72 protein-coding genes are annotated in these 93783 nt (G+C 47.2%); 35 read left to right on the forward strand and 37 right to left on the reverse strand.

Annotation, left to right across the window (positions count from 1 at the left end; all coding sequences use genetic code 11):
• Positions 1 to 155: 155 nt before the first annotated feature.
• Entirely contained in the window at positions 156 to 764 is a 609-nt protein-coding gene (locus ACWIP2_RS14420; RefSeq protein WP_448520639.1) for a hypothetical protein, read from the reverse strand.
• Between the two features lie 410 nt (positions 765 to 1174).
• Here ACWIP2_RS14420 and ACWIP2_RS14425 point away from each other — a divergent pair, with 410 nt between their 5' ends.
• Complete coding sequence (locus tag ACWIP2_RS14425) at positions 1175 to 3604, forward strand: heavy metal translocating P-type ATPase (protein WP_448520640.1); 2430 nt, start codon at positions 1175 to 1177, stop codon at positions 3602 to 3604.
• Positions 3605 to 3608: 4 nt separating this feature from the next.
• Positions 3609 to 5558 carry a tetratricopeptide repeat-containing sensor histidine kinase gene (locus ACWIP2_RS14430; RefSeq protein WP_448520641.1) on the forward strand — a complete coding sequence of 650 codons (1950 nt, stop codon included), beginning with the start codon at positions 3609 to 3611 and terminating at the stop codon, positions 5556 to 5558.
• A gap of 18 nt (positions 5559 to 5576) precedes the next feature.
• Here ACWIP2_RS14430 and ACWIP2_RS14435 read toward each other — a convergent pair whose 3' ends face one another.
• The 8 genes from ACWIP2_RS14435 to cmk form a co-directional block, all read right to left on the reverse strand.
• The gene (locus ACWIP2_RS14435) at positions 5577 to 5912 is read right to left on the reverse strand and encodes a DMT family protein (protein ID WP_448520642.1); all 336 of its coding nucleotides are present in this window, start codon (positions 5910 to 5912) and stop codon (positions 5577 to 5579) included.
• Between the two features lie 24 nt (positions 5913 to 5936).
• Positions 5937 to 6560, reverse strand: a complete 624-nt coding sequence (locus tag ACWIP2_RS14440) for a polysaccharide deacetylase family protein (protein WP_448520643.1) — start codon at positions 6558 to 6560, stop codon at positions 5937 to 5939.
• On the reverse strand, positions 6560 to 8374 hold the full coding sequence (gene typA / locus ACWIP2_RS14445; protein ID WP_448520644.1) for a translational GTPase TypA: 1815 nt from the start codon (positions 8372 to 8374) through the stop codon (positions 6560 to 6562). Before typA ends, ACWIP2_RS14440 begins: the two co-directional genes overlap by 1 nt.
• A gap of 137 nt (positions 8375 to 8511) precedes the next feature.
• Positions 8512 to 10602 (reverse strand): BatA domain-containing protein, encoded by a 2091-nt coding sequence (locus ACWIP2_RS14450; RefSeq protein WP_448520645.1) that lies wholly within the window; start codon positions 10600 to 10602, stop codon positions 8512 to 8514.
• Positions 10603 to 10648: 46 nt separating this feature from the next.
• Positions 10649 to 11815 (reverse strand): sensor histidine kinase, encoded by a 1167-nt coding sequence (locus ACWIP2_RS14455; RefSeq protein ID WP_448520646.1) that lies wholly within the window; start codon positions 11813 to 11815, stop codon positions 10649 to 10651.
• A gap of 2 nt (positions 11816 to 11817) precedes the next feature.
• Entirely contained in the window at positions 11818 to 12126 is a 309-nt protein-coding gene (locus ACWIP2_RS14460) for a nucleotidyltransferase domain-containing protein (protein ID WP_448520647.1), read from the reverse strand.
• A complete protein-coding gene (locus ACWIP2_RS14465) occupies positions 12123 to 12527 on the reverse strand; it encodes a nucleotidyltransferase substrate binding protein (RefSeq protein WP_448520648.1) in 405 nt (134 codons plus the stop codon). Before ACWIP2_RS14465 ends, ACWIP2_RS14460 begins: the two co-directional genes overlap by 4 nt.
• A gap of 15 nt (positions 12528 to 12542) precedes the next feature.
• Positions 12543 to 13247: a (d)CMP kinase gene (cmk, locus tag ACWIP2_RS14470; RefSeq protein WP_448520649.1), complete on the reverse strand. Its 705-nt coding sequence runs from the start codon at positions 13245 to 13247 to the stop codon at positions 12543 to 12545.
• Positions 13248 to 13362: 115 nt separating this feature from the next.
• On the opposite strand from cmk, the gene ACWIP2_RS14475 reads away from it, so the two are divergent.
• Positions 13363 to 14223 (forward strand): hypothetical protein, encoded by an 861-nt coding sequence (locus ACWIP2_RS14475; RefSeq protein ID WP_448520650.1) that lies wholly within the window; start codon positions 13363 to 13365, stop codon positions 14221 to 14223.
• Entirely contained in the window at positions 14223 to 16343 is a 2121-nt protein-coding gene (locus tag ACWIP2_RS14480; RefSeq protein WP_448520651.1) for a ComEA family DNA-binding protein, read from the forward strand. The genes ACWIP2_RS14475 and ACWIP2_RS14480 overlap by 1 nt, the downstream gene beginning before the upstream one ends.
• A 73-nt stretch (positions 16344 to 16416) precedes the next feature.
• On the opposite strand, the gene ACWIP2_RS14485 is transcribed toward ACWIP2_RS14480, so the two are convergent.
• The gene (locus ACWIP2_RS14485; RefSeq protein WP_448520652.1) at positions 16417 to 16785 is read right to left on the reverse strand and encodes an EboA domain-containing protein; all 369 of its coding nucleotides are present in this window, start codon (positions 16783 to 16785) and stop codon (positions 16417 to 16419) included.
• Between the two features lie 363 nt (positions 16786 to 17148).
• Between ACWIP2_RS14485 and ACWIP2_RS14490 the strand changes: the two genes are divergently transcribed.
• Together ACWIP2_RS14490 and ACWIP2_RS14495 are read left to right on the forward strand one after the other, a co-directional pair.
• Positions 17149 to 18075, forward strand: a complete 927-nt coding sequence (locus ACWIP2_RS14490) for a glycosyltransferase family 2 protein (RefSeq protein WP_448520653.1) — start codon at positions 17149 to 17151, stop codon at positions 18073 to 18075.
• A gap of 63 nt (positions 18076 to 18138) precedes the next feature.
• Positions 18139 to 19023, forward strand: coding sequence for a transporter substrate-binding domain-containing protein (locus ACWIP2_RS14495; protein ID WP_448520654.1), 885 nt, complete (start codon positions 18139 to 18141; stop codon positions 19021 to 19023).
• A gap of 21 nt (positions 19024 to 19044) precedes the next feature.
• On the opposite strand, the gene ACWIP2_RS14500 is transcribed toward ACWIP2_RS14495, so the two are convergent.
• The gene (locus ACWIP2_RS14500; protein WP_448520655.1) at positions 19045 to 19761 is read right to left on the reverse strand and encodes a phosphatase; all 717 of its coding nucleotides are present in this window, start codon (positions 19759 to 19761) and stop codon (positions 19045 to 19047) included.
• 93 nt (positions 19762 to 19854) lie between these two features.
• Positions 19855 to 20868, reverse strand: a complete 1014-nt coding sequence (locus ACWIP2_RS14505; protein WP_448520656.1) for a transaldolase family protein — start codon at positions 20866 to 20868, stop codon at positions 19855 to 19857.
• Positions 20869 to 20918: 50 nt separating this feature from the next.
• Between ACWIP2_RS14505 and ACWIP2_RS14510 the strand changes: the two genes are divergently transcribed.
• The gene (locus tag ACWIP2_RS14510; RefSeq protein WP_448520657.1) at positions 20919 to 21059 is read left to right on the forward strand and encodes a hypothetical protein; all 141 of its coding nucleotides are present in this window, start codon (positions 20919 to 20921) and stop codon (positions 21057 to 21059) included.
• A gap of 129 nt (positions 21060 to 21188) precedes the next feature.
• On the opposite strand, the gene ACWIP2_RS14515 is transcribed toward ACWIP2_RS14510, so the two are convergent.
• On the reverse strand, positions 21189 to 21383 hold the full coding sequence (locus ACWIP2_RS14515; protein WP_448520658.1) for a hypothetical protein: 195 nt from the start codon (positions 21381 to 21383) through the stop codon (positions 21189 to 21191).
• Between the two features lie 5 nt (positions 21384 to 21388).
• A complete protein-coding gene (rfbB, locus tag ACWIP2_RS14520) occupies positions 21389 to 22402 on the reverse strand; it encodes a dTDP-glucose 4,6-dehydratase (RefSeq protein ID WP_448520659.1) in 1014 nt (337 codons plus the stop codon).
• Positions 22403 to 22496: 94 nt separating this feature from the next.
• On the opposite strand from rfbB, the gene ACWIP2_RS14525 reads away from it, so the two are divergent.
• Positions 22497 to 23690, forward strand: a complete 1194-nt coding sequence (locus ACWIP2_RS14525) for a hypothetical protein (RefSeq protein ID WP_448520660.1) — start codon at positions 22497 to 22499, stop codon at positions 23688 to 23690.
• Positions 23687 to 24475 carry a sulfite exporter TauE/SafE family protein gene (locus ACWIP2_RS14530; protein ID WP_448520661.1) on the forward strand — a complete coding sequence of 263 codons (789 nt, stop codon included), beginning with the start codon at positions 23687 to 23689 and terminating at the stop codon, positions 24473 to 24475. The genes ACWIP2_RS14525 and ACWIP2_RS14530 overlap by 4 nt, the downstream gene beginning before the upstream one ends.
• A gap of 7 nt (positions 24476 to 24482) precedes the next feature.
• Here the strand turns inward: ACWIP2_RS14530 and rfbA are convergent, their stop codons facing one another.
• From rfbA to ACWIP2_RS14565, 7 genes are all read right to left on the reverse strand, one after another.
• The gene (rfbA, locus tag ACWIP2_RS14535; protein ID WP_448520662.1) at positions 24483 to 25346 is read right to left on the reverse strand and encodes a glucose-1-phosphate thymidylyltransferase RfbA; all 864 of its coding nucleotides are present in this window, start codon (positions 25344 to 25346) and stop codon (positions 24483 to 24485) included.
• An 87-nt stretch (positions 25347 to 25433) separates the two neighbouring features.
• On the reverse strand, positions 25434 to 30005 hold the full coding sequence (locus tag ACWIP2_RS14540; protein WP_448520663.1) for a Ser-Thr-rich GPI-anchored membrane family protein: 4572 nt from the start codon (positions 30003 to 30005) through the stop codon (positions 25434 to 25436).
• 51 nt (positions 30006 to 30056) lie between these two features.
• The gene (locus tag ACWIP2_RS14545) at positions 30057 to 30614 is read right to left on the reverse strand and encodes a hypothetical protein (RefSeq protein WP_448520664.1); all 558 of its coding nucleotides are present in this window, start codon (positions 30612 to 30614) and stop codon (positions 30057 to 30059) included.
• A gap of 117 nt (positions 30615 to 30731) precedes the next feature.
• Positions 30732 to 34676, reverse strand: coding sequence for an AAA domain-containing protein (locus tag ACWIP2_RS14550; protein WP_448520665.1), 3945 nt, complete (start codon positions 34674 to 34676; stop codon positions 30732 to 30734).
• A gap of 39 nt (positions 34677 to 34715) precedes the next feature.
• A complete protein-coding gene (locus tag ACWIP2_RS14555) occupies positions 34716 to 35498 on the reverse strand; it encodes a hypothetical protein (protein WP_448520666.1) in 783 nt (260 codons plus the stop codon).
• A gap of 89 nt (positions 35499 to 35587) precedes the next feature.
• Complete coding sequence (locus ACWIP2_RS14560; protein WP_448520667.1) at positions 35588 to 37018, reverse strand: MBL fold metallo-hydrolase RNA specificity domain-containing protein; 1431 nt, start codon at positions 37016 to 37018, stop codon at positions 35588 to 35590.
• Between the two features lie 102 nt (positions 37019 to 37120).
• Complete coding sequence (locus tag ACWIP2_RS14565) at positions 37121 to 39016, reverse strand: amidophosphoribosyltransferase (RefSeq protein ID WP_448520668.1); 1896 nt, start codon at positions 39014 to 39016, stop codon at positions 37121 to 37123.
• A 179-nt stretch (positions 39017 to 39195) separates the two neighbouring features.
• On the opposite strand from ACWIP2_RS14565, the gene ACWIP2_RS14570 reads away from it, so the two are divergent.
• From ACWIP2_RS14570 to porV, 3 genes are all read left to right on the forward strand, one after another.
• Positions 39196 to 40335, forward strand: a complete 1140-nt coding sequence (locus tag ACWIP2_RS14570; RefSeq protein ID WP_448520669.1) for an acyl-CoA dehydrogenase — start codon at positions 39196 to 39198, stop codon at positions 40333 to 40335.
• Between the two features lie 271 nt (positions 40336 to 40606).
• The gene (gene porU / locus ACWIP2_RS14575; protein WP_448520670.1) at positions 40607 to 43969 is read left to right on the forward strand and encodes a type IX secretion system sortase PorU; all 3363 of its coding nucleotides are present in this window, start codon (positions 40607 to 40609) and stop codon (positions 43967 to 43969) included.
• Positions 43970 to 44113: 144 nt separating this feature from the next.
• Complete coding sequence (porV, locus tag ACWIP2_RS14580; protein ID WP_448520671.1) at positions 44114 to 45295, forward strand: type IX secretion system outer membrane channel protein PorV; 1182 nt, start codon at positions 44114 to 44116, stop codon at positions 45293 to 45295.
• Between the two features lie 3 nt (positions 45296 to 45298).
• On the opposite strand, the gene ACWIP2_RS14585 is transcribed toward porV, so the two are convergent.
• Positions 45299 to 46543: a tetratricopeptide repeat protein gene (locus tag ACWIP2_RS14585; protein ID WP_448520672.1), complete on the reverse strand. Its 1245-nt coding sequence runs from the start codon at positions 46541 to 46543 to the stop codon at positions 45299 to 45301.
• A gap of 116 nt (positions 46544 to 46659) precedes the next feature.
• Here ACWIP2_RS14585 and rpoN point away from each other — a divergent pair, with 116 nt between their 5' ends.
• The 3 genes from rpoN to ACWIP2_RS14600 are packed head-to-tail and all read left to right on the forward strand — an operon-like array spanning position 46660 to position 50402.
• Entirely contained in the window at positions 46660 to 48177 is a 1518-nt protein-coding gene (gene rpoN, locus ACWIP2_RS14590) for an RNA polymerase factor sigma-54 (RefSeq protein WP_448520673.1), read from the forward strand.
• The gene (locus tag ACWIP2_RS14595; protein WP_448520674.1) at positions 48174 to 48797 is read left to right on the forward strand and encodes a hypothetical protein; all 624 of its coding nucleotides are present in this window, start codon (positions 48174 to 48176) and stop codon (positions 48795 to 48797) included. The genes rpoN and ACWIP2_RS14595 overlap by 4 nt, the downstream gene beginning before the upstream one ends.
• 15 nt (positions 48798 to 48812) lie before the next feature.
• Positions 48813 to 50402 (forward strand): acyl-CoA synthetase, encoded by a 1590-nt coding sequence (locus ACWIP2_RS14600; RefSeq protein WP_448520675.1) that lies wholly within the window; start codon positions 48813 to 48815, stop codon positions 50400 to 50402.
• On the opposite strand, the gene ACWIP2_RS14605 is transcribed toward ACWIP2_RS14600, so the two are convergent.
• From ACWIP2_RS14605 to pdeM, 3 genes are read right to left on the reverse strand one after another with little or no spacing between them, the layout of a single operon-like run.
• Positions 50396 to 51547, reverse strand: a complete 1152-nt coding sequence (locus ACWIP2_RS14605) for a tetratricopeptide repeat protein (RefSeq protein ID WP_448520676.1) — start codon at positions 51545 to 51547, stop codon at positions 50396 to 50398. The two genes, ACWIP2_RS14600 and ACWIP2_RS14605, sit on opposite strands and share 7 nt — an antisense overlap.
• Positions 51525 to 53225 (reverse strand): gliding motility-associated ABC transporter substrate-binding protein GldG, encoded by a 1701-nt coding sequence (gene gldG / locus ACWIP2_RS14610; RefSeq protein ID WP_448520677.1) that lies wholly within the window; start codon positions 53223 to 53225, stop codon positions 51525 to 51527. Before gldG ends, ACWIP2_RS14605 begins: the two co-directional genes overlap by 23 nt.
• A gap of 20 nt (positions 53226 to 53245) precedes the next feature.
• Positions 53246 to 53896, reverse strand: coding sequence for a ligase-associated DNA damage response endonuclease PdeM (gene pdeM / locus ACWIP2_RS14615; protein WP_448520678.1), 651 nt, complete (start codon positions 53894 to 53896; stop codon positions 53246 to 53248).
• A gap of 114 nt (positions 53897 to 54010) precedes the next feature.
• Between pdeM and ACWIP2_RS14620 the strand changes: the two genes are divergently transcribed.
• On the forward strand, positions 54011 to 55246 hold the full coding sequence (locus ACWIP2_RS14620; protein ID WP_448520679.1) for a hypothetical protein: 1236 nt from the start codon (positions 54011 to 54013) through the stop codon (positions 55244 to 55246).
• Between the two features lie 85 nt (positions 55247 to 55331).
• On the opposite strand, the gene ACWIP2_RS14625 is transcribed toward ACWIP2_RS14620, so the two are convergent.
• The 4 genes from ACWIP2_RS14625 to ACWIP2_RS14640 form a co-directional block, all read right to left on the reverse strand.
• Positions 55332 to 57794: a ribonucleoside-diphosphate reductase subunit alpha gene (locus tag ACWIP2_RS14625; protein WP_448520680.1), complete on the reverse strand. Its 2463-nt coding sequence runs from the start codon at positions 57792 to 57794 to the stop codon at positions 55332 to 55334.
• 5 nt (positions 57795 to 57799) lie between these two features.
• Positions 57800 to 57937 carry a hypothetical protein gene (locus tag ACWIP2_RS14630; protein ID WP_448520681.1) on the reverse strand — a complete coding sequence of 46 codons (138 nt, stop codon included), beginning with the start codon at positions 57935 to 57937 and terminating at the stop codon, positions 57800 to 57802.
• A gap of 75 nt (positions 57938 to 58012) precedes the next feature.
• Positions 58013 to 59422, reverse strand: coding sequence for an inorganic phosphate transporter (locus ACWIP2_RS14635; RefSeq protein WP_448520682.1), 1410 nt, complete (start codon positions 59420 to 59422; stop codon positions 58013 to 58015).
• 87 nt (positions 59423 to 59509) lie between these two features.
• Positions 59510 to 60319: an SDR family oxidoreductase gene (locus ACWIP2_RS14640; RefSeq protein WP_448520683.1), complete on the reverse strand. Its 810-nt coding sequence runs from the start codon at positions 60317 to 60319 to the stop codon at positions 59510 to 59512.
• Between the two features lie 171 nt (positions 60320 to 60490).
• Here ACWIP2_RS14640 and ACWIP2_RS14645 point away from each other — a divergent pair, with 171 nt between their 5' ends.
• The 7 genes from ACWIP2_RS14645 to ACWIP2_RS14675 all read left to right on the forward strand — a co-directional run bounded on the left by ACWIP2_RS14645 (position 60491) and on the right by ACWIP2_RS14675 (position 72002).
• Positions 60491 to 63856, forward strand: coding sequence for a DUF4175 family protein (locus ACWIP2_RS14645; RefSeq protein ID WP_448520684.1), 3366 nt, complete (start codon positions 60491 to 60493; stop codon positions 63854 to 63856).
• A gap of 30 nt (positions 63857 to 63886) precedes the next feature.
• Complete coding sequence (locus ACWIP2_RS14650) at positions 63887 to 64291, forward strand: ATP-binding protein (RefSeq protein WP_448520685.1); 405 nt, start codon at positions 63887 to 63889, stop codon at positions 64289 to 64291.
• Positions 64292 to 64340: 49 nt separating this feature from the next.
• On the forward strand, positions 64341 to 64826 hold the full coding sequence (ybeY, locus tag ACWIP2_RS14655; protein ID WP_448520686.1) for an rRNA maturation RNase YbeY: 486 nt from the start codon (positions 64341 to 64343) through the stop codon (positions 64824 to 64826).
• 299 nt (positions 64827 to 65125) lie between these two features.
• Positions 65126 to 66988, forward strand: a complete 1863-nt coding sequence (gene mnmG / locus ACWIP2_RS14660; protein WP_448520687.1) for a tRNA uridine-5-carboxymethylaminomethyl(34) synthesis enzyme MnmG — start codon at positions 65126 to 65128, stop codon at positions 66986 to 66988.
• Between the two features lie 2 nt (positions 66989 to 66990).
• Positions 66991 to 68670, forward strand: a complete 1680-nt coding sequence (locus ACWIP2_RS14665) for an Ig-like domain-containing domain (RefSeq protein WP_448520688.1) — start codon at positions 66991 to 66993, stop codon at positions 68668 to 68670.
• 412 nt (positions 68671 to 69082) lie between these two features.
• Positions 69083 to 70870: a tetratricopeptide repeat protein gene (locus ACWIP2_RS14670; protein WP_448520689.1), complete on the forward strand. Its 1788-nt coding sequence runs from the start codon at positions 69083 to 69085 to the stop codon at positions 70868 to 70870.
• Between the two features lies 1 nt (position 70871).
• Complete coding sequence (locus ACWIP2_RS14675; RefSeq protein WP_448520690.1) at positions 70872 to 72002, forward strand: NAD(P)/FAD-dependent oxidoreductase; 1131 nt, start codon at positions 70872 to 70874, stop codon at positions 72000 to 72002.
• Between the two features lie 8 nt (positions 72003 to 72010).
• Here ACWIP2_RS14675 and ACWIP2_RS14680 read toward each other — a convergent pair whose 3' ends face one another.
• Positions 72011 to 73444 carry a BamA/TamA family outer membrane protein gene (locus tag ACWIP2_RS14680; RefSeq protein ID WP_448520691.1) on the reverse strand — a complete coding sequence of 478 codons (1434 nt, stop codon included), beginning with the start codon at positions 73442 to 73444 and terminating at the stop codon, positions 72011 to 72013.
• A 158-nt stretch (positions 73445 to 73602) separates the two neighbouring features.
• Here ACWIP2_RS14680 and ACWIP2_RS14685 point away from each other — a divergent pair, with 158 nt between their 5' ends.
• From ACWIP2_RS14685 to recF, 3 genes are read left to right on the forward strand one after another with little or no spacing between them, the layout of a single operon-like run.
• On the forward strand, positions 73603 to 74307 hold the full coding sequence (locus tag ACWIP2_RS14685) for a hypothetical protein (protein WP_448520692.1): 705 nt from the start codon (positions 73603 to 73605) through the stop codon (positions 74305 to 74307).
• Positions 74308 to 74321: 14 nt separating this feature from the next.
• A complete protein-coding gene (locus ACWIP2_RS14690) occupies positions 74322 to 75245 on the forward strand; it encodes a Ppx/GppA phosphatase family protein (RefSeq protein ID WP_448520693.1) in 924 nt (307 codons plus the stop codon).
• Positions 75246 to 75255: 10 nt separating this feature from the next.
• Positions 75256 to 76335 (forward strand): DNA replication/repair protein RecF, encoded by a 1080-nt coding sequence (recF, locus tag ACWIP2_RS14695; RefSeq protein ID WP_448520694.1) that lies wholly within the window; start codon positions 75256 to 75258, stop codon positions 76333 to 76335.
• Positions 76336 to 76465: 130 nt separating this feature from the next.
• On the opposite strand, the gene ACWIP2_RS14700 is transcribed toward recF, so the two are convergent.
• Positions 76466 to 76933, reverse strand: coding sequence for a DUF5320 domain-containing protein (locus tag ACWIP2_RS14700; RefSeq protein ID WP_448520695.1), 468 nt, complete (start codon positions 76931 to 76933; stop codon positions 76466 to 76468).
• Between the two features lie 99 nt (positions 76934 to 77032).
• On the opposite strand from ACWIP2_RS14700, the gene ACWIP2_RS14705 reads away from it, so the two are divergent.
• Positions 77033 to 77467, forward strand: a complete 435-nt coding sequence (locus tag ACWIP2_RS14705) for an SRPBCC family protein (RefSeq protein WP_448520696.1) — start codon at positions 77033 to 77035, stop codon at positions 77465 to 77467.
• Between the two features lie 54 nt (positions 77468 to 77521).
• Here the strand turns inward: ACWIP2_RS14705 and ACWIP2_RS14710 are convergent, their stop codons facing one another.
• A complete protein-coding gene (locus tag ACWIP2_RS14710; RefSeq protein WP_448520697.1) occupies positions 77522 to 78022 on the reverse strand; it encodes a hypothetical protein in 501 nt (166 codons plus the stop codon).
• Positions 78023 to 78075: 53 nt separating this feature from the next.
• Positions 78076 to 79317: a M16 family metallopeptidase gene (locus tag ACWIP2_RS14715; protein WP_448520698.1), complete on the reverse strand. Its 1242-nt coding sequence runs from the start codon at positions 79315 to 79317 to the stop codon at positions 78076 to 78078.
• Between the two features lie 137 nt (positions 79318 to 79454).
• On the opposite strand from ACWIP2_RS14715, the gene ACWIP2_RS14720 reads away from it, so the two are divergent.
• On the forward strand, positions 79455 to 81257 hold the full coding sequence (locus tag ACWIP2_RS14720; protein ID WP_448520699.1) for an acyl-CoA dehydrogenase: 1803 nt from the start codon (positions 79455 to 79457) through the stop codon (positions 81255 to 81257).
• Positions 81258 to 81420: 163 nt separating this feature from the next.
• Positions 81421 to 81924, forward strand: a complete 504-nt coding sequence (locus tag ACWIP2_RS14725) for a DUF6992 family protein (RefSeq protein ID WP_448520700.1) — start codon at positions 81421 to 81423, stop codon at positions 81922 to 81924.
• 8 nt (positions 81925 to 81932) lie between these two features.
• Here ACWIP2_RS14725 and ACWIP2_RS14730 read toward each other — a convergent pair whose 3' ends face one another.
• Positions 81933 to 83363 carry an anthranilate synthase component I family protein gene (locus ACWIP2_RS14730; RefSeq protein ID WP_448520701.1) on the reverse strand — a complete coding sequence of 477 codons (1431 nt, stop codon included), beginning with the start codon at positions 83361 to 83363 and terminating at the stop codon, positions 81933 to 81935.
• Positions 83364 to 83438: 75 nt separating this feature from the next.
• Between ACWIP2_RS14730 and ACWIP2_RS14735 the strand changes: the two genes are divergently transcribed.
• Positions 83439 to 84068, forward strand: a complete 630-nt coding sequence (locus ACWIP2_RS14735) for a phosphoribosylanthranilate isomerase (protein ID WP_448520702.1) — start codon at positions 83439 to 83441, stop codon at positions 84066 to 84068.
• A gap of 76 nt (positions 84069 to 84144) precedes the next feature.
• Here the strand turns inward: ACWIP2_RS14735 and ACWIP2_RS14740 are convergent, their stop codons facing one another.
• Complete coding sequence (locus tag ACWIP2_RS14740; RefSeq protein WP_448520703.1) at positions 84145 to 84672, reverse strand: YceI family protein; 528 nt, start codon at positions 84670 to 84672, stop codon at positions 84145 to 84147.
• Positions 84673 to 84838: 166 nt separating this feature from the next.
• Here ACWIP2_RS14740 and ACWIP2_RS14745 point away from each other — a divergent pair, with 166 nt between their 5' ends.
• A complete protein-coding gene (locus ACWIP2_RS14745) occupies positions 84839 to 85816 on the forward strand; it encodes an isopenicillin N synthase family dioxygenase (RefSeq protein ID WP_448520704.1) in 978 nt (325 codons plus the stop codon).
• A gap of 145 nt (positions 85817 to 85961) precedes the next feature.
• On the opposite strand, the gene bshC is transcribed toward ACWIP2_RS14745, so the two are convergent.
• Positions 85962 to 87533 (reverse strand): bacillithiol biosynthesis cysteine-adding enzyme BshC, encoded by a 1572-nt coding sequence (bshC, locus tag ACWIP2_RS14750; protein ID WP_448520705.1) that lies wholly within the window; start codon positions 87531 to 87533, stop codon positions 85962 to 85964.
• A 100-nt stretch (positions 87534 to 87633) separates the two neighbouring features.
• On the opposite strand from bshC, the gene ACWIP2_RS14755 reads away from it, so the two are divergent.
• The 3 genes from ACWIP2_RS14755 to ACWIP2_RS14765 all read left to right on the forward strand — a co-directional run bounded on the left by ACWIP2_RS14755 (position 87634) and on the right by ACWIP2_RS14765 (position 89524).
• Positions 87634 to 88299, forward strand: coding sequence for a hypothetical protein (locus ACWIP2_RS14755; protein WP_448520706.1), 666 nt, complete (start codon positions 87634 to 87636; stop codon positions 88297 to 88299).
• 3 nt (positions 88300 to 88302) lie between these two features.
• Complete coding sequence (gene holA, locus ACWIP2_RS14760) at positions 88303 to 89325, forward strand: DNA polymerase III subunit delta (RefSeq protein WP_448520707.1); 1023 nt, start codon at positions 88303 to 88305, stop codon at positions 89323 to 89325.
• 103 nt (positions 89326 to 89428) lie between these two features.
• Positions 89429 to 89524, forward strand: a complete 96-nt coding sequence (locus ACWIP2_RS14765) for a hypothetical protein (protein ID WP_448520708.1) — start codon at positions 89429 to 89431, stop codon at positions 89522 to 89524.
• Here the strand turns inward: ACWIP2_RS14765 and cysQ are convergent.
• On the reverse strand, positions 89490 to 90314 hold the full coding sequence (gene cysQ, locus ACWIP2_RS14770) for a 3'(2'),5'-bisphosphate nucleotidase CysQ (RefSeq protein WP_448520709.1): 825 nt from the start codon (positions 90312 to 90314) through the stop codon (positions 89490 to 89492). The two genes, ACWIP2_RS14765 and cysQ, sit on opposite strands and share 35 nt — an antisense overlap.
• Before the next feature lie 122 nt (positions 90315 to 90436).
• On the opposite strand from cysQ, the gene ACWIP2_RS14775 reads away from it, so the two are divergent.
• Positions 90437 to 93673 carry a S41 family peptidase gene (locus tag ACWIP2_RS14775; RefSeq protein ID WP_448520710.1) on the forward strand — a complete coding sequence of 1079 codons (3237 nt, stop codon included), beginning with the start codon at positions 90437 to 90439 and terminating at the stop codon, positions 93671 to 93673.
• Positions 93674 to 93783: the final 110 nt, after the last annotated feature.

Consider the following 93783-nt stretch of genomic DNA (forward strand, 5'->3'; position numbering starts at 1 on the left):
AGGTATAAGCAAAAATGACTTCTTTGAAAAGTGCAAATCCGAAGTTAGTCGTTTTTCGCTAATCTTTCAATAGCGGTCAGACCCACAGGGTCAGACTGAAAACTGCCCCAGTCTGATCCTGTGAGTCTGACTGGAATCGTAGTGGATTAGCAACGCTAATTTTCAGCAAGCATATCGGCAACTGCACGTGTGGTTGCCAATGGATTTTGTTTGATCGTCTTTATAAATCGGTGATAATATCCCGAAGGCAAAGATATTTTAGATAGTGCATTTACAACACGTATGATGACATGATAGTCGGTAGTGTGCTGTAACTCTTCTGTCAGTTGCACACAGTATTCATTTTTCCTGCAACCGATGTTTAGCAAATTAACTAATAACTGGCAGCGGATGAGTGGATTTTGCGCATTTTTCAGGTATTTCAGGTAGCGTTTTTCCCAAGCAGCTACTTCACCCGGTGCGATTGGATAAGCAAGAAAATAATCCAGAATAGTTAATTTCAGGTAAGTGGCAGCTCGTCGTTGCTCGTATAAGCGCCATAATATCGGCGGAATGTCTGCGGCAAAAAAACCAATATCTTCTGCCAGTTCAATCAGCGCAATCAGATACCAGTTGTCTTTATGCGCTTGTTGCAGGTTCTGCCGAATGTAGTGATGGTAAAAATAGCTGTATTGTTCAGGGAAATCATATGTTTCCATAAAATCCCTGCGCCGCTTCAAGGACGGATTTTCTAATTGTGCTTTTATGAAATTAAGATCATTCATCACTTGCCTCGCTTTTTCTGATTACGCAGTCCACGCGCTTTTTGTTCCTTTCGCAGTTTATCCCTTAATACCGGATCGGTTGTTGTATCGTAAGCCGTCAGCACTTCCTGATTTGTCTAGTGAATAAATTCATCTGATTTGATGCGGTTTCGGCTTTTGGAAAAAAGTAAAAAGGCTGCCAACAAACAAGCAATTACAATTGCCGACCGTGTAGCTACTGGTAGAATCTTGCGTTGATAAGCAGACTTAGCAGTTATCATCATAATCAAATATAGCAATTTTTTTTCTGATACAGTCAAGCAACGATGACCTAAATCATTGTTTGAGGCCGCGCTTTGTTAGAATTTGCGCCCTGTAAACCGAATAAACAAACTTCTTTTCAAAACGAATCAGCGCACAAAATCATTCTGATGGAACCTCTTTCACTTGAACCCAAAAAAGCGACGGCTACAGCCGAAAAGGAATCCTGCTACCACTGCGGCGAAACCTGTGAAGCCGCGCCGATTCGGATAGATGAACATCCTTTCTGCTGTCAGGGCTGCGCAACGGTGTACGAACTGCTGCGCGACAACCAAATGTGTCAGTACTACGACATTGCCCATGCGCCCGGCGCCAACGGCAAACAGCGCCATAAAAACACCTATCAGTTTCTGGACGATGAGAAGGTAGCCGCGCAACTGTTAGACTTTGCCGAAGGCGCAACCGCCAAAGTTCGATTTTTTGTGCCTGCCATTCACTGCGCTTCCTGTATCTGGCTGTTAGAAAATCTGCAACGATTAGATGCGGGTGTGCTGCAATCGCGAGTGAACTTTATGAAGCGCGAGCTTGCTGTAACCTTCAACCGCGAGCAAACCACGCTGCGGCAGCTTGCCGAACTGCTGGCTTCCCTGAACTATCCGCCGCTCATCACACTGGACGATGCCGACAAACAGCAAAAGCCCGCCACCGACCGCGCCTTGATTTACAAGGCGGGCGTTGCATTTTTCTGCTTTGGCAACATGATGTTGCTTAGTCTGCCTGAATACCTCACCTTTGGCGACTACGTGGAGCATAACTTCCGCCAATTCTTTGGCTACTTGAATATTCTGCTGGCGCTGCCTGTGTTGCTTTACTGTTCACAAGATTACTTCATTTCTTCTTGGCATGCTTTCCGTCAGCGGCAGATGAACATAGACGTGCCGATTACCTTAGGCATCGTTTGTCTGTTTGGCGTAAGCGCTTGGGAAATTCTGACCGAAACGGGCGCAGGCTATATGGATTCGCTCGGCGGGCTGTTGTTTTTCCTGCTCACGGGGCGGCTTTTTCAGCAAAAAACCTATCAGGCGCTGTCCTTTGAGCGCGATTACAAATCCTATTTTCCTATTTCCATTACCCTGAAAAAAGACAGCGAGGAGCGTTTCGTGCAAGTAAACGAACTCAAAAAAGGCGACCGAATTATTGTGCGCCATCAAGAGTTGATTCCCGCCGATGCAATTTTGCGCAGCGGTGAAGGACTGATTGATTACAGTTTTGTAACGGGCGAAGCCGAACCCATTGCCAAAAAAGAAAACGAACTGATTTATGCGGGCGGCAGGCAAGTAGGCGGCATGATTGAACTGGAAGTTGTCAAGGACTTTTCACAAAGCTATCTGACGCAACTCTGGAACAACGAAATTTTTTCCAAAAACCGCCATACGCGCATCCAGCAAGTAACCGACCGATTTAGCAAAACTTTTACGACTAATGTATTGGCTGTAGCTGTAGCTGCGGCGTTGTACTGGCTGCCACAGGATACTACCACTGCGCTGCGCGCCTTCACTTCCGTGCTGATTATCGCTTGCCCGTGTGCCATTGCGCTGGCTGCCCCCTATGCGCTGGGAACGGCGCTGCGCTATTTTGGCAGGCACAGGTTTTACCTGAAAAACACGCAAGTTATAGAGCGTTTAGCCGCCGCCGATACGCTCGTATTTGACAAAACAGGTACGCTGACCGATACGCACAAGGCAGAAGTTACTTGGGAGGGTTCGCCGCTTTCGGCAGCGGAACAGGCGCAAATTGCGGCGCTGGCGGCGCAGTCCACACACCCTTTGAGCAAAGCTATCGCTCGATTTTTGGACGGTGCGCAAAGCGTTTCCTTGCAAGCCGTGCGCGAATATCCGGGCAAAGGCATTGAGGGATACGCAGGGAATACTTTCATAAAAATCGGCTCTGCCGACTTTATAGGGGTTGCCGCTGATAATCGTTCAGGCGTTTATGTTTCTTTGAACCACACTTTGCGCGGCAAATTCACCGTGCAAAACAGTTTCCGCGAAGATTTAAGCGGCATGTTGGCGGAACTTGCGCCTAACTACAAAATTGCTGTTCTTTCCGGCGATGGAGAAGGGGAACGCCCGCGCTTGGAAAAACTCTTTGCGCAAGTGCAAACAAAAACGCAACCCACCGTTCCTATGCTGTTCCGGCAAAGTCCGCACGATAAATTGGCTTTTCTGAAATCTTTGCAAGATACAGGCAACCATCCCGTAATGCTTGGCGACGGGCTGAACGATGCCGGAGCGCTGCGGCAAGCTGACGTAGGCATTGCCCTTGCAGAGGATGTACTGGCATTTTCCCCCGCTTCCGACGGCATTCTGGATGCGCGTTCTTTCCATCAATTACCGCGTTTCATGCGCTTTTCCAAACAGGCGGTTTGGGTGGTAAAGGCTTGTTTCGCGCTGTCTTTGTGCTACAACGCGGTAGGGTTGAGTTTTGCCGTGCGCGGCGACCTTTCGCCCGTTATTGCCGCCATCCTGATGCCGCTGAGTTCTATTTCGGTAGTAGCTTTTGCCACGCTGATGGTGCGCTATAAGGCAAAGCAGCTGTAAGGGTTTGAAATTTTTATTCCCTAACTTAGTGCCGATGACTCGTTGGGCAATGTATATCTTTCTGTTTTTCTGTCTGCAAGCTATTACAGCACAGGCACAAAAACGCTATGCCGACAGTCTGGAAAAAGTCTTGCTGCAATCTTCGCCTACTTATACAATAGCAGATACCAATCGGGTCAACCTGCTGAACGACCTTGCTTTTGCGCTGCGGAACGTAGAAGTTACACAGGCGGCTTCCTATGCCCGTCAGGCGCGGGAGTTGGCAGAACAAATCGGCTACGCCAAAGGGCAGGCGCGTGCCATCGGCTATCAGGGCATGGCAGCCTACCGGCAGGGGCGCTACAACTTTGCCATCATGTACCATCTGCAATCGCTCAAAATTGCCGACAGCATCAAGGCAAGCCAGTTGATTGCCTTCCGCTATAACGACCTTGCCAATGTCTATTTAGACAAAGGCGATTTGGAGAAGGCGCTACTCTACAACACACAATCGCTGAATATCAAAAAGCAAATTTGTGACAAAGAGGGAATTGCTACCAGCTACCGAAACATGGGCATAATTCATCTGAGGCAAAAAAGTTACGATAGTTCAGTATTCTACCTGACGCAGGCAGAGAAATTAGCTCATGAAATAGGAAATAAACGGATTCTGGGCTATGTGTATCTGTACCTGGGCGAACTATATACGCAGAAAGGCGATATTCCGGCAAGCATTCAAATCCTGAATAGAGCGACACAGCTACACCGCGAAATCACCAACTTGTACGGACTTGCAGAAACACTCAATAGCCTTGGAGAAGCATATCTAGCGGGCAATATGTTCAATGATGCACTTGTTATCTTTGAGCAAGCGCTTGCTATCGCACAAAATACAGGTATACGTCTTGAGGTGCAGCAAGCATATGAAGGTTTGGCAGCTACTTACGAAAAACAGCGAAACTTTGCCGAAGCCTTGCGCTACCACAAGGAATACACTACTATTAAAGACTCCATTTTTACCGAAAAAAACGAAGAGACCATTGCCTTTCTGGATGCACAGTTTCAGAATGAAATCAAGCAAGCACAAATCAATATACTGACCAAAGAAAAAGCAATGGCAGATCAAGATGTGATCAGAGAAAAGCAATACAACTATGCGCTCGGCACAACAGTTGTAGCAGTGTTCATCTTTGCCGTCCTGATGACGCGCAGCATGTTGGAAAAACGCAGGCTCAGTCGGGATTTATTACAGAAAACGATAGAGACAGAGGAGCAATCGCAGGAGCTGAAAAAGCTCAACGCATTCAAAAACAGGCTATTCTTTATGATTGCCCACGATTTGCGCAGCCCGATGGCGGCGCTCAAAGGCGCGATAGACGTTCTTAATCCCCAAATGTTGAACAGTAGCGAATTGGAGATGATCCAAAGAGAGTTGCAAAGACAGTTCAGCGCTACCGATACTACACTACAAAATTTGCTCGCATGGACGCGCAGCCAAATGGAAGGCGAAACTTTACATATCATCCCGATTGATTTACACGATGCCGTTAACGAAATGTTTGGCTTTCTGGGCGCATTGGCCGCTACCAAACACATCAACCTGCACAACGGCATTGCTGCGGATTGCAGAGTCTTGTCAGACAGCAATCACCTGTCTGCTATTTTGCGCAACCTGATTGCCAATGCCATCAAATTCACACCGCTCGGTGGCGACATTCGCGTGGAAGCTAAAACCGTAGATGAGAAAGTAGAAGTAGCTGTCCGCGATACGGGTGTGGGCATGAGCGCCGAGCGCTTGCAAAGGCTTTTTTCCGGCGATCGGATTACCTCACGCGGAACAGCAGGCGAAAAAGGCAGCGGACTGGGACTGGAGATGGTCAAAAATCTGGTGCAAAAAAACGGCGGCACAATCCGTGCAGAGAGTCAAGAGGGCGAGGGAAGTGTGTTCTTTTTCACGCTGCCTATTGCTGCGTAGCATAGAACTCAACTCCTCTTACTTGGCAAAAATCAGGTAAGCTCCCGCACCAATCAGAGTAAAACCTACCAGATACTGCCACTGGAAGGGCTGCTTGAGGTAGAACACCGAAAATAACATGAAGATCGTCAGGCTGATCACTTCCTGAATGGTTTTCAACTCTACCGGATTGTAGATCGTGCTGCCCCAACGATTGGCAGGCACTTGTACCATATACTCAAAAAATGCAATGCCCCACGAAATCAGGATTACATAGAACAGTGGCTTGTCTTTGAAATCTTTCAAATGACCATACCAAGCATAGGTCATAAAGCAGTTCGAAATCAACAGCAATACAATGACAGTCAGTCGCATAAATATGTAAGCATTTAGAATGGCTCAGGTTAGCGCTTCAAATACATAGCCCGCATCAGCAAAGTGCGATAGGTAGCGTGGCAGCGCATAGCGGATGTTGGTATCTGCCTTTTGGTTATCGTGAAAAACGATAATGGAACCGTTTTGAGTAGCCGCGATAGAGTTTTTCAGGCAATCTTCGGGGCGTATGCTCGGGCTATAGTCGCAGGTAAGCACATCCCACATAACCAACTCGTAGTCGTGGCGCAGCGCTGCAGCCTGACGCGAAGTAATGCGTCCATAGGGTGGACGAAATAAACGGCAAACAGCCCCGTGCTTTTCCATCTCGGAACGGCACAGGGCTGCGTTAGCCGTGTAGCGATTGAATGCATTTGTCCAACCGCTCAAATGATTATATGTATGATTACCAACGGCATGTGCTTCGGCAAGCGTTCGGCGAAAGATCTGCGGGTTGCGCATGATATTTTCGCCTACACAGAAAAAAGTTGCCTTTGCATTATGATCCTGCAGTACGTCTAATATCCACTCGGTGAGTGCAATAGGCCCATCGTCAAAGGTGAGGTACAACACCTTGCGCTCGGTTGACTTGCGCCAAGTGAATCCATCAAAAAGGCGATGAAGCCATTCAGGCGTACTGTGGATGTGCATTAAGCCGTTTCTAATTCGCGTTTTTCCTGACGCTTGCGCTCGTTTTCGTCCAACAGAATTTTTCTCATGCGGATACTGAGCGGCGTTACTTCTACGTACTCATCCTTCTGGATGTATTCCATTGCCTCTTCCAGCGAGAACTGACGCTTAGGTGCGATGCGCACGTTATCATCAGAACCTGAGGCACGCATATTAGTCAGTTTCTTGCCTTTCTGAATATTGACAATCAGGTCGCTTGGGCGATTGTGTTCGCCGATTACCTGACCTGCATACACGTCCTCTCCCGGATCTACAAAGAATATGCCTCTGTCTTGCAATTTATCAATCGAATAGGCTGTACCCGGGCCGTTTTCCATAGAAATCAGCGAGCCGTTGATGCGCTCAGGGATCGCGCCACGGAAAGGCTCATATCCTTTGAAGCGGTGTGAAATGATCGCCTCGCCCTGAGTGGCAGTCAGCATGTTGCTGCGCAGACCGATCAGCCCACGCGCCGGAATGTTGAATTCCAGATGCTGCAAGTCGCCTTTGGGTTCCATAACGAGCAGTTCGCCTTTGCGCTGGGTTACCAGTTCGATTACTTTACCTGCAAACTCTTGGGGAACATCTACAACAAGTGTTTCTATAGGCTCGTAGCGCTGCCCGTCAATTTCTTTGAAAACAACCTGTGGCTGACCTACCTGTAATTCGTAGCCTTCGCGGCGCATCGTTTCAATTAGTACCGACAAGTGCAGAATACCGCGACCATATACTAAGAAGCGGTCTTCCGAGTCAGTTGGTTTTACGCGCAGCGCCAAGTTTTTTTCTGTTTCTTTCATCAACCGATCGCGCAGGTGGCGCGAGGTTACAAACTTGCCTTCTTTGCCGAAGAAAGGCGAGTTATTGATGCTGAATACCATGCTGATCGTCGGCTCGTCAATAGCAATACGTGGCATCGGATCGGGGTTTTCCGCATCTGTGATTGTGTCGCCAATCTCGAAATCTTCCAAACCTACTACTCCGCAAATATCTCCGGCGCGGACTTCGCTCACCTTTTCTCTGCCCAAACCTTCGAAGACGAAAAGTTCTTTAACACGTACCTTTTGAATCGTGCCATCGCGTTTGCACAGTGCCATAGTCGTATTCTCTTGCAGCAATCCGCGGAACACGCGACCGATCGCAATACGACCTACATAGGCAGAATAGTCTAACGAAGTAACCTGCATTTGTGGAATACCTTCCGGCGCAGGTGGCGGAGGAATTACCTCCAGAATGGTATCTAAAAGGGGCAGGATGCTGTCGTTCTGCACTTTCCAGTCGTAGCTCATCCAACCTTGCTTAGATGAGCCGTATAATGTTCTGAAATCTAACTGCTCTTCTGTTGCACCAAGGTTGAACATCAGGTCAAATACTGACTCGTGTACTTCGTCGGGGCGGCAGTTTTCCTTATCTACCTTATTAATTACTACGATCGGCTTCAAACCCAAGCCAATTGCCTTGCTCAATACAAAGCGCGTTTGGGGCATTGGGCCTTCAAATGCATCTACCAACAACAGTACGCCGTCTGCCATTTTCAGCACGCGCTCCACTTCTCCGCCAAAGTCGGCGTGGCCGGGGGTATCTATAATATTGATTTTCACGCCTTTGTAGCGTACCGATACGTTTTTGGCAACAATGGTAATGCCGCGCTCGCGCTCCAAATCATTATTGTCCAAGATAAGTTCGCCTGTTTGCTGATTTTCACGAAAGACCTGACAGGTGTGAATAATTTTGTCCACCAGCGTTGTTTTGCCGTGGTCAACGTGGGCAATAATGGCGATGTTGCGGATGTTTTGCATAAAGAAACTAAGTGATAGGGGCTTCACCCTTGATTGAGGCGCAAAGGTACGCTAAAACAGTTGAAGCGCAAATTCCTGATAATGATTAAGTTTCCGTTAAGAGTTGTCTGCTTGTATTGCTCTTCTAATATCGAGACCTACCCTTTCCAAAAACGCAGCAGCAGCACTTCGGCCAGCAGGAAGGCAAGCGCTGCCATAATGAAGTAGCGCCAAAGCGGTTTATTAAGGTTCAGCGCATTAAAAGTGCCTGCAAATTCGCTTGCACTTACTTGGTCTAACACCTGTACATTTTTCCGCCCTGCAAATATGCGCTTCAGCTCCTCTGCCTTGTAAACCTTGAACTGCGACTCGGATTTGTCATAATTCAATGCGATTGTAGCCACTACGTTGCCATTTTTGCGCTGCACCAAGTTGTAGTTGCCTGCCGTCAATTCAGTTTTCGGCAACTCAATAATCAGTTGGTTGTCGGCAAAACGCTGCACAGGGATCAGCTCGCGATCGGTGGCAGAACTATCTGTCGGTACAAGTTTGAGCACATCGTTGCGCGAGAAACTTTGCCCCTCTGCCAGCGGCAATGCGATCAATGGCTCTGCAAAAGAGTAGGCCAGCCGCTCGCTACCGCGCTTACCTGCCAATGCAATTTTGTACATGATGGGAACGAAGAGCGCGTTTTGCGGCAGGTTGGTAAAGTTGATATCTAAGGGTGCTGCAAAGAGAAAAACCGTGCTGTTCAATAGCTCAAATGCGGTAAAGTAAGCCTGCCCATTGCGCAGCCCCAGCAGTTCTCTGCCCGCCCCGCTCCATGCCAGATTGGCTTTGGCTTCGGGCATTGCTATGCGGGCAGCTTCGCCTTGTTCAGTCATTTTTTCAAAGACTCCCTTGAAAAACGGCTCCTGCAAATTGGGCGGATTCATTGGCAGCCGGAGCGTAGCCGAAGAAAGTGCATCGGGAATAAACGTGATGCGCAAGCTCAGCAAATCGGAATAGGCTTGTGCATCAAAAACCTGACCCGGAAATACGGCAAGCGCACCGCCGCGTATCAGAAAGTTGCGCAGTGCGACTTGCAAGCCCGGATCAATATTCTTCAATCCTTGCAAGATCACGACGTTAGCTGCATTGATACGGGCATGGTCTAAGCTACCTGCATTAACCGATTCGATTTTAAAAAAAGGCTCGTTGCCGTACACGTTAGGGATATATGGCGGACTGTTTCCTTCTACGAGGTGCAAAATATTGATTTCAGGGGCTACATTGAGCGTAAAGAAATAGCTATTATCGAAAGCAACGGGCATATCGTCCACCACCACTTTGCAAGGTTTTTGCCCCGCAGAGGTTACGGCAAAATTAAGCGCCAACTCAGAGGTTTCACCTGGTTGCAGGCTGACCGTTCCGCCTGAAACCTGCTTACCTTGGATGAAGAGCCTCACCAATCGCTCGTTAGCCGCCTCTGTACCAAAATGCCGCATGCGAATCCGCAGCGTATTGCTCTCATTGACGCGCACAAAAGGATTTTCCAACCAAACCGAGTCTATATATACATTGGATACATCATTGGCTTCCTGCGGGAGGAGATAAAAACGATTCACACTGTCTAAGTCGGCAGCTAATTTTTCCAAATCACTGCCGGGCATCTGCTGGAAGTCCGTAAGCCAAAAGATATGGTGGCTGCCGCTGCCCGCTGCGTTGTCCAGAATACTTTTTTGCCGCTCGTACACGCTTTCCAAAGTGCGTCCTATGTTGCTGTAATCGGTCTTAGCGATCCAATCATTGGCTTTGGCAGGTTCAAAAAGGAAATTAAGGTCATTCTCAAAGCCATTGTTGAGTACCGAAAAACGCGCATTCTGCGGAAACCCTCTGACGATTTGCAAGGCCAGATCTACCGAGCGATCGAGCAGTTTTTTGCCGTCGCGCTCGTTTTGCATACTGAAAGAGTTGTCAATGTAAATAGCCGCCTGATTGCCTGCTACAGGCAGATTATCTGCCTGATGATAGGGGATAAAAGGCTGCGCAAAGGCTACAACCAGCGCGATGATAAACAAGCAGCGCATCAGCAGCACGAGCAGGTGCTTGAGGCGATTGCGGGAAGTAGCCACCGACTTTACCTCGCGCAGGAAAGCAACATTAGTAAAGTAAATAACTTTGGGTCGCTGAAAGTTGAAAAGGTGTATAATGATCGGCACGGCAACCAGCGCCAGCGCCCAGAGAAACGACGGATACAGGAAACTCATGGCTGCAAAGTACGACAAAACAACAAAAAAGCCGCGTTTTCAAGGTTTAGAAACGGGGCAGCAGGATGCGGAAGGTCGTTCCTTCGCCCGGCGACGAGGACAGCACGAAAATACTGCCTTTGTGGTAGTCTTCCACAATCCGCTTTACAAGGGTGAGTCCCAAACCCCAACCGCGTTTTTTGGTCGTAAATCCGGGCTTGAAAATCTGTTTCCAAAGTGCTTTAGGAATGCCTTTGCCCGTATCAGAAATATCAATCTGTACTTGTCCGCCGTCGCGGGTATAGCCAACTGTAAGCATTATCTTCCCTGCCCCGCCCATAGCATCTACGGCGTTCTTACAAATATTTTCGATTACCCACTCAAACAGTCCGCGATTGAGCGGCGCACCGGGCGCTACATCTTCCATGTTCTGGATGCTGATCTGTACTTTGGAAGAAATCCGCTTTTGCAGGTAGTCTATGTTTTCTTTGACCAACTGCTCCACATTTTCAAATTTGAGCACAGGCGGCGAACCAATGCTCGAAAACCGCGCGGTGATCATCTCCAATCTGACAATATCTTTCTCAATCTCGCTAATGATCTCGGCATCTAATGTTTCATCGGCTTTGAAATACTCCATCCATGCTACGAGCGAAGAAATAGGCGTGCCCAACTGATGTGCAGTTTCTTTAGCAAGCCCTACCCATACCTTATTTTGCTCTGCCTTGCGGGAAGCATTGAACAACACGTAGAAAATCAGAAAAAACAAGCCGACAACGATAAACTCTATGTAAGGGTAATACTTGAGTTGTGTTACCAGATCCGAGTTTTTGTAATAAATCAGATTTTTGAGACCCGGCGCAGGTTCTACCACAATAGGCGGGTGTGCCACCTTCATTTCGGCAAGCTCTGCGGCTAAGTAAGCTAGCGAATCCTCGCCGCTGGGAATACTGATATTGCGATGCCCCAGTACGTTGTTATCTTCATCGGTTAGTATGACGGGGTAGGTATAGTTTGCATCAATCACTTCTATGAGCGTGTTAATATTTTCCCCCGGCTCAACAGTTGCTATGTATTCCTGAACCTTAGCGAAAATAGAGGTTTGCTGCTCTTCTTGTGCCAGAATGCGTTTTACCAGAGAATTAGTGTACCAGATAGATCCCGCGCCTATCAGCCCTGCCATTATCAGCATGACAAGGTTAGAGGTTGTGCGGCGTTCTTGCAGGTTAATCAAGGCTAAACTTCTTTTTTGTAAAATACTTTTCCCACGCGGTTGATATGCTCCAGCAAACTACCGGATTCTAAGCTATGAAAAACTGAAATATCGAAAAGGTAGGGGGTATTCAAATCGTCAATATCCAGCCATACATTGGATCGGGTGCGATCAGTTACGTTTGCTCCTTTCAGCGTGATGTCTATATCGCTCCCCTCTCTGTGGGTTCCTTTGGCGCGCGAGCCGTAGATGATCACCTCTTCTATTTCGGGATACCTCACAAAGACCGAATGTATTTTGTCTACAGTGGCTTGATCCAATCCAAACTTCATAAGTAAGTTTTCATTTTTTCGCGAAACTCTGTGAACAAAGGAACATACAACGAGACGATTTTGGTAAATTCAACTGCTAAAATATCGGAATGGTAGGTGTGTACAGTGTAGTTTCTGCTTTCTATCATATCCATCCACGTTTGCCCCTGAGTAATCAAACCTTTGTTAAATGCCTCCCTTACCGCGCCTCTTGAGCCTACTATTCCGGTGATACCCTCATATTCCAGGAAATCTTTCATCACTTTCCAGGAAAGCTCATGCGTAAACTCGAAGCATTGTATAACCGCCTCTTTTACTATGTCAATCGGATTTAAGTTATAGTAGGCGATAGCTTCTTGCAGACGATTAAAGGCGTTTTCGTAGTTTTGAAACCGTTGTTTCCAGCGCGTATCCTGTTCCATGATCGTACAGAGGGCTTAAATCACTTCGTCGGGTGCATACATCATTTTTCTGTATGCTTTACGCAAAACAATCTCTACCTGTTCGTCGAATGTTATAAAAGTTGTGTCCAATTCGATCGCATCCTCGGCTTTGCGCAGCGGACTCTCGGCGCGGGTGGTATCTATCTGGTCGCGCTTGATGAGGTTTTCGATCACCTCGTCTAAGCTGACAAGTTGCTGTTTGGCAAGCAACTCCTCTTGTCGGCGACGGGCCCGCTCGTGCAGATCTGCAGTAATAAACAGTTTCAACTCTGCCTGTGGGAATACGACCGTGCCTATGTCGCGTCCATCCATCACGATGCCCTTCTTTTTGCCCATCTTTCGCTGCTGGGCAACAAGGAAATGACGCACCTGCGCAATTTTACTGACTTCGCTCACATTTTCAGATACAGACATGCTGCGAATCTCTTCTTCTACATTTAGTCCGTTGAGGTAGGTTTCGCTGATACCGTCAGTTCTTCCGGGCGGAATGCGGAACTCTATTTCTATGTTGCTAAGTGCGCGGTTGATTTCCCGTTCATTGTCTAAACTTACATAGTGCTGCATGAGATACAACGTAACAGCGCGGTACATAGCACCGCTGTCTATATAGTTGTAACCCAGCGCCGCGGCCACTGCCTTGGCAGTCGAACTTTTTCCACAGGCAGAATATCCGTCTATGGCAATAATAATTTTGTTCATCCGCATAAATACAAAGAACTTTAAACGCAAGTCAAGCAAAACAAGTTACAATTTTAGACCTCGCCAAGCAAAATATGGCAAAATAAACTTTATTTTTCGCTATAAAAAGGCAGGCATGAAACACTCTTTACCTCTTGGGCTAATCGCAGCCACGTTTCTTCTTGGGCTGTTTAGTAGAGATCTGCAAGCACAATGGCGCGCCAACGGCATTGGTGCGCGCGCCGCAGGTATGGCTAATGCAGCCGTTACACTACAGGACGAATGGTCTGCTTTCAACAACATCGGCGGACTTGCTTGGCATACGCAGGCTGCGCTGCTTTCTGCTTACGACAACCGATTTCAGGCTGCGGGTTTTCATACTGTTGCTACGGGCATCGCCGCTCCCGTTTATGGAGGCGCATGGGCTTCGGCTACTTTTTCGCGCTTTGGCGACAACTTGTTCAACGAAACCATCGGTTCGCTGGGCATCAGCCACAAAATTGCCAATTACAGCCTCGGCGCTCGCGCCAACTATGTGCAAATTAACATAGAAGGACTGGGAATGCGCAGCCTGCTCGCCTTCGAGTTTGGCGGACTGGGGCAACTGACGCGCCAACTGTGGATAGGCGCACATATTTTTAACTTTACACAAGCCCGATTAGCCGATTTTCAGGACGAACGGCTGCCAACCATTATGAAGGCAGGGCTTTCCTACCGACCCAACGAGCACCTAATGATTAATGCGGAAGGGGAAAAAGATGCAGAAATGCCTGCACGGGTGAAAGTGGGGGTAGAGTATCGCATCATCGAAAAAATGGCGATACGAACAGGAATTGCCACACAACCCAATATTGGTTCGTTTGGCTTTAGCCTGTACCTGCGGCAGTTGGAGGCGGGATATGCCGTTGCTACACATCCGCAACTGATGCCCTCGCACCACGTAGCGCTACGCTACCATCTTACCAAACCCAAACTCGCCAAAAAAGCATCCGAATAATGAAAAAAAACCTACTCGCTGCGCTGCTTTTTATCCTGAGTCTGACTGCATGGGCGCAGCAAAAACGCTTTCAGTCTGAGGTTGATTTAGACCAGTTTATCCAGTTGCTGTTTGCCGTACAAGACGAAGACATTAACTACGAAGATGCTTACGAATCGCTCTATCTGCTCTACACCAGCCCGCTTAACCTGAACCGCGCCAACTACGAAAAACTCGCCGACCTCTACGTTCTCTCACAATTTCAAATCAATAAGTTCCTCGAATACCGCAAGCAAAACGGCGACCTGCTCAGTATCTATGAACTGCAAGCTATCGAAGGTTTCGATCTGGAGACCATCTATAAAATTCTGCCCTTTGTAACCGTAGAAGAAACAACTTTCGCAGCCGATACGCGCTCGCTATGGGAGCGGATTCTAAGTGAGGAAAATCGTTATTTTATCTACCGCCACTCGCGGATTCTGGAAGAACAGCGCGGGTTTCGCCCTTTAGCTCCCGGCGATACGCTGCGCTCAGGTTTGCCGCAAACGCGCTACCTCGGCTCGCCCGATAAAATTTATATGCGCTTTCGCGTCAGCCATCTGCGCGACTTCAGCATCGGTTTTACTGCCGAAAAAGACGCAGGCGAACAACTGGCGTGGAATCCTGCCCGCCGTCAATTTGGAATGGATTTCTGGTCAGCTCATGCAGCAATATACAATCGCGAGCGGTTCAAGGCGCTCATACTCGGCGACTACCTCATTCAGGCGGGACAAGGGATGCTGCTTGCCGCAGGTTTTACTATCGGTAAGGGAGCAGAAACAGTTGCTACCATTCGCCGCAGCAATACCGGCATTCGCCCCTACACCAGCGTGCTGGAAAGTGGGTTCTTTCGCGGCGCTGCTGCTACTATCGGTTTTGGGAAGGTAGATGTAACGCCGTTTATCTCTTTTGCCCGCCGTTCAGCAAACGTCAATTTTACTGCTGCCGATACACTCAGCGATATTGATATTATCAGCGATGCCTTTGTCAATAGCATTGTGCCTACGGGTTTCCACCGCACAGAACGCGAACTGAACAACAAAAATGCGATCAGCGAGGTAACAAGCGGCGTTACAGCGACCTATCGCTCGTCGAACGGCAACTTAGAAGCAGGCGCAACGGTGATGATGACCAACTTTAGCGTCCCAATCCGTCCGATAGACAGAATTTATAATCGCTTTGAGTTCAGCGGCAGGCAAAATCATAACGTCGGCGGCTTTTTCAGCTACAACTACCGAAACTTCAATTTCTTTGGCGAGGCTGCCCGATCAGCAAGCGGAGGCGTAGGTGCATTGGCAGGTTTTGTGAGCAGCCTTTCGGCAAAAGTAGATATGTCAATGCTCTACCGCCGCTACGACCGCAATTTCCATTCGCTCTATGGGCAGTCGTTCAGCGAAGGCACGCGCCCGATCAACGAGAGCGGCATTTATTGGGGCATCAAAATTAGGCCTACGTTGCGCTGGACAATCGCCGCCTACTACGATATTTTCCGCTTTCCATGGTTGCGCTTCGTAGTAGATGCGCCTTCTACGGGCAATGAATGGCTCGCCCGCGTAACCTATCAGCCCAACCGAAAGGTAGTACTTTATGCTCAGTTCAGGCAGGAAGTTAAAGGGCGGAATTTGCGCGATAACACAACGATCATGGATGTTGTTGTGCCATCTACGCGGCGCAACTTCCAGCTCAATGCAGATTTTAAGGCTGAAAAAATCGTAACGACGCGCAGCCGCATACAGTGGAGCAGTTTCCAGCAACAGGGAGGCGCAATGACACAAGGCGTTGCCATTGTGCAAGACCTTGTTCTAGACTTTCAATTGGTGAAAATCAGCAGCCGCTTTGCCTTGTTCGATACTGACGACTTTGAAAACCGCCAGTTTATTTTTGAAAAAGACGTACTCTACTCTTTTAGTATTCCGGCTTACAATGGGCGCGGCTTTCGCAATTACTATATGGCACAGTTCAATATTGGGCGGAAAACCGATCTTTGGCTGCGCTATGCGTTTACAGAACTGCGCAATCAAAACACTTTCGGTTCGGGGTTAGACAGAATAGACGGCAATCGGAGAAGTGAATTTAAGGTACAACTACGTCGCGTACTTTAACATATAAAAATCGAGATTAGCGCAAGTCCTCCCAGTCCAAACCCTGCGCCAATTGCTGTTGCAGGTCGGGGTGTTAGTCGAGCAGGCTTTTGGCAGCGGCATTCCCGCTGTTGCGGCAGACTAATGCTGCAGCAAGTCGTTGAACAGGTTCTTCACTGTCTATAAGTTTGCGCAAGTCGGCAAGAATGTCATCGTTAACAAAATCGCTCACACATAGCCACAAATTGGGAACAACATGCCTCCCTGCTGCCCCGCACTCGTGCGCAAAGTCAGAAAGCATCCGCGCCAGATTGGCATTAGCGCGCTCCCGCAAGCCAATAATTTTTTGCACAGGCTGATTGGTAAAGATTGCTTTTAGCACCATCTGATTCCATTCATTTTCGTCCAGATATTCCGCAGCGTATGGATTTTCCAGTGCAAGAGGCTGTCCAAAAAGTAACACGGACTTTAGTCTGTCATTTATTAGTTGCTTGATAATCAAATAGTTAAAGACTGAAGTCTGTGCTACACTCGCGCTTTTTAGACAGCCTCATGTTAGTGCGTTGCCTTCGACAGCGCGGTGTATGTGCGCTTGAGGAAAAGGCAACAGCGGCAGCAAAAGCTAAGTAAAAATTCTGTGCCATAAAACTGTCCGTTAATTCCTGCTTTTTACTGCATATCCAACGGGCAGCGGTTTCTTCTACCACACACAGAAGTAGTCGCAACAAAAAATCAGCGTAGGCAACAGTATTCGATAGCATCATTAGGCAAAGGTTCAGCTAAAAGTTAGTGTATTTTTGCGCGATTTCTGATTTTTAAGCAAACTATGGCGCGCTGTTCGGTTGTTATCCGCTGTCACAACGAAGAAAAACATATCGGTAAGCTATTGGACTGCATTATGCAGCAAACCTTCACCGACGTTGAGATAGTAGTGGTAGATTCCGGCTCGACCGACCGCACAATTGCCATTGTAGAGCAATATCCTGCTAAGTTAGTGCATATCCCGTCGGCAGCGTTCACCTTCGGGCGGGCACTCAACCGCGGGATTGCAGCCGCATCTGCCCCCTATGTGCTTATTGCAAGCGCCCACGTCTATCCTACGGGCAACGACTGGATAGAAAAAATGCTAGCACCTTTTGCCGCGGACAGCCGTGTAGCACTAACCTTTGGCAGGCAAGTCGGCAACGAACTTACCAAGTATTCCGAACACCAGATTTTTCACAAGTGGTTTCCCCCCGAGCCGCACTGGTACTTGCAGGATCATCCGTTTTGTAACAATGCCAATGCGTGCATCCGCCGCGACGTTTGGGAGCAGCTACCCTACGACGAACAACTCACAGGATTAGAAGATTTGGATTGGGCCAAAAAGGCATTGCAAAAAGGTTATCTGCTGGCATACGTTCCTGAAGCGCCTATCGTGCATATCCACGAGGAAACCCCTCAGCGCATCCTAAACCGCTACCGCCGCGAGGCGATCGCCTATAAGCGCATTTTTCCTGAAGCACGCTTTTCTTTGCGCGATTTTTTGTATTTGTTTTCTACCAACGTTATCAGCGACTGGTATCATGCCCTACAAGAAGGCGTTTTCTGGAACAATTGGCGCGAAATCTTTATCTTTCGCCTGATGCAATTCTGGGGTACTTATCAAGGCTACAAGCAGCGGGGCGAGATAAGCGAGATGCTCAAAAAGCGCTTTTACTATCCGAATAAGCTACAAAATAATTTTTCGCGCAAAAAAAATAAGTTGCTTTAGCGTTTAGCTTATTAGCTGTGTAAAAAAATATTATTTTTGATTCCACACTTAATTTCTAAACCTATGGTATCCATATCTACTACAATAAAATGCTTGCTATTGCTGGCATTTATTACCTTTTCGATGTTTGCGAGCGCTCAGAATGTCAAAGCCACCAGTTGGGCAGAAGCCCAAAAAACTAAGGAAGCTACTATAGTAGTAAACTATATTCAAACTCCTATGTTTGCCTACAGTTCTTCCCAGAAAGACAAGCCCAAAGGCATTTGTGTTGATCTGATGGAGAATTTTGCCAAATACTTAGAGATGCAAAAAGGCATCAAGGTAAAAATCGTTTATCGCCCTTACGAAGATTTTGCAAAATTCTACGATGTTACCAAAGCATCCGGTAATGGATTTTTCGGTATTGGAAACATCACGATCACAGAAGCACGTAAGAAAGAAATTCGCTTTTCGCCTCCATTTATTAGCAACACTACCGTACTGCTAACCCATAGCTCAGTACCTACTTTGCGCAAAATAGAACTGTTGGGTAAAGATTTCGCAGGCATGATTGCTTATACTGTTAAAGGTACTACCAATGCACAGCGCATCGAATCGCTCAAAAAGCAATATATGCCGGAAATGCAAATCAAATACTTATCCTCGAGTATCGAGGCTATCCAGTCCGTTGCGCAAGACCCAAAAGGTTTTACCAACTTGGATTTTGTTTATTACAATGACGCGATCCGCGATAAATTGCCTGTCAAGCGCCACCCTGTCGGAGACTTCACTGCTGAAGAATTTGGCATCATTATGCCGATGGTTTCCGACTGGCAGCCGGCTATTCAGGATTTCTTTGCAATAGAAGGCAGAAACTATCGCAACAGCCCCGAGTATCGCGCCTCGCTGAATACACATCTTGGAGAAAGCGCAGTTCGCCTGCTGGAGAGTATCCAGCAACGCCGATAGTGCTGCAAATTGTTGCTTTGATCAGATAAGCTCTTGCACCTTAACGACCTGCTCGCTCTGACAGGTAATAAAAACAGGTGCAAGAGTTTTTTTGAGTGCTAAAAATTGTTGGTAATCAGCAGAATAGGCAATTCGCTCTGCAAGTACCTGTTCGTAAATATTGCCTAAGCCTAAGATCAGTTCGCAGATTTCGCGCACAGCATGTTCACCGCCCGTACTGCCTGTGATATAATCGGCGAATTTTTGTTTTTTTACGTATTCGGTCAGCATTGGGCTTGCATTGCGGCGCACCATAAGCCGTAGCCCGCATTGCGCTGCCAGTGCCAAATCCAACACATCATCAAAGGCAAAAGCTGTTTGTTCGGACCGAATGCTGTATTGTTCCTGCAGCCATGCAAGGGCTTGAGTTTTATCGGCAAAGCCAAAGCACACGCCGTCAAAGTGTTCGCGCTGCGCTAACTGAAAGGCGGAAGGATTATTTTCACCTGTAATAATGAATACCTTGGGCATCTGTCCGCTAAGCAGCCAGAGACCAAAGCGCAGATAGTTTGTGCCTGCCGCATCGGGTTCGGAAAAAGGGCTGCCGGTTTGTTTACCTTTCGTTCCGCTGTTAAAAACGCCGTCCCAATCAAAAAAAACAGCCTGTAAGCGGCTGATTCGGTTTTGCAAAACGGCAGGATCTGTCAGAAACTCGCCACCAATGGCTTGAAAAAGGGCGGGAACTGTGGAGGATTGCATAGGTTGGGATAGGAAACAAACATGAGCCATCCCGAATTTTTGGAACGCTGTGTTCTATCGGAATTTTTGGGATGACTCATATTAAACTACTTCTCAGCTCAGTTTTACGATGTCCTGAACATCTATCATGCCGACAGCCTTCGTTCCGTTGACAACAACAATAGTATCCACCTGACTTTTCTTGAAGATTTCAGAAGCCTCGAACAGCAGGGCATCTGCCTGAATCGTAATGGGCTGCTTGAAAGTGAGTTCACCCATTTTCTTTTGCAGAATACCTTCGCCGTGCTCCAAGTGGCGGCGCAAATCGCCGTCGGTGAATACGCCCTTTACAGTGCCGTCAGCTTCAACCACTGTTACTGCCCCAAAACCTGCTTTGGTCATCACTACAATAGCATCTATTACCGAATGATGCGTCTGCACTATAGGATTTTCGCTGCTCATCACCTCTTTTACGCGCATGGTCATCAACTTGGTATGTTCGATGAACTGCTGCGTACCAACAGTAGTGAAGTTGTTTTCGGTGAGCGACTTCATCACTTTCCATGGCACCGTGCAGGTGTGTACGCCAATATTGATGGCATTGCGCACGTGCTCAGCATGGCGAACAGAAGAGAACATGATTTTTGAGTCGTAGCCGTAATAGTTCACAGCTTCTACGCACTGTTCAACCAGTGCAAGCGCGTCGTGTCCCTGATCTTGCAAGCGACCCACCAGCGGACAGACATAAGTTGCGCCCGCTGCCATTGCCATGTATGCCTGTTGCAGCGTGTAAACCAAGTGAATATTCACCATGATACCCTCGTTGCTCAGGCGCTTGCAAGCCGTTACGCCTTCGAGCGATACAGGGATTTTGAAAACGGTTTTCTTAGGATCTAAGCCAATGCTGATGAGGCGCTTGGCTTCTGTATAAATAGCATCTGCTGTTTCTCCGAGCGCTTCTACCTGCAAAACAGGCACCATTTGCGATAGTTTGAGGATTGTGCCGTCTATGTCGGTAATACCTTCGCGGTGCATGAAGGTAGGCGTAGTGGTCAAACCTGCTACGAAACCAAGTTTCATTGCTTGTTCGATCTCTTTGATATCAACCGAGTCTAAATAAAGTTCCATTCCGGTAAGCTAAATAATTGATTGTCATGTAAAAATGAGGCTGCAAAGTTATGCGTAAAAATGTGGCTGCCAAATGGTTGGCTACTTTTATTCCCCGCAGGATGCTTCAAATGATGGCTGCAAACTCTTTTTCCGATGCCTTGCTCATGCTGCCGTTAGGCATGATGCGGCAGGTTTTTTCTTTGAGGTAGTACAGATTTTATCAGCGCTGCGGATCGGAAAGATTTTTCTGGAAACACAGTCGGCGCGCGCTGGCAGTTCGACAATAGTACCTACAAACAAGTTTCAGCACAATCAATCAGGTGCTGCGCTTAGCAAATCTACTTCTTTAATTGGTATTTTCGCCGTACCTGATTGATCTGGTAGAGCTTCTGTGCGACAAAACTTTTGGGATGTACCTGCGAAAAGAGTTGCAGCCATTCTTCGAAAAGCTGCGGCTCGGCGATTGCCAGCGCCGCAGCATCTATATTTTTACCTGCCAGAAACTGTATGAATTCTTCCCGAAGAATTTCCATAGCTACTAAGTTGTGTATTTGTTCAGATACCAGACAACTGTTTTTTCAATGCCTGTATCAAAGTTTTCATCGGCACGCCAGCCGAGTTCATTTTCAATTTTAGAGGCATCAATTGCATAGCGGCGGTCATGTCCGGCGCGGTCTTTTACGAATGAAATGAACTGCTTGTACGAACCCGATGCCAACGGATTCATTTTATCTAAAATTTCACAGATGGTATGGACTACCTGCAAATTAGTACGCTCGTTTCTGCCGCCGATGTTGTAGGTTTCGCCTGCCGTACCTGTGTGGTAGGCAAGGGCAATGCCTTTGCAATGGTCTAAGACGTACAGCCAGTCGCGGACGTTCTGCCCATCGCCATAGATAGGGATAGGCTGTCTGTTCAGTGCCTTGCGAATGATGACGGGGATGAGTTTTTCGTCGTGCTGCTTGGGACCATAGTTATTGGAACAGTTGGTTGTTACGCAGTTCATGCCGTAGGTGTGGAAGTAGCTGCGCACAATCATATCGCTGCCGGCTTTGGAGGCGCTGTAAGGGCTGTTAGGGGCGTAGGGCGTAGTTTCGGTGAACAGCCCTGTTGCGCCCAGCGTGCCATAGACCTCATCGGTAGAAACATGGTGAAAGCGGCAGTTCTGATAAGCGGCTTTATATTCAAACGGCGCATCCATCCAGTAGCGGCGGGCAACGTCTATGAGCGTGAACGTACCATTAACATTGGTGCGGATAAAGGCTTCCGGCCCTGCAATGGAATTATCCACATGGCTTTCGGCAGCAAAGTGAATCACGCCGCGTATGTCGTACTCGCGGAAGATAAACTCTACCAACTCGCGGTTGCAAATATCCCCTTTAATGAACTTATAACGCGGATGCCCGTCTATCTCTTGTAGGTTGTCAAGATTGCCCGCATAGGTAAGCAGATCTAAATTGACGACAAAACAGTCGGGATTGCTTTCCAGAAAATAAGGCAGAAAATTAGCTCCGATAAAGCCTGCCCCACCTGTTACCAAAATATGTTGCATAGGTTTGTCCAATAAATCGTACAAATATAGATGCTATGACTTTTTTTGTGCAAAGCTTTGTAAATTGGACTTTCTTACATCATCCGATTTTTTTATGAGTTCCCAAACGCCTGATGAGATTCTCGAAGAGCAAACACCGCTCAACACAGAAAGGACAGTAGAGAAGCCTGTCGAAAATGAGGATCAACTGCCGACAGAGCCTCCTGTCAGGGATATACACGCACAGATCAAGTGGGCTGCCGAAGAAGCAAATATTTTACTGGAGTACACCATCCACAAGGGTATTGATATTTCGGACGAGACAATGGCAGCCATTATTTCTGCTAAGTACATACAAGAGTGGGATGCCGAAAAGGAATCCGCATTTTGGAAAGCCTATCGGGAAATATCTATCGCCGTTCGTCCGGCAACGGTCAGTAGTATCAAGGCGGGTAAGCGCTTCTACGGAAAGCGAGCCTCCTTCCTGCTAAAAATGCTCACAGGCAACTGGCAAGACCAAAACATAGCTGATTCGCGCCTAGCGGTATTGCGCTATCGGGCTGTTGCCATTGTGATATTGCTTATGATTATTGTTGCACAGATTTACTCTTTTACGGGCAGCGAACTTACCAGAGAAAATAAAAATCTACAGGCAAACTTTGACTCATTGCTCTTCAAAAGTTGGCAATTACAGGCAAATGTTACCGAACAATCTGCCGACAGCAGCAAGTACTGGCAACTGTACTACGACTTGGGTAAGTCGCAAACAATATTAGAGTCCAACTTTAACTACATGATCGGTTGGCATCGCTGGTGGACACGCACTATTACACTGGGTCTTTATACACCCAACATAGAAAGAGATACCGTCGCAATCGTAGATGTTGGCTGGGCACCGCAAGATGATAGCTTTAACCGCTACCGACCGCTGGCACGGATGGCTTACTCGGTTGGCTTTCCCTTGCAGGTAGTGAATATGTATCTACTACCGCTCCTCTATGGTATGATGGGCGCTTGTGCCTACGTACTGCGCGAAATTTCTGAAGAGGTACAAAACATGACTTATTCTAACGACGACGCGGTAAACTACAACCTGCGGATTCAATTGGGCGCACTGTCAGGGTTGATCGTCGGATGGTTTCTGACCCCCGTTGGTGGAATAAACGGAGGAGAGATCTTCAGCGTGTACAACTTAGGACCCTTTGCGCTATCTTTCCTCTCGGGATACAGCATCGAACTCGTATTCTCTGCAATGGACAGGTTCATTGCTGCATTTTCCAACAAAACTGCCAACAACGTTAACACTTGATTGATTTGAATTTTGCTGATACAGGACTGTACCTGCTGCTGTTGGTGGCAGGCTGTTTTGCAGGTTTTGTTAATACATTGACGGGCAGCGGCTCAGTCGTAACGATTGCTGCGCTGATTTTTGCAGGGCTACCTGCCAATATTGCCAATGGAACCAACCGACTGGGCGTAATGGTACAAACTTCGGTAGGCATGTTTGCCTTTGCCCGGCATGGCAAGGCACACGTACAGGGTTCTGCATGGTTTGTTGTTCCTGCGGTGCTGGGTGGTATCGTTGGGGCATGGCTGGCCACGCAAACTTCGGGCGAAGTATTTGAGCGCTGGCTCGGCATCATCATGGTGCTGATGCTATTCATTATCCTCTACAAACCCAAAAAATGGCAACGCGAACAAAGCGAAGCCGCCGGCCAGCGAAATTTACTAAACCTAATTGTATTTTTTGCCATTGGCTTTTACGGCGGATTTATTCAGGCGGGGATTGGTATTTTCCTAATGATCGCTTTGGTGCTAGTGGCGCGGTTCAATACGCAGGAATCAACTATTCTCAAACTAAGCGTTGTTTTTTTCATCAATATTCCCTCGTTCCTGATCTTTATTTATTACGGGCAAGTGGACTGGATCTATGGCGGTATCATGGCAATCGGGCAAAGTATTGGCGCATTCGTAGCAGCGCGTTTTGCTTTGAAAAGCCAGTACGCTGCCATTTGGACGTATCGCCTGCTGGTAGCCGTAGTTATTGCTTCTATCTGGCAGCTTTTCGATCTGGGACAATATATCTGGGGCTAAATAAAGCCTAATTCTGTACCAATTTGACCAAATACTGCCCGTAGCCACTCTTGAGCAACGGTTCTGCTATTTCGAGCAGTTGCTGTTTGCCAATAAAGCCCATTTTGTAAGCAACTTCCTCAATACAGCCTATCTTCAGTCCTTGGCGCTCTTCGATCACTTGTACGAACTGTCCGGCCTGCATGAGCGAATTGAACGTGCCGGTGTCTAACCACGCCGTACCGCGCTGCAATACGCCCACTTTGAGCTTGTTTTGCCGCAGGTATTCCTTATTGACATCTGTGATTTCATACTCCCCTCGCGCAGAGGGGCTAATATTGGCAGCAATATCAAGCACTGTATTATCGTAGAAATACAGCCCCGGAACAGCATAGTTGGACTTGGGCTGTTGAGGTTTCTCCTCGATAGAAAGTACATTCATCTGCCCATCGAACTCCACTACGCCATAGCGCTCTGGATCGGATACGTGGTAGGCAAATACCACTCCACCATCGGGATTGTTGTTCGCTTGCAGCAGTGCAGACATGCCTGCGCCGTAGAAAATATTATCGCCGAGCACAAGCGCTACCTTGTCCTGTCCGACAAACTCGCGTCCGATCACGAAAGCCTGCGCCAAACCATTGGGAACGTGTTGCACGGCATACTCGAAGCGACAGCCAATTCTGCTGCCATCGCCCAGCAAGCGCATAAATGAGGGCTGATCTTCGGGCGTAGTAATAATTAGAATTTCGCGGATGCCTGCCAGCATCAGCGTGGAGAGGGGATAATAGATCATCGGCTTGTCGTACACAGGCACTAACTGCTTGCTGACCGCCATCGTAATCGGATATAGGCGCGTACCGGAGCCTCCGGCTAAGATGATACCTTTCATAGTGTCGGTTTGAGAATAAAAATGGCAGAGGCTTTTGCAAACCCCTGCCAAAATTAGCTATAAATGGCTATAGCGCCAATTGCCGGCTTATTCTATTACTAAACGACGCAGAACAACCATCGGCTTATCCAATGAAGGATGGCTTACCTCCAAACGACAGAGATATACGCCTTTTGCCAGCAGTTGGGCAGCATTCCGATCCCATGTACGGGTGTGGAAACCTGCGCGGTACTGTTTGCCTTCGCTGAACACCTGTTGTCCCATCGCATTGACAATGCTCAGTTGCACGTTTGCACCTTCCAGATGATCGGGCAGGGCAAAGTCTAGGTTGGCTTGGCTGTGTGCCGGGTTAGGCCATACCTGAAATGATACCTGCTCTACATTCATTTGTCGCTGCACAAAGTTCCAGTCGCCGTAGATCACGCGGAAGCGATGCGCCGCCTGTTCGCTGCGGAAAGTGTAGCGATTGGTTTTGCTCATATCCACGTAGCGCTGTGCCTCGCGGTCATAGAGGAATAGCATCGCGCTGCTGCCAAAGTAGCTGTTATCCCACTCGATGGATATATTGCCACCTGTGCGATTGGTTTCGATGCTGAATTCCCAGACGTACTCGCCCGCTGTTGGCACTACGTCTTTGGTAAACTTAGGATAGAAATAATCGGTGCGCAGGAAATTTACCTCCAGATAGTCGGCAAAGCGCGGCAGTGTCATATCGTCGTAATCGTCTTTGAGTTCGGCTGCATCGGGGCGCATACCAAAGCCACCGAGCGTATTGACCAACTCGCCGTTGCGGACGCGCAGTTGCACATCCCATGCGCCGCTGTTGAGCGGGTTGCGCAGGGTTTGATCTTCTGCTTCCAGTCTGCCGCTGTTGATACTGCGGTTTTTCAGTACAGGAATGTTCACACTCAACGGGCGATCGGCAAATACAAAGCCACCGCGGAATCTGCGCAGCACGTCTTCATCGCGGAAGTTACCATCGAAAGTACGCAGCCTGCCCAAGCCGTTCGGGTTGTTATTGGCCGCACGTACATCGTTCCACGAAATATTGAAGTTATACGGCGATGCAATCTGATTCCAGCCTTGTTGCAGGTTCATTACAAAAGGATTGGCTTGATTATTACGCGCTCCATCGCCCGGGCCGGTATCAATGCTATTGGAAGCACCTGCCCATGGTTCGCGCACGATCAGCCAGTAACCTCTGCCAAGGACAATATTGCGGAAACCTTGCGGATATTCGAGATTTTGTCCGTTTTCGTAGTGGAAAAGCCTCCAACGAAGCCTGTCGGGTTGCCCCAGTTCATTTTCGAGTACGGCAAGCGCATCGCGGTTGTCTAAGTTGAGCGGTACAGAAATGATCTGATATGCCTCCTGCGACTGACCAAAGCGGATGTCGGGAATAAGCAGCCCGCGACTGCTCGAGTAGCGCACGTAGGTGTAGCCGCGCTGCGATCTGGTTGTATTGCCCGAACGATCAATTACTTCGAAGAAGTACTCTACGCCCAGTTCGTCAAAATCTCCACTGGCAATAAATGCACGATAAACGTTATCTGTCAGTACGGCATCGCGCTGGCGGAATGAGTTATCGTCTTGCGTAATACCTTTAAAAAAGCATATCACGCGCTGAATGCCTACGTTGTCCGTAGCGGTAATCGTCGGCGCAATAGATTCGATCGTTTGGCTCAGGTCAAGTACTGTCGGGAAGTTGGTATTGCTGATTACCGGCGGAATATTATCTACGGCAATGCTGAATACGCCATTGCTAAGTCCGAAAACAGCGCTATTGGTGGCAACCGAAACGCGTACTCGGAAGTTCGTTCCCAAAGGAAAGTCTGGTGTAATCAGGCGATTAAAAGTGCCGCTATTCTCTACGCTGCTTGCAATCTCGCGCACAAGCGTTCCGTCAGCATTCACCAACTCTATCCGGTGCAGCAGGTTGCCAAGATTGCTCTGCCATACAATATTGTAAGACAGCGTGCGAAACCATGTAACGCCTGCAGCAGGCGATGTTACCGTAATTTCGGGGCGAGTAATGCGGAAATCGGCATTGCTGTCGTCGAAGAATGTAGGCGCACCTACTGCGCTGATGCGAACGCGATAATCTGTACCTGTAGTCAAGTTGTCAGGCAGCGTCCAGTTGAAAGTGCCGCCTGTTACCGAAGTGGCAATGTTTTGCAGCACTACGCCACCTCTGAGCAAGTCTATGCGTACAGGTTCCCCGTTAAGATTGTCCTGCCAAGTGATGTTGTAGCGGAAGTTATTGCTAAACCACGCTTCTCCACCATTAGGTGTCAGCACTGTGATTGTCGGACGGATCAGTTCTATAAAGCCAACGGTTTCTGTGAAACGTGTTTCGTCTCCCAGATTGGTGATGCGGATGCGGTAATCGCTCGATGGTGGTAGATCTGTAGGAACTACCCAGCGGAAAATATTGCCCGTAACATTGTCTGCAATAGTACGCAACGAAACGCTGCCACGGAACAAGTCTATGCGCACATTGCCGGGCAGGTTGGTTACCCATGTGATGTCATAGCCAAAGCCAAGAAACAGTTGCTGTCCACCGGAAGGAGTGATAATGCTGAACTGCTGTGCCAGGAGGCGGAAATCGTTGTCGCTTACATCGGTAGCGCGGTTGTCTTCTGTACGTACACGAATGCGGTAACCCTCCTGACCGATACCCAGCCCTACAGGCGCAATCCATGTAAAGCTGCCCTGCGCCGCAGGAACACTGGGATTGACAACGCCCAGCAGATTGTTGTTTTGCAACAGTTCAATAATTACGTTGCCTTGCGTAATGTTGGTTTGCCAGCGGATAGTGAATGTTGTACCGCGCACGATAGCCTCACCGCCATTGGGTGCAGTAACGCGGATTGTGTCATTATTGGCAATCGCAAAGTCATTATCGCTCAAATCGCGGATGAGTGAGTCCTGCGCACTTCTGACGCGCACGCGGTAGTTGTTGCCCACAGGCACATCAGCAGGAACTGTCCATTGGAAATTGCCATTGCTGGCTACATTAGTAGCAATCGGGCGCAGGAAGTTACCTCCTCTGAACAGATCAATGTTCACATTTTCGGGAATATTGTCCGTCCATACAATCGCATGGCTGCGGGTGCGAAAAAAGGTTTCGCCGCCGTTCGGTGTCTGTACAGTAATTACAGGATCGGCCAGAATTTCGAAGTTTGCCGCACTCTCCGAGCTGGAGTTATTGGCAAGGAAAGTAATTCGGATGCGATAGTTATTAGCAGGCGTTACAGTCGGTGCAATCAGCCAATCAAAGTTGCCATTATTCGGGATGCTGGTTGCAAGATTTTGAACAACTGTTCCGGCGCGCACGAGGTCTATGTTCACATTACCGCCCAAGTTGCTCTGCCAAATGATCGGGAAGTTGCGGGTGCGGTTAAATACCTCCCCGCCATTGGGGGAAACAATGCGCCCAAAAGGCCCTGCAATGGAAAAATTACCCGAAGTGGCTACATATTCAGGCGTAGTATCGAGGCTCGTCAAACGAATGCGATAATCGTTGCCTTCGGGCAGCGTATTAGCAACTGTCCATGTAAAAGTCCCGTTGGCAGCAGGAACGCTTGCCGCCAGCACTTCAGTTACAGCGCCGCGCAGCAGTTCTATGCGCAGGTTTCCCGTCAAATTAGTTTCCCATGTGATATTAAAATTAGCGCCGCGCAAAACGTTTGCACCTGTCGCAGGAGCATTCAGGATCAGGAAATTACCAATCGTAAAGTTATTAGCAGAAGTAACGCTGATCGTATTATCCGAGTTATTTGTCAGGCGGACGCGATAGTCGTCGCCGTCGGGCAGGTTATTAGGTATTGTCCATGGAAAAGTCTGCAAGCCCGTACCTGTGCTAATGCTTGCCGTTACAACTCCTGCCTTGAGCAACTCAATGCGAAAATTACCCGGGATACTGGTTAGCCAGCGGATATTTTGCGTTGTGCCGCGCTGCCACCGTTCGCCGCCATTAGGCGCTTCTAAAAGCAGCACACGCCCAATGATAAAATCGAATGCACTGGAAGCTCTTACAAAAGGATCGGCAACGCTGCTGATGCGGATGCGATAGTTGGCATCATCGGGCAGGTCAGCGGCTACGTTCCAAAGCTCTGTGCCGTCGTTGGGAGTGGAAGCAAACAAAACCGCCTGCACGCTGCCGCCGCGCAAAAGCTCTATGCGCACGTTTTCTGTCGGAGGCAGGTTTGTGCTTGTCCATGTGATAGTGGTGATAGTTGGCTTTTGCAGCGCCTGCCCACCGTTGGGCTGGGTGATGGTAATACTTCTGCCGCCGGTAATAGTGAAGTTATTATCACTTTGGTCGGTTTCTGCCGAAGCAGTAGCGCGGCGGATTCGAATGCGGTAGTCATTGCGGCTGGCTATCGTTGCAGGAACGTTCCACACAAAAGGACTTGCCGTAATCGCAGACGGCGTAAGAGTCTGGTAGAGTTCGCCGCCTGCCAGCAGTTCCAATACGAATACATCGTTTGCCGGAATGCTTGCCGGAATAAATGTAAAGGTAATATTGACCGTACTACCAGCCGTGATGTTTTCGCCGCCGTTGGGCGAGGTGAGCGTTACAGCCTGCGCAGATGCCCAGACAGGTGTCAGTAGCAGCGCCCACAACATTAATTTTTGAAATAGTTGCTTTGTCATCATCTTGTGGCAAAGTTTGAAAATTACTTGAAAAAAATGGATTCGTTTTTGTTACTGGCCGTCCGGCAGCGGAGGCTCAGGAAGTTCGCCAGTGCGCGGCCGGGCAAGCTGAATACCAAGGAAGCTAAGCCCTACAGCTAAAATCAAACTACCTGCTATCCAGATATACCTGCGGTTGTTCTTGCTGTCTGCTTTGAAAGTCAGCAAGTTGCTTTTACCATTCAGGTTGTTGTCATTAACCGACTGGACTACGATCCGGTAGCCACCGCCCTTGGGAAAGTTGGCAGGCACGTTCCAAACAAAACTATTTGCACCCGGGCGGCTCGCTATACGGTATTCTACTGTTGCATAGAGGACTTCGTTTTTGAAAAGCTCTATCCGAACTGTATCCGTAAAATTGGCAGTCCATGTAATTATTTGCTCTTTGCCCGTAATCACTACATCCTTAGGCTGTTCTAACCTGATTGCTTTCAGGGTATCGGCAGGTGTTGGCACATACAAACTATGCGCTATTGCAGCGGCATGAGCAGGATAAGGCGCTGCTGCCTCTGCCCAAATTGGCTGGAGCATGGCAAGCGCCATCAACGCAATAAAAAATAACTTTTTCATGGAAAATGAGTTACATTTTGTCTGCAATATACAAAGATCGGGCGGCTTAGCCGATCTCCTATATTACGTAAGTAACGGTTTAAAGGCTGCAACAAATACCTCCTATAGAGGATTTATTTACCCATTTTCCTTCCACCAGTTGCGGCTGAACTGATACCGATAGTCCCATGCTTTGCGGTTGAAATGCAGCGGCTGATACACGAAGATGCTACGCGCCGAAACTGCACGATAAAAAGGTAAGTCGTCGGTCAGGATCATCGTTGTAGGCACAGCATTCTCGTCAGTTGCTATCAGATCGGCGAAGGGCTGACCGCTCCGCAGGCGACTGTCTGCGCTTTGCAAGCGGCTTGCCAACGAGTGATCGGGCAGTTGTTCGCTCCCCCGAACCACTGCGCTCACATGCGGTGCCTGTTCCGACACCGCATAGGCATATTCCAAATAAGCACGCAACAGGCGCGGGCCATTGTTGGCAACGTTTTCCACCTGTAGCTGCTGTGGAAAAATACTGCTGACTACAATAATGCGCTCGCGAGCGCGGGTAACGGCTACGTTCAGCCTGTTTTCGCCTTTGACTTGGCTCAGGCTGCCAAAGTTGAGTTGCAGTCTGCCCGCAGCCGAGGGCGCATAGCCGACGGAAAAGACGATACAGTCCCGTTCATCGCCCTGCACGTTTTCAATATTTTTGACAAACAGCGAAGCGGGCAGCGAAAGTCCGCTTTGCTCTAGTAAATCCATGATGAGCTGCTGCTGGTGAATATTGAATGTAATGATACCGATGCTTCGATCGGGATACTGTACTAATTGCTCGCTAATGATTTGCACGACGGTTTCGGCTTCGATGCGATTGGTTTTGCCCTCCCAAATGCCCTCGACCTTCACAAAGCGAATAGCGCTGCTTTGTGGCTGCCAATCGCTGCGATAGGGCAGCGTTTGCAGTTTCTGCTGATAAAAATGGCGGTTCGAAAATCCGATCAGTTCAGGGTAGCGGCTGCGGTAGTGTCCGGTGAGCATCATCTGCGGCAGGTAACGCTTACCCAGATCGAGCAGCGACTCTACCTCCAGTTCGGGAGCTGCCTCCTCTTCGGAATTGACCTCCTCCCAGCGCGGGCGGTACAAATCGAAGGGAGCTAACTGCTTATCATCGCCAACGATGACGGCCTGTTTGCCCCTGTACATGGCCGGAATGCCTTTCTCGGCAAAACATTGCGAAGCCTCGTCAAAAATTACCAGATCGAAAAGCTCTTGCATCGGGAACAGCGCCGAGGCAGACTCAGGCGAAGCCAGCCAACAGGGTACAAGGTTCGCTAACTCATCCCAATAGCTTGCAATCAGTTTGCGCAGCGGCCAAACTCCCCGCTTTTTGCTTACCTGATGCAACAGATCGCGGTAGCTAACTAAATTTTGCAGGCGGTTGTATTCTAAGTTACTGAAAGCACGCTCCCAAGCCCGCGACTGTGCAATCTGTAAACTAAGCGCCTGTTTTTGTACGACTGCCTGCCGCAGTGCGTCAGCAGTTTGCAGCAGCGCCTGTCCGCTTGCCTTGCGCAAAACAGGAAAAAGATTTTCCAGACGCACAAGCGCAGCCAAACGCCATGAGTTTTCAAAAATCGGCAGCCATTCCTCGTAGCGATCGGGAGCTTCTGTGGCTAATAACTCAATCATTTCCTGCTCTTCGCTCTTCAGCTCCGATTTGAGCGCATCTATCGCACATAAATCCTCAAAAAGCGCATCCAACTGCGTGCGCATCGCTGCTGCCTCTTCGGGATAAGCCCAGAGAAAATCCTGCTGGGCTTCGGAAAGAACCTGTCCCCAGGTCTGCTGCCAGTCGGTAATTTTTTGCATAGCAACTGCCAACTGTCGCCACTGCCGCGGCAAGGCCTCCCACTTGCTTGTCACTACGTCAAAATCGGGCAAATGCTCAGCTACAAAATCGCACCAGTCGGCAAGGATTTGCCGATATTCTACGGTTTTTGTGAAAAATATTTTCCATTGTTGAACATCCAGCGAATCGGGATAAGGCAGAAAGGGTAATATTCCTTGCAGCGCAGATTTTGCGGCTTGCAGTTGCTCGTAGCAAGTAATTTTGTGAAGCAAATCGCTTGCACCTTGCACCGAAAGCGGCAACTGATGCAAAGTCAGCCACTCGCGCAGTTGTTTCTTTTTCCCGGAAAAGAACCATTTGATTGCACCTGTCCAGTTTTGATGATCGTGCAGATAGCTTTGGAGCAATACTTTAGCTTCGGGTACTGCCTGCGGCGCTAATTGCCAGTTGCTCAGCTCCTCTGCCCACGCTACGACCTGTGCTGCCACCTGCGCAAAATTCAGCGGCAGTTGCGCCCGATTGCGTTGCAGCCACTGCGCCGCTATTGTATTGTAAGCCTCCCATTGCAGGCAACTTGCTCGCGGCTCAAGCGTATCCTGAAGTTGTCGCAAACTTTCAGGAAGCCGACTCACCCTTGTCCATGTTTTTTGGGTAAAGTCCTGCGTCAGCGGATTATCAGCGAGCATGTGCCTGCAAATATCAACCACCGCCGGAACTTTCTCCAAAACTTGCTGCATCGGGCGCAGGTCGGCAATGGATTTTTCGGCAAAAGAACGCCTGTTGCGCCAGAGCGAAGTCGGAGCGTCTGTCTGCCGCGCATAGGAAAGATAGCGCTGCAAAAGGTTTGCAAAGGACTGCGCATTTTCATGGTTAAAATAGTTGGACAAGGACTCGCTCATCTGCACATGCGGACGCTTGAGCGAACTGGTCAGGTAAAGATTTTTGGCGCTGATGCCGCAAGTACTTTCATCGAAGAGGGCTTTGCGGAAGTCCTCCAACTCGCGCTCGGCTTGCACAATGCGCCGTGCGATTTGCAAAAACTGCTGCTCGTTTTGCAGCATTTCTACATCTATGCGCTGCTCGTGCTTTTCCTGCACCTGCTGAATCTGGCGGGCAATATTGGCATAAATGCGGGCGCGGTCTTGCTGAAAATCGTGGACAAGCGCTGCAAAATGATGCAGTTCTTTTTCCTGCAAACGCTGATAAACAACATCTAAGGCAGCCTTTTTCTGGCAAACCACCAGCACGCGCTTTCCCGAAGCCATTGCGTCGGCAATCAGATTGACAATGAGTTGCGACTTGCCTGTTCCCGGCGGGCCTTGCACGACCAGCGACTGCCCGCTTTTGATTAATCGCAGCGCTTTTTCCTGCGTAGCATCTATCTCGTAGGGAGTTACGATTTCCTCTTCGCGAGGCGCTTGCCGCACATTTGCCTTGTTGAAAAATACTTCGAGATCCTCCGCCTGCTCGTCTGCCAACAGCACGTCGTAGTCGGGTGCAAGGTAAGAATCTGCCTGTGGAAACTGCCCTAAAACCGCTTCGGGAACTAATTTGAGCTGCCCTGTGGCTGTAGCTGCGTCTAATTCTTTTCTGGTGAAAGTAGTAAAAGGCTGCAACCGCTCCTCGAACTGTCCGGCATTAAAATGAAGTTCCAGTTTGGCGCTTTCCAGCAGGCGATACAGTCCTGTGAGAAATGTTATTACGTCTTCAGCGGGATTTTCGGGTGTCCAATCATTGAGCAACTGATTGAGCGGCTGCCCGTTGTGATGCGCATACGCTAGCAGAAAGGTCTTGTTAAAGCCAATCGGCACGTCTTCGCGCAGCGTCAAGAGCCATTTGCCGTTGTGCGTCGCCAGCCGCACCGGAAAAAACAGCAGCGGACAGCGGACAACCGTATCGTTGTTGAGTCGGCCTTGTACGAAAGGATAACCCACACAAAGATTTTCGGCGCCTTGCTCTTCCAGTACGGTCTGTGCGGTGCGTTGCAGTTGCTTAGTCAGGTAGCTCACCCGATTGTTGGCAGCGTCGCGGGCATCTGCCACCTGACACAGCGGAATGCGACTTTTTCCCGCTACCAACTGGCGAATAATATCGAAAGCAGGTTTGCCAAGAACAAAATCGAACTGCTGCAAATCTATATGCTGCCCAATGTAGAGCCGCAGCAGCAGCAGCGAACGATTGTTACCGGAAAGATTGGTCAGGCGTTGCCGGAATACCTGCAATAATTTTTTGACAGCCACTTGTTACAGCGTTTAGCGCAGTTTCAAATGTAAGGATTTTTAGCCTTGCATCTCAAATACTTGTATGCCGTCGGGCAACAGCAAAATCGCGAACCTTTCGCTCATCACAAAAAATACGTCTTCGGCAAAGCCTTTTACTTTGTCTGCAAGGGTTGCCTGCGCGGCTATCTTGCCCGTGGCAGCCTCGAGAGCCAGCCATTTGAGCGAACCTGCCTCTGTATCACAGGCAAAAAGCATGTAGCGGCTGTTTTCCCAATAGTGAATAGAAAAAGCGGGATTTTCGCCTGTCAATTGCTGTAAATAATCGGCAATCCCCTCAAAATGAGGCGATTGCCGGTCGTAAATAACAGGTGTGGAAATTTTTTGGGTTGATATATTTTCGCTGTTGCCAGCGTCAGGTTGTATGGTTTGCCCTGTGTTTGGGTCAAGGCTGCGGCGCAGGATTTCGCCCTGTTCTATCCGGTACGTATGCAGCGCGTTTTCGGTTACTTCCGTCAGGTAGTCATCGGGTTGCTGCCAGCGCAGCGTTGTACTTGCCATCTCCCACGCCCAAACGCCGCGCGGGTCGGGGTAACGGCTGCCTTGTTGTTGGTAGAGCAGCATCAGTTCCGCTGTCAAACCCGCCAGATGGTATGTCAAAGGCTGTTCGGGTGGTTGCCAGTCGTCTATTGGCAGGCTTCCTTCGCTGATATTGAGCACACTGAACGCTACGCCGTCGGGCTTGCGAAATTCCATCGCCAGCAAATCGGGCGCTGCTTCAGGATTGCAAACGATGCGAAACAGTCGCATATCGGGGTAGCGGTATTCCAAGTATTCAGTCATGCGCAAAGGCTTCTGTATTATTTGTGGTTATTCATTTATCGCAAAGCAAATCTAAAAGAACACAAGGATTGAGCGCAGAGTATATTGCCTTATTCCAACACAAAAGTTTGTCCTTTTTCGGGCATGGCAATCTGATGATAGCCTTCTTTTTGCAGCGCCGATTGGAAGGCTTCCATAGAATCCTGTTCACCATGCACTAAAAATAGCTGTTTCAAGCGGTTAGGCGCTTGCTGTTTAACAAACTTTATCAGGTCGTCTTGGTCGCCGTGTCCGCTGAACGCATCGGTGTATTTCATTTTAGCAAGCACCGGAATTTCCTTGTCGCCCACACGCAGCGAGGAAATGCCGTCCAGTAGTTGTCTGCCCAGCGTATTTTCTGCGCTGTAACCAATCATCAGAACAGTACAGTAGGGATTGGAGAGGTTGTGATGGATGTGGTGCTGAATCCGTCCGCCTTCCAGCATACCCGAAGAGGAAATGATGATACAAGGTTGGCGATAGTTGCTGATAGCTTTGCTGTTTTTCAGGTCTTCTACAATGACCAAGTTTTCAAAGTCAAACAGGGTTTCGTGGGTCGCCAAAAAATCGCGGGCATCTTGGTTGAGCAGTTTGTTGTAGCGCGCGTAAATTTTGGTGCTCTGCAAAGCCATCGGGCTATCGGAAAACACTTTGATAGGCGGCAGCCGTCTTTGGGTTGCCAATTTATTGAATGTGTAGAGCAAAGACTGTGTGCGTCCTACGCTAAACGAGGGGATAATCAGCCTGCCGGGTTTATCTACACAGGTCTCTAAAATAGCTTGTTCTAATTCGGTTTCCACTTCCACGTTGGGCGTATGGTTGCGTCCGCCATAGGTGCTTTCGCAAATCAGGTAGTCCACCTGCGGAACGGGCGAAGGGTCGGGCAGCAGCGGGTAGTTACAGCGTCCAACATCGCCCGAAAACAACAGGCTGCGCCGTTTGCCGTCTTGGTTTACTTCAATGAGAATATTAGCAGCGCCGAGCAAATGACCTGCCGGGATAAAAGTGACGTGCAAACCCTTTTTCACCTGAAACCGTTGGTTGAAAGCGATGCCAACAAAATTGTTGATTGCCGCATCTACCTGTTTTTCAACGTACCACCCATTGACCACATGAGACGGCGGCGTTTCCTTCTTTTTTTTCTTTTTGGAAAGATTTTGCAGGCGACGGCGGTGTAGTGCCGCCGAGTCGGTCAGCAAGAGATGTGTCAAGTCTATTGTTGGCGATGTGCAAAGGACTTGCCCTTCGTAGCCTTCGCGATACAGGTTCGGGATATTGCCCGAGTGATCAATGTGAGCGTGCGTCAGCAGCACCAGATTAATCGTACTTGCATCAAAAGGAAACACCGAGCCGGGAAACGCTTGCGGCAGTTCGTCTTCTTTGCCGCGCTCTCTGTCCATATCAAAACCGCAATCTATCAGGATGCGGTAATCGTCTTCCAATTCCAATAAATACATACTGCCCGTAACTTGTCGGGCAGCCCCCCAAAATGTCAGCTTCATCCTCTCAAAATATCTTTTACACTATGTTTGTTCACACACAAACCTGACGGTTTTGAAAACCCATCAGGTTTTGGACAGCCTCTTTCACATAGCATCGGTTCGTTAATAAGCCCGCTCTTGCGAACCTTCCATAAAATTGATAAACGCCCTATTGACGATATAATTACCGCCGGGCGTGGGGTAGTTGCCTGTAAAATACCAATCCCCAATGTGATTAGGGCAGGCTTTGTGCAGATTTTCTACCGTTTGATAAACAACTTTTACTTCTGCCTGAATGTGCGGCTGTTTGACAATCTGCGCCACTTTATCCGAAATCTGTTCGTAGGTAAAAGGCTCGTAGATTTCCTTTACGTGATTGACGACTTTGTGCTTCTCCAACTTCATGGAATCTACGCACTTTTGGTGAACTTCTTCCAGCAGATAAAGTTTTTTGTGTTCTTTGAGCAACTCGCAGGCGGCGCGGAAAGCTACAAAGTCCTGCATCCGCGACATATCTATGCCGTAGCAATCGGGGAAACGGATTTGCGGCGCAGAAGAGACAATCACGATGCGCTTGGGTTCGAGTTTTTCCAGCATATTGATAATGCTGCGTTCCAGCGTAGTGCCGCGCACGATAGAGTCGTCTATTACCACAATCGTATCGTGCCGTTTTTTGATGACTTCGTAGGTGGTGTCGTACACATGCCCGACTAAATCGTCGCGGTGTGCATCGTCGGTGATGAAGGTGCGCAACTGGGCATCTTTAATCACTAACTTTTCCACACGTGGGCGGAACGACAGCACAGCATCTATGTCTTTGCTGCTGAGTTTTCCTTCGTAAATAGCCTTTTTGCGCTGCTCAATCAAAAACTCATCTATGCCCTGCATCAAACCCAGAAAGGCGGTTTCTGCCGTGTTGGGGATGTAGGAAAATACGGTATTGTTCAGATCGTAGTCAATAGCTTTAAGGATTTGGTCGCGGAGGAGGTAGCCCAGCGCCTTGCGCTCCTGATAAATTTCTGGGTCGTTGCCGCGTGAGAAGTAGATGCGCTCAAAACTGCACGAACGCTTGGGTAACGCATCGGTGAAAGACAACATGCGGTAGTCGCCGTCTTTGTCGATAATTAACGCATGACCGGGCGTGATTTCCTGAATTTGATTGTACCGGCAGCCAAACGCAGTTTTAATCGCAGGTTTTTCGGAGGCAACCACAACAACTTCATCGTCGGCATAGTAGTAGGCCGGACGGATACCCGCCGGGTCGCGGGCAACAAATGCTGCTCCGTAGCCCGTCAGTCCTGCCATTGCATAGCCGCCGTCAAAGTCTTTGCAAGCCCGCTGCAATACGCGCTGTAAGTCTATGTGCTTTTCTAAAAGAGTGGTAATTTCCTGATTATCAAAGCCTTGCTGGTTGTATTGGTCAAACAGGCGCTGATTTTCCGAATCGAGGAAATGTCCTATTTTTTCCAATACGGTAACTGTATCGGCTTTAGCTTCGGGATGCTGACCGAGGCTGATGAGTTTCTCAAACTGGTCATCTACGTTGGTCATGTTGAAGTTGCCTGCTACAATCAGGTTGCGGCTGCGCCAGTTGCTGCGGCGAATAAACGGATGGACGCTCTCGATGCCATTGCCGCCGAAAGTGCCGTAGCGCAAATGCCCCAGCCAGAGTTCGCCTGTGTAAGGCACATTATTTTTCAGCCAGTTGGCATTTAAGTATTTATCAGGGTGCTTTTTCTGCGCTTTGCGCAACGCCTTGCCTACCTTTTTGAAGATGTGTGCAATGGGTTGTGCTTTAATGGAACGCACCCGTCGCATGTATGGATTGCCGGGTCGCGGATTGATAACGATGTTGGCGATACCCGCACCGTCCTGTCCACGATTGCGTTGCTTTTCCATTAGAAGATACAAGCGGTTGATGGCATAAGCAGGCGTGCCGTATCGCTCAATGTAATAGGAAAGAGGCTTGCGAAGCCGAATCAGCGCAATGCCACATTCATGGCTGATAAAGTCGCTCATGCGAAGGCTAAAAATAAGAAGTGCAAAATTACTCTTTTTTCCCCAAAAGTTATCCACACCGCACAAACAGACAGTCGAGATGTTATGCACGCATACATTTTTTAACAAAAACATAGTACAATCCCATAAAAAGCAGCTAAATTTGAAGCTATATATTCCCAATCAAACAGCGTTTAGCTATGAATTTCCAACTGACAGAAGAGCATCTGGCTGTGCAGCAGGCAGCACGCGAATTTGCACAAACCGAACTGCTGCCCGGCGTTATTGAGCGCGACGAGCATCAGATTTTTCCTGCCGAACAAATTAAGAAAATGGGCGAACTGGGCTTTATGGGCATGATGGTTTCCCCCCAGTACGGTGGCAGCGGTATGGATACGATTTCCTACGTACTGGCGATGGAAGAAATTTCCAAAGTGGATGCTTCTGCCTCTGTGTGTATGTCGGTGAATAACTCGCTGGTTTGCTGGGGGCTGGAAACTTTCGGCACCGAAGAGCAAAAGCGCAAGTACCTGCCGCGCCTGGCTAAAGGTGAAATCATTGGCGCTTTCTGCCTCTCAGAACCTGAGGCGGGCAGCGACGCAACCAGCCAGCGCACTACCGCCGTGGACATGGGCGACTACTACCTGCTCAATGGCACCAAAAACTGGATTACCAACGGCAATAGTGCCTCTTTCTATATTGTGATTGCGCAAACCTATCCGGAAAAGAGACACAAAGGCATCAACGCACTAATTGTTGAGCGCGACATGCCCGGTTTTGTGGTAGGCAAAAAAGAAAATAAACTCGGTATTCGCGGTTCAGATACTCACTCGCTGATGTTTACCGACGTGAAAGTGCCAAAAGCTAACCGCATTGGCGAAGACGGCTTCGGCTTCACTTTCGCTATGGAAACACTGAACGGCGGACGCATTGGTATTGCTGCACAGGCATTGGGTATCGCTTCGGGCGCTTACGAACTGGCGCTGAAATATTCCAAAGAGCGCAAAGCATTCGGTCAGGAAATCTACAAGCATCAGGCAATTGCCTTCAAACTTGCCGACATGGCTACTCAGATTGAAGCGGCTCGCTTGCTGTGCCTCAAAGCCGCTGCTCTAAAAGACGCGCACGACGACTTTGCACATGCCAGCGCAATGGCTAAGTTATTTGCTTCACAGGTTGCTATGGACGTAACCACAGAAGCCGTACAAATACACGGCGGCTATGGCTACGTAAAAGAGTTCCATGTAGAACGCCTCATGCGCGATGCAAAGATTACACAGATTTATGAAGGTACTTCCGAGATCCAGAAAATTGTCATTTCACGTAGTATCCTCAAGTAGAAATGCCATCCAAAGTGGGGTAAAAAATCGTTTTATCCGATCTATAAGCAAGTTTGTCGGATAAAACCATTAGTTCATCGATTTCTGAAAAATAGTATTGTCGGATTTTGTACTTTTGCATCAGAGAGAGTTGAAGAACAAGATTCGACATTTTTTAAGGATTATTTGGTTTAATTGTTAAAGCTGTAGAGCCTGCCCTCCATGAGAGCAGGTTCTTTTTTATTTATGCAATCATGGTGTAACTTTGAAATTAACCATGCTGCGCTGATTTATGAACTACTCTTGTTTGCTTTGCCTCTTGCTGAGCTTAGTCTGGCTACCACTTTTTGCGCAACCGCTAACAGGAGGCAGCATCTACCGTCTGGGCATTCCTAAAACAGGAATTTATCGTATCAATCAGGCGACACTTGCAGCTATGGGCATTAACCTCGCCGAGACCGACCCTCGCAACATTCGCATTTTCAGCAGTACGGGCGGAATGTTGCCACAGCCCAATAGCACACCGCGCGCTGAACTCGCCGAGCTGGCAATTTTTGTACAAGGCGAACAGGACGGACGCTTCGACAATGATGACTTTATCCTTTTCTACGCACAGGGAGCAGACCGCGTCGTTGCTGACCGCAACGGCCAACTGCTGCAATATGAAAAAAACCTCTACGACGACCTGAATTATTGCTTTTTGGTCATTGGCAATACGAACGGCAAACGCATTAGGCAACAAAGTCCTGCCCCCGAATCGGGCAATGTAATTACTACTTTCAACGAGCTATTACACCATGAAAGAGACGAGGTTAATCTGGTCAATTCGGGACGGCGCTGGTTTGGCGAACGCTTTGACTTTATTACCGAACATACGATACGCTTTCCTGCTACAGGTTGGGTGAGTGGTACACCCGTGCTGGTTCAATCGGCGGTAGTAGCGCAATCGGTTATAGAAACTTCGTTTGGCTGGCAGTTGAACGGGCAGGAAATTGGTAGCCGCCGCATCGGGGCGGTGCCCATTTCTACTTATGCGCGGCGCGGGAATATTGCAGAGGTACTGCTAAGCACGACTCCCCCGACACCACTTGCTAACAACGAATTTGCCGTGCGCGTCCGCTATGACAAGGCGGGTAATAACGCCGCGCTGGGGCATCTGGACTATGTATCGGTGAACTTTCTGCGCCGCCTGCAACTCTACGACAACGCAACCCTGTTTCGCTCCTTTGCTGCTGCAACGCAAACGGAAAGCACTTTTCGGATAGCCAATGCCGCCGCCGACTTGCAAGTCTGGGATGTGAGCAACCTTTTTAACCCACAAGCCATTACACTTGATCATATAAATGGCGAAGCTGTTTTCAGCGTTGCCAACCCGCAGCGACAGTTGCGCGAATACGCCGCCTTTCGTCCGCAGGGGCTGCCTGAACCGCGCTTTGCAGGTGCAGTAGCACAGCAAAACCTACGCGGCACAGCCAATAACCCCGATTTGCTGATTGTAACCGCGCCACAGTTTTTGACAGAGGCCCAGCGGCTCGCCGAGTTTCGCCGCCGCCACGACGGGCTTGCTGTGGAAGTAGCTACAACCGCGCAGATTTACAACGAGTTTGCCTCCGGTCGGCAAGATCTGACTGCCATCCGCGACTTTGCCCGCTTGCGCTATCTGCAACCGCAAAGCCGACTGAAATACCTCCTACTTTTCGGCGATGCCTCTTTTGACTACAAAGACCGCAACGCTTCCAACACAAATTTTGTCCCTGTCTATCAGTCTTACGAATCACTGCACCCGATTTTCAGTTTTTCTTCCGATGATTATTTCGGTTTTTTTGATGCAAATGAAGGCGCATGGGACGAAGATTTCGGCGGCGCTTACGATATGGAAATCGGCGTGGGAAGGCTGCCTGCCAAAACCGCCCGCGAAGCTGCTATAATGGTAGATAAACTGATCCACTACACCACTGCAAGTACATTAGGCAACTGGCGCAGCCAACTCACTTTCGTAGCCGATGATGGTGATTTTAATATTCACTTGGCAGATAGCGAATTGCTATCTGCGCAGGCACACCAGCGAAATCCAAACTTTCGCATCAATAAAATCTATATAGATGCGTTCGAACAAGTAGCCACACCTACAGGAAGGCGCTCGCCCGCTGCGCGCGATATGCTCAATCGGCAGTTTCAGGACGGCTCCCTGATCGTTAATTATACCGGACACGGCTCAGAGACCGGCTGGGCATCGGAGGCTATTCTGGACGTGGTTACCATCAACAACTTGACGAACTACGACCGTCTCCCGCTGATGGTAACAGCTACCTGTGAGTTCGGGCGCTACGATAACCCCTTTCTGACCTCAGGCGCGGAGTTTGCGCTACTCAGCCCACGCGGGGGAGCGATCGCGCTGCTGACGACCACACGACCTGTATTTTCCAGCACAAATTTTATTTTGAACGAAGCATTTTACAACGCCGTATTTACACCAATTAACGGAGACATGCCTCGACTGGGCGACATACAACGCCTGACCAAAAATAACAGCATCAATGGTGTAGTAAACAGGAACTTTGCACTGCTGGGCGATCCTTCCATGCGCTTGGCTTATCCCGCGCAGGAAATAGCCTTTACCACTGCGCCCGATACACTCAAAGCCTTAGCTACCGTTACACTTGCAGGAGAGATCAGACATAACGGCGTTATAGAGACAGCCTTTGACGGAACGCTGAAGATAGAAGTGCTGGAAAAAGAGTTTGAATTACAAACGCTCGGCGACGAGGATGCGCCTGCTGTCTATCGCGATCGCCCGGTAACCTTGTTTCGCGGCGAAGCTAGCGTTCAGCAAGGGCGCTTCTCAATACAGTTTACAGTGCCTAAAAACATTGATTATAGCTTTGGCGAAGGGCGCATCAAAGTCTATGCAATGGATCCGACACGCAATATAGATGCTATCGGCGCACAAAGCGCGATTGTAGGCGGTACGGCTGCTAACGTTGCAGCAGACAATACTCCCCCGCGCATTCGGTTGTTTATGGACAATGAACAGTTTCAGAACGGCGGGCGTACTGCTCCCGATGCTGAACTGCTGGCATTTTTCGAAGATGACAGCGGCATCAATATCAGCAGCATGGGCATCGGGCAAGACATCACAGCTACATTAAACAGGCAACAGACTTTTGTGCTCAACAGTTTCTACCGCGCTGCGCCAAACGATTCGCGGCGAGGCAGCCTGCGATTTCCGCTGCGCGATTTACCTAAAGGCGAACATACAATCCGCCTCAAAGCATGGGACGTGCATAATAACCCCGCTGAGGCAGAGGTGCGCTTTGTAGTAGCAGCAGACCCTTTCCGCATTGACGATGTAAAAGTTTTTCCCAATCCTTTTGTAGGAACAAACGATTTGCGCTGGCAGTTTACACACAATCGCACCGGGGACGATCTGGAAATTACACTTGCTGTTTATGACATCACAGGACGCGTGCTGATGGAAGAAAAAAAAGACTTATTCAATGTAAGAAACGAGCCGGTATCGCTAGACTGGGGAAAGGCAGACGCTACAAGTCAACTGAATGCTAGCGGTATCTACTTGTATCGGATAACGGTAGCATCCAAATCTGACGATGCTGCAAAAGCATCCTTTACAGGCAGATTGCTTGTGATAAAGTAAGTCTTTTTGCTTTTCTGACTTGCAAAAACTAATATTGCTGATTATTTACAATTTGTTTAACCCGTCCGAGTGCTATTTGCCTATGCCTCCAATCTTTACCCATATTTTATCTTGGTAAAGTTATATTTCTAACTCGCAACATTTATGTTTTTCAACACAAGAGCACTTGCAGTACTCTGTTTTGGTTTGCTACCCTTTTGGTTATTAGCGCAAAACTCCGGGAGTGTACTGGGTCAAGACCAGACCCGTCGGGTTATTCCTGTTGCTGTTCCGTTTCTTACTATTGCACCTGACTCCCGCTCAGGCGCTATGGGCGATGTGGGCGCGGCTATTTCGCCGGATGCCAACTCGATCCACTGGAATCCTGCTAAGTTGGCATTCATTGAAGAGTCCAGCGGCTTTAGCTTGTCTTACAATCCATGGCTGATGCGTTTGGTCAATGATATGTGGCTGAGTTATCTGTCCGGCTTCAAACGATTAAGCCCACTTGAGACAATCGGCGGTTCTATCCGCTACATGAACTTGGGCAGCATGCAGTTTACTGATCTGATCGGGAATCCTTTGCAAGAGTTTAACCCGCGTGAAATTGCTATTGATGTAACCTATTCGCGAAAGCTCTCCAGCAATTTGAGTATTGCGCCTGCCTTCCGCTTTATTCACTCTAACCTCGCAGGCAACATCAGCAATGCGGGAACGAATATTAACGCACAGCCCGGTAATACCGTAGCCGTTGATCTGGGTGTATTTTACCAGAAGCAAACCAACTTTGGGGCAATGCCGGGAACGATTGCATTTGGAGGTAATATTTCTAATGTAGGCCTGAAACTGACTTACAACGACCCTGAAAGCCGCGACTTTATTCCCACCAATTTGCGACTGGGAACAGCTATTACGGGCGAGTTGGACGAATACAACAAACTGACTTTCGCATTAGACGTAAATAAATTGATGGTTCCATCGCCGGTATTGCAAAATGGCAGACTGACCATACCGGATCGCTCTTTGGTATCGGGTATTTTTGGTTCGTTTACAGATGCCCCTTTCCGCGAAGAGTTGCAGGAGCTGATGATAGCCGTTGGTACGGAGTACTGGTACAATGATATTTTCGCACTGCGCGGCGGCTATTTCCACGAAGCCGACAGCAAAGGCGGGCGTAAGTTTGCAACGGTAGGCGCGGGCCTCAAGTTGAATACATTGAATATTAACTTCGCCTACCTGATCCCGATGCGCCAAAATATGCCGCTGGCAGATTCCTTGCGCTTTTCGCTGCTGTTCAACTTTGGCAGTAAAAGTGCAACAAGTAATACTGACACCGTAGCTGAATAATTTTTATTTGCAGAGTTTATCATAAGCTGCCTGCGCTGCCCTGTGGCCTAAAGAAATAGCTGTTTTGAGGTTGGCGCAGGCTTCATTTTTTCGGTTGGTATAGTGGCAGGCAATTCCTCTGTTGTAGTAAATATCTGCCTGCGAAGCATCTAAAGCAAGTGAGCGCGTGTAATCGGCGATCGCACTTTCGTAGTTCTTCTTTCTGAAATAGCTATTGGCGCGCAGATTATAGGCCTTTGCCGAAGTTTTGATTTGAAGCGCCCGTGAAAAGTCGGCGATGGCAGCATCTGCTCTGCCGAGTTTATCTTTTGCAATGCCCCGATTGATATACAAAGCCACCTCGCGATAGCCGTAGTATTCCGCGCTGTCAAAATCTATAAGCGCTGCGCCGTAATTTTCCTCTTCAAGCAAGATTGCTCCTCTTTGCGCGAGCGCTAAAGCATTTTCGGGCTGCTCTGCAATGATTGCCTGTAAGCGTAGCTTATCTGCCTGCCCCGCATTGATACCTAAAGCCAATATTGCCTGCGAATGCTGCGGGTCGTACATCAAGGCTTTGCCAAAATCTGCCTGTGCCTCGCGATGCCGGCCTGCTAAGCGGTGCAGATTGCCACGCGCATAATATAAATCGGCATCTGCCTGCTGTCCCTCGCCGATTGCTGAGGTATAGTCGGCAATAGCTTCTTCGGTATTACCTGTCTTTTCCTTCGCTTTTGCCCGCAAGCGGTAGGCGTGTATTTTTCGATTGTTCATACTGAATGCACCTGTAACTCCTGCATTGCTTTGGATAAAATAAATTGCATTGGTAGCAGCTAACTTATCGGCAGGGAGCGCTAACAGTTTGTCCATATCGGCAATCGTGAAGCCGTACAGTCCTTTTTGAAATCGCAGATGCGCCCGATTGAAGAGCGCATCGGGAAATTCGGGATTGAGTAGTAAAGCGCGGTCATAGTCCTCCAGCGCTTCTTCGATTGCTTTCAGTTCTTCCAAACAACGCCCTCGCTCAAAATAGAACCGCGCCTGCGATGGCTGGACAGCAATCAACCGATCGTAGTAAGCCAGCGCTGCGCCAAAATGCCCCTGATTGAACAGCCTGTTGGCGTATTCTTCTACTTCCTCGGTATGGTTCAGGTAGAACGCCCGGTGCTGTGCTGCCGAATCGCGAGGTACAAGCGCATAATCAGGCTTTTGTGCGAAGGCAACCGCCCAACTACAAAACAAAGCACCGGACAAGAAGTTGCGAATTTTCATAGTACACATTGCCGACTGCCAAAAAATATTAGGCTTAAGTTAAACCATTTTTTGGAAAATGCCGTAACTTAGCAAAAAGCGTTCCATATGATTGTCTTCTTTTCAATTTGACGACTATGCAGAAGATAACACAAGTTCAGTCGCTTACCCAGAAGCTCTCGCCGCAACAGATTCAGTTCATCAAACTGTTGCAAGTGCCTACTGCCGAGTTGCAATCGCGTATTGAAGAAGAACTGGCAGAAAACCCCGCACTGGAGGAGGGTCGCAATGAAGAAGATGATTTCTCAAAAGAAAAAGACAGTGAAGAAAACACATCCGACGATACCTACGATGATATAGAGGACTTGGGCGAGGGCATTGACGAAGAGTACGGGCACGAAGAGAACGAAAGTTTAGACAGCATGGACTTCAGCATGTCGGATTACATGCCGGACAACGACGATGCGGGCTACAAGATGCAGGGCGACGGTCCGGGCTCGGAGGAGGAACGCGAAATGCCGCTGGCAACCAACGACTCGCTGACTGATTCGCTCCTGTCGCAGTTGGGGTATTTGGATCTGGACGAACGGCAGTATGCTATCGGCTTGCAACTCATCGGTAATATTGACAGCGAGGGCTATATCCGCCGCGAGTTGCAGGGTATCGTCAATGACCTGATATTTACCCAGAACATCGAAACAGACGAGCGCGAAGTAGAGGAAATTCTGCATAAAATTCAGACCTTTGAACCGGCAGGGATTGCTGCGCGAAACTTACAGGAATGCCTCGAGCTCCAGTTGAAACGCAAAAACCAGAACGAAACGGCTGTGCGCAACGCGCTTCGGATCATTTCCCTTTGCTTCGATGAGTTTATCAAGAAGCACTACCACAAAATCGAAAAACGATTAGATATTACCGAAGAACAGTTGAAAGATGCGGTAGATGTAATTATACACCTGAATCCAAAACCAGGTGAAAGCACAAGCGATTTTTCGCGCAACCATTATATCACACCCGACTTTATCCTTCGCACCGATGATGCGGGGCGCTTCCATCTAACACTTAATGCACGCAATGCGCCAGACCTACGCATCAGCCGCTCGTATGTAGAAATGTTGGATTCTTACGAAAAGAGCAGCAAGAAAGACAAATCTCTCAAACAAGCGGTTATGTTTCTAAAACAAAAATTAGATGCTGCCAAGTGGTTTATTGATGCTATCAAGCAGCGTCAGCAGACCCTGTTGAAAACCATGAACGCGATCATAGAATACCAGCACGAATACTTTAAGGAAGGAGATGAAAGTAAGCTCCGCCCAATGATCCTCAAAGACATCGCTCAGAAAATAAATATGGACATTTCTACAGTATCGCGGGTTGCTAACAGCAAGTCTATACAAACTGAATTTGGCGTATTTCCACTGAAATACTTCTTCTCGGAAAGTATCAGTACCGATTCTGGCGAGGATGTAAGCAGCAAAGAAGTCAAGTTTATCCTTAAAGAAATCATTGATAACGAAAATAAACGCAAGCCGTATTCAGACGATAAATTAGAAAAAATGCTGAACGAAAGAGGCTACAATATCGCAAGGCGTACAGTTGCCAAATACAGGGAACAAATGAATATTCCGGTGGCACGGCTGCGCAGGGAACTATGAGCCGAACAGTTGCACAAATCATCTCGGTAGCGATGCATCCCTCGCTGATGGCTACTTATCTCTGTTCAGTGGTACTGTTCAATGGGCCCACCGAACTGATCCAGTACAGTCCCTCGCTAAAACTGATGCTCATGGGAATGATTTTTATTACGACTTTCCTCATGCCGGCTATTACACTAGTTTTTCTCAAACAAATAGACATTATCAAAGACCTTTCGCTTCACGAGCGAAAGGATCGGCTGTTGCCTTTTCTGATCAGCATCGTATCTTATGGTGGGGCAGCTTTTTACTTTTTTACCAAACTACCCCAAGTAATCTTATTGCCTGCTATCATGGTAGCCATCTGTCTTACCGTCTTACTGGTATTGCTGATTACGTTTTTCTACAAAATCAGCGCACACGCAACGGGGATCAGTGGCGTGGCAGGTGCGCTTATCAGCTTACAGCAATTATTTCCAGATGCGAATTTTTTCTACCCGCTGATTGTCGTTGTAATGATTTGGGGGATAACTCTTTCGGCACGGTTAGCACTAAACGCACATGCCCCTGATGAAATTTTGACAGGATCTGTTGTTGGCTTTGGCACTTGCTATGCGAGTTTACTGGTGCTGGCGCAGTAAATTTTAGTTTTGCTTATGCGTACACCTTTGTATTCCCGATTGAAACAATTTTCCGACAGATCGGCATTAAGCGATCATAACGGAACTTATTCTTATGCCCAACTAATAGGGGCAATAGATGCTGTAAGCAGGCAAATGAAGGATGTAAATGGTCGGCCTGTGTGTATGCTCTATCCCTCCTGCTTCGACTATGCAGCAGTTTTAGTGGGCATCTGGCAATCGAGCGGTATTGCTGTGCCGCTCTGCGTTACTCATCCGCCGGCTGAATGGGCTTATGTGCTTGCCGATACAGGTTGTGCGCAGGTTTGGGCGCACCCGCAATACGAGGCAGGTATTCGCCAAGCTGCTGCTATGCTACCCAACCCGCCCGAAGTTCTGGTGCGGTCAGATTTTCACTCCTTGTCAGCAGAGACACAGACAGATGGAAATACATGGTCGTCAGCGGGGACACTGACAACGGAGACGTTAACAACAGGAACGCTGATGACAAAACAGGAACAAATAGTCGAGGCTTCTGTCCTCACAGGCGACTTGTCAACCCCTGCACTGATGATTTATACCAGCGGTACAACCGGCAAACCCAAAGGCGCGGTGCATACACATGCGAGCCTTACCGCACAAATTCAATCACTTTCTACTGCATGGGAGTGGCAGGCTACCGACGAGATTCTCAACATACTTCCCCTGCACCACATACACGGGTTGATTAATATACTGTGCTGTGCGCTGTGGAACGGTGCGCATTGCATCTTACGCAACAAGTTTGAAGCAGCTGAGGTGTGGCAATGGTTGATCAGCCCTTCAGCAACGGTATTTATGGCAGTGCCTACGGTTTATCAAAAACTGATTCAGCATTGGGAACAGCTCCCTGCCGACCAGCAAGCGACCTACGCAAGCGCCGCCCGCCGACTGCGGCTGATGGTATCGGGTTCGGCCGCACTGCCAGCGCCGGTGCTACAGCGCTGGCAACAAATCACAGGGCATTTCTTGCTGGAGCGATACGGCATGACAGAGATCGGCATGGCTATTTCCAATCCGCTGCACGGCAAGCGCAAAGCAGGCTTTGTAGGCAAACCGCTGCCCAATGTTTCCGTCCGGTTGGTTAATGAAAATGGCGAAGAACAAACAACACCGGAAGCTCTTGGCGAAATTCAGGTCAAAAGCCCGACCTTGTTCCATTACTATTGGCAGCGCCCCGATGCAACGGCGCAAAGTTTTACCGCAGACGGCTGGTTTTGCACAGGCGACATGGCACAGCGCGATGCCGCAGGTGATTACAAAATCATGGGGCGGCTTTCGGCCGATATTCTTAAGATCAGTGGCTATAAGGTGTCAGCATTGGAGATAGAAGACACGCTGCTGATGCACCCTGCGGTCAGCGCTTGCGCAGTAGTTGGGTTGCCGCATCCCGAAAAAGGCGAACAGGCAGCCGCTTTTATCGTACTTTCAGACCAAGCAGCGCTCCCTGTCGTTCAGCAATGGCTCAAAACACAGTTAGCCCCTTACAAACAACCAACCATATGGCAGGTAGTAAAAGAATTGCCGCGCAATGCTATGGGCAAAGTTCAAAAATCGCTGCTAAAGTTGCAGGTTGAAGACTACTGATCCTGTTGCAGCAAGCGAGCAGCCTCTTCTTCTTTGCGCTTGCGCATCTGGTCGAGTATATACTGCGGCGATTGCTTGTACTCTTCATAGGCGATTTTCTTCTTTACGCGTCGCACCGAGTATATAAACACTGTGTCGTAAGGGGTGATCTTTACTGCTTGTTCATATTTTGCCAGTGCGTCAGGTAGTCTTTTGTATTGGTACTCGTAGATTGTTCCTAAGTTGTACAGCGCTTTTTCCAGATCCGGCTTATTGGCAAGCGCAGTTGTCAGGTATTTTTCTGCTTCTGCATAGTGCCTCTCGCGGTGGTGGTACATACCTACGATGTAGTGCAAGCGCCAGTTATTAGGTGAAAGATCCGCTGCCTGCTGATACCAGCGCATAGCGGCCGATTCGCGCTCCTCGCTAAGCATGAGTAAGTCTGCATAGGTTTCCATCAGTCGAGGCTGATTGGGACATTGCATAACCGCTTCTGCTGCTGCTGCAGTTGCCAGACGCCTGTTGCCGCGTTTTCTGTAAAAATCAATCAGCACGGTATAGGCTTCGGGATAGTTGGGCTGCAAATCAATCGCGGTTCGCAAATTAGCAACCGTATGTATCGTATCGCCGGCATCCCTTCCCAATAAACCTAGATAGTAGTACACTTCTGCATGATCAGGAAAACTCTGCTGCGCTGCCAGCAGGTAGCGCCTTGCAGTAGCAGTATCCTTTTGCAAATAGTACCACTTGCCCATGAGTTTGAATGTAGATGGAGCAGGCTGAATCCCTCTGTCCAGATTCATATTTTCTGCCTTTTGGGCAGCCACAAGCGCCCGCTCAAAATCTGCTTTCTGGTCTAAGGCCAGCGCACGCACCCAGTAGTAATCTGCTTCGTTGTTGTTCAACGACAAAGCCCGATCAATGTCTATCAATGCAAGGTTCTCTTTGCCAAGCGAAAGATTCAAGGAAGCGCGCTGATAGAACACCTCCGCATTAGCCTGATTATCCTGAATGATTTTGGATAGATATGCAATTTTCTTTTCTATGTTATTATTTGTCTCATCAGGCAAGGGCGGCATGGGCTGCTTGTCTTGCTGCTGCGCACACTGCCAGAATGTCAGGGTCAGCAGTAGGCAGACATACCTAAACAGTTGCAACTTTTTCATAGCGTTTTTTGCGCACATAATACCACAGACCTCCCAAAATACCCGTCAGCAGTAGTGGCAATACCAGATTAAATCCCTGCCACCATGTTTTTTCCTCGCTCAGCCTAATCCTGTCTAAGGGACGCAAACGCACCTCCTTCAAACGTGCTTCCAGCAAACCGTCTTTGTCTGTAAAATACAGCAAGATGTTCATAATCAAATCTTTGTTAGAAAATGTCTGCTTAGTAACCGGATCGAAGCCTAGCGGCAGCGGTTGCTGCGAACGGCGGTCTAATTCGTTGACAGCTATATCTCCGTCGCCTATGACGGCAATCTGCGTAGGAACGCTTTCTTGAATAATTTTTGTTCCCTGTGCAATGCCTTCAGGAGCAAAGCGGTTGCGGAAAAGCGAATGAAAACTTCCTTCCAGCAGGTAAGCTATGGGCACATGGCTCTGGGTAAATTTATTGGGATCTATGTCATTTTTCAACTCATCCAAACTCACAATCGTAGGTGCGCGGCGAATGCGGGAATACTGATTGCTCATCAACAAAGGCGTTTTTCTGACATCGCCCTTAGATTTAACAGTATCAATGCTGCCTGCAAATTTGGTATAAATTGCATTTAAGTTGCGCGTAATGGGGTGCTTACCGAACTGATTGGCGAGTACGTAGTAAGGCCAAGGAACGGGTTGCAGGTTGGGTGCATTGCCAAACTGCCCCACATTGACAATCACCGTACCCATTTGCATATCCTGCACTAAGTTCATATTGGCGCGAACTCCGTAGCGAAACAGCATATCGTCTAAGTTTAAGTCATAGCCAAAAGCATAAGCTCCTCCAATAGCGATGCTGTCTAAATTCATTTGCACCATGTCGAGCATGAAAAGTGCCTTGCCACCGCGCATAATGAATTGATCTAAACGGAACTTTTCTTCTTCGGTATAAGGAACTTTGGGCTGAATGATAACAACTGCCTGATAAGACCTCAATGCGCTGTCGTTATCTAACAATACTTCTTCGGTAACGAAGAACTCGTCCATTGTCAGGCGGAGGTCGCCAATGGGCAGGCTATTGAGTTCCAAATGCCCCTGTATAAGTGCTATACGGGGTTTTTCGCGCTGCGTAACTTTTTTAATCGCACTTGCCAGCTCAAACTCGACACTTTCTACAGACTGGTTGAGCCGCTCTTGTGCCGTAGCTGCCAAATTGCCTTTGAGCAGATTGACAGCACCCTGACGCGTGCCGGCACGGACAATAGCTCCGGGGAAAATAATTTTCTGAATCCGCCTGCCGTCCACATTTTCAAACAAATTGGTGGGCTGAATGCCTGCATTGATCAGTTCGCGCTGGAAAGCACCACGCTGCTCAGGACTTCCCGCAGATTCAGGGTTGATGAATCGAAACTGCACCTTATTGTCGCTGTAGGCGTTGAACTCTTCCAGCGTTTCGCGAATGGCGGCCTGCAAGCGCTTGAACCCTGCATTCAAGTCGCCATCCAAATATACCTCAACGTAGATATTATTATCCAGATTTTGAAGTAGTTGGCGGGTTCCGGGTGCGATGGAATACCGCTTGTCTTCTGTCAGATCTAAGCGAAAGAAAAAACTACTAACAAACAGATTGGTACACAACAGCGCCAGCGCAACAGCTACCCATTGCAGCATGTCCTCCCACTTGCGGATTTGGCGGTTCTCCATAGTTGCAAAAATAGCAGATTTTAACAGACGCGAATTACCTCTTCGGAACTTATCACAAAAACCGCATCACCACTCTGTGGTTGAATGGTTGCTGTGCCCGTGAATTTGCCAAAAGCGGGCAGAATGCCTTTTTTAGCCCCAAAATAGAAACAGGGCAACACAATGCTTTGTCTGCCGCGTCCAATTAGGCGGACGGACGGATGGACATGCCCACTGATGTTGTACCATTCCTGTGCTACATCGGTAGGTTGGTGCGTAAACAAAAAAGGAGGCAAGGGCTGCTGCTCAGGGATTACCTTTAGGATACTTTTTTGATAAACCGTTGCAGGCAGTACATCATGATTACCCCGAACAAGCGTCCACTCAATCGCCGTAAAATTTTCCAGCCATTCGGTAAACAACCACCACTCGGCATTCCATTCGCTATGGAATAAATCACCAATAATCAGTATTTTTGCAGGCTGCCAACGTTCAATAATAAGTTCCAGCGTAACTAAATCCTGCAAATGAACCTGCTGAGGCACAGCCAGTCCTGCTTTTCGGAAATGACCTGCTTTGCCTAAATGAACATCTGCCAAAATCAAGGTTTGCCTTTCTTCCCAGAAGGCAGCTTTTTGGGGCAAGAGATGAAAGTTTTGTCCGAAAAGTGAATAGCACAGTGATTTTGACATCATTTTTGCAGCCGTTTCGCCCGTGAAATTATTACATCTTTACATCTTTCCTATCGCACAATATTTTCCTGATTATTGCATTAATAGTTTGAACATCAGAACAATCACCCTCTTATGAAGCCAATAGTTTTACTCGTTTGGATGCTGCTGATTTCTCCCAATCCATGGTACATTGTATGGAACAGCCCGCAACATTTAGCAGCTTTTTACAAGGTTTTTGGCGGCAAAAATTATGATGCTTCCGCCGACATTGTGGCATTGAAAACCGGCGGAGGCGTAGTAGTGGCCGGCAGATCCAATTCTTACGGTATCGGCTCTATGGACATGAATTTTAATATTGTCAAACTAGACAACAACGGCGCTGTCGTGTGGGACAAAAACTATGGCGGTCAGGAAACAGAAGAGGCCTTTGCTATTTGTGAAACCCGCGATGGTGGATTTTTGGTAGTAGGCTCTTCAGATTCATATGGCGGCGGTGCCGACATGAAGGATATATGGGTGGTCAAATTAGACAAAAACGGCGATCGCCAATGGGCAAAAATCTATGGTGAAGACGACAGTATCGAAGAGGGTCACTCTGTGATCCAATTGGAGGATGGCAGCTTTGTTATCTTAGCCAACTCAACCAAAATCACTACCGGTAAATCCGATATTATTCTTATCAAAATCAACGAAAAAGGCGATCAGATTTGGCGACGCGAGTTTGGCTTGCCTGCCAATAGCGAAACAGGTGCGCAGGTAATTGCTACCAAAGAAGGTGGCTTTATGATTGCAGGCAGCAAAGAGGTTCGTGTACAAAGTAAAGTTACGTGGAACTTCTGGCTCATTGCCTTAGATAAGGATGGCAGCAAAGTATGGGAACAAACCTACGGAGGGCGAATGGGCGAACGAGCCAATGGCATTGCACAAACCCCTGATGGAGGTTTCGTTTTGGCAGGCTACACTTACTCGTTTGCCAAAGAAGGAAGCCACGATATCTGGGTACTGAAGGTAGATAGCAAGGGTACGAAGGTTTGGGACACAACCACAGGAACCAACAGTACCGACGAAGCGCTTGACGTGATCGTTACGCGCGACGGCAAAATTGCTGTTGCAGGCTATATAGATATTTTCGTTCCCGATGCCAACAACGAAAATACCAGCAAAGAAGGAAACAACGCCTTCGTTATGCTCTTAGACGATCAGGGCAAAACGCTCTGGCGCAAAACTATTGGAGGTATCGGCGATCAACGCGCCTATGCTATTGCCGAAGATATTAGCGGCGACTTCGTCATTGCGGGTTACAACGAAGGCGAAACTACAGACCATCTGGTAGTTAAGGTTTCTAAAAACGGCGACGTGAAGCAATAGGATTAGTCGTCCAACACAACCATAAGACAAAACCCCGAAAGGCAAATTGCTTTTCGGGGTTTTGTCTTGCACAGCATCTGATCAACTATGCGCTGCAAGACTCGCATCCGTCCGGATTGTTCAATGAACAAGACGTATCCTCGCGTTTCTGATCATATGATTGCTTGGTAACAGGCGCAGTGTTTGCAGTGCGCATTTGCTCGTTGGAAACCATTTTTTTCTCATAGAAAGAAGCCTTGCCGCTTGCTACGCTTTCCAACTGTCCCTGCACTTGCTGAAGCATTGCCTTGTCCACCGTAAACTTAATAGCATCGGCAGCAGGGCGGGTACGCAAGTAATACATACCGGTTTTTAACCCTTTTTTCCATGCGTAGAAGTGCATGGAAGTCATTTTGCCGAAGTTTGGATCCTGAATGTGAATGTTCAGACTTTGACTTTGGCAAATATATGGCCCGCGATCGGCAGCCATTTCTATGATGGACTTCTGCGGAATCTCCCAAACTGTGCGGTAGATGTCTTTCAAGTTTTGCGGAATACCCGGAATCTGCTGGATAGAACCATTTGCCTGAATGATCATATTCTTCATCGTCTCGTTCCACAAGCCGAGCCTTATCAGATCCTTCATCAGGTGCTTATTGACAACAATGAATTCGCCTGAAAGGACGCGGCGGGTGTAGATATTCGAGGTATAAGGCTCAAAGCACTCGTTGTTACCCAAGATCTGGGAAGTCGAAGCGGTAGGCATTGGTGCTACAAGCAGCGAGTTGCGCACCCCGTGTTGTAATACTTTTTTGCGAAGCCCCTCCCAATCCCAGCGACCGGATGCAGGAGTAACTCCCCACAGATCGAACTGGAACTGTCCCTGTGACATAGGTGAGCCTTTGTAGGTCTCGTAAGTACCAAACTGCTGAGCGAGTTCCATAGAAGCCTCTACAGCAGCATAATAGATCGTTTCAAAGATATCCCTGTTCAGTCCGCGGGCTTCTTCCGAGTCGAAGGGCATTCGCAGCATGATAAACACATCGGCCAAACCCTGTACCCCCAAACCAATCGGACGGTGACGCATGTTAGAACGACGCGCCTCTTCTACGGGATAGTAGTTAATGTCTATTACCTTGTTGAGGTTGCGGGTTACAACTTTGGTAACTTCATATAACTTTTGATGATCAAACTTACCTTGATGTACAAACTTAGGCAGCGCCAGCGATGCGAGGTTACAAACGGCTACTTCATCTTTAGAAGTATATTCGATAATCTCTGTGCAGAGATTGCTAGACTTGATCGTTCCGAGATTTTTCTGGTTGCTCTTGCGGTTGCAATGATCCTTGTAGAGCATATAGGGAACACCGGTCTCGGTTTGTGCTTCCAGAATTTCAAACCACAAGTCTTGTGCGCGTATTACCTTTCTTGCACGTCCTTCGCGCTCATAACGCTCATAGAGGCGCTTGAACTCTTCGCCGTAGCAATCTGCCAAGCCGGGCGCTTCGTTAGGACAAAACAGCGACCACTCTTCGTCTGCCTCTACGCGTTGCATGAACAGATCAGGAACCCACATGGCATAGAACAAGTCGCGGGCGCGCAGTTCTTCCTTGCCGTGATTTTTCTTGAGTTGTAAAAAGTCAAATACATCGGCGTGCCATGGTTCCAGATAGATAGCAAAAGCACCTTTGCGCTTGCCGCCGCCCTGATCAATGTAGCGAGCCGTATCGTTAAATACGCGCAACATCGGTACGATACCATTCGAGGTGCCATTTGTGCCTTTAATGTAGCTGCCCGTAGCGCGGATATTGTGAATACTCAAACCAATTCCGCCGGCAGATTGGGAGATTTTAGCACACTGCTTCAGTGTATCATAAATACCATCTACGCTATCGTCCTTCATGGTAAGCAAGAAGCAAGAAGAAAGTTGTGGCTTGGGTGTACCTGCGTTAAAGAGTGTTGGGGTTGCATGGGTAAACCACTTTTCCGACATGAGGTTGTAGGTTTCAATAGCCGCCTCGATATCGTTCATGTGGATACCAATAGCTACGCGCATCAGCATGTGCTGCGGGCGCTCTACTACTTTCCCGTCCATTCGCAGCAAATACGATCTTTCTAGGGTTTTGAAGCCGAAGTAGTCGTAGTTGAAGTCCCGGTCGTAGATAATAACAGAGTCCAATAAGGCTGCATTGTTGCGAACGATTTCGTAAACTTCTTTAGAAATCAGCGCTGCGTTCTCACCTGTTTTCGGATCTATGTAATTATAGAGGCGCTTTACAGTGCTGGAAAAAGACTTGCTGGTTTCTTTGTGGAGGTTTGAGATAGCAATTCGGGCAGCCAAAACAGCATAGTCAGGATGTCGGGTGGTCATCGAAGCGGCTGTCTCTGCTGCCAGATTGTCCAACTCAACAGTGGTAATTTTGTCATACATGCCCTGAATAACGCGCTGCGTGATCTGGAATACATCTATGTGGTTCATGTCCAGACCATAACACAACTTCTCAATGCGGGCTGTAATCTTTTCAATTCTGACGGTTTCGGTCGTCCCGTTGCGTTTGGTAACAAGCATATTAGTTAGCTGATAATTAATACATTAAGCTGTAATAGATTCAGGTAGTCAGTAGGGTTTACCACGTAATTTTGGGGATAGGGGTAATACCACCTGTTCATCGAGCAAATATATGCCCAAAAGCCGGAGGCAATGATCTTCATGTCTTCATAATTAAAGGTAGAAAAGGCTGCCCAAACAGACAAGTTTGAGCAGCCCTAATTTTTGTTTTTTCAGATCTAATCAATAAGCCACCTGATTATCAGGAAGAAAGCTCCTGCACTGCCCATGCACACAGGAAAAGTAAGCAGCCATGCAATTAAAATGTTTTTAACAGTACCTCCTTGCAAATTTTTCAGACCGTTAGACGCAACCATCGAGCCTGCAATACCCGAAGAAAGTACCTGAGTTGTGCTTACGGACAAGCCCAGTGCAGATGCCAGCCCGATCGTTCCGGCAGCGACCATCTCGGCACTTGCACCCTGCGCATAAGTCAAGTGCTGCTTACCTATTTTCTCACCGATGGTTACGACAATGCGCTTCCAGCCCACCATCGTGCCAAGCCCCAGCGCGAGAGCCACTGCGAGAATTACCCAAACAGGAGCATAGTTGGTAAAAGGTGTAATGAGTTTCATGTCTTGCTTGATAGAGGCAAACTGCTCTCTGCTTACACCGGGCATATTATTTTTCTCTGCATCGCGGAAAAACTTTTCTGCCAGAAGGATAGACTTGCGGAACTCAAAGCGCTCATCTTGGGGCAGTTTATCAAGCGAGCCATACTGGGTCAGTTCGCCCTGCATCCACGTTAGGCGTTCGTCCACTGAAGCCAATTTAGCGCTATCTACTTTTGCCAGTTCGCTTAGATCTATCTGGCGAACGGTTTGCTGAAAATGTAACAATCCCTTGTTCAACTCCGTGCTGTCTTTGCTTACATCCAAAGCAAAATAAACAGGGGCAAAACTCACCAAGATCAGCATTACTAGCCCAACACCTTTTTGCCCATCGTTCGAGCCATGTGCATAACTAACGCCCGTACAGGTCAAGATCAGCACGGCACGAATCCACCAGGGCGGGGGTTCGCCTTTTGGCGGTTCTTTGAATATCTTATTGTCTGAGTCGAATATCAGACGTAGCACAAACATCAGGAAAACTGTCAGTCCGAAACCAAGCAGTGGGGAAAACAGCAGCGCCATCCCGATTTTACGAGCCTCCGCCCAATTGACAGCACTGGTAGCTATATCTGCGTTGAGTAGTGAGTAGCCAAAACCCGCACCGATAATAGAACCAATCAGCGTATGCGAACTTGAGCAGGGAATCCCTAAGTACCAAGTACCCAAATTCCAGAAAATAGCCGTGAGCAAAATAGAAAGCACAAGCGCTACGCTGTGTCCTATATCTGTATCTAGGATTGTATCTATCGGCAGGATATTGATGATTGCTACCGCAACAGATATGCCCCCTGTGAGTACACCAATGAAATTCCATACACCAGACCAAACAACTGCAGGAATAGGTCGAAGCGAATTGGTGTAGATAACAGTTGCTACGGCGTTAGCTGTATCGTGAAAACCATTGATAAACTCAAAAACGAGCGCACAAAGAATGCAAAAGACCAATACTACTGACAGCGATAATTCGAGCCCAAACATAAAAACATATTTTCGCACATTTTGTGCATGAAAACTCCCCTCAAAGCTATATTGCTTTTCGTTAATAGATATGAACCCTGTGTTAAATCAGTTCTTGAGGGGCGCATTTGCTTCTTGGGCCATATACTTCATCACTATGCTGTCCATCAAGCCCGGAAACCACTTGTTCAGCCAAACAGTCAGTTTTCCTATCCTCGTGAGTATTAGTATCTTCTTGCGATTCACTACTGCCTTGTAGATATGTTCGGCACACTCTTCTGCGCTCATCATTTTGGACTCATCGCGAGGCGATTCGCCCTGTTGTGTACCGTCTTTGGTCAGGGAGCGCATGCGGATGTTGGAAGTTGTAAATCCGGGACAAGCCGTCAGTACATGCACCCCTCTGGGTATCATTTCCGTGCGCAATACTTCCAAAAAGCCCTGCAAAGCAAATTTGGAGGCAGAGTAGCCCGTTCTGCCCGGTAGTCCGCGATAGCCCGCAATAGAGGATATACCGACTACCGAACCCTGATTGGCAATAATAGAAGGCAAGCAAACCTTTGTGGCATAGAGCGCGCCGTAAAAGTTGATATCCATTACCTTTTTAACAACATCTAGATCCACTTCCTCAAAAAGCGCACGCATAGAAATACCGGCGTTGTTGATTAAAATATCTATTTTCCCGAATGCATCTAGAGCAGCCTGCGCCATCCGCTCGTTATCAGCAAGATTTGTAACATCAGCCTGTACAGAAAGCACACTAATTCCTTGATTTTTAAGATATTGTGTGGTTTCCTGTAATGCTGTTGCATCCCTTCCTGTAATGACGACGTGCGAACCTTTCCGTCCGAAAACTTCTGCCAGGGCTTTTCCAATACCTGAAGATCCCCCTGTAATAACGACAACTTTTTCCTTCATTTCTTGTTAAAAAAACAAAACTACAGAACTAAATTTGCATCTAATTGCTTTCTATAGCAAATGGAGTCTAATTTTGATATATCTTTTAATCTCACGCGCATTTTATAAATTTTCTTAATATATTTCGGGAAACCGAAGTAACTTTACTTTAATCCTCACTTTCTTTACGATATGATGCCATCTGAAAAGTTATATGAGCAAATTCAACAAAAGTTGAAAGTATATAAGCAGAAGTACTATAAAAACATGCTTCTGAAGGGCTTTATGTGGACAGCAAGCGCTCTGGTAACTTATTTCATCTTGATCAACGGATTGGAGTATGTAGGAAATTTCAACTCTTGGGTGCGTGCTGTATTGTTTTTTTCATTCCTTGCATTAGCAGGATTTACAACATATCATTGGATCATTACCCCCATACTGAAACTACTTAATTTGAATCAGCCGCTAAGCAACGAAGAAGCTGCTGTTCAAATAGGTAAATATTTTCCGGAAATCAGTGATAAATTGTTGAATATATTGCAATTGGGAAAACTCAATGCCGCACAAACAGATCTGATTACTGCTAGCATAGAACAAAAGGCAAAACTCCTTTCGCCCATAGATTTTCATACAGCAATAGACTACTCGCAAAACAAACGCTATTTGCGATATGTGATTCCTCCTGTTTTGGTGTTGTTGCTGTTGGCTACACTAACCCCCCAACTGTTTAGCGAAACTACCCCGCGATTGATCTACTACTCGAAAACATTTGTTCCCAAAGCACCTTTCTCTTTTCAAGTATCTGAAAATGAGTTAGTTGTTTTTAAAAATGAAGATTTTACGGTAGAAGTAGAGCTATCGGGAAGCGCCATTCCTTCAGAGGCTTACATTCTTTACGGGGATCGCCGTATTAAAATGGACAAAACCGCTAATACAGCTTTTTCCTTTACTTTTAAAAACGTACAAAAAGACATTCCCTTTTCTATCGAAGCTTCCGGATTCAGTTCAAAAAACTACCTTTTGAAATTGCGCGAACGCCCTAACATGAGCAATTTCACGGCATTTCTAGACTATCCCGCCTATTTGGGCAAATCCGACGAGAAATTATCGAATACGGGTAACTTGATTGTGCCGCAGGGTACTATTGTCAAATGGATATTTAACACACAGCAAACAGAAGAGCTAACCGTTAAATTTCAGTCGGATAGCGCAATTCTTCAAGCGGTTAAAAATGGAAAAAATACCTTCCAATTCAATAGGAGGGCAATGCAGTCAAGCGCCTACACAGTACATCTGAAAAATGAATTCAGTGAAAATCGAGATGCGATTGAGTATTTTCTCAACGTTATCCCTGATCAATATCCGACCATCAGCCTAAGTCAGGTAAGAGATACCTCATTGTACAATTTTATTGTTGTGGCAGGCAACATATCCGATGACTATGGCATCAGCCGTCTGGAACTGAAATACCGCATTATTAAAAAAGGCACTAAAACAGCTGACAGTGATTACAAAAGCATCAAAATCAATTTCAATCCTAACCTTATCAATCAAGGATACTATCAGGAATTTAATACAGACAATTTTGGCTTGGCTCAGGGCGACAGGTTAGAATACTTTGTGCAAGTTTGGGACAATGACGGTGTCAATGGTACAAAAAGCAGCAAAACTACCGTCCAAGAGTTTAGCATTCCCGACAGACAAGAGTTTGCCCGAGAACTGGAAAAATCTGCTTCTACAGCAAAAAATCAGATGGAAACTGCCCTGAAGAAAGCAGAAGAGTTGAAAAAAAGCCTCAACGATATACAAGAGCGCCTCAAAGGCAAAAAGAAGCTAAACTGGCAAGACAAACAAGCGCTCGAAGAACTGATCAAGCGCCGCGAGGAGCTGACCAAAGAAATACAAGAACTGCAAAAGCAAAATGAAATTTTGAATCGCAAACAGGAACGCTTTGGTGAAAGAGATCGCGAAATTGTAGAAAAAGCAGAGCAACTTAACCAGTTGATGGATGAATTGCTGGACGAGGAGACAAAGAAGCTCTACGACGAATTGAATAAGCTGTTACAGCAAGAGATGCAAAATTCCAACATGCTGCAAAATCTGCTCGAGGAAATGGAAAAGCGCGAAAAAAATGTAGTACGCGAGTTAGACCGTGCCCTCGAAATGTTCAAAAAATTACAGATGGACGAGAAAACAAAAAAGGCAATTGAAGATCTGAAAGAACTCAGCAGAGAGCAAATGGAATTGGCAGAGCAGACAAAGGAAAATGCTGCACCGCTACAAGAGCTTAAAGAAAAGCAAGAGGAAATCAACCAGAAGTTTGAGCAACAACAGCAAGACCTCAAGCAAATAGAAGAGCTGGCCAAAGAACTGCAAAAGCAAGATCAGCAAAACCGCATGGAAGAAATGAAAAATGATCAGAAGCAAGTTGAACAAAAGCAAAAAGAAAGTCTTCAGCAGTTAGATCAGAAACAAAATCAAAAGGCATCTGAATCACAGCGCAATGCTGCGCAAAAGATGCAACAAATGAGCCAGAAAATGCAACAAATGCAGCAGTCGGCAGAAGCCAAACAACAAATAGAGGACTACAACGCCCTGCGGCAAATTCTGGAAAATCTGGTTAAAATATCTTTCGATCAAGAAAATCTAATGATACAATTCAAAGGAGTTCGTCAAGAAGATCCACGATTTGTAGAGTTAGGACAACAGCAGCTCCGGATTAAAGACAATGCGAAAGTTGTGGAAGACAGCCTCATTGCACTTTCTAAGCGCGTATTCCAGATCAGATCATTTGTAACCCGCGAGGTCAACGATATGAATGACCATATCAACCAAAGCCTCGAGGAAATCAGAAAACGCCGCAACTCGGTTGCTGCCGGTAAACAACAGTTTGCTATGCAAAGCATCAATAACCTTGCTTTGATGCTCGACGACGTGCTGCACCAAATGCAACAGCAAATGGGACAACAAATGGGCGGAATGCAACTTGTCAATAAAAAGCGCAAAGATCGTCAGCAGCAAAATATGAGCGAAATGCAGCAATCGCTCAACCAGCAAATTCAGGAACTAATGAAAAGTGGCAAGCAGGGAAGAGAATTATCCGAACAACTTGCTAAACTTGCCGCTCAACAGGAGATGATACGTCGTGCGCTTCGCAAAGCAACAGAAGGCAAACCGTCTGATCAGAAAGGTCAAAAAAACGATGGAAAGAATGGGGGAGGGGATATTGCCAAGTTGTTAGAAGAAATGGAAAAAACAGAAGAAGATCTGGTTAACCGACGGCTTACGCAAGATTTGATTAAGCGTCAAAAGGAAATTGCCACACGCCTACTCGAATCAGAGAAAGCACTCCGCGAACGCGAACAAGACGAGCAACGCGAATCGGAACGTGCCAAACAGAAAGATAGAACATCACCCGGTTTGTACAGCGACTATCTGAAAGAAAAGGAAAAGCATATAGAGTTATTAAAGACTGTACCACCATCTCTCAATCCTTATTATAAGCAAGAGGTGAACGAATATTTTAAGAAAATTAATGAGACAGTGCCTGTTAAATAAGCAACATCTGTTGCCTAATCAGAAAGAATCATGAACGCAGTACAAGAGTTACATATACCATCTGTCCCTGAGAATGTCAGGGTGGTGGAGAAATTCATAGAAGATCTGAAAGAGCAACTACACATTAATGATGATATCTACGGCAACATTATGATTGCCGTAACAGAAACTGTGAATAACGCTATTGTTCACGGCAACAAGTCTGACAAGCAGAAACTGGTAGCTTTATCAATGATGATAGATGATCGGAAGATCTCTTTCACGATCAGCGACGAAGGCAAAGGTTTTAACTACGAAAATCTGCCAGACCCCACTGCGCCTGAAAACTTGTTAGAACCGGGTGGTCGGGGTATCTTCATTATTAAACATCTTGCAGACGAAGTAGAGTTTCAGATGCAAGGCAGTCGGGTTAATCTTACTTTTTATCTAACCTAAATAACAACTCACTACTTATTCAATTACTAAAAACTTAAATTAAACTGCGATGAGTAAAAAAGTGCATTTCTTTACCGAAAACATCATCTTCAAATTGCCATCCAAAAAGATATATAAAGAATGGATTGCATACCTGATTGAAAATGTGTACGGTAGAAAGGTTGGTGAGCTAAACTACGTATTTTGCTCAGACCATTACCTGCATAGTATCAATATGCAGTATCTGAACCATGACACCTATACTGATATTATCACTTTTGATAATTCAGAACCGGGTTCTAATGAAATTTCGGGCGATGTATTTATCAGCATTGATCGCGTAACCGAAAACGCAAAAAAGTTCAACAAAGAGATGCTGAATGAACTGGCCCGCGTGATGGTTCATGGGGTTTTGCATCTTTGCGGATTCAAAGACAAGAACGCAAGTGATCAAAAAATCATGCGTAAAGAAGAAGATAACTGTATCCAAATTTTGGAAAACATGTTGAAAGCCGCAGCTGAAGCAAAGGCAGCAGCCATGAATCAAGAAGCCTAATGTTCCACGTGGAACATCAATAAACCAAACTAATTCCATTTGTCAAAATTATTGCAAGGCAATGTTCCACGTGAAACATTGCCTTAATTGTTTACAATACTTAGGCTAAAGTAACTCAAATACACATACCAGCGCATTCAATCAGAGGTATCATCAGCAGGTATGTAAGTTCCGATGGCAACTACAGGAGAGAAACTGGTAGTCGTCTGTTAATAACAATCCTTAACGACTCAAAACCAAACACATCAGTAGGTTTATCGGTTTATATGCTAATTTTGTAAAAGAAAATTCAACTTGCAATGTACCCAACATATGACATAATAGTAGTGGGCGCAGGACATGCCGGCTGCGAAGCAGCCCATGCAGCAGCCACTATGGGTGCAAAGGTTTTGCTGGTTACTATGAATATGCAAACCATTGCACAAATGAGTTGTAATCCTGCTATGGGCGGAGTTGCCAAAGGACAAATTGTACGAGAAATAGATGCACTGGGCGGAATGTCGGGTATTATTACCGATAAAACTATGATCCAGTTTCGTATGCTCAATCGCTCTAAAGGCCCAGCAATGTGGAGTCCGCGTGCACAAAGCGACCGGATGAGATTTGCAGAAGCATGGCGACTCGCCTTGGAGCAAAACCCTAATATAGATTTCTGGCAGGAAATGGTTACAGGACTTGTCGTTAAAAACGGCAGAGTAACGGGTGTCAAAACTGCTATCGGTATTGTCTTTGAAGCAAAAGCTGTCATCCTGACCAATGGAACCTTTCTTAACGGGCTTATCCATATTGGCGAAAAACAATTTGGTGGCGGTAGAACAGGGGAGAAGGCTGCCTTCGGAATTACTGAACAGTTGGTAAGTTTGGGCTTCGAAGCAGGTAGAATGAAGACCGGAACTCCCCCGCGTGTGGACGGACGGTCGCTGAATTACGAGGCAATGGAAGAACAAAAGGGCGATGAACCAGCAGGTAAGTTTTCTTACACCGATACGCCTCCATTGCTCCACCAGAGAAGTTGCTATATCACCTACACCAACCGGCAAGTACACGATACCCTTGCCGCAGGGTTTGATCGCTCACCTATGTTCAATGGTACGATACAGTCTATAGGCCCGCGCTATTGTCCATCTATCGAAGATAAAGTAAACCGCTTTGCCGAACGCGAGCGACATCAGATTTTCGTAGAGCCTGAAGGTTGGAACACAGTAGAAGTATATGTCAATGGATTTTCAACTTCACTTCCCGAAGATGTGCAATATAAAGCTATGCGAATGATTCCGGGCTTTGAAAATGCACGCATGTTTCGCCCCGGCTACGCCATTGAATACGACTACTTCCCACCTACGCAACTCAAACTGACACTCGAAACAAGGTTAGTAGAGAATTTATATTTTGCCGGACAGATTAACGGTACTACGGGCTATGAGGAGGCCGCCTGTCAGGGACTCATCGCCGGCATTAATGCCTACAATAAAATTTTTGAAAAAGAGCCTTTCATTATACAGCGCTCAGAAGGCTACATCGGCGTGCTGATTGACGATCTGGTAAATAAAGGCACAGAAGAGCCTTATCGCATGTTTACCTCTCGAGCAGAATACCGCATCCTGCTCAGGCAAGACAATGCAGATCTGCGCCTAACCGAAAAAGGTTATCGGTTAGGACTTGCCGACGAAAAACGCTACCACAAAATGTTGCGCAAAAAGCAAGATACAGCAGCAATTCTCCAATACCTAAAACAGAAAAGTATCTCTCCTGAAGAAGCAAACGATAAACTGCAAAATATGGGATCGGCACTATTGAGCCAGAAAATCAAAGCCGAGCAAATTCTCAGAAGACCGGAAATTAATATACAGCACCTCGCACAGATGGACAGTCAACTGGGCAAAGAGCTTGCTAAGTATGATCCTGAAGCTGCCGAGCAGGCAGAAATCCTAATCAAGTATGATACCTATATTGAAAAGGAAGAACGTTTAGCCGTGCGCCTGAGCAATCTGGATAATATTAAATTGCACCCAATGCTCAACTATCAGGAAATTCGGGCGCTCTCTAACGAAGCACGCGAAAAATTGAGCCGTATGCGCCCGCAAACGCTGGGGCAAGCCTCTCGCATCAGCGGTATTTCCCCTGCTGATATTTCTATCATCATGGTTTACTTAGACAAGTAAGAATGCTACCAAAAACCATTATTGGAGTGCTCATCATTTGCCTGCTAGCTGCATGTGCCAATATGGGTACTCCACCCTCCGGCGGACCTAAAGACGAACAGCCGCCGCAACTTTTGCTTAGTACCCCTAAGGATCAAAGCGTTCGGTTCAATGGTCAGATTATCAAATTAGTTTTTGACGAATACATAGAACTCAAAAGTCTAAAATCAGGTCTGATCATTACACCCACCATCAAAGGCGACTACGAGTTCAAGCTCAATAAAAATATCCTGACCCTCATATTTGACCAGCCTTTTGAGCCACAAACAACTTATGTTTTTGACTTCGGTGAAACTATACAAGATACCAACGAGCGCAATAAAGCCGAAAATCTACGCATTGCATTCAGTACAGGCGAGCATATAGATACAGCCAATATTAGCGGCAGAGTAACTCGACTCCAAACCGGCTTACCTGAAATCAAAGCCTCCGTGCTGTTGTATCGCGCCGATGACACCTTAGATATTTTTAAACATAAGCCCCTATACCAAACCCGTACAGACTCATTAGGCAGGTTTCATTTGAAAAATATTAAGCCTGATCGGTATAAAATCTATGCCTTGCAAGAAGGTAGTAAAAGCGACCTGATCTATAACAATACGCAAGAAGCTATCGGATTTGATTCTATACCAGTAGATCTGACTACTCGCTCGTTCCGCATCGTCAATCTGCAAACAGTGCGCTACGATACACGCCCTTTTCGCCGTACACAAGCGCGCACTATACGCCAATACTACGAAATCAAATTTAACAAAGGCTTGCAGGAGTTTGATTTGCAATACGCCGACAGTAGTTTCTTTGCAAAAGCTCGTTGGCTCAAAGAAAATGATATAATCCGCTTTTTCCGTACCGAAGCCTACAACATAGGCGACAGCAGCAAAATTTACTTAGCCGCTCAAGATTCAGCAGGTAACAGAATCGCCGATACACTCAGTATTTCATTTGCCGATGTGTCCAAAGAAAAAAATATCCGCAAGGGGCCCTTTGAAGCTAAGGAAGTGCCTATAAGCGGATCTTTAGTTACGCCGGAAATAAATCAACTGAAGTTTGACATTGTTTTCAATAAGCCTGTGATTGAATTTTCTATGGATAGCATTGATTATCAGGTAGTTGCAAATAAAGATACGCTCAAAAAGCAAAAGTTAGATCCAAAAGACTATACATGGGATCAAAATTTTACCCGACTTACGATCAATAAAGACTTGGGCAAGAACGTCAAGGAGTTCAAAATGAAAATCGGTAAGAATGCCTTTATATCCGTAGAAGCCGACACGCTGAAACCCAAAGAGATTACCTACAAAGAGCGAGACCCGAACGATCTGGCAACGATCAGCGGCGAAGTAAGAACTACGTACCCGTACTTCATCGTACAACTGACATCGGACAAGTTCGCTGTAGAGCAGGAGTTGTTCAATAAGAAGAATTTCAAATTTGAATATGTTACACCGGGCGATAAACGCATTCGCATCATTGGCGACCTGAACAATAACGGCAAATGGGATCCGGGCAACCCTGCGAAAGGAATCCTCCCCGAACCGATCTATGTATTCGGTGAAGTCATTAAAGTAAAACCCAAGTGGGACTACGAAGACAACATCATTGACACCAGCAGAGAACAAATTCCGATACGCAATGCTAACTGATCTGTAGTGAACAATACTTGAACAACTCGTGTACAACATTGAATAAAGAGGTATTAACTCTGAAGACTTCAGTTGATACCTCTTTTGTTATACACCAATCCATGAGATTTATTCACGCTGTGCCGAGAGCTATTCAAGTACGTTCCTGCATTTAGACACATGAACATCGAACTTCACATTTGAATAATTCGTTGAATAAATAAGCTAACTTGCTAATAACAACTCGATTAATGTACACACCTAAATGAACAACCAATGACAATCTGGCTGTAAATGTGAATAGTCGTCAAATTTGAGCGGTTGTTCAAGCCGTACACCTCTCAACAATCAACTTCAGACAATTTTAAAACTTTGTATCATTGAATAGTATATGCCAAGTATTGTGAATAACCTAAAAAGTATTTTGCTCTTTTTGCTTCTAAGCTGTAGTATTTCCTTTCAGACACAGGCGCAAGGGCAGAATGATGTAGATCTTGCCAACGAGTATTACAGCAATGGTGAATTTGATAAAGCAGCAACGATTTATGCCCAATTAGTGCGCAACAAACAATATGTATATGAGGTTCATAAAAACTATTTGGATGCCTTGCTGAAACTGCAACAATTAGACGAGGCAGAAAAATACTTGCGCAGACAAGTAAAGGCATATCCTACGGAAGGTCTATTCAATGTAGATTTTGGTGTCGTACTGGGGCTTATGGGAAAACGCGAGGAGGCAAACAAACACTTTGAGTCATTCATTAATGCGATCCGCAAGGATGATAACCAAATAAAGTATGCAGCTCGATATTTTATTAATGCCAATCTGTTTGACTATGCCGAACAGTTGTACATGATGGGCAGGAAAAACGGTAATGATAAGTTTATCTATGAAATGGCCTTTCTCTACTCCTTGTCAGGCAAAATAGATAAGATGATCGAGGAGTACATGGAGCTGCTTACCGAAGGCGAACGCCAGTTGGATTATGTGCAGAGCGTGTTACAATCCCGCCTGCGCGATGAGGATGCCTTCGCCAAGATGGAGGGTATTCTGGTGCGCTACCTGCAAAAGTACCCCGATCAGATTGCTTACAACGAAATGATGCTCTGGTTTTACATCCAGTTAAAAGACTTCAACAAAGCGCTTGTGCAGGCAAAAGCGATTGACCGTCGTAAAAAATTGGAGGGTATGGGGCTTTACGACTTGGGCATGATTGCCATAGAAAACAAAGACTTTATGAGCGCAATCAAGATTTTTGAATACATGATCGAACGCTATCCTTCGGGCGATTTGTACCCTGTAGCGCGTCGGATGCTGATCAAGTCGCGCGAGGAAGTCGTAAAAAATACGTTTCCGGTGGATATGGTGAAAATCAGACAGTTGGCTAACGAATATGCGCGTATGCTGAGCGAGGTAGGTTTGCGCGAATCTACTGCCGAGGCTGCACGCAGCATGGCACTGTTGCACGCATTCTACTTAGATAATAAAGATACTGCCATCACAATCTTAGAGCGAATAGCTACCTCGCCTGTGATGAAAACCAGTCTAATTGCCCAAGCTAAGTTGGATCTGGGTGATATTTATTTGCTCAAAGGCGAACCCTGGGAAAGTACACTCCTCTATGCACAGGTTGAGAAAGCCGAAAAAAACACCAACATTGGGCAGCAGGCCAAACTACGCAATGCCCGCCTCTCCTATTTCAAAGGCGATTTTGAGTTTGCAAAAGAATACTTAGACGTACTTAAAGAAGCTACATCGCGCGAAATTGCCAACGATGCGATGCAACTCTCGCTGCTCATTGGCGATAACTTGGAATTGGATACTGCGGAAACCACCCTCCGCGAATTTGCAGCCATCGAACTGCTCGTATTCCAAAATAAGTTTGACGATGCACTCGCCCGCTACGACAAGATGCTCCTCACCTACCCCGGACACTCGCTGACTGATGAAATCTACTGGGCACAGGCAAATATTTATATCAAACGCGGACAATTCGGACAAGCAATAGAACGCCTCAAAAAAATTACCGAAGAATATCCCGACGATATTCTGGCTGATGATGCCTTCTTCACCATGGGTAAAATCTATGAAGAAAATCTTAAGGATAAACAGATGGCGATGCAACTCTACCAAGACGTGCTGATCAAGTGCAAAGGAAGTGTTTTCACAACCGAAGCTCGCCGAAGATTCCGAACTTTGCGCGGAGATAATGTAAACTGATATGCTGAGTTTTTGGGAAAAAACTGTTTTTACCGATTATGACTACGCAGTAATCGGAGGAGGAATTGTCGGGCTTTCTACGGCCGCAGCGCTGGCAGAGCAGCAGCCCGACAAACGCATTTTGCTGATTGAACGCGGCGCGCTGCCCACAGGCGCAAGCACCAAAAATGCAGGTTTTGCCTGCTTTGGCAGCCTGACCGAACTGCTGGCAGATTTGCAAACCATGACTGAAGATGAAATGCTTGCACTGGTGGAGCTGCGCTGGAAAGGCTTGCAGAGGCTGCGCCAAAGGCTCGGCGATGCGCGTATTGGCTATGAGCCTGTTGGTGGGTATGAACTCATCGGTGAACAAGAGTTGAATAGTCTCGAACATTTAGAAGCTATTAATTTCAAGTTGTTCAAGTTATTCAAGCAAGAGATATTCACTTTGCACAATGATAAAATTCGCGATTTCGGCTTCCATCCTGAATACATTAAAGCATTAGTTTTCAATCCTTTAGAAGGAATACTGCACACAGGGCAAATGATGAAAAGCCTTTGGCAATATGTCGCAGAGCGAGGAGTACACCTATTAACAGGTTGTGAAGTACGTGAACTGCGTGAACAAGGAGAGAAAATTGTCATTTCAGCGCATACATCATCACAAAATATTGATTTTCAGGCAGAAAAAGTGGCTGTATGCACCAATGCCTTTACCGGTGAGCTATTTCCTGACTGCGACGTACGTCCCGGGCGCGGGCAAGTGCTGATCACCGAGCCTATCCCCGACTTGCCTTTTCGCGGAGCATTTCACATGGACGAAGGCTACTATTACTTCCGCAACGTGGGCAACCGCGTTCTTTTTGGCGGCGGTCGTAATGCTGATTTTGCAGCAGAAACGACTACAGATTTTGCGGTTACGCCGCTCATTATGAGTTTGCTCGAGGATAAATTACGGCAAATCATTTTACCCGACAGAGATTTTAAAATAGATATGCGTTGGGCAGGTATTATGGCCTTTGGCCCAAACAAGCAACCAATTTTGGAGGTACACCCTACCCTGCCGCAAGTTTTTCTTGGTGTGCGCATGGGCGGTATGGGTGTTGCTATTGGCGCTATGATTGGCGAACGCCTTGCTGACATGATGCAATAGCCTTGTGCCTAAAAATCGGTCATCAGGTTAAAGAAAAATCCGCGATCCCCTTCGCGGTTCAGAGAATACTCAAATCGCAGTACGGCAGAGTTATACAGCACAAGGTCTAACCCTGTGCCTGCTCCGGCCAGCCAGCGATTGGTTAGTCGTTTGTTTTCTACGCTGACAAAAGGATTGTCTACATAGCCTGCATCGGCAAAAGTTTTCAGGTAAACCGCAACGGGAATAGATTTGAACTGTTCCATCGGGATTACGTTGCGCAAAAAATGATCATTAGCAAAAACACGCCAACGCAGTGTGTTTTTCCAAACGCCATAGCGCGGCCCATCTACTACATACAGGTCGTAGCCGCGCACAAATGTACCGCTGTAGCCAAAACCGCGCATCTCGGCAAAAGGGACGCGGAGCGGAAAAATCATCTGACCACGCCAACTGGTCGAAAAATAGAGTGGTTTAGCTAATTGCAGAAACCGCGCATAGATGAGCTTGAAGTCGAACAGATTTAAGTCATCAAAAGAACTAAGCCCTTTTTGCAGCGCTGTAATTTGCAGGTAGCGTCCTTTGAGCGGATAGTTTGCCATATCGCGCAGGTCTCGATTGAAAATATACGCAATTTCGAAATAGCGCTGGCGGTTTGCTCCATTCAGAAAATATTCGGGGTTCAGCCGTGTAATTGTATCAGCAATCCGGTGGTTGTGGTAGCGAAGCTCAAAAAAGTGCGTGTTATAGAACTGGCTCCGTTTGAAAATCGCAACATCGGCAGTAAAGCGGCTGCGCAATACCTCATCTGAGCGCAAAAACATCAATTGATTATCAGCCGTGCCATATGCCAGATTTTTATTATTGTCGTATAAAAACCTGAAGTTCAGACCCGTTGTTTGTTTTTTGTCTATGTACGGGATGTTATATTCCAACTCAAACTTGCGGACAAAGCCCAACTGAAAAGTCAGTTTGAGATGTTCATTTCTGCCGCGCACGTTTTGTTGCGAAAATTTGATACCGTAAATCAGGCGATCTAAATCGCGCCCGCGCTGCTGCCACCACTCATTGAAGTTGCGATCGGCAAGCTCTACATACGGGATCGGGTACAAATACCATTTTTCCGTAACTGCTACAATGAGGTCTATCGTATCATTGGCTACAGGAAAGTAAAAAACTTCTACCAGTACAAACAGATTGGTATTGAAAATTTTATTGGCTTCTTTCTGAAGTGTAGTGTGGATGTTGTCTTTTGCAATTTTATCTCCTGCCTTGTAAGCCAGTTCGCGCAAAATAATGCGATCTAACGTGCGTTTATTGCAGTCTATAAATACGTTGCGGATCAGGAAACTGTCTGTTGCTGCTTGTGGGTTGTTTGTAGGGATACAAGCCATATCGGGAGTTATAGCATCAGCAGCCGGCGGGATCGCAAAAACCTGAGGAACACCAAAAAAGTAACTCAAACAAATTGTTAATACTAAAATAATGCGCCTCATCTGAATTTATCTACCGTACTCTGCACAAATTTGCATACTTTTAATTCCCCGTGATGAGGATTTAAGAATAATTAACCCACGGATCTTGTGTTAATTATCGTGAAAAAATTGAAGGAGGCAATAATATGTTTCGTTTCAAATATTTGCTGGCTGCTTTTGTGTTAGCAATAGGCTTAGCCGGATGCGATACCCAACCTTTAGAGCCGCTCAATCCGCAGGAAGGCAGCGAATATTTTCCATTAGAAAGAGGGCGTTTCGTATCGTACAATGTGCGGCAAACTACCTTTCGCCTCAATCAGCCGCCCGAGATAATCACATTTCAGCTCAAAGAGGTAGTAAGCGAACGCTACATAACCCCTGCTGGCGATGAAGCATGGCGGTTGGTGCGCTATCGCCGCGCCAACGGACGCGCCAACTGGGAGATTATCAATGTATGGACGGTGCGCAAGACCCCTACCTTTGCGATGCGAACCGAAGAAAATGTGCCTTTTTTGCGGCTCGTTTTTCCTGTGCGGGTAGGCCTAACATGGAATGGCAACCAGTTTAATACGCTCAGCCGCGAAAATTACCGCATTACCGATATTGGGACGCGCCGCATCTTCGACGGCAGATCTTACGACCAGACGCTGACGGTTTTGCAGCGCAACGATTCAACGCTCGTCGGCAAGGATAAGCGCATGGAAATTTATGCGCCCAATATCGGACTTGTGTACCGCAGTGCCGAGCAGGTAGCCTACTGCCAAATCCCAAGCTGTATCGGCAGAGCTATTGTCGAGAGTGGTACTGTAATAGAACAAAGTATTTTTGATAGCGGCATCGAACGCGACTAACGTCCAACTAAAACATGAAAATTGCAGCGATAGATTTAGGAACTAATCAATTTCACTTGTTAGTAGCAGAGCGGACTGCTGAGGGAAAACTGAATATTTTAGTGAAAGAAGATCGTTTTGTACGGCTGGGCGAAGGCGGCATCAACGAGGAGTTGATTATCCCTGAAGCTATGGAGCGAGCGCTGAACGCCATGCGCGATTTTCAGGCAGTCATCAGGGAACACAACTGTGAAAAAGTTGGTGCAGCCGCTACCAGCGCAGTCCGCAACGCCAAAAACGGGGAAATGTTAGTCAAACGCATTGTCGAGGCAACGGGCATTCAGGTAGAGGTAATTAACGGCGAACGCGAAGCCGAGCTGATCTACGAAGGCATCCGCGCTACAATCCCGATTGATGAACTTTCGCTCATTACCGACATTGGCGGCGGCAGCGTAGAGTTTGTGATTTGCAACGGCGAGCAGATTTTCTGGAAAGGAAGTTTTGAAATAGGCGTACAGCGTTTGTTCTACCGTTTCCACACCATAGATCCAATCCCTGCAGACAACGTAGTGGCGTTGAACCAGTACCTTTCCCGCACTTTGCAGCCCTTAGCCGATGCAATACAACTGTATAAACCCAAAGTACTTATAGGATCTTCCGGTTCGTTCAGTACCCTGTACAGACTGTACGCAAGCGTGAACGGTATGACTTACGATAAAAAACAGCCGGAATATCAGTTGCCGATAGAGGAATATTACAATATTCACAAAAAATTACTGCTCAAAAATAGAATCGAGCGCGGCGAAATGCCCGGCATGAAGGCTGAGAGAAAAGACTTGATAGTTACCGGCTCTTGTATTGTATATTTTATTGTACGCTCGTTTCAGTTGGAAAAGATTCGCGTAGTTTCTGCCTCTCTGCGCGAAGGACTGTTAGTTTCACTGGCTGGCAATAAATAAAAATTCTAAAATGCACCTGAGCAAATTACAACTGCGCAATTTTAAAAACTACGGAGAAGCAACTTTTACTTTTTCAGCCGGCATTAATGGAATTGTAGGGAAAAATGGAGTAGGAAAAACAAATCTACTCGATGCCATTTATTATTTGTGCATGACAAAAAGTGCATTTCAAAATACAGATCAGGCAAACTGGAAATTTGGTGAAAGTTTTTTTATCATAGAAAGTACGATCGAACACGAGGATATTCCTATGCATTTACAGTTGAGTTTCAGCCGCGAGCGAGGCAAGATTTTAAAACTCAACAAAAAGGCTTATACGAAGATCAGCGAGCACGTAGGTAAGTTTCCCTGTGTGCTCATTACACCAAACGACAGCGACCTTGTGCGCGAGGGCAGCGAACTGCGCCGCCGCTTTTTTGATAACATCCTCTGCCAGCTCAGTAAGGTTTACTTAGAGCAACTCATGCGCTACAACAGGCTGCTGCAACAGCGCAATAGCTTGCTCAAACAAATTGCTGAGAGAAAGCAAGACGTTTCTATGTTAGAAATTTACGACGAACAACTTGCCTCGCCTGCGCATTTCATTGCCGACGAGCGCATGAAGTTTATAGAAAAATTTGTACCTATCTTTTTAGAAAACTATCGTTTCATTAGCCAGTCCAATGAAGAAGTTACTTTGACTTACCGGTCTTCGCTTGCTGAAACGCCCTCTTTCACAGTGCTTATGAAACAAAATCAGTCGAAAGATTTAGCCTTACAATACACCTCTCAAGGCATCCATCGCGATGATTTTATTTTTGAAATCAGCAATAATCCACTTAAAAATTTTGCCTCTCAGGGGCAGCAAAAATCTTATACAATTGCCTTGAGGTTGGCACAATTTGAAATCCTAACGCAACAGACAGGCATCAAACCACTGCTGCTGTTAGACGACATCTTCGATAAGTTAGATGACGAGCGGATCAAGCAACTGATGTTGTTAATGTCGGGCGGAAGATTCGGACAAGTATTCATTACCGATGCCCGTCCGGAGCGAACAGAAAAGTTATTTCACAACGATAACATTGAGATTGAAATAATTCGCATATGAGTCATTCCGATAGAATACGGATACAAACAGGTTACACGAAATAACGCGGATTTTTTCTAATGAAGAACACGTAATAATCTGTGTAATCAGCGTTCTAAAACGGGATGACTCATACCTGTAAAATTGAATATTAAAGCAGTTTGTAAAGAACTTTTCTGGAACCTTCTACTTTTTCCGAAGCAACTTTTTCTTGCTTTTTGAGTCCTGACAAAATGCGATATACGTTGGCTCCCACCTTTTGTGCATAGCTTTCATCTAAGCCCTGACTTTCCATGATTTTTGCTTGAATATCAGCTATTTCGAGTGCCTCTGACGCTTCTTTCAATGCTTGGAGTACCAAACCTTCATAGTCTAATTTCAGATATACACCCGATGATTTACGCTTGGTGGTTGCGGCTTTTGCCGTGCGCTTTTTACTACCTTTTCCTACTATTTCAGGCTTTTTTTTCAGTTCGCTGCTGAGTTCGCTGATTTCCGCATCAATTTCTTTTAACTGATTTTGCAGCGCCTTGATCTGTTCTTGCAACTTGGCTTTTTTCTCCTCGTAGGCTTTTATGATAACCGGATACATTTCCGGCGTAATGGTGATAGTTTTCATACATTCACACGTTTAAATTTTGGGGATAGTACGCAATATTAAAAATTAAAACCGAATTGCAAAAAAAATGTTATGGATAAAAACCTGTTTTTAGAAATTATGCGATTCGTTATAGTCACAGAAGTAAGCGCCAACCTGCAAAAGGTTTGGGATAATTTCAATGAAAATCTTTTTCAGGCGCTTGCGCCGCCCTTTCCACCCATCAAGTTGCTGCGCTTCGACGGCTCTTTGAAAAATGATGAGGTACATATAGAACTTAACTTTTTACTTTTCAAACAGTTTTGGATTAGCAAAATTATTGAGCAGGCAGATGCAAACAATGAAATCTATTTTGTAGATGCGGGAATCAAACTGCCCTTCTTTCTGGGCTACTGGCGGCATAAACATTTGCTACAGGCAACGCCTAACGGTACGCGTATCATAGACGATATTACCTTTGAAGCCCCCATAAAGGCACTTAGTTGGCTGCTTTTTCCTGCGTTATACTTACAGTTTTTGTATCGGAAGCCCATTTACAAGCGCTATTTCAAATAAAAAGCGCCCTGAACAGTTCAAGGCGCTTTGGCATACGTAGGCGGGTAAAGCCTTTTAATTTACTTTTGTGTAAACCGTTTCTTTTTCGTAGAAGAAACTCAACGCATCATTTGCTTCAATAAATTTTCTTAAATCCGCTGAATTATCAAATTTTTCGCGCACATTCTCAGTAACAGGCAGAAGCATGATTTTATCTCCGCTGACGGATTTCATTTTAAAAATCAGAAAATCGGCGTTGGGAATGGAATTTGTACCCTGACGGGTCATTTTCACATTGAGAAAAGTCATGTTGCCAACGGCCGATGTATGCGCCACATAAGTTTTGCGTTCAACTGCGCCTTCTATTTTATGCGTATGTTCCACAATTTGGTAAATGTTTTCATCTACTTTTGTAACCTCATAAAAGTCTTTGGCGGCAACATCTACTTTCCATTTGCCTAAAAATTCTTCCTTAACCGCCTGATTAGGCTCATCTACCGGTACAGACGATTGGTAAGGGCAGGCGGTGCAAAAAAATAAAAGCGCGAGTAAACTAAACAAATTGAATCTTTTCATAATCGTAATCGAATTAGTTGCATGGTGAAGGTATTGCAATTGCCAAGCCAAAATCAACTGATTTTAGCATGATAATACAAAGTTGAACAATTATCGGGGCGCAGTACTTCTCGTGCCATTTGGCGGATGTCAGCAGTTGTAACAGTCTGTATTTTATCAGCTTCCTGATTAATCAGGTCGGGGTTGCCCAGCGCGGTTGAATAAGCCAATCCCATCGCCCGATTCAAAACCTCCATTTCACCGAAAATCAATGTGGATTCCGCTTGATTTTTTACTTTTTGCAGTTCCTCTTCGGCAAGCAAATCGGATTGCAATTCGGTAATAATTTGATTGATTGCCTCCTCTGCTTGCTCCAGACTCACGCCTTCGGCAGTTTTAGCCGAAACAGTAAGCAAACCATTATCTATGCTGCCCAAGATGCTGGCGCTTGCCGAAGTAAGCAGGCGCTGCTCTTCAACTAAGCGGCTATACAGCCGCGAAGATTTGCCTCTTCCTAAAACATCGCTCAAAAGGTCGGTTGCATAGTACTCTGGCGCAAGACGCTCGCACATGTGCCAAACCTTGTAAAGTGCGCTCACGGGAACGTCCGCTTCCACGTGTTCGCTGCGGGCTTCGGTCTGTTGGGGTTCGCGGGGCAGTTGCCGCATAGGCACATTGCCCGAAGGAATAGGACCAAACCACTTATCGGCAAGGCGTTTGACTTGTTCGGTCGTAATGTTTCCAGCCACTACCAAAATTGCGTTATTCGGACGGTAATAATTGAAAAAAAACTCCTTCACATCGTCCATCGTGGCGTTTTCTATGTGCGAAATATCCTTCCCGATGGTTGCCCATTGGTAAGGATGCACCTTGTACGCCATTGGGCGCAGGCGCAGCCAAACGTCGCCGTAAGGCTGGTTCAAGTAGCGCTGTTTGTATTCTTCAATGACCACCTTGCGCTGCACTTCCAACACTTCGGGCTTGAAGCTAAGCGACAACATGCGGTCAGATTCTAACCAAAAGCCTGTTTCAATATTTTGTGCGGGCAGCGTGATATAATAATTGGTAATATCGGCGCTGGTGAAGGCGTTGCATTCGCCCCCGGCTCTTTGCAGCGGCTCATCGTATTGCGGAATATGGACAGAGCCGCCAAACATCAGATGCTCAAACAAGTGCGCAAATCCGGTTTTATTGGGTCGCTCATCGCGCGAGCCGACATCGTACAACAGATTGATGGCCACGGTCGGCACAAAATGGTCTTCGTGTACCAATACCCGCAAACCGTTGTCTAAAACAAAAGATTTGTAGTGAATCATATGCAAAAGTAACAAAGATTACAAGGAAGCGGTTGGTTATTATGCGCTATAATTTTAATGCACCATTTATAGTTTTTCCCAATCGCTTTCCTTACATTTGTTATGTATGCATACTATTTTGGAAAAACGGGAAAACTATGGCTAAACACTATGCGAGCAACCGAAATGCGAAGTTTTTGACGCATGAGGTACACGATTTATCAGCGCTGACAAAACACCCATACTTTGCGCACCACGACCGCGAGTCTTTCGATATGATGATAGATGCTGCCTTTCAGCTGGCAGACACGCACCTGTTCCCCTACTTCGCCGATATGGATCGCAACGAACCCGAGCTGAAAGACGGCGTAGTAAAGGTACATCCCGAAGTGAAGAACATTATTAAGGCGTTGGCAGAGGGCGGTTGGGTTAACGCAACCGTTCCTTTAGACGAAGGCGGCATGCAATTGCCCGAATCTATCAACGCATTGGGGCAGTTCATTTTTCAGGCGGCTAACAACAGCGCCATGCCTTTCACGGGGCTAACCGCAGGCGCAGCTAACCTGATTCGCACTTTCGGCAGCGACTACCTGAAACAAACCTATATGGAACGCATGTACTCGGGCGAGTGGCAAGGCACAATGGCGCTCACCGAACCGCAAGCCGGCAGTTCCCTTTCCGACATCGTAACGACTGCCGAACCAACCCCAGACGGCATGTACAAAATCAAGGGACAGAAAATTTTCATCTCTGCCGGCGATTTGGATGTGCTGGATAACGTTGTTCACCTGCTGCTGGCGCGTATCAAAGGCGCGCCTGCCGGTACGAAAGGCATTTCGCTGTTCGTCGTACCCAAAAAACGCGTCGTAAACGGCGCATTGGTGGATAACGACGTGCTGCCCGCAGGCATTTACCACAAAATGGGACAGAAAGCCACGCCTGCCATGCACCTGATGATGGGCGAAAATGACAACTGCTACGGTTACTTGGTAGGCGAACCCAACAAAGGGCTTGCCTACATGTTCCAAATGATGAACGAAGCCCGCATTTTGGTAGGCATCACCGCTGCGGCGATTGCCTCAGCCGCATACCACGCCTCGCTGGAATATGCCAAAGAGCGCCCGCAAGGTCGCCGTTTGAATGAGAAAAACCCGCTCAATCCGCCGACGCTGATTATCAATCATCCGGATGTGAAGCGCCTCTTGCTGTTCCAAAAAGCGGTAGTGGAAGGTTCGCTTAGCTTATTGATGGAAACGGCTAAATATGCCGATTTGGCGCACATTACCGAAGGCGAAGAAAAAGCCAACAACCTGCTGATGCTCGAACTGCTCACGCCAGTTGCAAAAACCTATCCATCTGAGGCGGGCATCGCTTCTGTGAGCGCGGGTCTGCAATGTTTGGGCGGCTACGGCTTCTGTAAAGACTTCCCCTTAGAGCAGCTCTACCGAGATATTCGCATCACCGCTATTTACGAAGGCACTACCGCCATTCAGTCGCTGGATTTGCTGGGTCGCAAACTGACCATGCAAAACGGCAAGGCAGGCGCGCTGTACATGCAAACCGTTGCCAAAACCATTCAGGAAGCGGCTGCTTACGACAGCCTGAAAAAATATGCGGGCATTTTGGAAAGCCAAATGCGCAACCTACAAAAAGTTACCGCCCATCTGATGGGAATCGCACAAAAAGGCGATGCGGAATTGTTCCTTGCCGATGCGACGCTGTACATGGAACTGTTCAGCCTCAACGCCATTGGCTGGCAGTGGCTCAAACAAGGCATTGCCGCTCATCAAGCGCTGGTTATAGGCGGATTGAGCGAAGACGAAACAGCCTTCTATGAAAGCAAGCTGCAAGCAATGAAATATTTCTTCCACTACGAAATGCCAAAAACGCAAGGATTGACTACCCGCCTGACCGACGGCGAAATCATCACCATCGCACAAGATAAAGAAGCATTGGTGTAATTTCTTTCAGCTGATTCTTATTAGGCAGGATCCGCCACTGATATAAATTGAGCACATCTGACAGTATGTTACACCGCTAAAATGTGTCAGATGTGCAATATCAGCGGCAGCTATCGAGTTAGAGAAGCACTACTATACGTTCAAAAAGACTTTACAATCATTGATGCTACTACTTGACTCTCTCGTAACGCTCAATCTGGCGCGGCTCAACCTCAACCAGCAAGGCATGATGCTGTTGGGAACATGGGCATTTTTTAACATCGTCATTGGCTTTTGGAAAGCCCGCCGCAACAAAGGCGCAAGCCGCTACTTCTGGCAAATGAATGCCTACTGGAACTTTGTTAATATTGTGCTGGCTGCAGGCGGCTACTGGGGGGCTATACAAACAGGGGTCAGCCTGATGAATATTCGGGAATCTATTGTCGAACAGTACAGTATCGAAAAGATTTACCTGTTCAATGCTGCCTTAGATGTAGCCTACATTATGGGAGGCTTGTACCTGATCGAACGCGCTCGCCGCAACGACCGCAACAGCCTTCGCTGGGAAGGCTTCGGCAAAGCCATCATCCTGCAAGGCGCATGGCTGATGATTTTTGACTGGATCATGTGGTGGCTGCAAACTGATGTTACGGCGCAAATTCTTTCTAAAATAGCAGTTGCGTTCTAAAAGTTAACCTAATTTTCAAAACCCGTTGCTAATTGCAGCGCAGTGCGCAGGGCCCGTAGTTTGTTGTTTACCTCTTCTAGTTCGCTGTTGTTGTCCGATTTGAACACCACGCCTGCGCCTGCCTGATAGTGCAGCGTATTGCCGATGCTTAGAAACGAACGAATCATAATTGCCTGATTGAAGTCGCCGTTGAAGCCCATAAAGCCGATGCAGCCGCCGTAGTAGCTACGGCTAATGGTTTCGTATTGATTGATGAGTTGCATGGCGCGGTACTTGGGCGCACCTGAAAGCGTTCCCGCAGGGAAGGTATCTGCCACAATCTGAATGGCTTTTTCTGGATCGGTGAGTTTGCCCTCTACTTTAGAAACCAAGTGAATAACGTGTGAGAAATACTGCACTTCCTTAAAAGTGGCTACGTTTACCTCCTCGCAATGTTTGCTTAGATCGTTGCGCGCCAAATCTACTAGCATGATATGCTCGGCATTTTCTTTGGGGTCTTCCATGAGTCGTTGTGCGGCAGCTGCATCCTGCAAGTCGTTGCCGGTACGGCGAAACGTCCCCGCAATCGGATAAATCACTGCCTTGCCACCTTTGATGACCAACTGCGCCTCAGGCGAAGAGCCGAAAATCTTGAAATTACCGTAGTCAAAGTAAAACAGATAGGGCGAAGGATTGATCGCGCGCAGTGCGCGATAGACGTTGAACTCATCGCCTCGGAAATTTTGCGCAAAACGCCGCGACAGTACAATCTGGAACACATCGCCTGCTTGGCAGTGTTCTTTGCCTTTGGCAATGATTTGCAGGAACTCTTCGTCGGTGAAGTTGGAGCGCTCGCTGCCCACAGGCTCAAACTGGTAGGCTGCAAAGTTTTTATTGCAGATAATACCTTCAATTTGTGCAATACCATCTTCGGCGAGCTGCTCATCGCCATATTGATGCTCAAAAATATACAACTCTTCGTTGAAGTGGTTGATGGCGATGATATAGCGGAAAACTTGGTAATAAATGTCGGGAATGCGCTCTTCAAAGCCTTCTTTTGACTTGGCGGGCAGCGTAATATCTTCAAAATACTTTACTGCGTCGTATGCCATATAGCCAAAAATACCGTTGCTGATGAACTTTTCAGACAGCAGAGAGGCAGGTTGAAAAGACTTAGCAAAGCGGTTCAGTGCATCTACTACCGAATTTTCTGCATTAACGGTATGATTTTCCGCGCTGCCATCGGGCATCTGGATGTGCATTTGACCATCTGCCACCTGAAATGCTGCCACAGGTTCGCAGCAGATGTAGGTAAAAGCATTTTCATTGCCGTGATAATCAGAGCTTTCCAGCAGTAGCGTATTAATGAACTTGTCGCGCAAGCGAAAGTAGATGCTTACGGGAGTAACTGTGTCTGCAAGCAGTTTTTTGTAGCGGGTTTTAACAGTAAAGTTTTTCATCGTAAATAGCGGTGTATCTTTGGCTATGTGTCCGCAAGTTAGTGGCCGGTGCGGAGCAATAAAAATAGAAAAGTTATGCAATGGAAAATATGCGGTCTGAAAGACCCTGCTAACATAGCGGCAATTCTTGACAAAGTACAACCCGATTATGCAGGCTTGATATTCTATCGCGGATCATCGCGGTTTATGGGCGAACTGCCGCCTGAAGACTTGCCTGTATTTCCTTCGGGTACAAAAAAAGTAGGAGTTTTTGTCAATCAGTCGGCAGCCGAAATCAGCCGCGCCGCCGCAGACTACGGGCTGCAATTGCTACAACTGCACGGCAACGAAGCTCCCGATTTCTGCTATGAGATGCGATTGCAAACAGGGTTGCCCGTAATTAAGGCCTTTGCTGTTGGTCAAACTTTTGATTTTGTCCGGTTGGCAACTTACGAGCAGGCAGTAGATTTCTTTCTGTTCGATACGCAAGGTAAGAATCATGGCGGCAACGGCGTTACTTTCAACTGGGAATTGCTGCAAAACTATGCTTCGCCAAAGCCTTTTTTCCTCAGCGGCGGAATCGGAATCGAGCAGGCTACAGCGATCAATGAGTTGCAACTGCCTATGTTGTATGCTATAGACGTAAACAGTCGTTTTGAAATTGCTCCGGGGCTGAAAGATGTAGAACTGCTGTTGCGGTTTAAGCAAGAGCTGAGCCTATCCTAAAAATGTAGCCTTTTTTTACGCAAAAAAGCCGTCCCAAAACTGAGGCGGCTTTTCCAATCTATCCTACTTCAACTACTTACTGACGTGCTAACTGCACGTTGGCAATTAATTTTACTTCTTCCCCTACCAGTACGCCACCTGTCTCTAAGGCTGCATTCCAGTTCAGACCAAAATCTTTGCGGTTTACTTTGCCTGTTAGCTCGAATCCGGCTTTAATGTTACCCCAAGGATCTTTGTTAATACCCAAAAACTCAGCATTCAAAGTAACCTCTTTGCTTATGCCATGCATAGAAAGCGTTCCGGTCAGCTCGAAGTTGTTGCCTCCTGTTTTTTTCATAGCAGAAGAAGTAAAAACTATTTCGGGAAACCGCTCTGCATCGAAAAAGTCCGCTGAACGCAGGTGATTATCGCGATCTGCCTGACCTGTGGTGATGGAAGCAGTAGCAGCAGTAAAAGAAATTTGCGCATTGGTGAAGTCTTCGTCGCCTTGAGTAATAACATTACCCGAGAAAGTACCAAAAGAGCCTGTTACCGTTGAGATCATCAGGTGTTTTACCTTGAACTGGATTTCGCTGTGTGAAGTGTCAATTACCCATTGTGCCATATTTGCGAAAAGATTTAGATGTTGTAACATATATTTCTCGTGCAAATATATTCACAATATTTGTACATACAACAATTGTTTAAGCTATATTTTAGCCCGCGATTAACTGATAGTTACTACTTTTGCCTGCTGTTTTTTTACAAACCTTAAAATTACCCGATAAACAATGAGCGAGATTTTGTACGATGAAGTTCCTTCCTTAGATCTGGCAGACTTTACCAGCGGCGATCCTGAGCGCAAGGCTCGTTTTGTGAAGAATTTGGGCGATGCATGGACAAATATTGGCTTTGTAGCTGTCAAAAATCATGGGCTAAGCGATGAAATTACTGAAAAGTTATACGAATCGGTGAAGAAGTTTTTTCTCATGCCGGACGAGGTGAAGAAGAAGTACGAAATCCCTGAAATTGCGGGTCAGCGCGGATACATTGGCAAGGGCAAAGAGCAGGCAAAAGGACATACCGTTCCCGATTTGAAAGAGTTTTATCACATAGGTCAGGAAGTAACTGATCCTAACGATCCTGTAAAGGCGGAATATCCCGACAATGTTTTTCCGGATGCGGAAGTACCTGAATTCAGAACATTGTCTTTGGCGGCTTATCGCACGCTGGAACAAGCGGGCGTGCAACTGCTGCGTGCTGCTGCGCTCTATTTGGGTCTTGACGAAAATTACTTTGATGATAAAGTCAAGTTTGGCAACAGCATCCTTCGCGCTATCCACTACTTCCCGATCGAAAACCCCGATGCGCTGCCCCCTGATGCAGTCCGTGCTGCTGCTCATGGGGATATTAACCTGATTACGCTGCTGATGGGTGCAAGTGCAGAAGGTTTACAGGTATTGCGCCGCGATGGTCGGTGGATTCCGATTACAGCGCTGCCCGAGCAGATAGTGGTCAATGTTGGCGATATGTTAGAGCGCCATACTAACAACCGCCTCAAATCAACCATTCACCGCGTAGTGAACCCTCCACGCGAGAAAATGGGTACTTCGCGCTTCTCTATTCCGTTTTTCATGCATCCGCGTTCTGAGATGAGTTTGGCTTGTTTGCCAAACTGCATTGACGAGGCAAACCCTAAGGCATATCCTGATATAACTGCAGGTGAGTTCCTCAACGAGCGCCTGCGCGAAATCGGTTTGAAGAAGTAGTGTCTGTGTAAGTCCCACAAATTTTGAGCGCGCTGATAAGTGCAGATTACGCCGATTTTCACGGATTTTTATAGATTAGAAACCGCGTTTTTCTTCGTTATCTGCCCAATCTGCGTGCTTTCTCTGGTTTAGAAATTAATTCTTTCTACAGACTAATAACCACAAAGCGACTGTCAAACGGATCGAATGTAGCTTTGAGTTTATCCAGCAAGTTCAGGTCATTGAGCAGAAAAGTCAGAAAGTTTTCCGAGCGCTCTTGCAGTCCGCCGGCGGGAAATAGCTCCTCGCGCAGCCATGTCCACTGGCGAATAGCGGCCTCGTGCTTGCGTTCCTGTGCCTTGCGAATCCTGCCTGCGATGTGCAAAAGTTTTTTTTGCGTCAGCACCTTCTGCGCTTCTGCCATTTTTTGCAAGGTTGCATCTGTGTGCGTAGCTTTTTCAATGATCAGATCGAACTGTTCGGCAATTGCTTCGATTTCCTGGCGAATGTGGGTGTAGTGGTTTTGTTCGCGCAGGATAATTTTTTGTCTGTTTTCTGTCTCCGGTGCAAACAGATCAGCAATTGTAAATCCGACTTTTTCAAGCCTATTCTGATGGATGTTGTTGAGCAGCAGGGCGAAGTTGCGCGGCAGCAGTAGGGGCATCGGCACCTGAAAAGTTTCAAACATACCTTTCAGTTGAAGCCAGTAGGCAAGCTCGCCCGGTCCGCCTGTATAGCTAAGGTTAGGTAAAATCATCTCCTGATAAAGCGGGCGCATGATAACATTGGGGCTAAACTTTTCAGGGTGCTGTTCGGCTAATTGCAGCAGTTCTGCTGTTGTAAAACGCAAGTTGGTATTGAGTACTCGAAACAGGGACTGGTTGCCTTGTGGCTCAATCGCGATCCGTTCGCGCAATTGCTCATCGAGATAGAATAGGTTGATCTCGCGCGGTGTAACCTGTGCCTTGTATCCTAAAGCAGTGAGTGCTGCTGTAGTTTGCTTGACTGCCCGAAAAGATGCCTGCTCGCTGATTTCTTTGTGCAGTGCAGGTATAAATAGTCGCTTGAGCGCGCTGTCGTCGCCGTCTATGACTACAAGCCCGTCGTCGCCATAGAAATAATGTACAATTTTTCGCGTAGCATCTGCAAGTGTCGCGCTGTTAGCATATGCATCGGTAAAAATATGATGCATTTCGGGGGCTTGTCGTGCAACTTCCACCAGCCCACTCGGATTGAACCTGCCTACTGCACCTTTTTCGGTAGTATGCCATGTATATTTTTTGCCGAAAAGCCTGAAATGGCTGATTTCATCTGCATCGTGATCTTCGCTTGCCATCCAATATACAGGCACAAAATCATACTGAGGGTAATAGGCTTTTAGTTGCTTGGCTGCATTGATAACGGTGATTATCTTGTAGTGGAAGTAGAGCGGACCGGTAAAGATATTGAGTTGGTGTCCTGTTGTTACAGTAAAAGTAGTTGGTTCTGTCAGTAAATCTAAGGTAGCAGGTGCAGAGCATTTACCTTGTGTATACTGACGCGCTACTGATTCGTGTAATATTTTGCGGTGCGATGTATCAAAATGTGCCTGCTTGAGGGCTACCTGCTCGCCAAACGCCGATTTTGAATGCCATTTGCCAATAAAAGGTGTTAAGGCAGCATCCTGAGCAACATATTGTAAAAATAGTTTTGAAAACTGATGTGTGGCTTCAGGTGCAAAGAATGTGGCATTTTTCATACAGGAAGATTATAAATTCGATGTAATATTTGCGTCGTTTACGTTAAATGAAATAACTTTGATGACTTCTACTTGTAAAGTTACGCCTATAAATATCTGAATGAAGCTACTTGTTGGAATTTTGTTGCTGTTTTGCTTGAACGGTGTTGGCTATGCGAGGACAAATCTGCCTAAGTTTCGGATAACAAGCATCAAAGAGGTGAGTGGATGTAAGGAGGGAGTCGGTATTTTATTTGAACAGGGTTATATCAATGCAATTGACAGAAACAGACAAATACAAGTTGCTTTGTACATCGAGAAAACCAATGGAGCATTTGAAATCATTCGCAAGAGTTATCCGCCGGGAACAATCAACGTAAAGCTTAATCTGTTCGGATGCGATTACACCGGCAACCACTACGCATATGCCAAGTACGCAGACGACAGAGATTTTTACTTCCCTACACTCGAGGACATTTACATCAAACACAAAGAAGTACTTGAAACGCAAACTCCCGAATTTGTCATTACCACTACCAAAACCAATCCTAATTGCAACCATGTGCCTTACTACGAGACAGGCTTTGTTTGGTCTCCTGCGGGAGGAAGAGTAAATATCAAGTTGCTGTTGGAAACTACCTCAGGCGAGTGGCGTACCATCAACCTGTACCACTACGGCACGGGCAAGGTAAAGATCCATCACGGCAGTTGCGACCTGACGGGTAAAGTGGAGATTATTGCAAGTTTCGGATATGTGGTAAATTTGTCGGCGTTACCTAAAAGATAATCCATGTCTGACGCTGAAGGCGTACTAAAAGATCTCAAAGCGGGAAAGATAGCCCCTATCTACTTTTTGCAGGGCGAAGAGCCTTATTATATAGATCTGCTATCCGATTTTGTTGAAAATGAGCTGCTCAATCCGGGTGAGAAAGGTTTCAACCTAACAGTTATTTATGGCAGAGACTCCAACATGCAGGGTATTCTTAATGCTGCCCGCCGATTTCCGGTCATGGCACAGCGGCAGGTGGTGCTGGTTAAAGAGGCCCAAGACATGAGCGATTGGAACAGCGACAAAGCCAAAGAAATGCTGCTGCGCTATGTAGAAAAGCCGGTGCCCTCTACTCTGCTGATGTTTTGCTACAAATACAAAAAATTAGATGCCCGCACACAACTCGCCAAAGCGTTAGCAAAAAATGCGGTTGTAGTAGAAACTAAAAAACTCTATGAAAACCAGTTGGCAGGCTGGGTAAAGAAGTATTTTGCTGCCAAAGGCTTTCAGTCCACAGACAAAGCCCATGCAATGCTTGCCGAGTTCATTGGCAACGACCTCTCGCGTATGGCCAACGAGATAGACAAACTGCTTATCAACTTTACAGATAAAAACACCATAATTACCGATGAGGAGGTTGCCCGTTACGTAGGGATCAGCAAAGAGTACAATTCATTTGAACTGCAAAATGCTATTGCCCGCCGCGACATCCTGAAAGCCAATCGCATTGTCAGCTACTTTGCCGCCAATCCGAAAAATAACCCTGCTATTCCCGTGATTGCGCTGCTATTCAATTATTTCACAAAGATTTTGCTGGTCAATGAAAGTCAGGACAAGAGCAAGCCGGCAATTGCTTCGCTGCTGGGCGTAAATCCCTATTTTGCAGAGGATTACATAGCTGCAGCACGCATTTACACCCGCGACAAAGCCGTACATGCCATTCACATGATCTACCGAGCCGATTGCCGCGCCAAAGGCATCGAAAGCACGATGGAGGACGGCGATATCTTACGCGAACTGGTTTTTGGCTTATTGCATCTGTAAGTTTTACCCCATCCCGCAGCAGTAGGAAATAAACGCCCACGCGACTACCTACGGTACAGGTGGCGAAAAAGGCGCAGGGCTGGGGCTACAACTTTCCTACGAAATGGCGCAGAAGAACGGCGAATCTATCAGCGTTTCCCGTGCTTTGGGCAAAGGGACAACCTTTATTGTGCGCCTGCCGCTCGCAAAGCAGGCATAATCAGTTCTTGGTTGGAAAAGCCAAGACAGATGAAGGGCGGATTGAGGAGCGATTCCTTGTTGTAGGCAAATCGCTGACCTTGCAAGTCAAGCACGTGCCCTCCTGCTTGCTCTATCACCGCCTGACCTGCGGCAGAGTCCCACTCGCTGTTGCCGCGTGTGCGAAAGAAAATGTCTGCCGCTCCTTCGGCAAGGGCGCAGTATTTCAGAGCGCTGCCCATCGGCTCGGCGTGTTGGATGCCTAACTGCTGTAAAAACATGCGGTCGCGTTCCGGCATTTTACCTTTGCTGCAAACCGCCCGCCACGGAGCCTGTGGCGGAGCTTTAGGCAATATCAAACGGCTAACCGTACCATTGGGCAGCGTTTTAAAGGCATGTTTGCCATCGGCAAAGAACAACTCCTGCATAGCAGGCAGGTAAACTGCACTCATTAGCGGGTAATTCCTGTGAATCAACGCGATGCAGACTGCAAAATGCCCAGTTTGCCCGATGAACTCCTGCGTGCCGTCCAATGGATCTACCATCCAAAAGGTGTCCCAGTTTTTTCTTGTCTGGTAGGAAAAATTGTCACCTTCTTCCGATACAATCGGGAAGTCGGGAGTCATTTGGCGAAGCTGTTCAGAGATAAAGCGGTGCGCCTCGTGGTCGGCATCGGTAACAGGCGAATGATCAGATTTGCAGAAAATACCCAGCGTACTGCTTCGGTAATGCTGCATGATAATCTGCCCTGCCTGAACGGCTGTTTTGACTAATGCGCCAATATCTACAAGAGGCAAAATTGCATCTGGCATGAAGTTGTAAAAAGTGATGAAAGCGAAAGATAACGATAAAAAGACTAAATTTCGCCCGTCAACCTATGCGACCTGCTTTTTTGTATTGATTCAGTTAGTTCCCCTCACTCACCTGTCTTATTATGAAATCTCGCTTTTACCGCATGGGAAACCTGCTATTGCTGGTTTTTGGGTTGTATGCCTTTGCCACACATGCACAACAAGAAGAGGCGCTATGGATGCGCTATCCCGCTATTTCACCCGATGGACAAACGATTGTATTCAGTTACAAAGGCGATTTGTTCAAAGTTCCCGCAGCGGGCGGTGTTGCCGTACCGCTCACCATTCACGATGCACACAATACGATGCCGGTATGGAGTCGCGACGGCAAGCAAATTGCTTTTGCCAGCGACCGCCACGGCAATTTTGACATATTTGTAATGCCTGCCGAAGGCGGACAGGCAAAACGCCTGACTTTCCACTCTGCCAACGATTATCCATATGATTTTACAACTGATAATCAGAGTGTTGTATTTGGTACGCAGCGCAATGACCCCAGCAATAGCGTGCGTTTTCCTAACCGCACCTTGTTTTTGAAATTGTACAGCGTGCCTGTTAAAGGTGGTCGCAGCGTGATGATGAACGCCGCAGGAACCGAGCAGGTACACTTCAATTCAAAAGGCAACCAAATCGTATTTCAAGACCGCAAAGGCTACGAAGATGCCTGGCGCAAGCGTCATACTTCGTCTGTAACCCGCGACATCTGGCTGTACGACATGACAGCGAAGCAATACCGCAAAATTTCAGGCTTTGAAGGCGAAGACCGCGAGCCGAAATTCAGCGCCGACGACCAGTCTATCTACTACTTGAGTGAGAAAAACGGTGTGCAAAATATTTTCAAAGTTGGCGTAAACGGCGCAGGCGAGCAGCAACTCACGCAGTTCAAAGACCACCCTGTGCGCCACCTGACCCGCACTGCCAATGACTTGCTTTGCTTCACATGGAACGGTGAAATTTACACCCTCAAAGCAGGCGAACAACCTAAGAAAGTAACTGTATTGATGGGCGGCGACTTCCGCTCTAACACCGAAAAAACGGTTGCTATCAACAGCGGCGTTTCGGAAATGACTCCTTCGCCCAATGGCAAAGAAATCGCCTTTATTTTCCGTGGCGAAGTTTTCGTAACAGCTACGGAAAGCGGCACTACCAAGCGCATTACCAACACTCCTTATCAGGAGCGCAGCCTCTCATGGTCGCCTGACGGACGCAGCCTCTACTATGCAGCCGAGCGCGGCGAAAGCTGGGACATCATGCGCAGCACCATCGCCCGCAAAGAAGAATCTTACTTCTACGCTTCTACACTCGTAAACGAAGAAGCAGTTATCGCAACCGACAAGGAAGAGTTCCAGCCCGAACTTTCACCCGACGGCAAAGAAATTGCCTATCTGGAAGAGCGCAACATCCTCAAAGTGTATAATCTGGTAACCAAACAGTCCCGCGTCATTATTCCTGCCGGGCAGAATTTCAGCTACTCCGACGGCGACCAGAGTTTTAAATGGTCTCCCGACGGCAAGTGGATTGCCGCCCGCAGCAATAAAGGGCGCTTTAACACCAACGAAATTCTGGTTTTCAAAGCCGATGGTTCAGACACTAAAGGCATTGACATCACTCAAAGCGGCTTTGGCGAAAGCATAGGCGGCTGGGCAATGGACGGCAAAGCGCTCCTTTTCTCCACCGATCGCAACGGACGCAAGTCGCTTGCCTATCAGGGCGCACGCGAAAACGACGTGTACGCCGTATTCTTTGACAAAGCTGCTGCCGACCGCTTCCGGCTTTCCAAAGAAGATTTTGACCTGCTCAAAGAGCGCGAAGACAAGGAGAAAAAAGAGAAGAAAGACAGCGCCGACGTATCCAAAAAGGCATGGACAATGAACTTTGACCGCTTAGACGAGCGCAAAATTCGCCTAACGACCTTTCCGCTGACCATGACATCCTATGCGCTTTCGCCCGATGGTGAAAAACTTTACCTAATGGCACGCATGGATAAGAATTATGACGTCTGGACGATAGAAACTCGCACCAAAGAGTTGAAATTATTGGCAAAACTCAATGCTGATGGCGGCAGATTTGAGATGAGCAAAGACGGCAAGACACTTTTTGCGCTTGTCAATGGACGGATCAGCAAAATTGCTACTGCCGATGGCAAAGTAACCCCTGTCAATATCCAAGGTGAAATGACGCTGAATACTGCCGGCGAACGCGCTTATATCTTTGAGCACGCATGGAGACAGGTGAAGAAGAAATTCTACGACCCGCAATTGCACGGTCTGGACTGGGTGATGTACCGCAAAGCCTACGAGCGATTCCTGCCACACATCAGCAACAACTACGACTTTCAAGAGTTGCTGAGCGAAATGCTGGGCGAACTGAATGCTTCACATACAGGAGGTCGCTATTCTCCACGTTTTGAAAACCCTGATGCAACGGCTTCGCTGGGCTTGTTCTACGACGAAATGGCAGGCGGCAACGGCTTGAAAATCACTGACGTAATCGCAGGCGGACCTTTGGACAACACCAACAGCATGGTACGCGCCGGACACGTGATTGAAAAAATCAACGGCACAGCCATCACCGCCGATATGGACTGGGCGCAACTGCTCAACCGCAAAACAGGCGAACGCACGCTCCTTTCGTTATTCAACCCTGCCAGCGGACAGCGCTGGGAAGAAGTCGTAAAACCGATTTCTTTGGGCGATGAAAACAGTTTGCTTTACCGGCGTTGGGTGAATACCATGCGCGAAATGACTGAAAAGCTCAGCGGTGGAAAGGTTGGCTACGTACACGTGCAAGGCATGAACGACGGCAGCTTCCGCACCGTTTACGAGGAAGTTCTGGGCAAAAATATCAACAAAGAGGCGCTGATTGTGGACACTCGCTTCAATGGCGGGGGCTGGCTGCACGATGATTTGGTTACTTTCCTCGGCGGCAAGCAATATCTTACTTTTGCTCCTTATGGCTTCAAGTCCCAAGGCGGCGAACCGCTCAACAAGTGGACAAAACCAAGTTGCGTACTGATGAGCGAAGGCAACTACTCTGACGCATTCATCTTCCCGTATGCCTACAAGCAACTCGGCATTGGCAAGCTCATCGGCAAACCCGTACCGGGAACAGGCACTGCCGTATGGTGGGAAACGCAAATTGACCCGACGATGGTATTCGGTATCCCGATGATTGCCACGATGGGCAAAGAAGGTCGCCCGACGGAAAACCTGCAAATCAATCCCGATATTGACGTAGACAACGATTACAATTCAGTATTGAGTGGCAAAGACCTCCAGTTGGAGCGCGCCGTAGCCGAAATGCTGAAAGAAATCAAGTAAAACGTCGCTCGTAAGCAACTGAGTTGTTCGTGGGAACACGAACAACGGCAGTAGATACGAACAACGACAGTAGTAAAAAACCCGACGGGTCTCCAAGACCCGTCGGGTTT

The organism is Rhodoflexus sp. (assembly GCF_053489755.1).

Coding starts and splice junctions, on each gene's coding strand:
- ACWIP2_RS14420 (WP_448520639.1), bottom strand. CDS start 764: ATGAATGATCTTAATTTCATAAAAGCACAATTAGAAAATCCGTCCTTG.
- ACWIP2_RS14425 (WP_448520640.1), top strand. CDS start 1,175: ATGGAACCTCTTTCACTTGAACCCAAAAAAGCGACGGCTACAGCCGAA.
- ACWIP2_RS14435 (WP_448520642.1), bottom strand. CDS start 5,912: ATGCGACTGACTGTCATTGTATTGCTGTTGATTTCGAACTGCTTTATG.
- ACWIP2_RS14440 (WP_448520643.1), bottom strand. CDS start 6,560: ATGCACATCCACAGTACGCCTGAATGGCTTCATCGCCTTTTTGATGGA.
- typA (WP_448520644.1), bottom strand. CDS start 8,374: ATGCAAAACATCCGCAACATCGCCATTATTGCCCACGTTGACCACGGC.
- ACWIP2_RS14450 (WP_448520645.1), bottom strand. CDS start 10,602: ATGAGTTTCCTGTATCCGTCGTTTCTCTGGGCGCTGGCGCTGGTTGCC.
- ACWIP2_RS14460 (WP_448520647.1), bottom strand. CDS start 12,126: ATGAAGTTTGGATTGGATCAAGCCACTGTAGACAAAATACATTCGGTC.
- ACWIP2_RS14465 (WP_448520648.1), bottom strand. CDS start 12,527: ATGGAACAGGATACGCGCTGGAAACAACGGTTTCAAAACTACGAAAAC.
- cmk (WP_448520649.1), bottom strand. CDS start 13,247: ATGAACAAAATTATTATTGCCATAGACGGATATTCTGCCTGTGGAAAA.
- ACWIP2_RS14475 (WP_448520650.1), top strand. CDS start 13,363: ATGAAACACTCTTTACCTCTTGGGCTAATCGCAGCCACGTTTCTTCTT.
- ACWIP2_RS14480 (WP_448520651.1), top strand. CDS start 14,223: ATGAAAAAAAACCTACTCGCTGCGCTGCTTTTTATCCTGAGTCTGACT.
- ACWIP2_RS14490 (WP_448520653.1), top strand. CDS start 17,149: ATGGCGCGCTGTTCGGTTGTTATCCGCTGTCACAACGAAGAAAAACAT.
- ACWIP2_RS14495 (WP_448520654.1), top strand. CDS start 18,139: ATGGTATCCATATCTACTACAATAAAATGCTTGCTATTGCTGGCATTT.
- ACWIP2_RS14500 (WP_448520655.1), bottom strand. CDS start 19,761: ATGCAATCCTCCACAGTTCCCGCCCTTTTTCAAGCCATTGGTGGCGAG.
- ACWIP2_RS14505 (WP_448520656.1), bottom strand. CDS start 20,868: ATGGAACTTTATTTAGACTCGGTTGATATCAAAGAGATCGAACAAGCA.
- ACWIP2_RS14510 (WP_448520657.1), top strand. CDS start 20,919: ATGCGTAAAAATGTGGCTGCCAAATGGTTGGCTACTTTTATTCCCCGC.
- ACWIP2_RS14515 (WP_448520658.1), bottom strand. CDS start 21,383: ATGGAAATTCTTCGGGAAGAATTCATACAGTTTCTGGCAGGTAAAAAT.
- rfbB (WP_448520659.1), bottom strand. CDS start 22,402: ATGCAACATATTTTGGTAACAGGTGGGGCAGGCTTTATCGGAGCTAAT.
- ACWIP2_RS14525 (WP_448520660.1), top strand. CDS start 22,497: ATGAGTTCCCAAACGCCTGATGAGATTCTCGAAGAGCAAACACCGCTC.
- rfbA (WP_448520662.1), bottom strand. CDS start 25,346: ATGAAAGGTATCATCTTAGCCGGAGGCTCCGGTACGCGCCTATATCCG.
- ACWIP2_RS14540 (WP_448520663.1), bottom strand. CDS start 30,005: ATGACAAAGCAACTATTTCAAAAATTAATGTTGTGGGCGCTGCTACTG.
- ACWIP2_RS14545 (WP_448520664.1), bottom strand. CDS start 30,614: ATGAAAAAGTTATTTTTTATTGCGTTGATGGCGCTTGCCATGCTCCAG.
- ACWIP2_RS14555 (WP_448520666.1), bottom strand. CDS start 35,498: ATGACTGAATACTTGGAATACCGCTACCCCGATATGCGACTGTTTCGC.
- ACWIP2_RS14560 (WP_448520667.1), bottom strand. CDS start 37,018: ATGAAGCTGACATTTTGGGGGGCTGCCCGACAAGTTACGGGCAGTATG.
- ACWIP2_RS14565 (WP_448520668.1), bottom strand. CDS start 39,016: ATGAGCGACTTTATCAGCCATGAATGTGGCATTGCGCTGATTCGGCTT.
- ACWIP2_RS14570 (WP_448520669.1), top strand. CDS start 39,196: ATGAATTTCCAACTGACAGAAGAGCATCTGGCTGTGCAGCAGGCAGCA.
- porU (WP_448520670.1), top strand. CDS start 40,607: ATGAACTACTCTTGTTTGCTTTGCCTCTTGCTGAGCTTAGTCTGGCTA.
- porV (WP_448520671.1), top strand. CDS start 44,114: ATGTTTTTCAACACAAGAGCACTTGCAGTACTCTGTTTTGGTTTGCTA.
- ACWIP2_RS14585 (WP_448520672.1), bottom strand. CDS start 46,543: ATGAAAATTCGCAACTTCTTGTCCGGTGCTTTGTTTTGTAGTTGGGCG.
- rpoN (WP_448520673.1), top strand. CDS start 46,660: ATGCAGAAGATAACACAAGTTCAGTCGCTTACCCAGAAGCTCTCGCCG.
- ACWIP2_RS14595 (WP_448520674.1), top strand. CDS start 48,174: ATGAGCCGAACAGTTGCACAAATCATCTCGGTAGCGATGCATCCCTCG.
- ACWIP2_RS14600 (WP_448520675.1), top strand. CDS start 48,813: ATGCGTACACCTTTGTATTCCCGATTGAAACAATTTTCCGACAGATCG.
- ACWIP2_RS14605 (WP_448520676.1), bottom strand. CDS start 51,547: ATGAAAAAGTTGCAACTGTTTAGGTATGTCTGCCTACTGCTGACCCTG.
- gldG (WP_448520677.1), bottom strand. CDS start 53,225: ATGGAGAACCGCCAAATCCGCAAGTGGGAGGACATGCTGCAATGGGTA.
- pdeM (WP_448520678.1), bottom strand. CDS start 53,896: ATGTCAAAATCACTGTGCTATTCACTTTTCGGACAAAACTTTCATCTC.
- ACWIP2_RS14620 (WP_448520679.1), top strand. CDS start 54,011: ATGAAGCCAATAGTTTTACTCGTTTGGATGCTGCTGATTTCTCCCAAT.
- ACWIP2_RS14625 (WP_448520680.1), bottom strand. CDS start 57,794: ATGCTTGTTACCAAACGCAACGGGACGACCGAAACCGTCAGAATTGAA.
- ACWIP2_RS14630 (WP_448520681.1), bottom strand. CDS start 57,937: ATGAAGATCATTGCCTCCGGCTTTTGGGCATATATTTGCTCGATGAAC.
- ACWIP2_RS14635 (WP_448520682.1), bottom strand. CDS start 59,422: ATGTTTGGGCTCGAATTATCGCTGTCAGTAGTATTGGTCTTTTGCATT.
- ACWIP2_RS14640 (WP_448520683.1), bottom strand. CDS start 60,319: ATGAAGGAAAAAGTTGTCGTTATTACAGGGGGATCTTCAGGTATTGGA.
- ACWIP2_RS14645 (WP_448520684.1), top strand. CDS start 60,491: ATGATGCCATCTGAAAAGTTATATGAGCAAATTCAACAAAAGTTGAAA.
- ACWIP2_RS14650 (WP_448520685.1), top strand. CDS start 63,887: ATGAACGCAGTACAAGAGTTACATATACCATCTGTCCCTGAGAATGTC.
- ybeY (WP_448520686.1), top strand. CDS start 64,341: ATGAGTAAAAAAGTGCATTTCTTTACCGAAAACATCATCTTCAAATTG.
- mnmG (WP_448520687.1), top strand. CDS start 65,126: ATGTACCCAACATATGACATAATAGTAGTGGGCGCAGGACATGCCGGC.
- ACWIP2_RS14665 (WP_448520688.1), top strand. CDS start 66,991: ATGCTACCAAAAACCATTATTGGAGTGCTCATCATTTGCCTGCTAGCT.
- ACWIP2_RS14675 (WP_448520690.1), top strand. CDS start 70,872: ATGCTGAGTTTTTGGGAAAAAACTGTTTTTACCGATTATGACTACGCA.
- ACWIP2_RS14685 (WP_448520692.1), top strand. CDS start 73,603: ATGTTTCGTTTCAAATATTTGCTGGCTGCTTTTGTGTTAGCAATAGGC.
- ACWIP2_RS14690 (WP_448520693.1), top strand. CDS start 74,322: ATGAAAATTGCAGCGATAGATTTAGGAACTAATCAATTTCACTTGTTA.
- recF (WP_448520694.1), top strand. CDS start 75,256: ATGCACCTGAGCAAATTACAACTGCGCAATTTTAAAAACTACGGAGAA.
- ACWIP2_RS14700 (WP_448520695.1), bottom strand. CDS start 76,933: ATGAAAACTATCACCATTACGCCGGAAATGTATCCGGTTATCATAAAA.
- ACWIP2_RS14705 (WP_448520696.1), top strand. CDS start 77,033: ATGCGATTCGTTATAGTCACAGAAGTAAGCGCCAACCTGCAAAAGGTT.
- ACWIP2_RS14710 (WP_448520697.1), bottom strand. CDS start 78,022: ATGAAAAGATTCAATTTGTTTAGTTTACTCGCGCTTTTATTTTTTTGC.
- ACWIP2_RS14715 (WP_448520698.1), bottom strand. CDS start 79,317: ATGATTCACTACAAATCTTTTGTTTTAGACAACGGTTTGCGGGTATTG.
- ACWIP2_RS14720 (WP_448520699.1), top strand. CDS start 79,455: ATGGCTAAACACTATGCGAGCAACCGAAATGCGAAGTTTTTGACGCAT.
- ACWIP2_RS14725 (WP_448520700.1), top strand. CDS start 81,421: ATGCTACTACTTGACTCTCTCGTAACGCTCAATCTGGCGCGGCTCAAC.
- ACWIP2_RS14730 (WP_448520701.1), bottom strand. CDS start 83,363: ATGAAAAACTTTACTGTTAAAACCCGCTACAAAAAACTGCTTGCAGAC.
- ACWIP2_RS14735 (WP_448520702.1), top strand. CDS start 83,439: ATGCAATGGAAAATATGCGGTCTGAAAGACCCTGCTAACATAGCGGCA.
- ACWIP2_RS14740 (WP_448520703.1), bottom strand. CDS start 84,672: ATGGCACAATGGGTAATTGACACTTCACACAGCGAAATCCAGTTCAAG.
- ACWIP2_RS14745 (WP_448520704.1), top strand. CDS start 84,839: ATGAGCGAGATTTTGTACGATGAAGTTCCTTCCTTAGATCTGGCAGAC.
- bshC (WP_448520705.1), bottom strand. CDS start 87,533: ATGAAAAATGCCACATTCTTTGCACCTGAAGCCACACATCAGTTTTCA.
- ACWIP2_RS14755 (WP_448520706.1), top strand. CDS start 87,634: ATGAAGCTACTTGTTGGAATTTTGTTGCTGTTTTGCTTGAACGGTGTT.
- holA (WP_448520707.1), top strand. CDS start 88,303: ATGTCTGACGCTGAAGGCGTACTAAAAGATCTCAAAGCGGGAAAGATA.
- ACWIP2_RS14765 (WP_448520708.1), top strand. CDS start 89,429: ATGGCGCAGAAGAACGGCGAATCTATCAGCGTTTCCCGTGCTTTGGGC.
- cysQ (WP_448520709.1), bottom strand. CDS start 90,314: ATGCCAGATGCAATTTTGCCTCTTGTAGATATTGGCGCATTAGTCAAA.
- ACWIP2_RS14775 (WP_448520710.1), top strand. CDS start 90,437: ATGAAATCTCGCTTTTACCGCATGGGAAACCTGCTATTGCTGGTTTTT.